105 protein-coding genes (2 of these 105 only partly in view) are annotated in these 112764 nt (G+C 61.4%); 46 read left to right on the forward strand and 59 right to left on the reverse strand.

Annotated elements, in window-relative coordinates:
* Positions 1-59: the end of an acyl-CoA thioesterase gene (locus AC07N4_RS26355; protein ID WP_192558646.1), read on the forward strand. Its footprint begins 736 nt before the window's first position; the window shows 59 of its 795 coding nt (coding positions 737-795); the start codon falls outside the window, past its left edge; its stop codon occupies positions 57-59.
* Position 60: 1 nt separating this feature from the next.
* Here AC07N4_RS26355 and AC07N4_RS26360 read toward each other — a convergent pair whose 3' ends face one another.
* The 3 genes from AC07N4_RS26360 to AC07N4_RS26370 form a co-directional block, all read right to left on the reverse strand.
* Positions 61-426, reverse strand: coding sequence for an Mpo1-like protein (locus AC07N4_RS26360; RefSeq protein ID WP_119429646.1), 366 nt, complete (start codon positions 424-426; stop codon positions 61-63).
* Positions 427-545: 119 nt separating this feature from the next.
* Positions 546-2024, reverse strand: a complete 1479-nt coding sequence (locus AC07N4_RS26365) for a methyl-accepting chemotaxis protein (RefSeq protein WP_096821056.1) — start codon at positions 2022-2024, stop codon at positions 546-548.
* A gap of 109 nt (positions 2025-2133) precedes the next feature.
* Positions 2134-2940: a TatD family hydrolase gene (locus AC07N4_RS26370; protein ID WP_493066386.1), complete on the reverse strand. Its 807-nt coding sequence runs from the start codon at positions 2938-2940 to the stop codon at positions 2134-2136.
* 236 nt (positions 2941-3176) lie between these two features.
* On the opposite strand from AC07N4_RS26370, the gene AC07N4_RS26375 reads away from it, so the two are divergent.
* From AC07N4_RS26375 to AC07N4_RS26385, 3 genes are all read left to right on the forward strand, one after another.
* Positions 3177-4598: an MltF family protein gene (locus AC07N4_RS26375; protein ID WP_096821058.1), complete on the forward strand. Its 1422-nt coding sequence runs from the start codon at positions 3177-3179 to the stop codon at positions 4596-4598.
* Positions 4599-4705: 107 nt separating this feature from the next.
* Positions 4706-5140 (forward strand): DoxX family protein, encoded by a 435-nt coding sequence (locus AC07N4_RS26380; RefSeq protein WP_096821059.1) that lies wholly within the window; start codon positions 4706-4708, stop codon positions 5138-5140.
* A gap of 250 nt (positions 5141-5390) precedes the next feature.
* A complete protein-coding gene (locus AC07N4_RS26385; protein ID WP_096821060.1) occupies positions 5391-5699 on the forward strand; it encodes a hypothetical protein in 309 nt (102 codons plus the stop codon).
* A gap of 3 nt (positions 5700-5702) precedes the next feature.
* Here AC07N4_RS26385 and greB read toward each other — a convergent pair whose 3' ends face one another.
* From greB to AC07N4_RS26400, 3 genes are read right to left on the reverse strand one after another with little or no spacing between them, the layout of a single operon-like run.
* The gene (greB, locus tag AC07N4_RS26390) at positions 5703-6200 is read right to left on the reverse strand and encodes a transcription elongation factor GreB (RefSeq protein ID WP_003226818.1); all 498 of its coding nucleotides are present in this window, start codon (positions 6198-6200) and stop codon (positions 5703-5705) included.
* Between the two features lie 34 nt (positions 6201-6234).
* Positions 6235-8739, reverse strand: coding sequence for an ABC transporter permease (locus tag AC07N4_RS26395; protein ID WP_493066387.1), 2505 nt, complete (start codon positions 8737-8739; stop codon positions 6235-6237).
* Positions 8739-9422: an ABC transporter ATP-binding protein gene (locus AC07N4_RS26400; protein ID WP_085710774.1), complete on the reverse strand. Its 684-nt coding sequence runs from the start codon at positions 9420-9422 to the stop codon at positions 8739-8741. Before AC07N4_RS26400 ends, AC07N4_RS26395 begins: the two co-directional genes overlap by 1 nt.
* Positions 9423-9432: 10 nt before the next feature.
* Here AC07N4_RS26400 and AC07N4_RS26405 point away from each other — a divergent pair, with 10 nt between their 5' ends.
* The 3 genes from AC07N4_RS26405 to AC07N4_RS26415 all read left to right on the forward strand — a co-directional run bounded on the left by AC07N4_RS26405 (position 9433) and on the right by AC07N4_RS26415 (position 11511).
* On the forward strand, positions 9433-10038 hold the full coding sequence (locus AC07N4_RS26405; RefSeq protein ID WP_096821062.1) for an arylesterase: 606 nt from the start codon (positions 9433-9435) through the stop codon (positions 10036-10038).
* Between the two features lie 57 nt (positions 10039-10095).
* Positions 10096-10389, forward strand: a complete 294-nt coding sequence (locus tag AC07N4_RS26410; RefSeq protein ID WP_007955656.1) for a hypothetical protein — start codon at positions 10096-10098, stop codon at positions 10387-10389.
* A gap of 150 nt (positions 10390-10539) precedes the next feature.
* The gene (locus tag AC07N4_RS26415; protein WP_096821063.1) at positions 10540-11511 is read left to right on the forward strand and encodes a L,D-transpeptidase family protein; all 972 of its coding nucleotides are present in this window, start codon (positions 10540-10542) and stop codon (positions 11509-11511) included.
* Between the two features lie 123 nt (positions 11512-11634).
* Here the strand turns inward: AC07N4_RS26415 and oprI are convergent, their stop codons facing one another.
* Positions 11635-11886: an outer membrane lipoprotei OprI gene (gene oprI, locus AC07N4_RS26420; RefSeq protein WP_003183784.1), complete on the reverse strand. Its 252-nt coding sequence runs from the start codon at positions 11884-11886 to the stop codon at positions 11635-11637.
* Between the two features lie 637 nt (positions 11887-12523).
* Between oprI and AC07N4_RS26425 the strand changes: the two genes are divergently transcribed.
* Positions 12524-12805, forward strand: a complete 282-nt coding sequence (locus AC07N4_RS26425) for a GNAT family N-acetyltransferase (protein WP_007955658.1) — start codon at positions 12524-12526, stop codon at positions 12803-12805.
* Between the two features lie 70 nt (positions 12806-12875).
* Here the strand turns inward: AC07N4_RS26425 and AC07N4_RS26430 are convergent, their stop codons facing one another.
* Both AC07N4_RS26430 and AC07N4_RS26435 read right to left on the reverse strand, forming a co-directional pair.
* Complete coding sequence (locus AC07N4_RS26430; protein ID WP_042560279.1) at positions 12876-13952, reverse strand: 3-deoxy-7-phosphoheptulonate synthase; 1077 nt, start codon at positions 13950-13952, stop codon at positions 12876-12878.
* A 145-nt stretch (positions 13953-14097) separates the two neighbouring features.
* Positions 14098-14526: a PilZ domain-containing protein gene (locus AC07N4_RS26435; RefSeq protein WP_085730573.1), complete on the reverse strand. Its 429-nt coding sequence runs from the start codon at positions 14524-14526 to the stop codon at positions 14098-14100.
* Between AC07N4_RS26435 and AC07N4_RS26440 the strand changes: the two genes are divergently transcribed.
* The 5 genes from AC07N4_RS26440 to cysB all read left to right on the forward strand — a co-directional run bounded on the left by AC07N4_RS26440 (position 14525) and on the right by cysB (position 18491).
* On the forward strand, positions 14525-14911 hold the full coding sequence (locus tag AC07N4_RS26440; RefSeq protein WP_493066388.1) for a thioredoxin family protein: 387 nt from the start codon (positions 14525-14527) through the stop codon (positions 14909-14911). The two genes, AC07N4_RS26435 and AC07N4_RS26440, sit on opposite strands and share 2 nt — an antisense overlap.
* Complete coding sequence (locus AC07N4_RS26445; RefSeq protein ID WP_493066389.1) at positions 14911-15864, forward strand: putative 2-dehydropantoate 2-reductase; 954 nt, start codon at positions 14911-14913, stop codon at positions 15862-15864. Before AC07N4_RS26440 ends, AC07N4_RS26445 begins: the two co-directional genes overlap by 1 nt.
* A gap of 31 nt (positions 15865-15895) precedes the next feature.
* Positions 15896-16801, forward strand: coding sequence for a 5'-nucleotidase (locus AC07N4_RS26450; RefSeq protein WP_096821066.1), 906 nt, complete (start codon positions 15896-15898; stop codon positions 16799-16801).
* A 98-nt stretch (positions 16802-16899) separates the two neighbouring features.
* Positions 16900-17403 (forward strand): universal stress protein, encoded by a 504-nt coding sequence (locus AC07N4_RS26455; RefSeq protein WP_085730577.1) that lies wholly within the window; start codon positions 16900-16902, stop codon positions 17401-17403.
* Between the two features lie 113 nt (positions 17404-17516).
* The gene (gene cysB / locus AC07N4_RS26460; RefSeq protein WP_007955684.1) at positions 17517-18491 is read left to right on the forward strand and encodes an HTH-type transcriptional regulator CysB; all 975 of its coding nucleotides are present in this window, start codon (positions 17517-17519) and stop codon (positions 18489-18491) included.
* An 8-nt stretch (positions 18492-18499) separates the two neighbouring features.
* On the opposite strand, the gene AC07N4_RS26465 is transcribed toward cysB, so the two are convergent.
* Both AC07N4_RS26465 and AC07N4_RS26470 read right to left on the reverse strand, forming a co-directional pair.
* On the reverse strand, positions 18500-18982 hold the full coding sequence (locus tag AC07N4_RS26465) for a GreA/GreB family elongation factor (RefSeq protein WP_096821067.1): 483 nt from the start codon (positions 18980-18982) through the stop codon (positions 18500-18502).
* A gap of 2 nt (positions 18983-18984) precedes the next feature.
* Complete coding sequence (locus AC07N4_RS26470; RefSeq protein WP_102620449.1) at positions 18985-19392, reverse strand: hypothetical protein; 408 nt, start codon at positions 19390-19392, stop codon at positions 18985-18987.
* 124 nt (positions 19393-19516) lie between these two features.
* Here AC07N4_RS26470 and earP point away from each other — a divergent pair, with 124 nt between their 5' ends.
* Positions 19517-20659, forward strand: a complete 1143-nt coding sequence (gene earP, locus AC07N4_RS26475; protein ID WP_493066390.1) for an elongation factor P maturation arginine rhamnosyltransferase EarP — start codon at positions 19517-19519, stop codon at positions 20657-20659.
* Between the two features lie 48 nt (positions 20660-20707).
* Positions 20708-21277, forward strand: a complete 570-nt coding sequence (locus tag AC07N4_RS26480; protein WP_096821070.1) for an elongation factor P — start codon at positions 20708-20710, stop codon at positions 21275-21277.
* A gap of 65 nt (positions 21278-21342) precedes the next feature.
* On the opposite strand, the gene AC07N4_RS26485 is transcribed toward AC07N4_RS26480, so the two are convergent.
* The 4 genes from AC07N4_RS26485 to AC07N4_RS26500 form a co-directional block, all read right to left on the reverse strand.
* The gene (locus AC07N4_RS26485) at positions 21343-22356 is read right to left on the reverse strand and encodes an alpha/beta hydrolase (RefSeq protein ID WP_096821071.1); all 1014 of its coding nucleotides are present in this window, start codon (positions 22354-22356) and stop codon (positions 21343-21345) included.
* A gap of 33 nt (positions 22357-22389) precedes the next feature.
* A complete protein-coding gene (locus AC07N4_RS26490) occupies positions 22390-22809 on the reverse strand; it encodes an organic hydroperoxide resistance protein (RefSeq protein WP_041069547.1) in 420 nt (139 codons plus the stop codon).
* Between the two features lie 282 nt (positions 22810-23091).
* Complete coding sequence (locus tag AC07N4_RS26495; RefSeq protein ID WP_102620446.1) at positions 23092-23556, reverse strand: MarR family winged helix-turn-helix transcriptional regulator; 465 nt, start codon at positions 23554-23556, stop codon at positions 23092-23094.
* Positions 23557-23639: 83 nt separating this feature from the next.
* Complete coding sequence (locus AC07N4_RS26500; protein WP_096821073.1) at positions 23640-24596, reverse strand: LysR family transcriptional regulator; 957 nt, start codon at positions 24594-24596, stop codon at positions 23640-23642.
* 112 nt (positions 24597-24708) lie between these two features.
* On the opposite strand from AC07N4_RS26500, the gene AC07N4_RS26505 reads away from it, so the two are divergent.
* On the forward strand, positions 24709-25458 hold the full coding sequence (locus AC07N4_RS26505) for a sulfite exporter TauE/SafE family protein (protein WP_085744971.1): 750 nt from the start codon (positions 24709-24711) through the stop codon (positions 25456-25458).
* Here the strand turns inward: AC07N4_RS26505 and AC07N4_RS26510 are convergent.
* Positions 25448-26302 (reverse strand): LysR substrate-binding domain-containing protein, encoded by an 855-nt coding sequence (locus AC07N4_RS26510; RefSeq protein ID WP_007955701.1) that lies wholly within the window; start codon positions 26300-26302, stop codon positions 25448-25450. The genes AC07N4_RS26505 and AC07N4_RS26510 overlap by 11 nt on opposite strands.
* A 97-nt stretch (positions 26303-26399) precedes the next feature.
* Here AC07N4_RS26510 and AC07N4_RS26515 point away from each other — a divergent pair, with 97 nt between their 5' ends.
* Positions 26400-26615, forward strand: a complete 216-nt coding sequence (locus AC07N4_RS26515; protein WP_085607148.1) for a DUF1127 domain-containing protein — start codon at positions 26400-26402, stop codon at positions 26613-26615.
* 64 nt (positions 26616-26679) lie between these two features.
* Positions 26680-27927 (forward strand): winged helix-turn-helix domain-containing protein, encoded by a 1248-nt coding sequence (locus tag AC07N4_RS26520; protein WP_493066391.1) that lies wholly within the window; start codon positions 26680-26682, stop codon positions 27925-27927.
* On the opposite strand, the gene AC07N4_RS26525 is transcribed toward AC07N4_RS26520, so the two are convergent.
* On the reverse strand, positions 27924-29270 hold the full coding sequence (locus AC07N4_RS26525; protein WP_007955704.1) for a class II 3-deoxy-7-phosphoheptulonate synthase: 1347 nt from the start codon (positions 29268-29270) through the stop codon (positions 27924-27926). The two genes, AC07N4_RS26520 and AC07N4_RS26525, sit on opposite strands and share 4 nt — an antisense overlap.
* A 150-nt stretch (positions 29271-29420) precedes the next feature.
* Here AC07N4_RS26525 and AC07N4_RS26530 point away from each other — a divergent pair, with 150 nt between their 5' ends.
* Complete coding sequence (locus AC07N4_RS26530; protein WP_096821076.1) at positions 29421-30176, forward strand: spermidine synthase; 756 nt, start codon at positions 29421-29423, stop codon at positions 30174-30176.
* 3 nt (positions 30177-30179) lie between these two features.
* Here AC07N4_RS26530 and AC07N4_RS26535 read toward each other — a convergent pair whose 3' ends face one another.
* Positions 30180-30971, reverse strand: coding sequence for a crotonase/enoyl-CoA hydratase family protein (locus AC07N4_RS26535; protein WP_096821077.1), 792 nt, complete (start codon positions 30969-30971; stop codon positions 30180-30182).
* 422 nt (positions 30972-31393) lie between these two features.
* Between AC07N4_RS26535 and AC07N4_RS26540 the strand changes: the two genes are divergently transcribed.
* On the forward strand, positions 31394-33067 hold the full coding sequence (locus AC07N4_RS26540) for a DEAD/DEAH box helicase (protein ID WP_007955707.1): 1674 nt from the start codon (positions 31394-31396) through the stop codon (positions 33065-33067).
* A gap of 90 nt (positions 33068-33157) precedes the next feature.
* Here the strand turns inward: AC07N4_RS26540 and AC07N4_RS26545 are convergent, their stop codons facing one another.
* Positions 33158-33925, reverse strand: coding sequence for a DODA-type extradiol aromatic ring-opening family dioxygenase (locus AC07N4_RS26545; RefSeq protein ID WP_493066392.1), 768 nt, complete (start codon positions 33923-33925; stop codon positions 33158-33160).
* A gap of 102 nt (positions 33926-34027) precedes the next feature.
* Here AC07N4_RS26545 and AC07N4_RS26550 point away from each other — a divergent pair, with 102 nt between their 5' ends.
* Positions 34028-34690, forward strand: coding sequence for a thiopurine S-methyltransferase (locus tag AC07N4_RS26550; protein ID WP_493066393.1), 663 nt, complete (start codon positions 34028-34030; stop codon positions 34688-34690).
* A gap of 51 nt (positions 34691-34741) precedes the next feature.
* Here AC07N4_RS26550 and htpX read toward each other — a convergent pair whose 3' ends face one another.
* Complete coding sequence (gene htpX / locus AC07N4_RS26555; RefSeq protein ID WP_102620441.1) at positions 34742-35629, reverse strand: protease HtpX; 888 nt, start codon at positions 35627-35629, stop codon at positions 34742-34744.
* 304 nt (positions 35630-35933) lie between these two features.
* Positions 35934-37145 (reverse strand): pyridoxal phosphate-dependent aminotransferase, encoded by a 1212-nt coding sequence (locus AC07N4_RS26560; RefSeq protein ID WP_085710751.1) that lies wholly within the window; start codon positions 37143-37145, stop codon positions 35934-35936.
* Positions 37146-37370: 225 nt separating this feature from the next.
* Here AC07N4_RS26560 and msrB point away from each other — a divergent pair, with 225 nt between their 5' ends.
* The 3 genes from msrB to AC07N4_RS26575 all read left to right on the forward strand — a co-directional run bounded on the left by msrB (position 37371) and on the right by AC07N4_RS26575 (position 38811).
* Positions 37371-37766 carry a peptide-methionine (R)-S-oxide reductase MsrB gene (gene msrB, locus AC07N4_RS26565; RefSeq protein ID WP_096821149.1) on the forward strand — a complete coding sequence of 132 codons (396 nt, stop codon included), beginning with the start codon at positions 37371-37373 and terminating at the stop codon, positions 37764-37766.
* A gap of 101 nt (positions 37767-37867) precedes the next feature.
* Positions 37868-38353, forward strand: coding sequence for a glutathione peroxidase (locus AC07N4_RS26570; RefSeq protein WP_085730592.1), 486 nt, complete (start codon positions 37868-37870; stop codon positions 38351-38353).
* Entirely contained in the window at positions 38350-38811 is a 462-nt protein-coding gene (locus AC07N4_RS26575) for a MarR family winged helix-turn-helix transcriptional regulator (RefSeq protein WP_096821081.1), read from the forward strand. Before AC07N4_RS26570 ends, AC07N4_RS26575 begins: the two co-directional genes overlap by 4 nt.
* Here the strand turns inward: AC07N4_RS26575 and AC07N4_RS26580 are convergent.
* On the reverse strand, positions 38795-41116 hold the full coding sequence (locus tag AC07N4_RS26580) for a hybrid sensor histidine kinase/response regulator (RefSeq protein ID WP_096821082.1): 2322 nt from the start codon (positions 41114-41116) through the stop codon (positions 38795-38797). The genes AC07N4_RS26575 and AC07N4_RS26580 overlap by 17 nt on opposite strands.
* Before the next feature lie 166 nt (positions 41117-41282).
* Here AC07N4_RS26580 and AC07N4_RS26585 point away from each other — a divergent pair, with 166 nt between their 5' ends.
* A complete protein-coding gene (locus tag AC07N4_RS26585) occupies positions 41283-42173 on the forward strand; it encodes an ATP-binding protein (protein ID WP_096821083.1) in 891 nt (296 codons plus the stop codon).
* A complete protein-coding gene (locus AC07N4_RS26590; RefSeq protein WP_493066394.1) occupies positions 42170-42652 on the forward strand; it encodes a GAF domain-containing protein in 483 nt (160 codons plus the stop codon). The genes AC07N4_RS26585 and AC07N4_RS26590 overlap by 4 nt, the downstream gene beginning before the upstream one ends.
* On the opposite strand, the gene AC07N4_RS26595 is transcribed toward AC07N4_RS26590, so the two are convergent.
* The 8 genes from AC07N4_RS26595 to AC07N4_RS26630 form a co-directional block, all read right to left on the reverse strand.
* On the reverse strand, positions 42653-45598 hold the full coding sequence (locus AC07N4_RS26595; protein WP_493066395.1) for an HD domain-containing phosphohydrolase: 2946 nt from the start codon (positions 45596-45598) through the stop codon (positions 42653-42655).
* Positions 45599-45646: 48 nt separating this feature from the next.
* Positions 45647-49291, reverse strand: a complete 3645-nt coding sequence (locus tag AC07N4_RS26600; protein ID WP_493066396.1) for a transporter substrate-binding domain-containing protein — start codon at positions 49289-49291, stop codon at positions 45647-45649.
* Between the two features lie 8 nt (positions 49292-49299).
* Positions 49300-49926: a response regulator transcription factor gene (locus AC07N4_RS26605; protein WP_096821086.1), complete on the reverse strand. Its 627-nt coding sequence runs from the start codon at positions 49924-49926 to the stop codon at positions 49300-49302.
* A 393-nt stretch (positions 49927-50319) separates the two neighbouring features.
* Entirely contained in the window at positions 50320-51648 is a 1329-nt protein-coding gene (locus AC07N4_RS26610) for a deoxyguanosinetriphosphate triphosphohydrolase (RefSeq protein ID WP_096821087.1), read from the reverse strand.
* Between the two features lie 68 nt (positions 51649-51716).
* Positions 51717-52880 carry an EAL domain-containing protein gene (locus AC07N4_RS26615; protein WP_096821088.1) on the reverse strand — a complete coding sequence of 388 codons (1164 nt, stop codon included), beginning with the start codon at positions 52878-52880 and terminating at the stop codon, positions 51717-51719.
* A gap of 124 nt (positions 52881-53004) precedes the next feature.
* Positions 53005-53343 carry a hypothetical protein gene (locus AC07N4_RS26620; protein WP_096821089.1) on the reverse strand — a complete coding sequence of 113 codons (339 nt, stop codon included), beginning with the start codon at positions 53341-53343 and terminating at the stop codon, positions 53005-53007.
* The gene (locus tag AC07N4_RS26625) at positions 53340-53726 is read right to left on the reverse strand and encodes a phage holin family protein (protein WP_096821090.1); all 387 of its coding nucleotides are present in this window, start codon (positions 53724-53726) and stop codon (positions 53340-53342) included. The genes AC07N4_RS26620 and AC07N4_RS26625 overlap by 4 nt, the downstream gene beginning before the upstream one ends.
* 2 nt (positions 53727-53728) lie before the next feature.
* Positions 53729-54043 (reverse strand): ElaB/YgaM/YqjD family protein, encoded by a 315-nt coding sequence (locus AC07N4_RS26630; RefSeq protein WP_085710739.1) that lies wholly within the window; start codon positions 54041-54043, stop codon positions 53729-53731.
* 316 nt (positions 54044-54359) lie between these two features.
* Here AC07N4_RS26630 and AC07N4_RS26635 point away from each other — a divergent pair, with 316 nt between their 5' ends.
* Positions 54360-55568: an ammonium transporter gene (locus tag AC07N4_RS26635; protein WP_096821150.1), complete on the forward strand. Its 1209-nt coding sequence runs from the start codon at positions 54360-54362 to the stop codon at positions 55566-55568.
* On the opposite strand, the gene AC07N4_RS26640 is transcribed toward AC07N4_RS26635, so the two are convergent.
* Positions 55565-57277 (reverse strand): cation:proton antiporter, encoded by a 1713-nt coding sequence (locus tag AC07N4_RS26640; protein WP_493066397.1) that lies wholly within the window; start codon positions 57275-57277, stop codon positions 55565-55567. The genes AC07N4_RS26635 and AC07N4_RS26640 overlap by 4 nt on opposite strands.
* Before the next feature lie 202 nt (positions 57278-57479).
* Between AC07N4_RS26640 and AC07N4_RS26645 the strand changes: the two genes are divergently transcribed.
* The 3 genes from AC07N4_RS26645 to AC07N4_RS26655 all read left to right on the forward strand — a co-directional run bounded on the left by AC07N4_RS26645 (position 57480) and on the right by AC07N4_RS26655 (position 59169).
* Positions 57480-57716: a glutaredoxin family protein gene (locus tag AC07N4_RS26645; RefSeq protein WP_007955734.1), complete on the forward strand. Its 237-nt coding sequence runs from the start codon at positions 57480-57482 to the stop codon at positions 57714-57716.
* A gap of 172 nt (positions 57717-57888) precedes the next feature.
* Positions 57889-58206 carry a transcriptional regulator gene (locus AC07N4_RS26650; protein WP_085730606.1) on the forward strand — a complete coding sequence of 106 codons (318 nt, stop codon included), beginning with the start codon at positions 57889-57891 and terminating at the stop codon, positions 58204-58206.
* 69 nt (positions 58207-58275) lie between these two features.
* Positions 58276-59169 carry a pseudouridine synthase gene (locus AC07N4_RS26655; protein WP_102620435.1) on the forward strand — a complete coding sequence of 298 codons (894 nt, stop codon included), beginning with the start codon at positions 58276-58278 and terminating at the stop codon, positions 59167-59169.
* 74 nt (positions 59170-59243) lie between these two features.
* Here AC07N4_RS26655 and AC07N4_RS26660 read toward each other — a convergent pair whose 3' ends face one another.
* Positions 59244-59465 carry a YgdI/YgdR family lipoprotein gene (locus AC07N4_RS26660; RefSeq protein ID WP_085710733.1) on the reverse strand — a complete coding sequence of 74 codons (222 nt, stop codon included), beginning with the start codon at positions 59463-59465 and terminating at the stop codon, positions 59244-59246.
* Positions 59466-59543: 78 nt separating this feature from the next.
* The gene (gene mobA / locus AC07N4_RS26665; protein ID WP_493066398.1) at positions 59544-60146 is read right to left on the reverse strand and encodes a molybdenum cofactor guanylyltransferase MobA; all 603 of its coding nucleotides are present in this window, start codon (positions 60144-60146) and stop codon (positions 59544-59546) included.
* 81 nt (positions 60147-60227) lie between these two features.
* Here mobA and moaB point away from each other — a divergent pair, with 81 nt between their 5' ends.
* Positions 60228-60767, forward strand: a complete 540-nt coding sequence (gene moaB, locus AC07N4_RS26670) for a molybdenum cofactor biosynthesis protein B (RefSeq protein ID WP_493066399.1) — start codon at positions 60228-60230, stop codon at positions 60765-60767.
* Positions 60751-61977 carry a molybdopterin molybdotransferase MoeA gene (locus AC07N4_RS26675; RefSeq protein ID WP_493066400.1) on the forward strand — a complete coding sequence of 409 codons (1227 nt, stop codon included), beginning with the start codon at positions 60751-60753 and terminating at the stop codon, positions 61975-61977. The genes moaB and AC07N4_RS26675 overlap by 17 nt, the downstream gene beginning before the upstream one ends.
* Positions 61978-62018: 41 nt before the next feature.
* Here the strand turns inward: AC07N4_RS26675 and AC07N4_RS26680 are convergent, their stop codons facing one another.
* The gene (locus AC07N4_RS26680) at positions 62019-62327 is read right to left on the reverse strand and encodes a hypothetical protein (RefSeq protein WP_173861321.1); all 309 of its coding nucleotides are present in this window, start codon (positions 62325-62327) and stop codon (positions 62019-62021) included.
* A 315-nt stretch (positions 62328-62642) separates the two neighbouring features.
* Here AC07N4_RS26680 and yegS point away from each other — a divergent pair, with 315 nt between their 5' ends.
* Positions 62643-63560, forward strand: a complete 918-nt coding sequence (yegS, locus tag AC07N4_RS26685; protein WP_096821097.1) for a lipid kinase YegS — start codon at positions 62643-62645, stop codon at positions 63558-63560.
* On the opposite strand, the gene AC07N4_RS26690 is transcribed toward yegS, so the two are convergent.
* The 3 genes from AC07N4_RS26690 to AC07N4_RS26700 all read right to left on the reverse strand — a co-directional run bounded on the left by AC07N4_RS26690 (position 63544) and on the right by AC07N4_RS26700 (position 66054).
* Positions 63544-64203 carry a response regulator gene (locus AC07N4_RS26690; protein ID WP_096821098.1) on the reverse strand — a complete coding sequence of 220 codons (660 nt, stop codon included), beginning with the start codon at positions 64201-64203 and terminating at the stop codon, positions 63544-63546. The two genes, yegS and AC07N4_RS26690, sit on opposite strands and share 17 nt — an antisense overlap.
* Positions 64200-65093: a sensor histidine kinase gene (locus tag AC07N4_RS26695; protein WP_096821099.1), complete on the reverse strand. Its 894-nt coding sequence runs from the start codon at positions 65091-65093 to the stop codon at positions 64200-64202. Before AC07N4_RS26695 ends, AC07N4_RS26690 begins: the two co-directional genes overlap by 4 nt.
* 490 nt (positions 65094-65583) lie before the next feature.
* Positions 65584-66054: a hypothetical protein gene (locus AC07N4_RS26700; protein WP_096821100.1), complete on the reverse strand. Its 471-nt coding sequence runs from the start codon at positions 66052-66054 to the stop codon at positions 65584-65586.
* Positions 66055-66509: 455 nt separating this feature from the next.
* Between AC07N4_RS26700 and AC07N4_RS26705 the strand changes: the two genes are divergently transcribed.
* Both AC07N4_RS26705 and AC07N4_RS26710 read left to right on the forward strand, forming a co-directional pair.
* Positions 66510-67445, forward strand: a complete 936-nt coding sequence (locus AC07N4_RS26705) for a chemotaxis protein CheV (protein WP_034155209.1) — start codon at positions 66510-66512, stop codon at positions 67443-67445.
* Positions 67446-67557: 112 nt separating this feature from the next.
* Positions 67558-68364: an MOSC domain-containing protein gene (locus AC07N4_RS26710; RefSeq protein WP_102620430.1), complete on the forward strand. Its 807-nt coding sequence runs from the start codon at positions 67558-67560 to the stop codon at positions 68362-68364.
* 71 nt (positions 68365-68435) lie between these two features.
* Here the strand turns inward: AC07N4_RS26710 and ppnP are convergent, their stop codons facing one another.
* From ppnP to AC07N4_RS26750, 8 genes are all read right to left on the reverse strand, one after another.
* Positions 68436-68720: a pyrimidine/purine nucleoside phosphorylase gene (gene ppnP, locus AC07N4_RS26715; RefSeq protein WP_007940055.1), complete on the reverse strand. Its 285-nt coding sequence runs from the start codon at positions 68718-68720 to the stop codon at positions 68436-68438.
* A gap of 81 nt (positions 68721-68801) precedes the next feature.
* Positions 68802-69344, reverse strand: coding sequence for a 3'-5' exonuclease (locus tag AC07N4_RS26720; RefSeq protein WP_192558620.1), 543 nt, complete (start codon positions 69342-69344; stop codon positions 68802-68804).
* Positions 69345-69413: 69 nt separating this feature from the next.
* A complete protein-coding gene (locus AC07N4_RS26725) occupies positions 69414-71375 on the reverse strand; it encodes an acetyl/propionyl/methylcrotonyl-CoA carboxylase subunit alpha (RefSeq protein WP_493066401.1) in 1962 nt (653 codons plus the stop codon).
* 64 nt (positions 71376-71439) lie between these two features.
* Positions 71440-72237, reverse strand: a complete 798-nt coding sequence (locus tag AC07N4_RS26730) for an enoyl-CoA hydratase/isomerase family protein (RefSeq protein WP_096821104.1) — start codon at positions 72235-72237, stop codon at positions 71440-71442.
* Positions 72234-73391 carry a citronellyl-CoA dehydrogenase gene (atuD, locus tag AC07N4_RS26735; RefSeq protein WP_085710720.1) on the reverse strand — a complete coding sequence of 386 codons (1158 nt, stop codon included), beginning with the start codon at positions 73389-73391 and terminating at the stop codon, positions 72234-72236. Before atuD ends, AC07N4_RS26730 begins: the two co-directional genes overlap by 4 nt.
* Before the next feature lie 29 nt (positions 73392-73420).
* Positions 73421-75037, reverse strand: a complete 1617-nt coding sequence (gene atuC, locus AC07N4_RS26740) for a geranyl-CoA carboxylase subunit beta (protein ID WP_493066402.1) — start codon at positions 75035-75037, stop codon at positions 73421-73423.
* 3 nt (positions 75038-75040) lie between these two features.
* Positions 75041-75910 carry an SDR family oxidoreductase gene (locus AC07N4_RS26745; protein ID WP_493066403.1) on the reverse strand — a complete coding sequence of 290 codons (870 nt, stop codon included), beginning with the start codon at positions 75908-75910 and terminating at the stop codon, positions 75041-75043.
* A 10-nt stretch (positions 75911-75920) separates the two neighbouring features.
* Positions 75921-77711 carry an acyclic terpene utilization AtuA family protein gene (locus tag AC07N4_RS26750; protein WP_493066404.1) on the reverse strand — a complete coding sequence of 597 codons (1791 nt, stop codon included), beginning with the start codon at positions 77709-77711 and terminating at the stop codon, positions 75921-75923.
* Positions 77712-77898: 187 nt separating this feature from the next.
* Between AC07N4_RS26750 and AC07N4_RS26755 the strand changes: the two genes are divergently transcribed.
* The 3 genes from AC07N4_RS26755 to AC07N4_RS26765 all read left to right on the forward strand — a co-directional run bounded on the left by AC07N4_RS26755 (position 77899) and on the right by AC07N4_RS26765 (position 80512).
* The gene (locus AC07N4_RS26755; protein ID WP_096821109.1) at positions 77899-78522 is read left to right on the forward strand and encodes a TetR/AcrR family transcriptional regulator; all 624 of its coding nucleotides are present in this window, start codon (positions 77899-77901) and stop codon (positions 78520-78522) included.
* Positions 78523-78613: 91 nt separating this feature from the next.
* Positions 78614-79411, forward strand: coding sequence for a substrate-binding periplasmic protein (locus AC07N4_RS26760; protein WP_096821110.1), 798 nt, complete (start codon positions 78614-78616; stop codon positions 79409-79411).
* 87 nt (positions 79412-79498) lie between these two features.
* The gene (locus AC07N4_RS26765; RefSeq protein ID WP_493066405.1) at positions 79499-80512 is read left to right on the forward strand and encodes a GNAT family N-acetyltransferase; all 1014 of its coding nucleotides are present in this window, start codon (positions 79499-79501) and stop codon (positions 80510-80512) included.
* A gap of 71 nt (positions 80513-80583) precedes the next feature.
* Here the strand turns inward: AC07N4_RS26765 and AC07N4_RS26770 are convergent, their stop codons facing one another.
* Positions 80584-81138 (reverse strand): RNA polymerase factor sigma-70, encoded by a 555-nt coding sequence (locus AC07N4_RS26770; RefSeq protein WP_096821112.1) that lies wholly within the window; start codon positions 81136-81138, stop codon positions 80584-80586.
* 380 nt (positions 81139-81518) lie between these two features.
* On the opposite strand from AC07N4_RS26770, the gene AC07N4_RS26775 reads away from it, so the two are divergent.
* Together AC07N4_RS26775 and AC07N4_RS26780 are read left to right on the forward strand one after the other, a co-directional pair.
* Positions 81519-94520 carry a non-ribosomal peptide synthetase gene (locus AC07N4_RS26775; RefSeq protein ID WP_493066406.1) on the forward strand — a complete coding sequence of 4334 codons (13002 nt, stop codon included), beginning with the start codon at positions 81519-81521 and terminating at the stop codon, positions 94518-94520.
* A gap of 122 nt (positions 94521-94642) precedes the next feature.
* A complete protein-coding gene (locus AC07N4_RS26780) occupies positions 94643-95455 on the forward strand; it encodes an alpha/beta fold hydrolase (RefSeq protein ID WP_493066407.1) in 813 nt (270 codons plus the stop codon).
* 83 nt (positions 95456-95538) lie between these two features.
* Here the strand turns inward: AC07N4_RS26780 and dsbG are convergent, their stop codons facing one another.
* The 3 genes from dsbG to dsbD are packed head-to-tail and all read right to left on the reverse strand — an operon-like array spanning position 95539 to position 98893.
* Positions 95539-96309 carry a thiol:disulfide interchange protein DsbG gene (dsbG, locus tag AC07N4_RS26785; RefSeq protein ID WP_096821115.1) on the reverse strand — a complete coding sequence of 257 codons (771 nt, stop codon included), beginning with the start codon at positions 96307-96309 and terminating at the stop codon, positions 95539-95541.
* Entirely contained in the window at positions 96285-97160 is an 876-nt protein-coding gene (locus tag AC07N4_RS26790; protein ID WP_102620420.1) for a TlpA disulfide reductase family protein, read from the reverse strand. The genes dsbG and AC07N4_RS26790 overlap by 25 nt, the downstream gene beginning before the upstream one ends.
* Complete coding sequence (gene dsbD, locus AC07N4_RS26795; protein WP_493066408.1) at positions 97160-98893, reverse strand: protein-disulfide reductase DsbD; 1734 nt, start codon at positions 98891-98893, stop codon at positions 97160-97162. The genes AC07N4_RS26790 and dsbD overlap by 1 nt, the downstream gene beginning before the upstream one ends.
* Positions 98894-99046: 153 nt before the next feature.
* Between dsbD and AC07N4_RS26800 the strand changes: the two genes are divergently transcribed.
* From AC07N4_RS26800 to AC07N4_RS26820, 5 genes are all read left to right on the forward strand, one after another.
* Complete coding sequence (locus tag AC07N4_RS26800; protein ID WP_085607085.1) at positions 99047-99727, forward strand: response regulator; 681 nt, start codon at positions 99047-99049, stop codon at positions 99725-99727.
* On the forward strand, positions 99727-101049 hold the full coding sequence (locus AC07N4_RS26805; RefSeq protein ID WP_096821118.1) for an ATP-binding protein: 1323 nt from the start codon (positions 99727-99729) through the stop codon (positions 101047-101049). Before AC07N4_RS26800 ends, AC07N4_RS26805 begins: the two co-directional genes overlap by 1 nt.
* Before the next feature lie 101 nt (positions 101050-101150).
* Positions 101151-101636 carry a GNAT family N-acetyltransferase gene (locus AC07N4_RS26810; protein ID WP_493066409.1) on the forward strand — a complete coding sequence of 162 codons (486 nt, stop codon included), beginning with the start codon at positions 101151-101153 and terminating at the stop codon, positions 101634-101636.
* A gap of 143 nt (positions 101637-101779) precedes the next feature.
* Positions 101780-103192, forward strand: coding sequence for an aspartate aminotransferase family protein (locus tag AC07N4_RS26815; RefSeq protein ID WP_192552118.1), 1413 nt, complete (start codon positions 101780-101782; stop codon positions 103190-103192).
* Between the two features lie 83 nt (positions 103193-103275).
* Positions 103276-103500 carry an MbtH family protein gene (locus AC07N4_RS26820; RefSeq protein WP_085730638.1) on the forward strand — a complete coding sequence of 75 codons (225 nt, stop codon included), beginning with the start codon at positions 103276-103278 and terminating at the stop codon, positions 103498-103500.
* 71 nt (positions 103501-103571) lie between these two features.
* Here AC07N4_RS26820 and AC07N4_RS26825 read toward each other — a convergent pair whose 3' ends face one another.
* The 10 genes from AC07N4_RS26825 to AC07N4_RS26870 all read right to left on the reverse strand — a co-directional run bounded on the left by AC07N4_RS26825 (position 103572) and on the right by AC07N4_RS26870 (position 111423).
* Positions 103572-104477 (reverse strand): metal ABC transporter substrate-binding protein, encoded by a 906-nt coding sequence (locus tag AC07N4_RS26825; RefSeq protein ID WP_493066410.1) that lies wholly within the window; start codon positions 104475-104477, stop codon positions 103572-103574.
* Positions 104478-105377, reverse strand: a complete 900-nt coding sequence (locus AC07N4_RS26830; RefSeq protein ID WP_102620415.1) for a metal ABC transporter permease — start codon at positions 105375-105377, stop codon at positions 104478-104480. It lies immediately after the preceding gene.
* The gene (locus AC07N4_RS26835; protein WP_273540246.1) at positions 105377-106120 is read right to left on the reverse strand and encodes a metal ABC transporter ATP-binding protein; all 744 of its coding nucleotides are present in this window, start codon (positions 106118-106120) and stop codon (positions 105377-105379) included. Before AC07N4_RS26835 ends, AC07N4_RS26830 begins: the two co-directional genes overlap by 1 nt.
* Positions 106117-107046 carry a metal ABC transporter substrate-binding protein gene (locus AC07N4_RS26840; RefSeq protein WP_102620413.1) on the reverse strand — a complete coding sequence of 310 codons (930 nt, stop codon included), beginning with the start codon at positions 107044-107046 and terminating at the stop codon, positions 106117-106119. The genes AC07N4_RS26835 and AC07N4_RS26840 overlap by 4 nt, the downstream gene beginning before the upstream one ends.
* A 35-nt stretch (positions 107047-107081) precedes the next feature.
* Entirely contained in the window at positions 107082-107657 is a 576-nt protein-coding gene (locus AC07N4_RS26845) for a DUF6162 family protein (RefSeq protein ID WP_493066411.1), read from the reverse strand.
* The gene (locus AC07N4_RS26850) at positions 107654-107986 is read right to left on the reverse strand and encodes a hypothetical protein (protein ID WP_096821127.1); all 333 of its coding nucleotides are present in this window, start codon (positions 107984-107986) and stop codon (positions 107654-107656) included. The genes AC07N4_RS26845 and AC07N4_RS26850 overlap by 4 nt, the downstream gene beginning before the upstream one ends.
* On the reverse strand, positions 107983-108507 hold the full coding sequence (locus AC07N4_RS26855) for a PA2404 family protein (RefSeq protein WP_173861326.1): 525 nt from the start codon (positions 108505-108507) through the stop codon (positions 107983-107985). Before AC07N4_RS26855 ends, AC07N4_RS26850 begins: the two co-directional genes overlap by 4 nt.
* Before the next feature lie 14 nt (positions 108508-108521).
* Positions 108522-109721 (reverse strand): PepSY-associated TM helix domain-containing protein, encoded by a 1200-nt coding sequence (locus tag AC07N4_RS26860; protein WP_493066412.1) that lies wholly within the window; start codon positions 109719-109721, stop codon positions 108522-108524.
* 224 nt (positions 109722-109945) lie between these two features.
* A complete protein-coding gene (locus AC07N4_RS26865; protein ID WP_493066413.1) occupies positions 109946-110821 on the reverse strand; it encodes an alpha/beta fold hydrolase in 876 nt (291 codons plus the stop codon).
* Between the two features lie 143 nt (positions 110822-110964).
* The gene (locus tag AC07N4_RS26870) at positions 110965-111423 is read right to left on the reverse strand and encodes a VOC family protein (RefSeq protein ID WP_096821131.1); all 459 of its coding nucleotides are present in this window, start codon (positions 111421-111423) and stop codon (positions 110965-110967) included.
* A 272-nt stretch (positions 111424-111695) separates the two neighbouring features.
* On the opposite strand from AC07N4_RS26870, the gene AC07N4_RS26875 reads away from it, so the two are divergent.
* Positions 111696-112764, forward strand: the 5' portion of a protein-coding gene (locus AC07N4_RS26875) for an SfnB family sulfur acquisition oxidoreductase (protein WP_493066414.1). Its footprint extends 146 nt past the window's final position; the window shows 1069 of its 1215 coding nt (coding positions 1-1069); its start codon is at positions 111696-111698; the stop codon falls past the right edge of the window.

A 112764-nucleotide genomic window follows, 5' to 3' on the forward strand; every position in this document is an offset into this window, starting at 1 on the left:
GGAGCGCCCAGGGTGAGCTGATCGCCATGAGCCGGCAAACGGTGACGATCTTCGCCTGACTCAATGACGGCGGTGGCGTTCGCGCCAGGCGCGATACCAGCCACCGCTGAGTAAGAACCGTGGGAAGGTCAGAAACTGTTCGACCAGCAGGCGCGATACCGCGTCCTTGCGATCACTGAACGGCTCGGAGGCTTGCGCCTCCAGGCTGTGGCCGTGGCGCTGCAGACCCAGCGCCGCGACGATCCCGATCACGCCAATCGCCACGCTCGCCAGACTCAGGCTGAACACGCCCGAGACGATCAACAGAAACGCAACGATAAACAGCGGCACGGCGATCAGGTGCAACACCAGATTGGTCGGGTGCTGATGATTGGCCGGGTATGCGCGCCATTGCCACGCGGGAAGGTTGGGGTGACGTTTGCCCATGTTGTTGCTCCTCAATCCATGTTCGATTCATGGTTGAAGAATAGGCCCGGGCGGGCAGGGCGGCGAATCAAGGTTGGCTATTGCAGTGATAGGGACAATGGCCATTCTTGATGTTGTCCCTAGAGCTTCAACTGACCGATCGCCTTGTTCAATTCCCCGGCCAGCGTCGCCAGCTCGTTACTGGTGGTCGCCGAATCCACGGTCTGCTGCACCGTGTTCTCGGTCACATCACGAATGCTCACTACGGCGCGGTTCATCTCTTCGGCTACCTGACTCTGCTGTTCTGCCGCTACCGCAATCTGCGTGTTGCTCTCGCGCATCTGCGCCACCGCCCCGGTGATCTCCGCCAGCGCTTCTCCTGCCTCTTGCGCTTGCTGCACGCAGTCGTCCGCCTTGTAGGAACTCTCCTGCATGAAGTCCACCGCATCGCGAGTGCCGGCCTGCAGCGCCGACACCATGGTGGTGATTTCATCGGTGGAGGTCTGCACGCGCTTGGCGAGGTTGCGCACCTCATCGGCGACCACTGCAAACCCGCGGCCCATTTCCCCGGCGCGGGCCGCTTCGATGGCGGCGTTGAGCGCCAGCAGATTGGTCTGTTCGGCGATGCTGTGGATCACGCTGACCACGCCGTTGATCTTCTGGCTGTCCTCGGCCAAGCGCTGAATCATTTCGGCGGTCTGCTGCACGCCGCTGGACAGGCCGGCAATCGAATGCTGAACGCGGGTCACCACTTGTTGACCGCTGCCAGCCAGACCGTCGGCGGTCTGCGACAGGTCGCGGGTGGCGCCGGCGTGCTGGGCGATGTGGTAGACGGTGGCGGTCATTTCGTTGATCGCTGTGGCAGCCTGATCGGTTTCGCTCTGCTGGCCGAGCATGCCGTGGCGCACTTCGTTCATGCTCGATGCCAGCCGCGCAGCACCGACGTCCAGTTGCCGCGCGGTGTTGGCCACGGTGGTGACCACCCGCTGATAGCCGGCCTGCATCGCGTTGAAGGCATTGGCCATCTGGCCGACTTCGTCCTTGCAGGCCAACGGCACCCGGGCCGAAAGATCGCCGGTTTTTTCCACGTGCAGCATCACGTCTTTGAGCGTGTTGAGCTGGCTGAGCAGGAAGCGGATCAGCAACTGTGAAGCGCCGAGCATCGCCAACATCAAAATGAACACTGCCACCGCATAGTTGGCGAAACGCTCACTGAATACCTGGCTCAGGCTTGGCGCGAAAGCAATGACTGCAACCTGGCCGTCGGCACGGCTGAACACCTCGGCGCCGAGCAACGGGTTTTCGCCGAACAGCGGCAAGTGGCTGATGTCGACCCAGCCGTTGCTGTCGGTGATTTCCAAAAGCGGTTGATCGTTGAGGCGCGGCGCTTCACCGCGTTTGAAGGTCAGCACCTGATCGCTCTTGGGCAGTGCCTGACCTGCGGGCCAGGCCTTGAGCAATTGCGCTTGCGCCTGCGCCGAGGCCTGAGCGGCATGGCTGCGGGCCTGCTGTTCGAGCTGTACCGCGTACAAGACCAACAACAGGGTGGTGACGAAGGCGACCGCATTGACCGCCCAGAATTTGTATTTCAGCGAGATATTGCTAAGCCAGGCACCCATGGAGGTCTTCTCTGATAGCGGAAACAGTTTTGGCAAGGTGCCATTATTGTGCCGCTACGCAGGTGTCCGGATCTTGATGTGCATCAACAAGTGATGCGTTCGCATGGATTTAGGGCAGGGAGGGCAAACCGTAGAACGCCCGGGCGCAGGCGGTGGTGTGGGTCGCGAGGTCTTCCTCGCTTTCACCTCGATGCAGCGCCACTTCACGCAACACTTCGGTCAGATACGCCGGCTCGTTTCGTCCGTTCTTCGGTTTTGGCCGTAGTGTGCGCGGCAACAGGTAAGGCGCATCGCTTTCCAGCATCAACCGACCCCGCTTGATCTCTTTCACCAACGGGTGCAAATGGGTGCCGCGACGCTCGTCACAGATCCAGCCGGTGATACCGATGTGCAGGTCGAGGTCGAGGTAACTGAACAGTGCTTTCTGCTCGCCGGTGAAGCAATGCACCACGGCGGCAGGCAACTGATCACGAAAATCACGGAGGATTTCCAGCAGGCGCAGGTTGGCATCGCGCTCATGCAGGAACACCGGCAATTGCAGTTCCACGGCCAGGGCCAGATGTTCTTCGAGGACTTTTTCCTGCTGCGGGCGCGGCGAGAAATCACGGTTGAAATCCAGCCCGCATTCACCCACCGCCACCACGTTCGATTCCTTCAGCAGACTGCGCAGACGCCGTGCGCTGTCGGCGTTCCAGTCACTGGCCGAATGCGGGTGAATACCGGCGGTGGCGAACAGTCGCTGCCCGTCCGGATCCAGTTGCTGGCACAGTTCCAGCGCCTGTTCGCTGCCCTCGACGCTGGTGCCGGTGAGCACCAGTTGGCAGACCCCGGCAGCGTAGGCGCGGTCGAGCACGGCCTGGTGTTTGTCGGCGAAACTGGGGTTGGTCAGGTTGACGCCGATATCGATGAGTTGCATGGTGCTACCTCGGGCCGAAGGCCGGAAAGCATATCAGAGCGGTAGATTTAAAAGAAAAGCCAAGAACTACAACGGCTTATGGCTGTCTGTTGAGGCCGCGAGACAGGATGGGGTGACAGAGTTGCCATCACTGTGCCAGTCTCTCGCACTTTATCAGCGCTTCAGGCGCTCTGTTTTCGTCGGTGTTTTGCGACCGCTCAGCGGTGAAAACACCCCGTATTCTTTCCGGAGAGTGGATGGTTCGTCCCTCGGTTTTGTTACTGCTGTGTGGTTCGTTGCTGCTGCCGATGACGGCGGTCGCGCGCCTGCCCGGGCCGCTGCAAGCCGTGCCGGCCACCAAGGTCCGCGACCTGACCGAAATCCGCAACAGCCGCGTGCTGCGGGTGCTGGTCAACCAGAGCCGCAACAGCTCCGGCGAAGTTCAGGGCCAGACCATCGGCGTCGAATATCACCGTTTGCGCGCCTTCGAGCAGTACCTCAATGGCCACGCCCGCGACGGCCAGGAAATCACCCTCAAGATCATTCCCAAAGCCAAGGATCAATTGCTCGGCGCGTTGCAGCGTGGTGAAGGCGATCTGGTAGCGCCGGGCGAGCTGCTCGATCTGCAACCGGGTCACGCGGTCGCCAGCAGCGAGCCGATCGCCAGCAACGTGCCGCTGGTGCTGGTCGGCATCAAGGGTGAGAAGCGCTACACCAAGGTCGAGCAACTCGCCGGCAAAACCCTGGCGCTGCCCACCGGCAGTGCGGCGGGGGAGGCGGTCAGCCAGCTCAACCAGAAACTGGCGCTGCACAAACTGGCGCCGATCAAGATCGAATGGGTCGATCCTACGTTGGCCGTCGAGGACGTGCTGGAAATGGTCCAGGGCGGGATCTTCCACCTGACCATCGTCGAGCAACCGATTGCCGAGCGCTGGGGGAAAATTCTGCCCAAACTGCGCTTCGACCGGCAGTTGATGATCAGCGAGCCGGGCGAGGAGTACTGGTTCGTGCGGCGCGATGCCGCGATGCTGCGAGCGAGCATCGACCGCTTCCTGACCGGCTACAAGACGCCGTCGAACGAAGATGCAGCGTTTCTGCGGATCTACCGCCGCCTCTATCAAGTGCACTATCCATTGGCCAAGGCTGACCGCCAGCGCCTGGAAAAACTGCGTCCGACCCTGCAAAAACATGCCGAAGCGCAGAACATGGACTGGCTGAACCTGGCAGCGCTGGCGTTCAAGGAGTCGGCACTGCAACCCAGTGCACGCGGCGGCGGAGGCCCTACCGGGCTGATGCAGATCACCCCGTCCGCGGCGCAACGGGTCGGCGTCAACAACATCCAGAATCTCGATGCGAATGTGCAGGCCGGGGCCAAGTACCTGGCGATGATCCGTCGCAAGTTCTTCAACAGCCCCAAGCTCAACGAGCGCGAGCGCATGGCGTTCACCCTCGCCGCCTACAACATCGGCCCGGAGCGTGTGCAGGGCATGCGCGCCGAGGCCCGGCGCCGTGGGCTGAACCCGAACCAATGGTTCTTTCAGGTCGAGCGCATCGCGATGGAGCAGGTGGGCATGGGCGCCGTCAGCTATGTTAATAGCGTGAACAAGTATTACTTGGCGTTCGACCGGGAGCGGGAGTCGTTGGAGCCCCGGGGACAGAAAGTTGTCTCACGCAAATGATCTAATAAATTGATTGTTATGGCGGAATATTTGCGCTTTTAACATAAATTTAACTGATTAATATGGCGGCCAACCAACAAGCACTTCTCACAACAAGGAATCGAAACATGAGCTCTCTGATCAACAAGGTCCTGTTCACCCGCGCTGGCTACGGTCTGACCATTCTGCGCATTGCCGTCGGCGTGATCTTCGCCGCCCACGGTTCGCAGAAACTCTTCGGCCTGTTTGGTGGCTACGGTCTGGCCGGCACTGCGCAATACATGGAAAGCATCGGTCTGACCCCGGGTTACCTGATGGCGACTCTGGCGGGCGGTACTGAGTTCTTCGCCGGTCTGGCATTGATCATCGGTCTGCTGGTTCGCCCGGCGGCACTGGGGCTGACCTTCCTGTCGCTGGTCGCGATTTTCTCGGTGCACATCCACAACGGTCTGTTCATGGCCAACAACGGTTACGAGTTCGCCCTGGCCCTGCTCGGTGGCAGCCTCGCGGTGCTGATCGAAGGCGCCGGCAAGCTCTCGGTGGATCGCGCCATCGCCGGTTGATCGCTCTGGTTCAAGCAAAAGGCCCGCATTGTGCGGGCCTTTTTTGTTGTGGCTGATTCTTGACACTGGCTGGTCACGTTCTCTAGGATGCCGCTCATGCGCCGATTTAAACAGCTACTTGCGGGGCGCCAGGTGACTATTCTTCAGTTGCCGTCAGAAGCCGGAACAGGGCTTCGAAATACCGCTAAAGCGCTGGTTCGGTGTTGCCTCTCACCTGCCATGCAGACTTTTGAGGCAGAGACACGACACGATGAATGCACTTCGCCCTCCAGCACGTCCCGCGCCGATCACGGCACATATCACCCAGCGCAATCCAAAAATCCTGCTTGGCGGCAAACACCAGCCGACGCTGTTGCGTTATCTCGATGGCTGGCCACGTCGCAGCGGCGGTCCTGCCGCCTTCCTGATCCAGTTTGTCGAAGATGGCGAGTCGCTCGCGCGTTTTGCCGATGACAGTTTCGACCTGGCGGTGATCCAGTCGCCCAACGCTGAAGACGCCCCGGAAATGATCCGTCAACTGACCCGCGTTGCCCGCCAGGGGCTGATTGCCCGACGCTGAGCGTCAGGGATAGTCGATCGCCACGATGTAAACGAATTGCTCGCCGGTTGGCGTCTGTACCCGAACTTCGGCGTCCAGCGCCTTGCCGATCAGGGCGCGGGCCAGTGGTGAGTCGATGCTGATCAGGCCCAGTTTCAGATCCAGCTCATCCGGGCCGACGATACGGTAGCGCGACTGTTTGCCGTCTTCGTCTTCGATGGTCACCCAGGCGCCGAAGTAGACCTTGTTCGGGTCGCTCGGTTTTTCACTGACGACCTTCAGGGCTTCAAGGCGTTTGGTGAGAAAGCGCACGCGGCTGTCGATCTCGCGCAGCATCTTCTTGCCGTAGGTGTACTCGGCATTCTCCGAACGATCGCCCTGAGCCGCCGCTTCGCTGACCGACTGCGTCACCTGCGGGCGGCGCACATGCCACAGCTCATGGAATTCGGCGCGCATCCGCGCTTCACCTTCGGGGGTGATCAGCGCGGTGCCGGCGGTGCGGGGAGGGCGATAACGGCTCATGGCAACTTCTTGTGGTATTGAGGGCTGGAGTCTATCAACCCTCGCGCAACACTGTCAGCGGGCTCGCATTCAGTGCCCGACGGGTGCCGAACACACCGGCGCCACCGATCAGGGCCGCACCGATCAACGGCAGCACCAGCAACCATGGATGCGGGTGCCAGGGCAGGTCGAACGCGAAGCGATACAACACCAGACTCACCACTTCCGAACCGATGGCCGCCAGCAAGCCGCTGACCGCACCGAGCAGGCCGAACTCGATCCGCCGTGCCTTGACCAGCAACTGCCGTTCCGCCCCCAGCGCACGCAACAATGCGCCCTGGCGAATGCGTTCATCGAGGGTTGCCTGCAACCCGGAAAACAGCACCGCCATCCCGGCCGCCAATACAAACAACAACACGTACTCTACCGCCAGGGTGACCTGAGCGAGGATGCTGCGCAGCTGTTCGAGCAAGGCTTCGACTTGCAGGATGGTCACCGCCGGGAATGCTCGTGACAACTCGACAATCTGCTGGTCGTGACCGGGCGCCAGATAGAAGCTGGTCAAGTAGGTCGCCGGCAGATCTTTCAAAGTGCCGGGCTGGAAGATCATGAAGAAGTTCGGCTGGAAGTTGTCCCAGTTGATCTCCCGCAGGCTGGTGACCTTCGCTTCGCGATTCACTCCGCCAACGCTGAACACCAGGTGGTCGCCGAGTTTGAGCTTGAGGCTTTCGGCGACTTTGCCTTCCACCGACACGCCGGGCACATCGTCCTGTGGCTGATCTTTCCACCACTCACCGGCGGTGAGCTTGTTGCCTGCTGGCAGGTCAGCGGCCCAGGTCAGGCTCAGGTCGCGCTGGATCGCCCGGTCACCGGCCGAGTCCTTGCTGACGATCTGCTGCACCGCTTCGCCGTTGATGCTGATCAGTCGTCCCGGCACCACCGGATACAACGGCGCAGCCTGGGCCGAGACATTGATCAGGTGATCGGTGAAGGCCTGCTTGTCCGCCGGCAGGATGTTCAGGGCGAAATAGTTGGGGGCATTTTTCGGTAGCTGGTTTTGCCAGGTGTCGAGCAACTCACCGCGCAGCAAAGCGATCAGCGCCATGGACAACAGGATCAGACCAAATGCCAGGGACTGTCCGGCCGCCGCCAGCGGGTGACGCAGTAACTGGCCCAAGCCGAGACGCCACGGTAGCGGTGCACGAGCCAGCAGACGACGCAGGCTGTTGAGCAGCAGCAACAGCAAACCACCCAGCACCAGTGCGGCGACCACGCCACCGCCAAGCAAGGCAAAGGTCAGCAACAGATCCAGGCTCAGGCGCCACATGATCAACCCGAGCGCACCGAGCGCTGCACCGTAGACCATCCAGGTGCTCGACGGAATCGGCAGCATGTCCCGGCGCAAAACCCGCAGCGGTGGAACGCGGCCCAATGCGGCCAGCGGCGGCAAGGCAAAACCGGCCAGCGCAACGAGCCCGGTGCCGATCCCCGCCAGCGCCGGCAGCAAGCCACCCGGCGGTACGTCGGTCGGCAGCAGATCATGCAGCAGCGCAAACAATCCCAACTGAGCAAGCCAGCCAAGCAGGGCACCGCTGAGGCTGGCGAACAGGCCGAGCACCGCCAGTTGCAGGCTGAACAGCACCATGGTTTCCCGGCGAGACAGACCCAGGCAACGCAGCAGGGCACTGGCATCGAAGCGACGGCTGGCGAAGCGATTCGCCGACAACGCCACGGCCACACCGGCCAACAGCACGGCGACCAGGCTGGCCATGTTCAGATAACGCTCGGCCTTGCCCAGGGCACCGCCGATCTGCCGGTTGCCGTCGCGGGCATCCTGAATCCGCTGGTTAGCGGCAAGGCCCGGTTTGATCAGTTGGCGATAGGTTTCCAGCGCGTTGGGTTCGCCGCGCCACAATTCGCGGTAGCTCACCCGGCTGCCAGGCTGGACCACGCCGGTTGCGGCGAGGTCGTCGAGGTTGATCAGCACCCGTGGCGTCAGGCTGTAGAAGTTGCCGGCGCGATCCGGCTCGTAGGTCAGCACCCTTGTGAGCTTCAAGGTCTTCATGCCGACGTCGATGCTGTCGCCAATCTTAAGGTCCAGCGCCGTGAGCAGGCGCGATTCGACCCAGGCTTCTCCCGGCTGTGGTTCGCCGCCCGACGTTTCGGCGGCAAACGGTGCCGGGGCACTTTTCAATTCGCCACGCAGCGGATAGGCGCGGTCGACGGCCTTGATGCTCGACAACTGAATGCCGTTATCGGTGGCGATGACGCTGGAGAATTCAACGATCTGCGCATGGTCGAGGCGCAGCTCGGTGCCGCTCTTGATCTGTTCCGTTCGGGCGGGAGAGCTGCCTTCGAGCACCAGGTCCGCGCCAAGAAACTCGGTGGCGCGCAAGGTCATGGCGCCATTCAGACGAGCGCCGAAGTAGCCGATGGCGGTACTGGCGGCAACCGCTACCAGCAAGGCAAAGAACAGCACCCGCAACTCCCCGGCGCGGGCGTCGCGCATAAGTTGGCGCAGGGCAAGACTGAACAGACGCAACAGCGGCAGACGTGCCATCAAGGCTCCAGGGGGGCGACCAGCAGGCCGGCTTCAAGTCGAATCAGACGCCGGCAGCGATGGGCCAGGCGTTCATCGTGGGTCACCAGCACCAGGGTGGTGCCGCGTTCCTTGTTCAGTTCGAACAGCAAGTCGCTGATGCGCTCGCCGGTGTGGCTGTCGAGGTTGCCGGTGGGTTCGTCGGCGAACAGCACATCCGGTTCGGCAGCGAAGGCTCGGGCAATGGCGACACGCTGCTGTTCGCCACCGGAGAGCTGGCGCGGCGAGTGCGTCAGGCGCTGACCGAGGCCGACCCGCTGCAGCAATTCGGTGGCGCGGCCGCGGGCGTCTTTGCGGCCGTCGAGCTCCAGCGGCAGCATGACGTTTTCCAGGGCGTTGAGACTGTCGAGCAACTGGAACGACTGAAAGACGAAACCCACGTGTTCGGCACGAATGCGTGCGCGCTGGTCTTCGTCGAGGTTGCTCAGGGACTGGCCGGCGAGAACGACTTCGCCGCTGCTTGGCAGGTCGAGGCCGGCGAGCAGGCCGAGCAGGGTGGATTTACCGGAGCCGGACGCGCCGACGATGGCCAGGCTGTCGCCCTTGTTCAGTTCCAGGCTGAGTTCGTGCAGGATGGTCAGTTCACCTTCCGCGCTGGGAACCACTTTGCTAAGGTTCTTCGCGGTGAGAATGCTTGCGCCCATGGAGAATCCGATGCGTGTGTGGTTTTTGAGTGCTGGCCTGGCCTTGATGTGCATGGCCCAGAACGCAGCGGCGGGTACAGTCCTGATCGTTGGCGATAGTATCAGCGCCGGTTTCGGACTGGATACCCGGTTGGGGTGGGTGTCGCTGCTCGAGCAGCGGCTCAAGGCCGAAGGTTTTGACGATAAAGTGGTCAATGCCTCCATCAGCGGCGACACCAGTGCCGGAGGCCAGGCGCGCCTGCCGGCGCTGCTTGCAGAGCATAAGCCGGAGCTGGTGATCCTCGAGTTGGGCGGCAACGATGGCCTGCGCGGAATGCCGCCGACGCAATTGCAACAAAACCTTGCGGCGATGATCGACAGCTCCCGTCAAAGCGGTGCCAGGGTGCTGTTGCTCGGCATGCAATTGCCGCCCAATTACGGCAAGCGCTACACCGATGCGTTCGCGCAGGTGTACGGCCAACTGGCCGAGGAGAAAAAGATCCCGCTGGTGCCGTTTTTCCTCGACGGGATCGGTGGACATCCCGACTTGATGCAGGCCGATGGTCTGCACCCGGCGGTCGGGGCCCAGGGCAAGTTGCTGGAAAATGTCTGGCCTACGCTAAAACCGCTGCTATGAGGCTTTTCTAGCGGCAGGCTTTCGGCTAATGTGGCGCCCCCCTAAATGGAGCCCCCGATGCCGCGTTCTGCCTGGTCCCTGTTTGCCTACCAACTGATCGAGCCTGACGAACAGCTGGATCTGTTCGCCTGCCAGGAAGTGCGGGTGCATCTGGTGACCCGTCAACTGGAGCTCGGTGGCTCGGCTGACCGAACCCTGTGCGGCAGTCTGCTGCCGGCGCAACCGCGCTGGTCGAGCGTGGATCGCCGGGTGTTTCAGGATCAGCGCCTGTGCTCGCTGTGCCGGGCGATTCTCGAATCGCAGAAGCGTGGAACCTCGCCGATCTGGCCTGAGCTGCGTTTCGAGCTTTAAGCGCAAGCATCTTCCGAACGCAGCCCGACCTGGCGGTGGCTTCAATTATGAAGAGTTCTGCCTGCCCATCGGCGCATCTCCCCGAATTCCCTGGGCGCGGTGTACAATCGCGTTCTTATACCCTTGTCGATCTTGCGAAGGATTCTCCGGATGTTGCCGCGTTTCCCTGCCGTCACCCGCTGCCTGTCTCTTGCCGCCCTGTGTGTGGCCGGCCCCGTTGCCGCATTGGAGTTTCCCCTGCCACCACCTGGTGAGGACATCATCGGCCAGGTGCAGGTGATCAAGGCCAAGTACGAAGACACCTTTGCCGATCTGGGCACCACCTACGATCTGGGCTATTCGGAAATGGTCGCGGCCAACCCGGGCGTCGATGCCTGGTTGCCGGGGGCGGGCACCGAAGTGGTCCTGCCGACCCGTTTCATCCTGCCGCCGGGTCCACGTGAAGGCATCGTGATCAACCTGGCCGAGTACCGCCTCTACTACTACCCGAAAGGCCGGAACGTGGTGTACACCTTCCCGCTGGGTATCGGTCGCGAAGGCTGGGGCTCGCCGATTGCCCACACCACGATCACTGCCAAGACGCCGAATCCGACCTGGACACCGCCAGCCTCGATCAAGGCCGAGCACGCTGCCGATGGCGATCCGCTGCCAAACGTGGTGCCGGCTGGTCCGGACAACCCGCTGGGTCCGTTCAAGTTCACTCTGGGCACACCGGGCTACCTGATCCACGGTTCGAACAAGAAGTTCGGCATCGGCATGCGTACCAGTCACGGCTGCTTCCGCATGTTCAACAATAACGTGCTGGAAATGGCCGGCATGGTGCCGGTGGGCACGTCGGTGCGAATCCTCAACGATGCGTACAAGTTCGGTCGCAGTGGCGGCAAGGTCTACCTGGAAGCGCACACGCCGATCGACGACAAGGGCAACCCGTCGGTGGTCGACAAGCACACCGCCGTGATCAACGCGATGCTCAAGCGTGAAGACATCACCAACAACCTGCGCATGAACTGGGATGTCGTCCGTGATGTAGTCGCGGCCGAAGATGGCCTGCCAACCGAAATCGGCACGCCGAACACCTCGGCGCCGATCGTCTCCAGCGCACCGATCGACTTGCAGCAGTAAGCCGATAAAAAGAACCCGCCGATGCTTGCGCGTCGGCGGGTTTTTTATTGCATGAAGAAAATTTCAGGCAAAAAAAAGCCGACCCGAAAAACGGGTCGGCTTGATAACAATCCCGAAGGACTATTACTTGCGGCTAGCTTTTTCCAGCATGCGCAGAGCACGCTCGTTAGCTTCGTCAGCAGTCTGTTGTGCTTTTTGAGCAGCAGCCAGAGCTTCATCAGCTTTACGGTAAGCTTCGTCTGCACGAGCCTGGGAGCGAGCAGCTGCGTCTTCAGTAGCGGTCAGACGTGCTTCGGTTTCTTTCGATGCGCTGCTGCAACCGGTAGCCAGAACTGCGGCCAGAGCCAGAGCAGAGAATTTCAGAACGTTGTTCATCGTGTTCCCCTTCAAGGACTTTCAATTAAGTGGCTGTCTCCTCCGATTGAGGAAATAGCCGGCGTACATACTACCCATTACTTGTAGTAAGTAAACTGACGTAAGGCAAGAAGCAAAAAAAATTGTAGGCGTTGATTCTTTTTCGAGCAACTTTTAACTGGGTTGTATAAAAAATATTCAGCTGCAAGGCCCGAGATGAGCGAGTTAATGAGAAAAAGTTCCCGTGGTCCGGTGCTGTTTTGCGGGTAGTGGCTAGAGTCTGTCTATATGGATTCGTCCACACTTTTGTTGCGTTTTTGTGCAGCGTCTCACCTATCTTTGTCCATGTTCAGGTGACTTTAAAAAACCAGGCACGTCTTAAGTCTCAACATCCGGCGATGTTCAGCCTTTCGGCTCGGGACGAGCGTCTCCCGAACCGGCCCTGAGTCCACCGGAGCTGCCCCGTCAATCAGCACGATGACGAGTGCGCCTTGAGCATTTTCGCCATTGGTGCCTACTATTTGATACGTGCTCGGGTTGCGCGAGATCGGTGCAGTTCTTCTCGGTGTCCATCAGGCACGGGGTGGCGTAGATGTTCCTTCGCCGGGAAAACATCGGTAAGGTAGGGGTCAGAATTCGAGACCCGCGAGGAGTAGTGATGAGCGAGGCGTTGTCCATCCACCATGACCAGGCTGGTCATCAGTTCGAGACCAATGTGGACGGTCATCGTGCCTACCTGACCTATATGGATCTGGGGAAACAGACCCTGGATATCTACCGCACCTTCGTGCCCAACGCATTGCGTGGCCGAGGTATCGCGGCAGCCCTGACCGAACGGGCGCTGCAGTACGCCGATGAAATGGGCTACACGGTGATTCCGTCGTGCTCCTACGTGGAGCGCTACATGGAGCGTCATCAGCGGCGCACCGCCAAGATCTGACTGACCTCACACCGCACACACAAAAACGCCGGGCAATGCCCGGCGTTTTTTTATGCCTGCGAAACGGCTATCAGCTGCGCTGACGTTTCGGCAGCACATCCTTGAGCTTGGCGTGCATGCTGCGCAAGGTGTTTTCGGTGGCCGACCAGTCGATGCAGGCATCGGTGATCGAGACGCCGTATTGCAGGTCGGCGAGGTCTTTCGGAATCGCCTGGCAACCCCAGTTCAGGTGGCTCTCGACCATCAGGCCGATGATCGACTGGTTGCCTTCGAGGATCTGGTTGGCGACGTTCTCCATCACCAGCGGTTGCAGGGCCGGATCCTTGTTGGAGTTGGCGTGGCTGCAATCGACCATGATGTTCGGCTTGATCTTCGCCTTGTTCAGCGCCTGTTCGCACAGGGCAACGCTGACCGAGTCGTAGTTCGGCTTGCCGTTGCCGCCGCGCAATACCACGTGACCGTAGGCGTTGCCCTTGGTGGTGACGATCGACACGCCACCTTCCTGGTTGATACCCAGGAAACGGTGCGGGCTGGAGACTGACTGCAAGGCGTTGATCGCCACGGTCAGGCCGCCGTCGGTGCCGTTCTTGAAACCGACCGCCGAGGACAGGCCGGAAGCCATCTCACGGTGGGTCTGGGATTCGGTGGTGCGAGCGCCGATGGCCGACCAACTGATCAGATCCTGCAGGTATTGCGGGGAGATCGGGTCGAGGGCTTCGGTGGCGGTCGGCAGGCCTTTCTCGGCCAGGTCCAGCAGCAACTGGCGACCGATGTGCAGACCGTCCTGGATCTTGAACGAGTCGTCCAGGTACGGGTCGTTGATCAGGCCTTTCCAGCCGACGGTGGTACGCGGTTTTTCGAAGTACACGCGCATGACCAGATACAAGGTGTCCGACACTTCCGCCGCCAGCACCTTCAGGCGCTCTGCGTACTCGTGGGCAGCCTTGATGTCGTGGATCGAGCAAGGCCCGATGACCACGAACAGACGGTGGTCGGTGCCATCGAGAATGTTGCGGATGACTTCGCGACCCTTGGTGACGGTGCGCAGGGCAGCGTCGCTCAGAGGGATATCACGCTTGAGCTGATCGGGAGTGATCAGTGTCTCGTTGGAGGCGACGTTTAGGTCGTTGATCGGTAAATCAGCCATCGTTTACTCGTCAGGTCACGGGTGCCGGCCGCCAGCGATCCCCGCGCGGCGGAGCACAGCAGATTTAAGCGCGTCGGGGAGCCGAACCTTATCGCGTTAGACGCCTGCTAGACAATGGGCAAGTAACTGTTCAGTCCAGCTCTGGTTACGCAAAAGCCTTGCGAACGCTGTCGTGGGAGAACTCTTCGGCGTGCTGCTCGACCCATTGCAGCGCTCGCGCCTGGATATCCTGCAGGTCATCGTGGGCATCGTTGATTCGGCAATAACGCTCGATCTGACACACCTGCTCACCCATTCGCGCACTGAACAGCGTCTGTTCATCGGTGAACGCAATGCCCACCAGATAACCTTTTTTACGGCGCAGGCACCAGGCTACATAGCCCGGATAGGCGAAGTCGGCATTAAGTGTGGGCATGCGCACTTGCAGCGCGGTGCCATGACGCCAGGCGCGGTGGTAATTGCAAGCGATGCCGCCGAGGCTGATAGTGTGCAGCTGTTGCCGCGAAATGCACTCAGGTTTGAGCAACGTTAATTCGACGGGCACATCATCCGGATGAGGAATAAACCGTCCCATGAGCACAGACTCCCTGTGTCGGCCATTTGACATTGTTTCCCCCAGTATAGTGTTCGAATCGGAACTGACCGATTTCGACGCCGACCAACGGCTGCTGGCGATGAACGGCATTTCGCTGGTGATTTTCACCAGTGTCGGCTGCGCCAGCTGCCGCTATGCCCGCGAAGTGTTGCCAGGGCTCGATCTGGCGGTCGATCGCGTGTGCTGGATCGACGCTGGCAACAACGGCGGGCTGGTCGAGCGTTATCAGGTCTTTCATTTGCCGGCGCTGTTCGTGGTGCGCGACGGCGAGTTCTTTGGGGCAGTACACACGCGCTTGAACGTCACGGAGCTGAACGCAGCCGTGGCCCAGGCGCTGGGTCGAATTGCAGAGGAGTTGCCGTGATGGGAGCAGTGAACAGACCGGTCGTGGGGATTATCGGTACCGGCGCAATTGGAGGGTTTTACGGCTTGATGCTGGCCCGGGCCGGGTTCGATGTGCACTTTTTACTGCGCAGCGAGTTTTCCGCCGTCGCCGAACGTGGTTTGCAGGTGGACAGTGCGGTTCACGGCACGCTGACGCTGAATCCGGTGCAGGCCTATTCCTCGGCTGAAGACATGCCGCCCTGTGACTGGTTGCTGGTCGGCGCCAAGACCACCAGCAATGCCGGGCTGGCGCCGTCGATCATTCAAGCGGCCAAACCCGACGCGAAAGTGCTGGTGCTGCAGAACGGCCTGGACGTCGAGGACAGTCTTCGCGCATTGCTACCCGATTCACTCCACTTGCTGGGCGGCTTGTGCCTGATCTGCGTTCACCGGGAAGGCCCGGGCCACATCACTCATCAGGCGCTGGGGGCGGTGAACGTGGGTTATCACAGCGGTCCGGCAGCCGATGATGCGGCGCGCATGGCGATCGTCGAGGAGGGCGTTGGTCTGTTCCGCACTGCGGGCATCGACTCCCAGGCCATGCCGAACCTGCATCAGGCGCGCTGGCAGAAACTGGTCTGGAACATTCCCTACAATGGTCTTTCGGTGCTGCTCGGTGCGAGCACCACACCGCTGATGGCCGATGCCGACAGCCGCATTCTGATTCAGGCGTTGATGGCCGAAGTGGTGCAGGGCGCCAAAGCCTGTGGTCATGACATGCCGCCCGGTTACGCCGAATATCTGTTCATGATGACCGAGAAAATGCCCGACTATTGGCCGAGCATGTACCACGATTTTCTGCACAAACGACCGCTGGAACTGGACGCCATCTACGCTCGACCCTTGGCAGCGGCAAAAGCGGCAGGTTGCGAGCTGCCGCGCATCGAAGCGTTGTACCGCAATTTGCGTTTCATCGACCGGCGTAACACCTGAGTCGGTTTCTTGAGGGGATTTGGGGGAAGGCATGGCCAAGAACATCGATGACAAACTGGTGCTGGCGATTTCGTCCCGTGCCCTGTTCGACCTGAGCGAGAGTCACAAGGTGTATCTGTCGAGCGGCGTCGAAGCCTATCGGCAATATCAGATCGAGCACGAAGACGAAATCCTCGCGCCGGGCGATGCCTTTCCGCTGGTGGAAAAACTGCTCAACCTCAACAGTCGCCTCGGCCGTGCCCGGGTCGAGGTGATTCTGGTGTCGCGCAACAGTGCCGACACCGGCCTGCGGGTGTTCAACTCGATCGATCATTACGGCTTGGCGATTTCCCGCGCGGCATTTGTCGGCGGGCGCAGTCCTTATCCTTATCTCAAAGCGTTCGGTTGCGACCTGTTTCTTTCTACCCATGCTGAAGACGTGCGCTCGGCGCTGGATAACGGCTTTGCGGCGGCGACCATTCTTTCCGGCGGCGCCAGCCGTGCGGCCAGCGATGAATTGCGCATCGCCTTTGACGGCGATGCGGTGCTGTTTTCCGACGAATCGGAGCGGGTCTATCAATCCGGCGGCCTCGAAGCCTTCCAGGCCAAGGAGCGTGAATCCGCTCGTGAGCCGTTGCGTGGCGGGCCGTTCAAAGGCTTCCTCGCGGCGCTCAATCTGTTGCAGCGCGAGTTCCCGGACGACGCCTGTCCGATCCGCACCGCGCTGGTCACCGCGCGTTCGGCGCCGGCTCACGAGCGGGTGATCCGCACTTTGCGCGAGTGGGACATCCGTCTGGACGAGTCGCTGTTCCTCGGCGGCCTGACCAAATCGGCGTTCCTCGAAGCCTTTGCCGCCGACGTGTTTTTCGACGATCAGGCCGGTCACTGCGAGCTGGCCCGGGAGGTGGTTGCCACCGGCCATGTCCCGCACGGCATCAGCAACGAACCGGCGGTCTAAAGCCCACGTGGTTCAAGACGTTGCGTCGCACGTCGTACTCGCCAAGGCACTGCTAAGCTGAATCAAATCTCCGCCATGTTGGCTAGCGAGGAGGTCATATGATTCGTTCGATGCTGTATGCCACTGACCTCGGTCTGTACGCACCGTTAGTGATGCAGCATGCCTTGGCGATGGCTCGAATATTCAATGCCGACTTGTATGTGGTGCACGCGGTGGAACCCATGGGGCTGTTTGCCGAATCGGTGTTGCAGAGCTATCTCGACGAGCAGGCGTTGAACGAATTTCACAGTCAGGGTCTGAAAACCGTCATCGCCAATATCGAGCAGCGGGTGCTGGACAGTTTTCGCGAGGAACTGGGGGACGAAGGCGAGCAGGATCTGCTGCGGATTCGTGCGGTGCGGGTGCTGCAGGGTGATCCGTCGCAGGTGATTCTCGACCAGGTACAGAAACTCTCCGTCGATTTGCTGATCGTAGGAAGTCACAGCCACGGGGTTGGGGCGGAAACACCGTTGGGGCGCACGGCGACTCGCTTGCTGCAATTGTCCAAGGTGCCGGTTTACATGGTGCCGCTGGTGGAGCGTCGGCGTCGGGAGGATCGCTGAGGCGGGAATAATGGCGTTTTGATAAAAAAGTTCTAGATTTATTCTTCAAACCATTAATATAGTTATATACCGTCGCTGATGCCCGTGGCGTCTACCTGCTTTGAGGGATTCATATGAAGCTTCAACAATTGCGCTACATCTGGGAAGTGGCGCACCACGACCTCAACGTTTCCGCTACAGCCCAAAGTCTCTACACCTCGCAACCGGGCATCAGTAAGCAAATCCGTCTGCTGGAAGACGAACTGGGCGTCGAAGTGTTCGCCCGCAGTGGCAAGCACCTGACCCGTGTCACTCCGGCCGGCGAGCGCATCATCACCACCGCCGGTGAGATTCTGCGCAAGGTCGAGAGCATCAAGCAGATCGCCCAGGAATTCTCCAACGAGAAAAAAGGCACCCTGTCGATCGCCACCACTCACACCCAGGCACGTTATGCACTGCCGCCGGTGATCAGCAATTTCATCAAGCAATACCCGGACGTGGCGCTGCACATGCACCAGGGTTCGCCGATGCAGATCGCCGAAATGGCCGCTGACGGCACCGTCGATTTCGCCATCGCCACCGAAGCGTTGGAGCTGTTCGGCGATCTGGTGATGATGCCGTGCTACCGCTGGAACCGCTGCGTGGTTGTACCGCAAGGCCACCCGCTGACCAAGCTGCCGAAGCTGACCCTCGAAGCGCTGGCCGAATACCCGATCGTGACTTACGTGTTCGGCTTCACCGGCCGTTCGAAACTCGACGAGGCTTTCAGCCATCGTGGCCTGACGCCGAAAGTGGTGTTCACCGCCGCCGACGCCGACGTGATCAAAACCTACGTGCGCCTGGGGCTGGGTGTCGGCATCGTGGCGAAAATGGCCGTCGATACCAAACTCGACAACGACCTGGTGGTACTCGATGCCAGCGAACTGTTCGAGTCCAGCGTGACCAAGATCGGTTTCCGTCGCGGCACTTTCCTGCGTGGTTTCATGTGCGATTTCATCGAGAAATTTGCGCCACACCTGACCCGCGAAGTCATGGCCAAGGCCATTCAGTGCCACAACAAGCAGGAACTCGAAGAGCTGTTCGAAGGCGTTGAACTGCCGGTTCACTAAGCCCCTGTCTACAGCACCTCGGTGACAGCAAACTGTTGCCGGGTGCCCGCCACCAGAATCTCCACCTCATCGCCCTCGAACTTGCCCAGCAGGCTTTTGCCCAGCGGCGAGCGCGGGGTGATGACGGTAATCGGCTGACCGACCACGTCGACTTTCAGTCCCGCCGCATCCGGTGCCAGAAACAGCCATTGCTCGCGACCCTTTTCGTCTTCCAGACCGAGCAGGGCGCCGATTTCAATTCCGCGTTGATCGTCATAGGCCCGAAGCGTCAGGTTCTGGCAGACCGCCAGTGACTGGCGGATCTCCTCGACCCGTTTCGCTTGCCCGGCCGCCAGGTACGACGCCTCAAGTCCGAGAGTGTCGTACTTGTTTTCGGCGATGTTCTCTTCGTGGGTCGCGGTTTCGTAAGCGGTTTGCGCGGCGCGTTCGGCGATATCGAGGTCGACGCGCAGTTTGTCGAGAATCAGTTGATGGACGGCGTGCTTGTTCATGATCAATCGCAGAATTGCAGGACGTTGGCGCGGCTTTTTTCGCTTGGGGCCGTCTGATCCTGCTGGAGCCAGAACTGGCATTTCGGGTTCGACTGGTTGCGCGTGCTGCTGCGGGCCTGATCGAGGCGGTTCTGCTGCTCGTTCTTGCGCAGGTTTTCTTCGTACTGCTCGAACAACGGGCTTTGTGGAGGAATATCCGGCACCGCTCGTACCGCCGGTGGATTGGCCAGTTGTTGTACGGCCTGGGCAACCGGCGCCAGTTGTTCATTGAAGACAAAGCGTGAAATGAGCCAGCAGGTCAGCGCAATGGCCAGGAAACCCAGCCACAGGCCCAAGGCAATGCTGCCGGTCAATTGCAGCGCGCTAAGCTGAACAGGCAAGGGGCGACGCGGGTTTGGGCGGTAGGGCATGGCTGCCTCCTGGCGGATGATTGCGGGCAAGTGGCGATTGTCGCACGAAGATTAATCGTCGTCGGCTCTTCTGCACGCAGACATTTATGCGGACAATCGTCGCTTTTGCCAACGGGAGTCTTGAATGCCGCAACCGAAAACCCGCTGGGACATCTTTTGCACCGTGGTCGACAACTACGGCGACATCGGGGTGACCTGGCGTCTGGCCCGGCAACTGGTGGCCGAGCATGCATTGGCAGTGCGGCTGTGGGTCGATGATCTGCGCGCGTTCGAACGGATTTGCCCGGAACTCGACATCAATCTCGACGCGCAATGGCAACAGGGCGTTGAAGTCCGGCACTGGCCGGCAGAATGGCCGGAAACGGACGCCGCCGATGTAGTGATCGCCGCGTTCGCCTGCCAGTTGCCGGGTGCCTACATGGACGCCATGGCCGAGCGGGGAAAGCCGCCATTGTGGATGAACCTCGACTATCTCAGCGCCGAAGACTGGGTGGCCGGCTGCCACGGCCTGCCTTCGGTGAAGTACAAGTCCGTGCAGAAGATCTTTTTCTTCCCGGGATTCCAGGCGGGCACTGGCGGGTTATTGCGTGAAAGCGGATTGCTTGAGCGACGTCAGCGGTTTCAGCAGGATCCCGAGGCGCAGCGACAATTCCTGCAGGCGTTGGGTGTGGTTCCGGCGCCCGATGCGCAACTGATTTCGCTGTTCGCCTACGAGAATGCCGGGCTCGCCAGTTGGCTGGATGTACTCACGGCCGATTCGACGCCCACTCATCTGCTGGTGCCGGAAGGGCGGATTCTCGGTGATGTCGCACGTTGGCTCGGCGTCGACTCGCTGGCTGTCGGCGCTGTGCATGTCGATCGATCGCTGACCGTGCAGGTGCTGCCGTTCGTCCGTCAGGATCAATACGATCAACTGCTGTGGTGCTGCGATTTCAACGCGGTGCGCGGCGAAGACTCGTTCATCCGGGCGCAGTGGGCAGGTCGGCCGATGCTGTGGCACATCTATCAGCAGGACGAAGATATCCATCTGGACAAGCTCGATGCCTTCCTCGCGCTCTATGGAAAAGGCCTTTCGACGGAAGCTGCCGAGGCGATGAACGGTCTCTGGCGAGCCTGGAGTGCCGGGCAGCCTATCGGCAAGCACTGGCTTGAGGCCCGTAAATACTGGCCCGAACTGCAAAAAAATGCCGAAGCATGGTGTCTGGAACAGGCCTTGCAGGCCGATCTTGCGACGGCGCTGGTACAGTTTTACCGAAATTGGATATGATACGCGGCCTAGATTTTTGTAAATCCCATCCAAATTCGGATATTCGCAATGAAAACTGGTAAAGAACTCAAACCCGGTACCGTGATCCGTATCGACAACGATCCTTGGCTGGTTCAGAAAGCTGAATTCACCAAATCGGGCCGTAACAGCGCGATCATGAAGACCAAGCTGAAGAACCTGCTGACCGGTTACAAGACCGAAACCGTTTACGGTGCGGACGACAAGCTGGACGACGTGATCCTGGACCGCAAAGAAGCGACCCTGTCCTTCATCAGCGGCGACACCTACACGTTCATGGACACCAGCGACTACACCATGTACGAGCTGAACGCCGAAGACATCGAAAGCGTTCTGCCTTTCGTTGAAGAAGGCATGACCGACGTTTGCGAAGCCGTGTTCTTCGAAGAGCGTCTGGTTTCCGTAGAACTGCCGACCACCATCGTGCGCGTAGTTGACTACACCGAAGGTTCGGCTCGTGGCGACACTTCCGGCAAAGTCATGAAGCCAGCCAAGCTGAGCAACGGTACTGAGTTGCAGGTTGCCGACTTCATCGAAATCGGTGACAAGATCGAGATCGATACCCGCGAAGGCGGTTCCTACAAAGGCCGTGCCAAATAAGCACTGGTTTTTGCGGAAAGAAAAAGCCCGACCATTGAGTCGGGCTTTTTTGTGCCTGATGAAAATTACTGCTTCAGGTGTTGTTTCAGTTCTTCCGAGGCCTGCAACATCGCCGAGCGCACCGCCGGCACCTGGCTGACCACGTTGAGCAAACCGTAGTCGTGGATCATGCCGTTGTAGCGCACCGAGGTCACCGGCACGCCGGCTTCGTCGAGTTTGCGGGCGTAGGCTTCACCTTCGTCACGCAACACGTCGGCCCCCGCAGTCTGGACCAGTGCGGGCGGCAGACCTTTCAATTGCGCGGTCGTGGCCCGCAGCGGCGAGGCGTAGATCTCGTTACGCTGGTTGGCGTCGGTGGTGTAGTTGTCCCAGAACCACTTCATCATGTTGCGGGTGAGGAAGTGCCCCTCGGCATATTGGTTATACGAGCCGGTATCGAAACTGGCATCGGTCACCGGCCACAACAGCACCTGGAACTTGATCGCTGGCGTGCCTTTGTCCTTGGCCATCAAGGCGACGACTGCCGCCATGTTGCCGCCGACACTGTTGCCCGCCACCGCCAGACGCTTGCCGTCGACGTTGATCTCTTTGCCGTGTTCGGCTACCCATTTGGTTGCCGCGTAAGCCTGGTTGATCGCCACCGGGTAATGCGCTTCCGGCGAAGGGGTGTAGTTGACGAACACCGCCGCGGCCCCCGAGCCGACCACCAGATCCCGCACAAGACGTTCGTGGGTCGGGAAATCTCCCAGCACCCAGCCGCCGCCGTGGAAGAACATGAACACCGGCAACTCGCCCTTGACCCCGGCCGGCCGGACGATGGTCAGGCTCAACGGTTGGCCATCGACCTGGATGGTCTTCTCGCTGACGTCTGCCTTGGGCAGCGTCAGTTTGACCCCCGACTGAGCGCCCGTCAGCACGGCGCGGGCATCCTTGGGCGTCAGTTGTTCCATCGGTTTGCCGGTGCCGGCGTTCAGCACATCGAGGAACGCCTGAGTGTTGTGCTCGACGTCACCGGCGAATGCGCTGTGAACGGACAGGGCGAGAAGGGTACCGGTCAAGACTTTGCTGAAAGTGTTCATGTTTATTTCCTGTTCGGGCCTGGGTGTCAGTGATTACACGGTGACGTGCAGGCGCACATCGACATTGCCACGGGTGGCGTTGGAGTACGGGCAGACCTGGTGGGCGGCGTCGACCAGGCTTTGTGCGTCAGCCTGTTCCAGGCCCGGCAGGTTGATGTGCAGGTCGATGTCCAGACCGAAACCACCAGGAATCTGACCGATGCCGACGTGAGCGGTGATCGAGGCGTCGTCCGGGATTTTGCGTTTGGTCTGGCTGGCAACGAATTTCAGCGCGCCGATGAAGCAGGCCGAGTAGCCGGCAGCGAACAGTTGCTCAGGGTTGGTGGCTGCGCCGCCGGCACCGCCGAGTTCTTTCGGGGTGGCCAGTTTGACGTCGAGGATGTTGTCGCTGGAGATCGCACGACCGTCACGGCCGCCAGTGGAGGTTGCGATTGCGGTGTAGAGAGTTTGCATGGTGTGAGCCTCATTGAGTGTGATTTATTGCGCTAATTGTTTGCGCGCTAACTAGGTGCGAAGTAAATGTACTTCGCGAATATTTAGCGCGCAAGATAAATTTTTGAAAAATGATGAAGCCGAGACATGGATCAGGCTGAGAAGAGATCTCAACTCTTTGATATGAAAGGTTTTTACGAAGGGAAAACGAGAGAGAAAAAATTTTGCGGGAGAGGGGGAAAGCAGAGAAAGGCGCGATTTCCCTGTAGGTGCGAGGTCGCTCCTACAGGGAAAGGGGGAGGCTTAAGTGAGGCTGTCCTGCAAATGACCGCGCAAGGCCTGCAACTCGGCTTGCAGGTTTTGCAGGCGCTCCAGCGTGAAGCCACTGGCCCCCAGAATGCATTGCGGAACGGTTCGGGCCTTGTCTTTCAAGGCGCGGCCCTGTGCGGTCAATTCGACGATCACCACCCGTTCATCCTCGCGGCTTCGAGTTCGGCTCAGCAAACCTTCACCTTCCAGGCGCTTGAGCAGCGGGGTCAGCGAACCCGGATCGGTCAGCAGGCGCGTGCTGATTTCTCCGACGGTCAAACCATCCTTCTCCCACAGCACCATCATCGCCAGGTACTGCGGATAGGTCAGGCCAAGTGCTTGCAGCAGCGGTTTGTAGACCTTGGTCATCATCAGCGAAGTGGAATGCAGGGCGAAGCAGGCCTGATTGTCGAGCAGCAGCTCTTCGCAGTGGTCAGTGGTGTCGCGGGTGGTGGTCATGTCGGTGCCTTGAACAGTGATGCAGATGAATCTAGCGCTCGAATCTTTAATGCGCCAGACAATTGTGCCCGGTGGCGAATCGGTCAGTGCCGGCCCAGTTCCCGTTGCAGTGCCAGATCCCACGGTGGCACGGGGCTGAAGCGGGTCTTGAGGTATTCCAGCAGCAGGCGGCTGCGGGAGCTGGCCTGCTGTTCCAGTCGCAGCGCATAGATACCGGTGCTCTCCGGTTTTGGCAGGCCGTTTTCACAGAACAGCGGCAGCAGTTCGCCGCGCAGCAAGTATTCGCTGGCCAGCCAGGTCGGCAGATGCGCGATCCCGAGGCCCGCAAGTGCACCGCACACCAGAGCCTCGGCGTTGTTGGCGCTCATGCGGACCCGCGCCGGGCGGTGCAACTGCATCTGCCCGTCCTGTTCGAATCGCCAGGCGAAGGGCGGGGCGAGGCCGTCCCAATCGAGGCCGTCATGTTCACCCAGTTGTGCCGGCTCGCTCGGCACACCCCGACGCTTGAGATAGTCGGGGCTGGCGCAAGCGATGCGTACCATGCTCGCCAGCGGTGTGGCGACCAGTCGGGTATCGGCCATTTGCCCGGCGCGCAACACCAGATCGACCTTGCCCAGGTTCGAGCCGTCCATGTCGACGAAGCTGTCGATTAGATGCAGCTGCACGTCCAGCCCCGGATACAGCACCAGAAAATCGGCAATCACCGGCGCCAGATGCCGACGCCCGAACGCTGCCGGCGCATCCACCCGGATCAAGCCTTCCGGCGCGCTGCTCAGGGAAACGGCTTCAGCGCGGGCCAGTTGCAACTCGGCAACGATCCGCCGCGCCCGTTCGGCAAACGCCAGACCGGCCGGTGTGGCGCGCACCGCATGAGTGCTGCGGATGAACAACTGGCTGCCGACAGCGCTTTCCAGGCTGTCGATACGCCGGGCGACGGCTGATGGCGTCAGCGGATGCCGGCGCGAGGCGGCGGAAAAACTGCCACTCTCCAGCACATCGAGAAACAGCCCGAGTTGTTCGGTCAATTGATTGGGATTCATGAATCAGCTCAGTGCCTATGCGAATTTGGCACAGCCATTGTGCGTTGCTGTGCGTTTCCGTGCCAGCGCCGACTGCGTAGGATGAATCCCCTGACGTATGAGGAATTCTGCTGTGATCGAGTTTTTGCTGTACCTGTTGTTTGGCGCCGCCCTCGGCACCCTGGGTGGGATATTCGGAATCGGCGGCGGCTTGATCGCCATTCCGCTGTTGGGCGTGTGGTTCGGGCTCGATCAGCAGATCGCCCAAGGCACGGCGCTGGTGATGGTGGTGCCGAACGTGATGCTGGCGCTGTGGCGTTATCACCAGCGCAATCGCATCGAACTCAGGCACGCGTTGCCGCTGGCAGTGATGGGGTTCTGCTTTGCATGGATCGGCTCGATCTGGGCCGTGGGCATCGACGCGCAAACCATGCGCATCGGTTTTGTCGCGTTCCTTGTGGCATTGTCAGCGTACAACCTCGTGCGCATGTTCGGCGCGCGTCCGGCGGCGACTTCCGAGATGCGTTATTCATGGCCGTGGCTGGGCGTGCTCGGCGCGGCGTCGGGCACTATGGGCGGCCTGTTCGGTGTCGGTGGGGCAGTGGTGGCGACGCCGGTGCTGACCAGCCTGTTCGGCACCACTCAGGTGGTCGCTCAAGGCCTGTCGCTGGCGCTGGCATTGCCGAGCACCGGTGTCACGCTGGTGACGTACGCGGTGCACCACGAAGTGGACTGGATGATCGGCCTGCCGCTGGCCATCGGCGGTCTGGCCAGCATCAGTTGGGGCGTGAAGGTGGCCCACGCGATGCCGGAAAAACTCCTGCGTGGGCTGTTCTGCGGGTTCCTGGTGCTGTGTGCGGTGATGCTCGCCTTTAAAGTTTGAAACCTTCGACGATGTGCTCGGCCAGGCATTCGGTGATCGGCGACGGATTGTTCAGATTGCGGATCAGCATGATGCTGGCCTCGGGCAACAGCGGCAGATCTTCGGCGGCACCGAGAATTCGCAAGTCCGGGGTGATCAGGCTTTCCAGTTGCGCGGTGATCGCCAGACCCGCGCTCACCACCGCCATCAACGCCGACAGGCTGGTGCTGTTGTAGGCAATCCGGTATTCACGGCCCATGGCGTCCAGCGCATTGCAGGCCCACAGGCGGCAGAAGCAATCACTGTTGAACATCGCCAGCGGCAACGGCGTCTGCTCGTGGGCGCTGAAATTCTGCGCCTCGGCCCAGACGAAACGCTCCTTGCGCAGCAACTGGCCAATCTCGTTGCCCGGCTCGCGGGTGACGATCGACAGATCCAGGTCCGTGCGCTGCAGCAACTGTTTGGTCGACTCGCAATGCACTTCGATCTGGATCAGTGGATAGAACTGGGCAAAGCGCGACAGGATCCCCGGCAGAAACCGCATTACGTAATCGTCCGGCGTACCGATCCGCACCGTGCCGACCATGTGTGGTTCGCGCAGGGTGTTGAAGACTTCGCTGTGCAATTTCAGGATGCGCCGCGCGTAGCCGAGCAACACCTGGCCTTCGGCGGTGAGGCGCACCTGACGCCCGTCGCGCTCGAACAACTGGCGCTGCAACACGTCCTCTTCCAGACGCTTCATCTGCATGCTCACCGCCGACTGAGTGCGGTTGACCATTTCGCCGGCGCGGGTAAAACCGCCCTGATCGGCAATTGCGACAAAGGTACGCAGGACATCGGTATCGATACTGGGGTACGCCGACAATTGATGAATCTCCGTGATGCTTGCCATCAGAAACATTCGTTGGATTGATCGTAGCCCCGGCGCGAGACTTGAGCCATCCCTAAAGGAGGGCAACACGATGAAAGGTCAAAAACTGTATGTGAGCGATGAAAGAGTGCCGGTCCATCTGATTTCCGATCTGCTGCACAAGTTTAGCCGCTGGTACGAACTTCACCGCGAACGCGAGCTGCTCGCCAGTCTGAGCGACGAAGCGTTGAAGGACATCGGGGTCAGCCGTGCCGATGTCGAGCACGAAGCGATTCGGCCGTTCTGGGACGATCCGATGCATAAATGATGAGGCCATCGCTACACAAACCACTTTCAGGTGAGGTAGGTTGCGAGCAGACATGGAGGTACACATGCCCGCGACATTGTCCTTTTCCCTTAAACAGGCTCGACGTCTGGCACTGGCTGCCCAAGGGTTTCACGGGCGCCAGCCGCCGGCTGTCAAGGCGATGCACGTCAACCGGCTGATCGAACGTCTCGGCCTGTTGCAGATCGACTCCGTCAACGCCGTGGTGCGCTCGCACTACCTGCCGCTGTTTTCCCGTCTCGGTTCCTATTCTGCTGACTTGCTCGACCAGGCTGCCTGGAGTTCGGGGCGACGTCGTTCGCTGTTCGAATACTGGGGCCATGAAGCGTCATTGCTGCCGCTGTCGATGTACCCATTGATGGGCTGGCGCATGCAGCGAGCCAAGCGGGGCGAAGATATCTATCAGCAACTGGCGCGTTTCGGCCGTGAGCAACAGGACACCATTCGCCGGGTGCTGGCGTCGGTCGAAGAGCAGGGCGCACTCGGCGCCGGCAGCCTGTCGACCCGCGAGGAAAAGGCCGGGCCCTGGTGGGACTGGAGTGCGGAAAAACATGCGCTGGAATGGTTGTTTGCCGCCGGCGAAGTCACCGTGGCCGGGCGGCGCGGCTTCGAAAGGCTGTATGACCTGCCGGAACGAGTGATTCCGGCGTCCGTGCTGCAACAGCCATTGCCCGATGAGGCCGAGGCGCAGCGCGGTTTGCTGCTGCACGCGGCTGAGGCGTTGGGCGTAGGCACGGAAAAAGACCTGCGCGATTACTTCCGCCTGAACCCTGCCGATGCCCGACCGCGCCTGGCGGAGCTGGTCGAGGCCGGGCAACTGCTGACCTGCGAAGTTGCTAGCTGGCGGCAGATTGCCTACTGCCTGCCCGAACCGAAAGTCCCGCGCAAAGTCGAGGCCAGCGCATTGCTGTCGCCGTTCGATTCGTTGATCTGGGAACGCAGTCGCACCGAGCGGCTATTCGACTTCCGCTATCGGCTGGAGATTTATACGCCGCAGGACAAGCGGGTCTACGGCTATTACGTGCTGCCGTTCCTGCACAACGAACGGATTGCTGCGCGGGTTGATCTGCGCGCCGAGCGGGCGGCGGGGCGATTGGCGGTGCACGCGGTGCACGAGGAAGAGCCGGGGCTGGATGAGGCGGGGATGCTGGCGTTGGCGGGGAATTTGCGGCGGATGGCGGATTGGTTGGGGCTGGAGCAGGTGCTGCTCAATTGCCAGCGCGAAAGTGCCGGGCGGTTGCGGGTGGCGTTGGCTCAAGTCGAAAACGACCGAGCCAACGTCATCGCGGTTTAGCGTTTGACCTGTTTCAGCGTCTCGGCAATCAGAAACGCCAGTTCCAGCGACTGATCGGCGTTCATCCGTGGGTCGCAATGGGTGTGATAGCGATCCGACAAACCATCTTCAGTGATCGGCCGCGCACCACCGATGCATTCGGTGACGTTCTGCCCGGTCATTTCGATGTGGATGCCGCCAGCGTAGCTGCCTTCCGCTTCGTGAACCTGGAAGAACTGCTTCACCTCGCCAAGGATCTGCGCGAAGTCGCGGGTCTTGTAGCCGCTGCTGGCCTTGATGGTGTTGCCGTGCATCGGGTCGGAACTCCACAGCACCTGCTTGCCTTCACGCTGCACCGCGCGGATCAGCGCCGGCAGGTGATCGCCGACCTTGTTCGCGCCCATCCGCGCGATCAGGTTGAGGCGGCCCGGATCGTTGTCCGGGTTGAGCACATCGATCAAGCGGATCAGGTCGTCGGGGTTCATGCTCGGGCCGACTTTGACACCGATCGGGTTGTTCACGCCGCGCAGGAATTCGACGTGGGCGCCGTCGAGCTGACGAGTGCGGTCGCCGATCCACAGCATGTGCGCCGAGCAATCGTAGTAATCGTTGGTCAGGCTGTCGCGGCGCACGAAGGCTTCTTCGTAGTTCAGCAGCAGCGCTTCGTGGGCCGTGAAGAAACTGGTCTCGCGCAGTTGCGGCGAGCTGTCCATGCCGCAGGCGCGCATGAACGCCAGGGTTTCATCGATGCGGTCGGCGAGGTGGCTGTACTTCTCCGCCAGCGCCGAGTTGGCGATGAAATCGAGGTTCCACTTGTGCACCTGATGCAGGTCGGCAAAACCGCCCTGGGCGAAGGCGCGCAACAGGTTGAGGGTGGCGGTGGACTGGTGATAGGACTGCAGCAGACGCTCCGGATCCGGCACGCGGCTGGCCGAGTCGAAGCCGATGCCGTTGACGATGTCGCCACGGTAGGCCGGCAGGGTCACGCCGTCGATGGTCTCGTCGTTGGCCGAGCGCGGCTTGGCGAACTGGCCGGCCATGCGCCCGACTTTCACCACCGGGCAACCGGCGGCGAAGGTCATGACGATCGCCATTTGCAACAGCACTTTAAAAGTGTCACGAATCTTCGCGGCGGAGAACTCGGCGAAGCTTTCCGCGCAGTCGCCGCCCTGCAGCAGGAACGCCCGGCCCTGGGTGACTTCGGCAAACTGACGACGCAGCTCCCGCGCTTCACCGGCAAACACCAGCGGCGGATAGCTGGCTAGCGTCTGCTCGACCTGGCGCAGGTGCGCGGCGTCGGGGTATTGGGGTTGTTGCTGGATCGGCAAGGCGCGCCAGCTGTCAGGGCTCCAGGGTTGGCTCATCACGGTCTCTATGGTTCTACGCACGGACGGCCATGTTAGCAGCAATTAGTGCGTGACCTGCTCCCGCCGCATCGCCGACAATCGCCGCTTTGCCACGGCGCCACAGCGGTGCCATCGCGTCACCGCGCCCGGTGACCACCAGGAGACGAAATGACTGAGGAGCGCGTCGAGCTGTTGCTCGCCGAGGTACAGGATGAGTTCGGCGTGATTCGCGTGCTGGAGGTGGCCGACTACCGCTTTCTGGAGTTCGGCGACGCCATCGAGCAAAGCTGCGTGTTTACCGCCGACCCGAGCTGGCTGGAGTACGACTACACCCGGGCGATGCTGATTGGCGCGTTGTGCCATGAGCAACCGGAGAGTGCACTGTTTCTCGGCCTTGGCGCTGGCACGCTGACCCAGGCCTGCCTCAAGTTCCTGCCGCTGGAAGATGTCGAAGCCATCGAGTTGCGCCCGGATGTGCCGCGTCTGGCCATCGAATACCTCGGTCTCGATGACGATCCGCGGCTGTATATCCGCGTTGGCGATGCAATCGAACTGCTGCCGACGGCCGAACCGGCGGATCTGATTTTCGTCGACCTCTACACCGATGTCGGCCCCGGTGCCGCGCACCTTGCGTGGAATTTCCTCGGTGACTGTCAGAAACGTCTGAATCCCGGCGGCTGGCTGGTGATCAACCAGTGGGCCACCGATGACGGCAAGCCTCTGGGGGCGGCGCTGTTGCGCGGGCTCTATCACCGGCATTACTGGGAACTGCCGGTGAAGGAGGGCAACGTGATTCTGATCGTGCCGGCGGATCTCGATCAGGTGCTGGACATGCAGGCGCTCACCGCCCGGGCTGAAGCGCTCGCGCCGAAGCTGGGGTACTCGTTGCAATCGTTGATCAAGGCTATTCGCCCGGCGACCTGAGCCTCAAATGCCTTTGAAGACCCCCGGTCTGCGCTCCACCAGCGAGCGCACGCCCTCCTTGGCATCCTCACTGGCCAGCAATTTCTTCACCAGCGGCGGCAAGCTCTGCGCCGCTGCAGTCTCGCCTTCATAGCGCGCCTGGCGTGCCGACATCAGCGTCGCCTGCACGCCCAGTGGCGCCTGTCGGGCGATCCGTTCGGCCAGTTCGATGGCGCGTGGCAGCAAGTCTTCGCTGGCCATGACTTCCTGCACCAGGCCCAGGCGCAACGCATCATGGGCATCGAACTCGTCGCCGGTCAGCAGCCAGCGCATGGCATTGCCCCAGCCGGCTATCTGATGAAAGCGCAACGTCGCACCGCCGAACGGAAAGATCCCGCGCTGCACTTCCATCTGCGCGAATCGGGTGTTGCTGGCGCACAGGTTGATGTCGGCGGCGAGCATCAGCTCGATACCGATGGTCAGGCAATAGCCTTGCGCGGCGACGATCACCGGTTTGCTGACCCGTGGCCCGACAAATACGCCCCACGGATCGCAACCGCCGGGCGGCACCTGCCAGCCCTGGGCGAGGGCGGAACTGGCGTTGACCAGATCGAGCCCGGCGGTGAAATGCTCACCATGCCCGAACACCACGGCCACCCGCGCGTCGCTGTCGGCCTCGAATTCACCGTAGGCCAGGGCCAGGTCATTGAGCAAATCCAGATCGAAAGCATTGCGCTTGGCTGCACGGTCCAGGCCAATCAAATGGACGTGACCGTGGCGCGCACGGCTGACGCGGCCGGGGCAGGGCTGATTCATGGGTGTTTCCTCGGACGGGAAGAAAGGGTGCAGCGACCAGATGCCGCACGTCGGTGAATCGTTTAAGCGCCATCGCCCGCAGGGCCGGGGTCTTTGAAAAATAGACCTTTGCCCGATTATCCGCAAAACCCCGTTACACAGCGGTGACAACTGTATTTCACCGATAAAAAAAGCTCCCTTTTTTGGCAAATTCCGGTATAGTGCGCGCCGGCCTTTAACCGGGCCGCGTTTAGGTAGCGCAATTCCCCGAAGTCAGCTTCGGCTGCACGTCCGCACTGCGGGCTCTTCCTTGACGATTCTTTTTCATTCATTCGTTTTCGCAAATCCCCGCCGACAAAGCTGCCAGGGCGACTCTTGAGTCTCAACACGGCATGTGCAGCTTTGGAGCATGGGTCTTTGCGGATGCACTTAGAGGCAGACCCATGACCCAGGAAATCGGCGGCTTCGCCGCTCTTGAACTTCATCCCAATATTGTCGCTGCAGTAGTCGCTACCGGCTATGAAGAGCCTTCGGCCATTCAGCAGCAGTCGATCCCGATCATCCTCGCCGGTCACGATATGATTGGTCAGGCGCAAACCGGTACCGGTAAAACCGCTGCCTTTGCCCTGCCTATCCTGCACCGCATTGATCCGTCCAAGCGCGAGCCGCAAGCTCTGATCCTGGCCCCAACTCGTGAGTTGGCGCTACAAGTTGCAACCGCTTTCGAAACCTACGCCAAGCAAATGCCGGGCGTAACTGTTGTGGCTGTCTACGGCGGCGCGCCGATGGGCCCACAATTGAAAGCAATCCGTAATGGCGCACAGATCGTTGTCGCCACTCCGGGCCGTCTGTGCGACCACCTGCGTCGCGACGAAAAAGTGCTGCAGACCGTGAACCACCTGGTTCTCGACGAAGCAGACGAAATGCTCAAACTGGGCTTCATGGACGACCTCGAAGTCATCTTCAAGGCCATGCCGGAAACCCGTCAGACCGTATTGTTCTCGGCTACCCTGCCGCAATCGATCCGTGCCATCGCCGAGCGTCACCTGCGCGATCCAAAGCACGTGAAGATCCAGAGCAAGACCCAGACCGTTACCGCGATCGAACAGGCTCACCTGTTGGTTCACGCTGACCAGAAGACCTCTGCCGTTCTCAGCTTGCTGGAAGTGGAAGATTTCGACGCTCTGATCATGTTCGTGCGCACCAAGCAAGCGACCCTCGATCTGGCCAGCGCCCTTGACGCTAAAGGCTACAAAGCCGCAGCGTTGAACGGCGACATCGCCCAGAACCAGCGTGAGCGCGTCATCGACTCGCTGAAAGATGGCCGTCTGGACATCGTTGTGGCGACCGACGTAGCCGCCCGTGGTCTGGACGTACCGCGCATCACCCACGTATTCAACGTGGACATGCCGTACGATCCGGAATCCTACGTGCACCGTATCGGCCGTACCGGCCGTGCCGGTCGCGAAGGCCGCGCGCTGCTGCTGGTGACTCCACGTGAGCGCCGCATGCTGCAAGTGATCGAGCGTGTAACCGGTCAGAAAGTTGCCGAAGTGCGTCTGCCGGACGCCCAGGCCGTTCTCGATGCCCGCATCAAGAAACTGACCAACAGCCTGTCGCCGCTGGTGGCTGACGCCGAATCGACTCACGGTGATCTGCTGGATCGCCTGACCGCCGACATCGGTTGCACCCCACGTGCCCTGGCTGCTGCTCTGCTGCGCAAGGCCACCAATGGTCAGGCGCTGAACCTGGCAGCGATCGAGAAGGAACGTCCACTGGTGCCGAACAGCGCTCCACGTGGCGACCGTCCTGAGCGTTCCGGTGATCGTCCGGACCGTGGTGATCGCGAGCGTCGTGCTCCGATGCCACTGGGCGAAGGCCGTGCCCGTTGCCGTACCGCGCTGGGCGCGCGTGACGGTATCGCGGCGAAAAACCTGCTGGGCGCCATCCTCAACGAAGGTGGTCTGGCACGTGAAGCCATCGGTCGCATCCAGGTGCGTGACAGCTTCAGCCTCGTCGAGCTGCCGGAAGATGGTCTGGACAAACTCCTGACCAAGCTGAAGGACACTCGCGTTGCCGGTAAGCAGTTGAAGCTGCGTCGCTACCGCGAAGATTGATCCGCCCTTGGGCTGATTGATCGAACATAAAAAATCCCCGACTGGTTCGGGGATTTTTTTTGCCTGCGATTTGAGGTGGGAACGAACTCGTCAGCCGAAGCGGTAGATGTCCATGCCCAGCGCGCCCATGGTGAACCCTTGGTGCGCAATGCTGAACTCACCGCCGGCGCCGCGAGCGAAGTACAGCGGCAACAGATGCTCGTCGCTCGGATGGCTGCGCACGGCGTTTGGCGCTTGCTGGCGGTAATCGTGCAGGGCGGCTTCATCATTGGCCGCGAGCTTGTCGATTATCCAGTCACGGAAGTCCCGGGCCCACGGCTCGACGCTTTCCGGGCCGGCATGCCAGTCCAGTTCACGCAAGTTATGGGTGATGCTGCCGGATCCGATCAGCAGAATGCCCTGGCCGCGCAGGCTGGCCAGCGCCTGGCCGACGCGGGTCTGCAACGCCGGGCCACCACGGCTGGGCAGGGAAACCTGAACTACCGGGATGTCGGCTTGCGGATACATCAGCGACAGCGGCACCCACACGCCATGGTCGAACGGTCGTTGCGGGTCGAGACGCGCGGGCAGGTTGTTGGCGGTCAGCCGTTCGGCGACCTCTTGCGCCAATTGCGGATTGCCCGGTGCGGGGTATTGCACTTCAAACAATGCACGGGGGAAGCCGCCGAAATCGTGCCAGGTTTCCGGTTGCGGATGGCTGCTGACCAGCAGCTCATGGCTTTCCCAGTGGGCGGAAACGATGACGATGGCTTTCGGGCGTGGCAGTTCGGCGGCCAGGCGCGCCAGGGCCGGGCCGCTGGCGCCGGGTTCCAGCGCGAGCATGGGCGAGCCGTGAGAGATAAACAGGCTGGGAAGCATGGAAGGGTTCCTGAGCGTTAAGATGGTTCATCTTCAGTCAGTTCATTGATCTAATTCCAATATAAGTTTTAACGCTTTTTGATCGAATTCTTAGGAGGAAGCATGCAGCCGGAGTTTTGGCACAAGAAGTGGGAATCGAACCAGATCGGCTTTCACCAACCCGAGGTGAACCCGTATTTGCAACGGCATTGGCCCGATCTGGCCATCCCGGCGCAGGCGCGTGTGCTGGTGCCGTTGTGCGGGAAAAGCCTGGATCTGTTGTGGCTGGCCGGTCGTGGGCATCGGGTTCTCGGCGTCGAGCTGTCGCAGAGGGCTGTCGAAGACTTCTTCCGTGAACAGCAATTGCAGCCGCAGATCAGCGAAGAGGGCGGCTTCAAGGTTTATCGGGCCGGGGCGATCGAGTTGTGGTGCGGGGATTTCTTCGCCTTGTCCGCGAGCGATGTGGCCGATTGCACGGCACTGTATGACCGCGCGGCGCTGATCGCCTTGCCGCCACCGATGCGTGAGCGCTACGCGACGCACTTGCAGAATATCTTGCCGGCAGGCGTACGCGGTTTGCTGATCACGCTGGATTATGATCAGGCGCAAATGCCCGGGCCGCCGTTTGCGGTGGAAGATGCCGAGGTGCAGCGTCTGTTCGGTGGCGGCTGGCAGGTGCAGGTGCAGGCGCTGGAAGAACAGGACGTGTTGAGCGAAAGCGGGAAGTTCCTGCAGGCGGGAGTGACGCGCCTGGAAGAGCGGGTGTACCGGCTGACTGGCCAGTAACAGGCACAAAAAAGGCCCGCATCACTGCGGGCCTTTTTTTAGCCGGGCTGATCAGCCGCGACGACGCAGGGCGTCGATACGCTCTTCCAGCGGCGGGTGGCTCATGAACATGCGGGCGAACCCTTGTTTGATGCCACCGTTGATGCCGAAGGCATTCAGGGTGTCAGGCATGTGCACTGGCAGTCCCTGCTCGGCGCGCAGGCGTTGCAGGGCGCCGATCATCGCGCTGGTACCGGCCAGACGGGCGCCGGCTTCGTCGGCACGGAACTCCCGTTTGCGCGAGAACCACATCACGATCGCGCTGGCCAGGATGCCCAGAACCAGTTCGGCAAAGATGGTCGCGATGTAATACGCGATGCCCTGGCCTTCCTCGTTCTTGAAGATCACCTTGTCAACGAAGTTGCCGATGATCCGCGCGAAGAACATCACGAAGGTGTTCACCACGCCCTGGACCAGTGCCAGGGTGACCATGTCACCGTTGGCCACGTGGCCGATCTCGTGGGCCAGAACGGCTTTCACTTCATCCGGAGAGAAACGCTCCAGCAAGCCCTGGCTGACCGCGACCAGCGCGTCGTTCTTGTTCCAGCCGGTGGCGAAGGCGTTCGCTTCGTAGGCCGGGAAAATCCCGACTTCGGGCATCTTGATCCCGGCTTCGCGGGACAGTTGCTCGACGGTTTGCATCAGCCATTGCTCGTGGCGGGTGCGCGGCTGGGTGATGATCTGGGTGCTCGTGCTCATCTTCGCCATCCACTTGGAGATGAACAGCGAGAACAGCGAACCGGCGAAACCAAAGACGGCACAGAAGACCAGCAGCTGACTGAGGTTGAGGTCAACCCCGTTGGCCGCCATGAACCCGTTGAAGCCGAACAGGCTCAGGGTGATGCTGGCTATCAGCACGACCGCCAGGTTAGTGGCCAAAAACAGCAGGATGCGCATCATGGTTGTAGAAATCTCCTCAAGCTAAAGATGTAGCGTACTGCGGGGTATATAAGGTGCGGCACCGGGCGATTCAACCGAGTGACTATTTCAAACTGTGTCCTACATCGGATTCTCCGGTGTGCGGGACAATTCCCACCCCTGAAGACGACAAGGATGACAGCCGCGCGCCACCCACCGGCATTGCATCAGGCGCATGTGATCGGTACGAATCGACAGTGTAGAAGGCGTACGGAAGGGGGCGGGGCAGAAGTGTTGCTGAATCAGACAGTGCGCAACGAAAGGCTCGTTGCGCACGGATCGCCGGTTACTGGCGGTAGGACTTGAGGAAGTTGCCGATGCGCCCGATGGCCATGTCCAGGTCATCGACACGCGGCAGGGTCACGACACGGAAGTGATCCGGCCACGGCCAGTTGAAGGCCGTGCCCTGAACCACCAGCAGCTTCTCGGACAGCAGCAGGTCGAGGACGAATTTCTCGTCGTTGTGGATCGGGCAGATCTTCGGGTCGATCTTCGGGAAGGCATACAGGGCGCCCATCGGCTTCACGCAGCTCACGCCGGGAATGTCGTTGAGCAATTCCCAGGTGCGGTTGCGCTGTTCCAACAGGCGACCTTGCGGCAAGACCAGGTCGTTGATGCTCTGATAGCCGCCGAGGGCGGTCTGGATCGCGTGCTGGCTCGGCACGTTGGCACACAGGCGCATGTTGGCCAGCATGTCGATGCCTTCGATGTAGCTGTGGGCGTTGTGTTTCGGCCCGGAAATGGCGATCCAGCCGGAACGGAAACCCGCCACGCGATACGACTTCGACAGACCGTTGAAGGTCAGGCACAGCAGGTCCGGCGCCAGCGAAGCGGTGCAGATGTGCACGGCGTCGTCGTAAAGAATCTTGTCGTAGATTTCGTCGGAGAACACCACCAGGTTGTGCTGGCGAGCCAGTTCCAGCATGCCCAGCAACACTTCCTTCGAATACACCGCGCCGGTCGGGTTGTTCGGGTTGATGATCACCATGGCCTTGGTGTTCGGGGTGATCTTGGCCTTCATGTCGGCCAGGTCCGGGAACCAGTCGGCGCCTTCGTCGCACAGGTAGTGCACCGCGTTACCACCGGCCAGGCTTACGGCAGCGGTCCACAGCGGATAGTCCGGCGCCGGCACCAGCACTTCGTCGCCGTTGTTGAGCAGGGCCTGCAACGACATCACGATCAACTCGGATACGCCGTTGCCCAGGTAGATGTCTTCGATGCCGACACCTTCGACCTGTTTCTGCTGGTAGTACTGCATCACGGCCTTGCGCGCGCTGAACAGGCCTTTGGAGTCGCTGTAGCCCTGGGCGGTCGGCAGGTTGCGGATCACATCCTGGAGAATTTCGTCCGGCGCTTCGAAACCAAAGGGCGCCGGGTTGCCGATGTTCAGCTTGAGGATGCGATGGCCTTCCTCTTCCAGGCGTTTGGCGTGCTTGAGCACTGGGCCGCGAATGTCGTAGCAGACGTTGGCGAGCTTGTTCGATTTGCTGAACTGCATGGCGATGTGATCCCGAAAATGAACGATCCAGGCGGCGAATGGACAACCGTGCTGGGAATCCTGCGTCTTCACACAGGCAAGCGTCTTGAGCGGCGGTTTCCAACAATCCGTTTGAATGCGCAGGATCCCGCTGCCAGACTGGCGTGTGACGAGGCGCAATCATACGTGCCGCCCGATCCGTGGAAAAGGTACAGATCGGGCTTTTTCAGCCGCTGAGGTGTGATGATGGAAAAGATAGAAAAGACCCTGGAAGAATGGCGCGCGATGCTCGACCCGGAGCAATACAACGTGTGTCGTCTCAGTGCCACCGAGCGACCGTTCTCGGGCAAATACAACGCCACCAAGACCGACGGTGTCTATCACTGCATCTGCTGCAATGAGCCGTTGTTCGATTCCAAGACCAAATTCGACTCCGGTTGCGGCTGGCCGAGCTTCTACGCGCCGATCGGCGAGAGCGCCATGACTGAAATCCGTGACACCAGCCACGGCATGATCCGCACCGAAGTGAAATGCGCCCGATGCGATGCGCATCTGGGTCACGTGTTCCCCGATGGCCCGCCGCCGACCGGTCTGCGTTACTGCATCAACTCGGTGTGCCTGGACCTGGTGCCGCGCGAATAACCGATGCGGGCGATCCCTGGATCGCCATTCGGATAATTAAATTGCACACAATTCAATTGCTCGCTATTTTTACAGCTTCTCAACTTTCCAGAGTGCGCACCATGAGCGATAACCTGCTGACCATCCCGTGCACCACCATCAAGGGTGAGCAAAAGACCCTGGCCGATTTCGCCGGCAAAGCGGTGCTGGTGGTCAACACTGCCAGCAAGTGCGGCTTCACCCCGCAATACAAGGGCCTTGAGGAGCTGTGGCAGACCTACAAGGATCAGGGGCTGGTGGTGCTGGGCTTTCCGTGCAACCAGTTCGGCAAGCAGGAACCCGGCAACGAGGGTGCGATCAGCGAGTTCTGCGAGCTCAATTACGGCGTCAGCTTCCCGCTGTTCAAGAAGATCGAAGTCAACGGCAACGGTGCGCATCCGCTGTTCGTGCAGTTGAAGAAGCGTGCGCCAGGTGTACTGGGTTCCCAGGGCATCAAGTGGAACTTCACCAAATTCCTGATCGGCAAGGACGGCCAGTTGGTCAAGCGCTTCGCCCCGGCCACCAAGCCGCAGGACCTGAGCCGCGAGATCGAAGCCCTGCTCAAATGAACGATCTGTCAGCCGATGCGCTGAAGCTCGACAGTCAGTTGTGCTTCAAGCTGTACGCCGCGTCCCGGGCCGTGATTCGTGCCTACAAGCCGATGCTCGATCAGCTCGGTCTGACCTACCCGCAATACCTGGCGATGCTGGTGTTGTGGGAATGGCAGGGCGCGGCGCCGGAACAACCGACCGTCAAGGCACTGGGCGAGCGTCTGGCGCTGGATTCCGGGACGCTGACGCCGCTGCTCAAGCGCCTGGAGCAACTGCAACTGGTGCAGCGTCAACGTTCGGCGCGGGACGAGCGTGAGGTTCACCTGAGCCTCACGCCTCAGGGCCAGGCGCTGCGCGAGCAGGTCGGGCCTTTGAAGGACCGCTTGCTGTGCGACAGTGGCGTGGACCTGGATCGTCTCAACGAACTGCGTACCGGGCTTGATCATCTGCTGGGGCAAATCAAAGCGCTGTCGTAGTCGGTATCCACTGATCCAGCAGCGCTGCCAGTTCTTCGCGACGGAACGGTTTGGCCAGGTAGTCACTCATGCCTGCCGCCCGGCAGCGCTCCCGTTCCTCGGACATGGCGTTGGCCGTCAACGCCACGATCGGCAAGTGTGGCCAGCGACCGCTCTGACGGATCTGCCGGCTTGCTTCGTAACCGTCCATCACCGGCATGTTGCAGTCCATCAGCACCAGATCGAACTCATGGTGTTCCAGTTGATCCAGCGCTTCTGCGCCATGGGCCGCCACCACCACCTCGCAGCCGAGTTTGCCGAGCATTCCCTTGGCCACCAGTTGGTTGACCGGGTTGTCCTCCACCAGCAACACCCGCCCGCGACGCTGAGATGGCACGCTTTCAAGACGCGCACGGTCGATGGTGGTGATGTCCGGTTGCAGGGTTCTGCGCAGATTCTGATACAGCGCGTTGCGTGCCAGGGGACGAGCCTGCTGCTGTAGCGGGGCAAGGGCCGCAGCTTCTTCGCCCGGCATGAAACTGCCGTAAGCGGTCACCAGCAGAATCGGTGCGGTCATGGTCGGGCGCAGGCCAAACAGGCATTCGGGGCAATCGGTGATGATGATGTCCGGTGACGGGCCGAGGAGTGACGCTTCAATCGTGCGCTGTTCGTACGACAGACCCCAGACCGGCAACAGACTGCCGAGCAGCTCTGACAGGCCGCTGGCCGCCGTGGTGATGGCGAGCACGCTGCCATGCAGCGGGGCCGGGATGACTGCGCGGGTGTGGCAGGGCAACGGCAGTTCGGCACAGAACTGACTGCCGAAACCGACTTCGGAACTGATCGTCAGGCGCCCCTGCATGGCCTCGCAAAGGTTGTAGGTCAAGGCCAGGCCCAGCCCGGTGCCGCCGTACTGGCGGGTGATACCGGCCCCGGCCTGGGTGAAGGGCTGGAAAATCTTCACCTGGGCTTCCTGGGCGATACCGATGCCGGTATCGCAGACCTCGATGCGCACGCCATCCTTCCAAGTCGACAAACGCACATCGACCCGACCAAAACGGGTGAACTTCAGGGCGTTGGACAGCAGATTACTGACGATCTGCCTGACCCGGGTCGGGTCGCCGAGCACCAGCGCCGGAAAGTGCGGATCGATCAGACACGTCAGCTCCACGCTTGGCGCCGCGTTCTGCGACAGCAGGTTGGCGGTGTCTTCGATCAACGAGCCGAGGTCGAACGGGATGTGTTCGAGTTCCAGTTGCCCGGCATCGAATTTCGACAGGTCGAGAATATCGTTGAGCAACTCCACCAGCACTTTGCCCGAGTCGTGGGCAATGGACAGTTGTTGCTGCTGTTCGCCATTGAGCGGGCCGTCGAGGGACAGCGCGATCATGCCCAGCAGGCCGTTGAGCGGGGTGCGGATCTCGTGGCTCATGTTGGCAAGGAACGCCGAGCGGGCCTCTGCCATGTCCAGTGCGGTGCTGCGGGCGACCTCCAGTTCCTCGTTGGACTGGCTGAGGCGGGCGTTGATCGCTTTGAGTTCGGCGGTGCGTGCCGACACGATGTCTTCGAGTTGAGCGAGGTAGTCGGTGAGACGGTTTTCCGCGGTGCGCCGTTGCTGGATTTCCGTGGCGATGTTCTCGAACTGCTGGTTGGCGACCTTCACCAGCACGCCGATCTCATCGTTGGCGTGTCCACTCGGACATTCAAGCGTGGTCGGTTCGGCACTGCGCGGATCGCGCCCGCTGAGTTCACGGATCACCCGCACCAGCGGCTTGGTCAGCATCACGTAGAACAGTGCCAGCAGGATGCCGGTCAGGATCAGGCTGCGGGCAAAACCGTTGAGCAGCGTGACTTCGGCCCGACGCAGGAAGCGGCTGCCGAAGGCATAGGTGTCGACTTCCAGGCTCAGGGTGCCGAGGGATTCGTTGGGCAAATGGTCGAGATAGAGCCGATCTTCGAACTCGCGTTTGGCGCCGAACAGAAAGTCGCTGATCAACCGATAGCCGCTTTGCAGCTCCGGGCGCTTCACGCTGGCCAGAACCGTCTGATTGTTGTCGGTCAGTTGTGCGGAAATGATGGCCGGCGAGCGCAGCAGGCCCAGCGTGAGTTCCTGGGCCAGCTCGGCATCGATGTTATAGGCGATACGCGAGGCCGGGTTATGGCTGATTTCCAGCAAAGACAGGATTTCACGGTTGATGGACGCGTCTTCACTGGCATAATCGATGCCGATTTGCAGCAGGCTGAGCAGCGTGCCCAGAATGAACCCGACCAGCACGGTAAGCCGGGCCTGTTTGTATGACAGCCGGTGGGTGAATTTGATATCCATGGGGTGTTGAACCACTTCCGTTTCCCTTCGCTGCTCAAGCATAGTCGATCATGTATGGATACCGTGGTTCCCGAATCGCCTTGTAACAAGGGCCGGGGCGGGTGTCGAACGCTATCGGTCGTCGCTGTATCGCCATCATTACTGTGAACCAGCCCGAGGAGAAGACGTGGATTCCCGATTGAATGCTTTTCTTGAGCGCGCCGAGTCGGTTCTGGCGCGGATCGAACCGCTGCTGCCGGCACCACGCCCGGTCATCGACTGGGGCACTTGCCTGGCCGCACGCTGGCAGCGTGACGGTCGCAGCGGCTATCTGCTGCCGCTGGAAGTCAGCCTCGACATGCGTCTTTCGGACTTGATCGGTGTCGATCGGCAACTGGAGCAACTGGGCCGAAATACCCAGCAGTTCCTCGACGGCATGCCGGCCAACCATGCGTTGCTCTGGGGTTCGCGCGGTACCGGTAAATCCTCGCTGGTACGGGCGCTGCTGGCCGAGCACGCCAAGGCCGGTCTGCGCCTGATCGAGATCGAACGCGATCACCTGGCCGACCTGCCACGGGTGGTGGAGCAGATCGGCAAACTGCCGCAACGTTTCGTGCTGTTTTGCGATGACCTGTCGTTCGAGTCCGGCGAAGGTGATTACCGTGTGCTGAAAAGCGTGCTGGATGGCTCGCTGGAGCAGGCGCCGGACAACGTGTTGCTGTACGCCACCTCCAACCGTCGCCATCTGGTGCCGGAAAAGGAAAGCGACAACGAAAACTGGAAGCGCGTCGATGGCGAACTGCACCCGAGCGAAGCGGTGGAAGACAAGATCGCTCTGTCGGACCGCTTTGGCCTGTGGCTGTCGTTCTATCCGTTCACCCAGGAACATTTCCTCAACGTCGTCGAACATTGGATCGGCCAGTTGGCCGCCAAGGCCGGCCTGAGCTGGCAGCGCGACGAACAACTGGACATTCTCGCCGTGCGCTGGGCGACCGGCCGTGGCAACCGCAACGGACGTTGCGCGTACCAATTCGCCCGTTACTGGGTGGGACTGAAATTGCTGGAGCACAAGGCATGATTGATTTGCAACAGAGCGGCCAGGGCCTCGAAGGCTATGGCATGTTGGCCGCGCAATTGGAGTCGCTGCTGGCGGACGAGCGCGATTTCATCGCCAACGCCGCGCAGTTTTCGGCGTTCCTGTTCAACCAGCTCGATGACCTGAACTGGGCCGGTTTCTACCTCAATCGCAATGAGGAGCTGGTGCTTGGCCCGTTCCAGGGCCAGATCGCTTGCGTACGCATTCCGTTCGGTCGCGGTGTGTGTGGCGCGGCGGCGGCCAGACTGCAGACACAACGGGTCGAAGACGTTCATGCATTCCCCGGCCACATCGCCTGTGACAGCGCGTCGAACAGCGAACTGGTGGTGCCGTTGGTCAAGGATGGTCGCCTGATTGGCGTACTCGACCTCGACAGCCCGAAGCTTTCGCGTTTCGGCGCAGACGATCAGGCTGGTATCGAACGACTGGCGGCGATCTTCCTGCGCCTGACCGACTGCTGATCACGCCGCAAGCCCCGCCTTGCGCAGCACGCCGGCAGGGTCGACAGCATCGATCTGTTGCGGGTCGAGGAAACGGCTGGCGTATTGCAGATACAGGCCTTCGCGGATGAACAGGCCGAACAGCTCGGCATCGATATGTGCCTCGCGGCACATGGTGGCCATGATTCCCAGCGCTTCGCTGAGGGTCTTGGCCTTTTTGTACGGGCGGTCGGCGGCGGTCAGCGCTTCGAAGATGTCGGCAATCGCCATCATCCGTGCCGGCAGGCTCATCTCCTCGCGTTTCAAACGTTTCGGGTACCCGGTGCCGTCCATTTTTTCGTGATGGCCGCCGGCAATCTCCGCCACGTTGTTCAGATGCCCGGGGAAGGGCAGATGACTGAGCATCAGGATCGTCTGCACCATGTGGTGGTTGATGATGTAACGCTCCTCTCGGGTCAGCGTGCCGCGAGGAATGCTCAGGTTGTACAGCTCGCCACGGTTGTATTTGTAGCGCGGGACGTCGAGTTTGAACCCCCATGGGTTGTCTTCCGGAATCAGTTCGCTGTCGGCACGTTCGAGCAGATGCTCGGGCTTGTCCGCCAGTAACCTTTCGCTGACCGGAAGGGTAGGCGCCGATGTGCGTGCCTGGCGCCGGTTTTCCTCCCAGGACACGCCCAGGCGATCGTCCAGCGTACGTGTCCAGGTGCGCTGCGCAATGCCCTCAAGACGCTGAAGGTCGGCGTCCGCCATGGCCTCACTGCCCAGATTGCAGCGGGCGACAAAACTGAAGTCATCATCCAGCGCTGTCAGCATCGCGTCGCGCAGGCTGGCCAGTTGTCGTTCGTCGCCACCCGACGCCAGGGCCTGCCAGTAGCTGATCCACGCATCGCGCTTGAGCACTTCGAACCGGGTGCGGACTTCATGGATGCGATCGTTCAGGGTTTCCAGTTTGGTGGCTTTGTCGACGACGTATTCCGGCGTCGTGACTTTGCCGCAGTCGTGCAGCCACGCGGCGATGTGCAAGGCTTCCCATTCGTCCTCACTGGGCTGGTAGTCGCTGAAGGCGGGGGCCTCGCTGGCCGCGGCGGCGTGGGCGAGCATCAGGGTCAGTTCCGGCACGCGTTGGCAATGCCCGCCGGTGTAAGGGCTCTTGGCATCGATGGCGCCGGCGAGCAGTTGAATGAACGCATCCAGCAGTTGTTTCTGCCGGGCTTGCAGACGTTGGCTCTCGATACTCACCGCCGCCGCACCGGACACCGCTTGCAGGAACGCGATGCGGTCGGGTCGCAGCTTCTCCAGGTCGGCCGGGGTGCCGCTGTCATTGATCAGCAACACCAGCAGGCCGATTGTTTCGTTGTGCTGGTTGTGCAGGCGGATCCCGATCAGGTGGACGCGCGGCGTGTCCATGGCCAGCAGAACCTTTTGCAGGTCGGCGGCCTGTTCGAAGCCGAGGTTGCTGACCACGTTGTCGGCATGCGCCAGTTGCTCGAACCATTCGGGACCCTGCGCGGTATCAAGGTTGTGGCCTTGAATATCGAACGCTGCCAGCGGCCGGGAAGTGCCGTCGACCACCAGCCCGTAAGGCTCCATGCGGTTGCCATCACTTTCACGCAGGTAGATCAGACCGGCCTGGGCCTGGGCAATCTGCACCGTTTCGAACAACACCCGTTGCAGCAGCGGGGCGAACCGGGTTTCGGCGGTCAGGCTGTCGGTGATGCGAAAGAAGCTGGCCAGGGTGTCCTTCATCCGCGCCATCGACAGGCTCAACTGGTCGACCTCCAGCACTGGTGAGCGGCGGGTCACGGGAAAGTTGAAATCGAAGCTGCGGATGGCATCGGCTTCCTTGACCAGTGCATGCAGCGGCTTGACCAGAATCCGCGAGATCAGCCAGCCCAGCGGCAGGCACAGCAACAGGGTGGCAAGGGTGATCAGCGCACCTTGCCAGCGCATGCGATAGGCATCGACCAGTAACTCGTCCTCCGGCACCAACAAGGCCATCTGCAAACCTTTCGGGCCGCCTTCCTGCAGGCTGCTGCGGGCGACGATCCAGCGTCGTCCGTCAGCTTTCAGGCGTTTGCCCTGATGATCGGCCGACAGCAGGGCATGCAGGCTCGGGCTCAGGTCAGCCGCCTTGGCCAGGCGCGCGGTGCGGTCATCGACGATCAGCCGGCTGCTGTCGGGATAGGCCACGGCGTTGCCTTCGGCATCGAAGAGGACGATTTCTGTCGCCGGCGTCACCACATGTTTGGTCAGGGTCGCCGACAGTGCGTCGAGGGTCAGATCGGCAGCGATCACCGCGTGCACGCTGCTGCGCCGGGCGAGGGTGGTGCCGACATTATGGGTGGAAAAAAACACATAGGGTTCGGTGGTGATTTGTTCGTTCTGTTGCTGCGCGCGGGTGTACCAGGTGCGGCTGCGCGGGTCGTAGGCATCGTCCGGATTGTCGTGACGACCCACCGCTGACAACGCCTGATCGAAAAACAGCGATTGCGATCTGACGCCGCCATCGGCGTCATGTTCGATGCTCCAGACCTGATACGCCGCTGCATCCGGAGCTTTCAGCAAGGTTCTCAGTGACGCGGTGCGCAAGGGGCGCACCATGAAGAAATCACCGTTGTCGTAACCCAGATACAACGAGGCCAGGTCCGGGTTGTCCGCCAGTGACTGGCTGAACGGCTTGAGCAGCGTCAGGCGTTGTCCAAGCGTTGAGGCCTGAGTCCCGGGGTTGTCCGCGAGCAGGCTCAGCAGGTGCCGGATTGGCGCGTAGGTCGATTGCAGGTCGACACGTACATCCTGTTCGATGCGTTCGAACAGTTTTTCGCTGCTCGACAGAATGATCTGTGTGGTCTGCCGGTAGTTGAACAGCCCCAGCACGACCCCGGTGAGCAACAGCAGAAAGGTGAACATGACGCTGATGTGCACGTGCAAAGGGAACCGGCGTTGATCCGGGCGCAGTGGGCTGGGCATTGCGGACTCTCCGTGTTGGTAAACACACTGCTCAGCGACCAAGCATAGTTAAGGCCCGGTCATTCTGCTCTGGTCGGTCAGCGTCAGTTGTTGCTCCAGTGCCTTCTCCAGTTCAAGGATGGCGAAGCTGCTCGCCTTGCAGCGGCGTTTGATCTCGTCCACCGGCAACGCTTGCAGGCAGGCCTGTTCCAGAGCGTCGCAACTGTCGATCAGGCGTGACGCCTGGGCAATGCGCGCGGCGCCTTTGATCTTGTGCGCCATCTCGGCCAGAGCCTGGTGATCCCGCCCCGGGGACAACGCCAGCAGATCCTGACGGTCAAGCCGACTGCTGTTGAGCAGTTCGGTCAGCAGTCGGCGGGTCTGAGCGGGGTTTCCTCCTGTCAGGGCGTGCAACCCTTGCAGATTGAACGCAGGCGAAATGAGCGCTGGCCGGACACTGTCGACCCATTGGCTCAAGGCACTCAGGCTCAGTGGTTTGAACAGGCACTCGTTCATGCCGGCCTGCTTGCAGCGAAGCACCTCTTCCGGTTGGGCATTGGCGGTGAACCCCAGCACGGTGCAGGTCGGGCGCTGCGTGAGTTTTTCGTGGCGCCGGATCGCTCGGGTCAGCTCATAGCCATTCATGACGGGCATGTTGCAATCGGCGATGACCAGATCGAATGCACCGTTTTTCCATTGTTCCAGTGCGCTCTGGCCTTCTTCGGCGATGCTGAAGTGGTGCCCCAGGAACTCGAGTTGCTGACACATCAGCAGGCGATTGGCCGGATGATCGTCGACCACCAGAACGTTCAGCGGGACAAGGGCGGTCTGGATCTGCGGTTCGTGTTTTCGGCCTGTCACTTCCGTGGGCAGGATAGCCAGCGGCAGCGACACACTTACCTGTGTACCGATCCCGGGCTGGCTACTCAATTGCAACTGACCTCCCATCATCTCGCACAGGCTGCGGCTGATGACCAGTCCCAGCCCTGCGCCACTGATTGCCCGATCCCTGCCTTGGCATGCCTGGGCGAAAGGTTCGAACAGCCGTTGCTGATCCTCGGCAGAGATGCCGATGCCGCTGTCCTGAACCGTCAGTTGTACCTGCGAGCAATCAGGAACATCGCTGGCCAGCAGGTGCAGCGTGATCCGGATCTGGCCTTTTTCGGTGAACTTGATGGCATTGCTTATCAGGTTCGACAGCACCTGTTTGAAGCGCAAGGGATCCAGATGTACGTCGACGTTGAGTTCGGGAGGGGAGACGTTCACCACCAGCGTCAGCCGTTTCTGCCGGGCCAGGCCTTCGAAGATCCGGACCACCGAGGCGATGGTATCGATGAGGTTGACCCGCTCGGGGCTCAGGCTCAGGCGCCCGGACTCGATCCGGGCGATATCCAGAATGTCGCCGATCAGCCCCAGCAGATCCTTGGCCGAACTGTAGGCGGTTTCGATGCTGGAGCGGTCCGGATGCACTTTGTCCATGCGCTTGAGTGTCAGTTCGAGCATGCCGATGACCGCGTTCATCGGCGTGCGGATTTCGTGGCTCATGGTCGCCAGGAAAGTGCTCTTGGCCCGGTTGGCATCATCCGCCCGTTCCTTGGCAGTACGAAGTTCGTCGAGCAGCTCGTGACGTTCACTGATGTCGATCCAGCCGCCGATGATCCCCTGGACATCGCCGCCGGAGTCGCGGTAAGGCAGGATCCAGTGATAAATCGTCAGGCGCCGGTTGCCGATATGCAACGGGCGGTCGAGCACCAGCGGCCTGCCCTCGGTCACCACCCGTTGATAGTCGGCCTGATAGGCGCGGGCTTCGAAGGCATTGTTCAGGGCACCTTCCATCACACTCTTGCCGATGACGTCTTCGCGCCGGGCATTGAAGGCTTCGAGATAGCTGTCGTTGCAGCTTTGCAGCAGGCCCTGTCGATCTCGCACATAGATCGGGTGGGGCGTGCCATTGACCAGCGAACGCATGAACTCCAGCTGATCGTTCAAGGCGCGTTCGGCCGATTGGCGCTGTTTGATCTGGCGACGCATGTAGGCATTCCAGAGCATCGACAGCAGCAAGAGCAGGCTGGCGCCCCCGATCACCTGATAGAACAAGCGTCGATACTGATGCCAGGTGCCTTGCGACAGGCTGGAGTAGCCCCGCCAGCGACCGTTGATGATGCCCAGTTCTTCGGGCGTTATGCTCATCAGCGTCTTGTCGATGATCGAGCCCAGTTCCGTGTTGTCCCGGGCGGTTGCCAGGGAAAAGGCTGCCTGTCGTGTGCCGATGGTGGTGGTGATCTGCAAGGGCTGTTCGAAGATGTGTGAGGCGATGAAATAGTTGGCGATCACCAGCGAGTTCACCGCGCCCTCGACCTGACCTTCGTCGAGTAATGCCACCGCACTGAAGGTGTCCGGGGTTTCGATCAACTGGATGTAAGGAAACTCGCGGCGCAGGTACTCGATCATCGGGTTGCCCTGGGCGATGGCCAGACGCTTGCGCTTGAGCTGGCCCAGGTGCGTCGGACTGTCGGCAGCCTTCCGAGTCAGCAGGACGTAGGAGTTTTCAAGGTAGGGGCGGCTGAACTTGAGCGTTTCCTCGCGCAGGGCGGTTGGCAGCAGGGCGGCGATCAAGTCGGCCTGATGGTTTTCTATCTGCTTGATCATCTCGGCATCGCTGCGGCTGCGGCGGACTTCGAAGCGCAGGCCGGTGCGCAAGCGGATGAGTTCGAGCAGGTCGGCGCTGATGCCGCGAAAGTTGCCATCGGTATCAAAGAAGCTCAGGGGCGCAAAGGCCTCGTTGACGACCACGCTCACCACCGGGTGTTTTTTCAGCCATTGTTCTTCGCGATGGGTCAGTTGCAGTTTCTGATCGGTCAGCAAGGTATCGCTGCCGGCACTCCAGCGTTTGGCGATGTTTTCCCGCTCGCTGCCCGGGACGGCCTTGAGCACGCTATCGATGATGCCCAGCAGTTGAGGATTGTCGCGGCGAACGGCAAAGCTGAAACCGTGGGCCTCGTGCTTGCCGAAATTGGCCATACGGATATTGTTCAGATACCCCTTGCTGATCATGTAGTGGGTGGAAATGGTGTCGCCGAGAAACACGTCCGCCTGATCGAAAGCAACCGCGTTGATTGCGTTCTGGTACGACGGATAGGACGTGATGAGGGCCTTGGGGTACAGGGCCTTGACCTCGTCCAGCGGCAGATAGTGATACAGCATGCTCAGCCGCAGGCCGGCCAGGCCATCGGTCAGTGAGCGGGTTTCACCGACGCGGGTGACCAGTACCGGTTGATCGATGGCGTAAGGGCTGGACAGCACGATGTCGGCGTTTTCCGCCTCCAGCCCGTTGGACGTACCGAGCATGTCGATGCTGCCATCGATCAATGCCCGTATCGCGGCGTCCCGTGTGGCAAAGCGCTTGACCTTGACCGGAAGACGGGTTGTCTGGCCAATGAGCCCGGCATAATCGGCCGTGAAACCTTCGTAGTCGCGGCCACTGGCGGTCATGTCAAAAGGCGGATAGTCGGGAGCGGACGTGCCCAGAATCAACTCGTTGCGATTGTGCAGCCAGTCCCGTTGCGAATGTTCAAGCAGGACCGGCAGCAACTTGTCGGACGAACGACTGAGCAGGGCCAGGTCTTGTGAAGTGACGGGCGTGGCTGTTGCATGAGCACTTAAACCAAGGCATGCACTCAATACAATCAGACAGGTTTTCAAGCGACTGGGCATGTTGGCTCTCACACGAGTGCGTTACGTTTGGCCATTTCGATAAGTTCTACAAGGGATTTGGCTTTGAGTTTCTGCATCAGGCGTTTTTTATAAGTGCTGACGGTCTTGTTGCTGAGGAACATGCCTTTGGCAATTTCCTTGTTTGTGCGACCTTGGGCAAATAGTTGCAATACCATTAATTCCCGGTCGTTGACGGCTTTGAATAGTTCCAGTTCCGTGTAACGCACATCATCGCTGCGAACCGGGTTCAGTGCCTGACTGGGAAAATAGTTGTAACCGGATAGAACAGCCTTGATGGCACTGACCAGTTCGCTGAGGTCTTCCTGTTTGCAGACATAACCCGACGCGCCGGACTGCATGCAACGAATGCCGAACAATGTGGGGCACTGTGCGGTCAGGACCAGTGTCTTGAAGGGCGAGCTCATGGCATTGAAGCGGGCAAGGACTTCCAGGCCGTCAAGCTTCGGAATACTGATGTCGAGGATGATCAGGTCAGGCGCGCATTCGCGGACCATTTGCATGGCATCGACCCCGTTATCGGTTTCACCGACGACTTTGTAGCCTTCATGTTCCAATAGCATTCGAACGGCAAGACGGATAACCGGATGATCATCGACGATAAAAACGGAGTTCATAATAAAGTCCCATGCGAGCGCGAATAAAGGGCGCACCTTAGCTCAGATGGATGAGCGGTCGCATGAACCGACAGTGCCTCAGTGGCAATCTAGGATTATTCCTACATATAAAGAAGAATGAGACTACGCGTGAACTAGTTTTGGCGTAGGTAGAGGGGGTGGGGCGTTAATTGAGTCTCGTCAATGGAGCGCCGTGCGTTATTGAAAGGTCTGGCTGTTTAATATTTATCGGATATTAAGGGGCTTCGGTTTTTTGTTTCAGTGATTCTTTTCGATATTTGGACGATGCATATAAAGAAAAATCGGAACCTGCAACAGACCCTGTCCTGAATTCTGTCTTGTGTGATGCGTGCGCCCGACCGATCAGCGCCTGACCGGTCGGAGCACGAGGCATCATTGGCTGGAGCGGCCTGTCATTTCCTGGGCCATGTCGCTGGCGTAACTGTCAGTCATGCCCGCGATGAAGTCGATCATGCGCAGGAACGATGCGTGCAACGGGCCGTGCGGATCCGGTGCATTGTTGCCCAGCAAGTCGAGGATTCTGCGGCTCTTGAACGACGGCGTACGGCCGTTGTGCTGTTCCAGGGCCGCGCCGCAGAACGCGTTGAGCAGAATTTCCAGTGTCGTGTAGGCACCAATCTCGTGCAGCGTCTTGCGCTTGTCCTGGAAGATCTTTCGGCGGGCGATGTCCTTGGCGTTCAAGACGCAACGTTTGGCCGGGCCATGCATGTGCTCCACGAGGTCCCCGTGCAGCGTACCCGCCAGCAGTGCGTCCTGTTGCTCGACGAAGGCCCGGGCGGCGGCGTTGGTCAGGTGCTCGATGGCCTTGCCCCGCAGGATCGCCAGTTTGCGCCGGCGCGAATCCTGAGGGCCCAGCAGGCGATAGGTTTCCGGCAGATCGTCGCCGACCAGACCCAGCAGCAGCGACTCGACCTCGGCGTAGTCCAGCAGCTCCATCTCCAGGCCATCTTCCAGATCGATCAGCGCATAGCAGATGTCATCCGCGGCCTCCATCAGATACACCAGTGGATGGCGCGCCCAGCGCTGCTCTTCGAGTTGCGGCAGGCCCAGTTTGTGGGCGATCTGTTCCAGCAGTGGCAACTCGCTCTGATAGCAACCGAACTTGTGTTTCTTGTAGCCCAGGGAGTCGGCGTGACGCGCGGTCCACGGGTACTTCAGATAGGTGCCGAGGGTCGCATAGGTCAACCGGGTGCCGCCGTCGAACTGGTGATATTCCAGTTGCGTGAGGACCCGGAAGCCTTGGGCATTGCCTTCGAAGTTCAGGAAATCACCGCGCTCGGCGTCACTCATCGCATCCAGCCAGCCGCGCCCGGCAGCCTGCTGGAACCAGTGACGAATGGCGTCTTCACCGGAATGGCCAAACGGCGGATTGCCGATGTCATGGGCCAGGCAAGCGGACTGGACGACCATGCCCAGATCGCTCGGCTCGCACCACTCGGGCAGATCGCGACGCAGGGTTTCACCGACGCGCATGCCCAGCGAACGACCGACGCAACTGACTTCCAGCGAATGGGTCAGACGCGTGTGGATGTGGTCGTTGCTCGACACAGGGTGCACCTGGGTCTTGCGGCCGAGGCGGCGGAAGGCGCCAGAGAAAATGATGCGGTCATGGTCTTTGTGGAACGGGCTGCGGCCGAGTTCCTGCGGGCTGTGCAGCGGCTTGCCGAGACGTTCGCGGTTGAGCAGGGTTTGCCAATCCAAGGCTGATTCTCTCCGTCGGGTGACTGGTGCCCTAGCTTCCCGGTTCGAGCGAGTGTCTGCAAGCGCAACTACAGTCCGGCGGCATCAATGTCGATCAACAGCAAGCGTTCGCCATTGTCGAAGAATTGCCCGGCGGTCAGGCAATACTGGTTGCTGGTGGCATCGCGGTAGGTGTTGGAAAGCGTCAGCCGCCGTTCTTCCCAGCCTTCGGCCAGCAGGTGGTAGAAGTAGGGGCGCCATGACCAGTTGTGGCCCAGATAACGGTTGTCGGCGACCCAGCCGCTTTGGCGCCATTCCAGATTCGGGGTCAGTTGCGTGCCCTGGCGGTCGCACTGATAGAACCGCAGCAACCACGGAAAGGCATCGAGTTGCGGCAAGGCGCTGAGCGGCGCGCGAGCCTGAGCCCAGGTCTGCAGGATTGTCATCAACTCGCCGAGCTGTTGGCGCATCGACATCAACTTGCCGCGCTCAGTGAGCTTCTGCTTCACATAGGCCTGGCGCAGTTCAGCGAAGCGCTGGACGAACGCATCCGTCGCAAAGAAAGCCTCCTGCGCCCGGGCGAACAGAAAACCCTGCACGTAGCGTGAGCCACACTCCAGCGCGAAATTGAGCTGCGCTTCGGTCTCCACGCCTTCAGCGATGATCCAGCAGCCGGTTTTTTCCGCCATCTGTGCCAGCGCCTTGACCACATCGCTGCTCGGCCCGCCGAGCGCGGCGGCCTGGAACAGGCGCATGTCGAGCTTGAGGATGTCCGGTTGCAATGCGAGCACACGATCAAGTTGAGAGTATCCAGCGCCGAAATCGTCGATGGCGATTCGCGCCCCGGCATCGCGATAGCGCGCGACCACTTCAGACAGACGCTGACTGTTGCCGCCCAGTTCGGTGATCTCGAAGACAATCCGCTGCGGGTCGACGCCATGCCGGGCGAGTTGTTTGAGGCTCGGCAGCGCCTGGTCGGCGCGCAGACGGCTGATCCAGCGCGGCGACATGTTCAGGCTGAGAAACCAGTCCGGTGGCGCTTCGTGCAATCGGCTCAGCGCATTGTCGCGAACCTGCCGATCGAGGCGGCGCAACGCGGTGGCTGGCGTTCGTGGATCGGCGAACAGCGGCCCGACCGATGTCAGTTGCCCTTGCGCCTGGCGCAGACGGCCCAGCGCTTCGACGCCTGCGATGCGTCCGGTGGCGGTATCGATGAAAGGCTGAAAGCAGGCGAGCGGTTGCCCGTCGATCACGGGGCCTCCTTGGTCGTTGTTGTTCGGGTGGGACCCTGCCGGCCGGATAGACGAGCGGGATTGAATCTCCGGATGAAGAGATTCAATCCCGCCAGCACTGCAAGAATGCAGCCAGATGTGCAGCTCAGCGCTTGCTGGTGTTCTGCATGACCAGTTTGATCAGCGGAGCGAGGCTGGTGCCGAGACGGATCAACCGACTCAGACCGCCGACGCCTCCACTCTTGGCACCTTTGCCGGTGAGGAAACCCAGCAGCGTCACGGCCGCCACGCCCCACAACGGCGCGTGCTTGATGCCGAAACCGTCCTGCAGGTTTTGCGTCATGCCGCGCATGCGTTGCAAGGGTTGCAGGACCTGGCCGGCTTCGTGACGGATTTCCTGACGATGCATTTCCATGCGCAGACGGATCAGGGCCTTGCGCATTTCCTGGCGCGAGCTGTTTTGTGGAAGTTCAGGCAGGCTCATGGCAGCAGGCGCTCCCGGTCGTTGGCCAGTTCTTCCAGGGTGCCGTGGAAGGGCGAGGATTCATCGAAGATCGCAGCCTTGAGACGCAGCGCGCAGAAGATCGCCGCCAGGGTGTAGAACACGCACAGGCCGATGATCGCGGCGAGACGATACGTGTCCCAGAACACGATCAGGACGAGGGTCGACAGGCCGACCAGCAACAGCAATGCAAACACCAGCGCCAGGCCTGCAAACAGCAACAGGCTGACGGTGCGTGCCTTCTGCTCCTGCAGTTCGATGCCGAACAGTTCGACATGACTGTGCAACAGACCAAGGACGGCTGCGCCCAGGCGCCGCGTGGAGGAAGTAGTGCCCGAAGTCGGGCCGGATTCACCGATCGACATGATTAGCGCCGCGTGGCCAGCAGGCCAATCAGAAAGCCTACGCCCGCCGCGATACCCACCGATTGCCACGGGTTGGCCGAGACATAATCTTCGGTGGCGGTGACCGCTGCCTGACCGCGCTCGCGCAGGGTGTCTTCGGTCAGTTTCAGGGTTTCCCGTGCGCGCAGCAGACTTTCGTGGATCTGTTCGCGCAACTCATCCGCCTGATCACCGGCCAGCGTGGCGGTGTGTTCCAGCAACCGTTCGGTGTCGCTGACCAGGGTCTGGAAGTCGTTCATCAGGATTTCTTGAGCAGTCTTTGCCTTGGTGCTGGCCATGGGGAATCTCCGTAAGTGGCTGTCTGAAACGGCTTCTGAAACTTTCGAGTATGAGCCTTGCGTGAAGGTTCAGTACAAATGACTGGTACATCTTTTGCTGTGTCGTGGTGCGTCACCGGACAGCAGTGCGCTGTTGCCGGGCGCGAAGCCGGGAAATCATAGCCCGGATGACACGGGTTCATATCAGGACATCGACCTTGTGCGCCAAAGCGGTTCGCCGGACCAGTGGATCGGTGACTGCGCGGTCGCATCTTGGTGCATGAAATGTCTGCATGAACCGCTTTGGTGCCTTTTTCAGCCTTGGGTCTGCCTCTTCATGGAAAATCTGCAAAGCGCTGTGGATACGCTCGTTCATAGTTCCAACACGTTGTTCATTCTGATCGGTGCGGTCATGGTGTTGGCCATGCACGCCGGTTTCGCCTTTCTGGAGGTCGGAACGGTTCGCCAGAAGAATCAGGTCAACGCCTTGTCGAAGATCCTCAGCGACTTCGCGGTGTCGACGCTGGCCTATTTCTTTATAGGCTATTGGATTTCGTACGGGGTGACGTTCCTGCAACCGGCGGCGGTGCTCAGCGCCGATCATGGTTACGGGCTGGTGAAGTTTTTCTTCCTGCTGACCTTTGCTGCAGCGATTCCGGCGATCATTTCCGGGGGTATCGCCGAGCGGGCACGGTTCGTTCCGCAATTGTGCGCGACGGCGCTGATCGTGGCGTTCATCTATCCGTTTTTCGAGGGCATGATCTGGAACGGCAACTTCGGTCTGCAAGCCTGGCTGGCGGCGCGGTTCGGTGCATCCTTCCATGACTTCGCCGGCTCCGTGGTGGTTCACGCCATGGGCGGCTGGCTGGCGCTGGCGGCGGTGCTGTTGCTGGGGCCGCGCAATGGGCGCTATCGCGATGGCCGGCTGGTGGCGTTCGCGCCGTCGAGCATTCCGTTTCTGGCGCTGGGCTCGTGGATCCTGATCGTCGGCTGGTTCGGCTTCAACGTGATGAGCGCGCAAACCCTGCAAGGCGTCAGTGGTCTGGTGGCGGTCAATTCGTTGATGGCGATGGTGGGCGGTACCGTGGCGGCGTTGATTGTCGGGCGCAATGACCCAGGCTTTCTGCACAACGGTCCGTTGGCCGGTCTGGTGGCGGTGTGTGCCGGCTCCGACCTGATGCATCCGGTGGGCGCGCTGGTGACCGGTGCGATTGCCGGTGCCCTGTTTGTCTGGTGCTTCACGGCGGCGCAGGTCAAATGGCGGATCGACGACGTGCTGGGTGTCTGGCCGCTGCACGGTTTGTGTGGCGTGTGGGGTGGCATCGCCTGCGGGATCTTCGGCTCGACCGCGCTGGGTGGGCTCGGTGGCGTCAGCCTGATCAGCCAGTTGATCGGCACGGCGTTGGGCGTGTTGGTGGCGCTGGTCGGTGGCTTCGCCGTCTACGGTTCGATCAAGGCGCTGCATGGTCTGCGCCTGAGTCAGGAACAGGAGTATTACGGCGCGGATCTGTCGCTGCACAAGATTGGCGCGGTAAGTCAGGACTAAGTCTCTTCATCTTCGGCACCCGGGTAGAAGCCATGCAGCAGGCGATAGCGGTCGATGCGCACCCGATCGACTTTCTCCTGCACCTGGTGTGCCGGCAGACCGAGCAGAATCAAGGCATGAGAGGCAAGCATCAGGCTTGACTCCAACAGCTCCGGCACCACTTCACTGGCGCCGGCGGCTTTCAGTTCGGCCCACTGACTGTCATCGCGGGTGCGCACCAGAATCGGCACCTTCGAGTTGAGTCGCCGGGCTTCCTTGAGCACCCGCAACGCCACATCGCTTTTATCCACGGCAATCACCAGCAGCCTGGCGCGCAGCAAACCGACGGCAGTCAGCAGGTCGCCGCGTGCAGAGTCGCCGTAATGCACGTCGCGTTCGACGGTGGCGGCCTCCTGTATACGTACGGGGTCGTTATCCAGGGCGATGTAAGGTTGCCCGGCATTGCGCATGAAGCGTCCGATCGACTGACCGACACGACCGTAACCGCAGATCACCACATGCTGATCGAGTCCGGCATTGAGGGCGCTGATGTGCTCGATCTGTGCTTCCTGATTGGGTTTGCGGTGCAGGGCGGCGGCGATACGCGGTGCTGCACGCAACATCAGCGGCGTCAGCAGCATCGAGCAGAATGTAGCAGCGAGGAGCAGCGCGCCGAGCTCGGCCGGCATCAGCTGGTTTTGCTGCATCTGCGCCATCAGGGCGAAACAGAACTCGCCACCCTGAGCCAGTGCCAGGCCGCTGCGCCACGCGGTTTCATTGTCGTTGCCGCGCCATTTCACCAGCAGCGCCACCACTGACCCCTTGATTACCAGCAAACCCAGGGTCATGGCGAGTATCAGCAGGCTGTGGCTGGCAAACAATTGCAGGTCGATCAGCATGCCGATGCTGACGAAGAACAGGCCGAGCAGGATGTCGCGGAACGGCCGGATATCGGCTTCGATCTGATGCCGATAATGACTTTCCCCCAGCAGCATGCCGGCCAGGAAGGCGCCGAGGGCAGGGGACAGGCCGAGCAGGTGAGTCAGCCACGCCGTGAGCAACACGATCACCAGCGCCAGCAGCACGAACAGCTCGGCCGAACGCGAGGCCGCCACCTCCTGAAACAGACGTGGCAACAGCCAGCGACTGGCCAGCAGCAAGCCGATGAACAGCACAACCGTCTTGAGCAGTGTCAGCGGCAACGCCCAATACCAGGCCTGATCGCTGCTACCGGCGAAGACGGGTACCAGCGTCAGCAACAACACGGCCACCACATCCTGAAACAACAGGACCCCCACGGCGTTCTGGCCGTGGCTGCTGAAGATTTCGCCGAGGCTGCCCAGTTCCTTGGTGACGATCGCCGTGGATGAAAGCGAAAGCCCCGCGCCGAGCAACAGCGCCGGGGTGAGGGGCATGCCCAGCAGCATCAGCATACTTCCCAGCAGCGCCGTGCTGATCAGCACCTGTTGGCTGCCCAGACGGAAAACCACCTGGCGCAGCGCAATCATTTTCGACAGGGAGAATTCCAGCCCCAGCGAAAACAGCAGAAACACCACACCCAGCTCGGCAAGGTCCGGCAGGTGTTCACTCTCGTTGATCCAGTCGAACGCCTTCGGTCCGACCATCAGTCCGACGCACAGATAGCCCAACACTGGCGGCAGGCGCAGGCGGCGGAACAGGGCAATCATCACCAGGGACGAGGCAAGAATGATCAACAGATTGGCAAACACAAAACACTCCGGCGGCAGGGTCTGGCTCTTCAAGCGTAGAGGCAAAAAACACCGGAGCATGCTGGAAAACGCATTTGTGCGGGCTGATTTGAGTCAGGGTTTTGCGAGGATAAACCCGCTTGATGGCTTGAGGCCTCTGATGGGTCGACGGGTTCACAGGTGAGGCCTAAAATGGCCAATCAAATTTTGGGATTGAACGCGCATGCTTCCTGAATGCCAGTTGTTCGGCACCCTGGGGTGCCATCTGTGTGAAGTCGCTGAAGCCGAGCTGATGCCGTTTGTCGAGCATGGCCTGCTGGTGGAACTGGTGGACATTGCTGACGATGAGTCCTGGTTCGAGGCCTACAGCCTGCGGATTCCTGTGCTGCGCCGGGTCGATACCGGGGCGGAGCTGGGGTGGCCGTTCAGCGCCGATCAGGTTGTGGCATTCCTGCGTTAGCCTTTTCCCTCGACGTTGTTCCGACCTGGCCATTCATCGCGACGGTCATCGATCCTTGGCACTCTCGGGTTTATTCGGTTACTGTATGTTCATACAGTAATTGAGTGGGCTCGTCGTGCTGTGTCCTTTTGGGGCATCAGGCAGGGCAGCCAGGACGTCAGAGGGATGAACCGTGGTCAATGTCGAACAGTTGAAAAGCAGCGTGAACCGGATGTCGGTTGACGTGGTGCGCGAAGCCGTCCACGAATTGCGCCTGGACGGTCTGGTCACGGAAGGCAAGACGCCGTTCAACAAGCTGCATTTCAATACCTGTTTTGCCGAGATCGAGGCGTTGTTCCAGCGCGCCGGATATCACAAGCAACTGGATGTGGTGGGTTATCAGGGCTTGTTGTACGCCTTGTACGATCCGGGCCGCTGGGAGGCCGTCGATGTATTGCGCTGGCTGAAGGAATTCACTGAGGCGGCGGCCCTCAAATCGATTCCCGCCTGATTCTGCGCTAGGTCTGCTGCTCTCTGTGTTGGATAATGCCGCTCTGCTTTAAGGGTTCGAGTTCTTCGTATGTCCAGCACATCTACATTTTCCGCCGCACAGAATCAGGCCAGCACGCTTTATCTGCCTCCCGGCGACTGGCGGACAGTGTTCGATTGTCTGTGTGATCACTTCAGTGCCATCGGACGCGATCAATGGCTGGACCGGATTGCCCGAGGCCGGGTGCTGGATGGTGAAGGCCAGCCGATTGCGCTGGACTTGCCGTACAAGGAAGGCCTGCGCATCCATTACTTTCGCGAAGTGCCGGATGAAAAGCCGATTCCGGTGGTCGAGTCGATTCTCTACGCGGACGAACATCTGGTCGTCGCAGACAAACCTCATTTCCTCCCGGTGACACCGGCAGGGGAGTACGTGGAGCAAACGCTGCTGCGCCGGTTGATTCGCCGACTGGACAATCCGCACCTGGTGCCGCTGCACCGGATTGACCGGCACACCGCCGGGTTGGTGATTTTTTCGGCCAATCCGCAGACGCGCTCGGCGTATCAGTCATTGTTCCCGACACGGCAAATCGAAAAACGCTACGAAGCCATCGCTGCTGCATTGCCGGAGCTGGATTTTCCATTGGTGCACAAGAGCCGCATGGTCGATGGCGAGCCGTTTTTCCGTATGCAGGAAGGCCCAGGTGTCAGCAACACCGAAACGGCAGTGGAAGTGCGGGAAAAGAACGGTGACCTCTGGCGCTACGGCCTGTATCCGGTGACCGGCAAGAAACACCAGTTGCGGGTGCATATGACGTCGCTGGGCGCCAGCATCTGTAACGATCCGTTCTATCCCGAGGTGCTGAAGGACGTTGAGGATGATTACGCCAAACCGCTCAAGCTTCTGGCGCAGGGTTTGCGGTTCATCGATCCGGTCACGGGTCAGGCGCGTGAATTTGAAAGCCGGATCACGCTGGACTGGTGATCCATAGCGCAATCCACTTTCAACCGCCCACGAAAAAGCCCGCAAAATGCGGGCTTTTTTGTATCTGGCGTCGCTTACAGCTCTTTAACGGTGCGAACCTGATCTTTGTTGATGCGAGTCTGCTTGCCGTCCAGTTGTTCGAATTCGTAGAAGCCCGAATCCTTGTCGTATTTAGGCGAGTCGACGGCCTGGATTTCGCGACCGTCATTCAAGGTGATCACAGTTGGCGAAGCGCAACCGGCGAGGGTGGCCAGGCCCAGTGCGAGCATGAAAGTGGCGAGAGTCCGTTGAGTCATGTGTTTGTCTCCGAAGGGAATTCTTTTGGTTACTGAGCTTGTAGACGTATACAAGGCGTGAGAGTTCCTTGAACGCGGTCAGTCTGACACAGTGTTATGAGAGCTTAACAGTTCCGGGGTATTGAGATTGGCCAGCCGTGGGTCGTTGTCCGGGCAAATCAGGGCCTGGGCGCCAAGGCTGCGCATGAGCCGGCCAGGGCTGCGCTCCCCCTCGTGCCAAGCCTCTTCGAATGCGGGCAGAAGCGCCACGGGAATCACGCAAAGCAGCGGTTCCCAGTGCTCGTCGTGACGCAGCATCAGAGGATTTTCAGGGTGCAGGCTGGCGGTCTCGCGCATGCTCTGCAACAAGGGAAGGTCGATTCGCGGTACGTCGCATGGCAACACCAGCAGATGCGTATGGCGGGCGGCTCGCAAACCTGCACGAATACCGGCCAATGGCCCGGGAAAATCTTCCTCGTCATCCGAGACCAATTGATCGGCAAAGGGTGCATAGCGTTCGCGATTGCGGTTGCAGGAAATGATCAGGTCGTCGGTCAGCGGACGAACCTTGCGCTGCAAATGAGCGATCAGTGGTTCCCCGTGCCATTCGATCAGCCCCTTGTCCTGACCGCCCATGCGCTGGCCTCGTCCACCGGCCAGCAACAGGACGGAACAGGGCGGCAATCGGGTATTGGAAGTCATGGCAACTCTCCGCAGGTTCGGCGAAAAAATGGGGCGCTGTGATATAACACCGGGCTGTTTCTCCTACAACTGGATGAGCCTATGAAAGCCAAGGCTGATGTACCTTTCGCACCGCTCAATATCGCGGTACTGACGGTCAGCGACACCCGCACTCTGGAAACCGATACCTCCGGCCAGGTCTTCGTCGACCGTTTGACGGCTGCCGGCCACAACCTGGCGGAGCGGGTATTGCTCAAAGATGACCTGTACAAAATCCGTGCGCAAGTCGCCCACTGGATTGCCGAAGACGTCGTGCAAGTGGTGCTGATCACCGGGGGCACTGGCTTCACCGGGCGCGACAGTACACCCGAAGCCGTTGGGTGCCTGCTGGACAAGCAAGTCGATGGTTTTGGTGAGCTGTTCCGCCAGATCTCGGTTGCCGACATCGGCACCTCCACTGTGCAGTCCCGTGCCCTGGCAGGGTTGGCCAACGGTACGCTGGTCTGCTGTCTGCCGGGTTCGACCAACGCGGTACGTACCGGTTGGGATGGCATCCTGGCTGAACAACTGGATTCGCGGCACCGCCCGTGCAATTTCGTCCCTCATCTGAAACAGGCGGCTTCCTGTGAATCCCGCGGGTAAGCCTGGCAAGACCGGCAGCCTGATGCCGGTCGAGGTGGCCCTGGCGCGTCTGCTGGACATGGCTGACGCCTCGCGGATTGTCGAATCCGAATATCTGCCACTGGCGCAGGTCGAGGGGCGGGTGTTGGCGCAGGATCTGGTTTCGACACTGGATCTGCCGCCATGGCCCAACAGTGCCATGGACGGTTATGCCTTGAGCCTGGCTGACTGGACCGGTGAGCCGATGCCGGTCAGCCAGAAGATTTTTGCCGGCCAGTCGCCTGAACCGCTGGAGCCGGGCACCTGCGCCCGCATCTTTACGGGCGCACCCGTTCCGCCGGGCGCCGATTGCGTCGAGATGCAGGAAAACGCGGTGATCGAGGCTGACGAACGAGTGCGGTTCATCGAGACCATGGTGTCCGGACAGAACATCCGCCCGCAGGGGCAGGAAACCACCGTGGGCGAGTTGATCCTGTCCGCGGGAACCCGGCTCGGTCCGATCGAGCAAGGGCTGGCCGCGTCTTTGGGCTGCGCCGGTCTTGACGTGGTCCGCAAGATCCGCGTGGCAGTGCTGTCCACCGGCGATGAGTTGGTCGAACCGGGAACGGCACTGGGCCCGGGACAGATTTACAACAGCAACCGGGTGGTGCTGTGCAGCTGGCTGCAGCGTTTGGGCTGTGAAGTGCTGGATGCCGGTATTCTTCCGGATGACTTGCCCACCACCCGCGCACGTCTTGGGGAGCTCAAAGAGGCCGACCTGATACTGTCGACCGGTGGCGTATCGGTTGGTGAAGCGGATTTTCTCGGTGTTGCACTGAGGGAAGAGGGTGAGCTGACACTGTGGAAGCTGGCGATCAAACCCGGGAAGCCTTTGACTGTTGGTCATTTCCGTGGTGTTCCGGTCATCGGCCTGCCCGGCAACCCGGCGTCGACCCTGGTGACGTTTGCCTTGTTGACCAAGCCCTATCTGCTGCGTCGTCAGGGTGTGCAGGATGTCGAGCCACTCAAGTTTCCAGTCCCGGCTGGATTTGTCTGGCCCCAGGCCGGCAATCGGCGTGAATTCCTGCGGGGGCGCCTGGAACAGGGACAGGCAACGATCTACCGAAACCAGAGCTCGGGCGTTCTGCGTAGCGCCGCCTGGGCTGATGGATTGGTGGAGGTGCAGGAGGGGCGCACCCTGACCCAGGGAGATATGGTGCCTTTCATTCCCCTGAGTGAACTTCTCGGCTGATCATTGAAATGCAGGCTCGTGTGGGCCTGCATTTCAGTCCGTCAGCGGCTGATCAGTGCAACGAGCTGATCGAAGCGACTATTGGCAACCCAGCCCAACAATCCAAGAACCACCGCTGTGGCACCTGCGGAGTAGGCGAGACGGTGCTTGATGGCTTTGACGTCTCCTCTTACTTCGTCCATGTCACGGCGGATGTATTTGAGGTGGGTTTCCAGCTCGGTGACACGAGGTTCCATAACGGTTTCTCCAGTGTTTTTGGCACAGCTGTTGAATTCGGCCCTTTGACTGGCACGACTGTCGGAGAGGGGAGCAACCGGGCCCAATGGCATTCTTGCTTCATGGCTGTGCATGCAAATTCCCGCCTGCTGCCATGAGTTTCTGCCGGCAGAAACGGCTACTCGAATGATCGAAAGTCCTGATGATGTATTGACTCATTACCTGCACATCCTTGTGTGATCGGGTTGAAGATTGTTGCCACCGACACACGGTGTACCAATGGCCAGGACGGGTCAATTGAGCCGATTCCTTACATTCCGTACGAAAAAATACCGCCTTGTAGGACGCGTGAAAGGGGGGCGCTGGAAATACTTGGGATTGCGGCGGCTCTTTTGCGTGCCGTGGGGGTCAAGATGTCCCGAACCGATTCAATTCCGGGAGTGACCAAAATGAGTGAACGCAGGGCATTGTTGATTCTACATGGCAAGCAGGCACTCAACGAAGCGGTTCGCGCCGCGGTTGAACGCAAACGCGGACAGGGCTGGGAATTGGCTGTGCGCCTGACCTGGGAAGCCGGCGATGCCCAGCGTCTGGTCGAAGAAGCGCTGGCTGCCGGATTCGGGCAAATCATTGCTGGCGGTGGCGATGGTACCTTGCGCGATATCGCCGAGGCCCTGGCGGCTCACCCGGGCAAGGCCAGTCTGGTGTTGTTGCCACTGGGAACCGCCAACGACTTTTCCCGCGCGGCCGGTGTTCCTCTGGAACCGGATGAGGCACTCGAATTGCTTGATGCGCCTGCCTGTGACATCGATCTGGGGGAGGTGGGCGGGCAGATATTCCTGAACATGGCCACGGGCGGCTTTGGCAGTCAGGTCACCGCCAATACCTCGGAAGATCTGAAAAAGGTGCTGGGGGGCGCGGCCTATCTGTTTACGGGCCTGTCGCGATTCAGTGAGTTGCACGCCGCCTATGGCGAATTGCAGGGGCCGGATTTCCATTGGCGCGGTGAGCTGCTCGCGCTGGGTATCGGCAATGGCCGCCAGGCGGGTGGAGGGCATGTATTGTGCCCAGAGGCACTGGCCGATGACGGCCTGCTGGATATCAGTATCCTGCCGGCACCTCAGGAGCTGGTCGGCACGCTGAAAACCCTGCTCAGCGACGGGTTCGGCATCGACAACATGTTTGTGCGCACGCGTTTGCCGTGGGTCGAAATCAAGGTGGCCGAAGGGCTCTGCATCAATCTTGATGGCGAGCCCCTGGAGGGAGACAGTCTGCGGTTTGCGGCGCGTCCGGCGGCACTGCGTGTGCATTTGCCGGAGAACTCGCCGCTGTTGGGCAGGACGCGGTGTTTCAGTCGTCCAGACTGATGATCTGTTCCCGCACGGCAAACAGCACCAGCCCGGCCACATCGTAGATCTGCAGGCGTTTCATGATCTGCGAGCGGTGGGTTTCCACGGTCTTGATGCTCAGGCCCAGACCATTGGCGATCTCGCGGGTGGACTTGCCGCGCACGATCAGGCGCAGGATTTCCAGCTGGCGCGCTGTCAGGTTATGTGAGTCGGCGACTTCCGGTTGCAGCTTCTGATTGCGGGTCAGTGCCTGATTGATCACCGTGTGGGCGATGGCCGGGCTCAGGTAGCGCTCGTTGTTGCGCAGGGCTTCCAGCGCGTGTTCGAGCTCGGTCGCCGTGGTGTCCTTGAGCAAGTAACCGTGAGCGCCGGATTCCAGTGCCTGCATGATCAGTGCAGGATCGGTGTGCATCGAGAGGATCAGCACTTTGCTGTGCGGACGAACCCGTCTGAGCCGTTGCAACGCTTCGAGGCCGCCGGTTTCTTTCATGGAAATATCCAGCAAGACGATATCGGGGTTCAGTTGCTCGACCATCTCAAGCAACTGCGAGCCGTCATTGGCCTCGCCGATTACCGCATAACCGGGAATATCCAGCACCAGAGCGCGCACGCCGGCTCTGATCAGCGAGTGGTCATCCACCAGAAGTAAGTTACAAGTCAACGCATAACCTTATTCGTACTGGCCCGCTCGAGTGCACGGGGCGCCCAGGGGAATAGTGCTTCGATTTGAGTGCCTTTGCCCGGTTCGCTCGTCACGCTCAGGGTGCCGCCCAGTTGCTCGATCCGTTCGGCCATCCCGGCCATGCCTCGTTGTCCTTCACGACCCGGATTGGCGGCCGGGGCAAAGCCCAGACCGTCATCGCTGATCAGCAGGGTCAAGCCTTGGGGAAGGCGTTGCACGCGGATCAGCAGGTTCTTGGCCTGCGCATGACGCAGGATGTTGGTCACGGCTTCCTGGGTGATGCGGAAGGCGGCGACTGCCATTTCCTCAGGGATGCCGTTCAAACGCTGCTGACAGTCCAGGCTCCAGTGCACCGAGGTGTTGGTCAGTGTCTTGAGCAGATGAGCGCGCAAACTGGCTTCCAGCCCCAGGCTGGTCAGTTGCCGTGGATTGAGAATGGCCGAAACATCGCGAACTTTGTTGAGGGTTTCCTCAAGGGTGTCGCAGAGTGCCGAACACTGTTCCTGCAAGTCGTCCGGCAGCCGTCGTTTGAGCCATTCGCTTTGCAGTTTGGCGGCGGTCAGCAACTGACCGATATCATCGTGCAGTTCACGACTGAGACGGTGACGTTCGTTTTCCTGGACTTCGAGCAATCGGTCGGCCAGTTCCTGAGGCTGGAACTTGATCGATTTGCGCGACAGGCGATGCTGGGTAAAGACGCAAGCGGCGGCTGCCAGATTGATCAGCAGCAGGCCAAACGACAGCGGCGCGGACAAACCATAAGTCAGCAGACTGCCCACTGCCGCGCCAATGCAAAGCGTGAGCGTGAACCTGCGCGCGTTTTCTCGGGAGGGTGGCCATGTGGCGATTGACTTGAGGCTGGCGTACATAGCGGATGGAGCCAATGGATGTTCGCTGCGGGCAGACCGGTCAGAGTGGCTGGCGGTCTCTGTCTGAAAATCTGTGGTTCAGGTTGTTGGTTTCAATACGGTTCAGTGATCGATAATTGACTGTCAACTTCGGAGCAGACCGATCATTGAAGTCACTGTGCCATTAAGTGAAAGCAACTAACGCGCGGCATAATACCACTTAACATACCGTTGGTCGCGTTCGCCCTATATGTCCAAAGAGTCAGGAAATACACCATGTTGGACGCGAGTTCCATAATGGAAAAAGTTGAATTATTGGAATCGATAATTATCGATGAAACCTGAAGTTTTCATTTTTCATACACAGGTAAACCCTGACTTCAGCGCTGGGCAGTCTGCATGTTGACGCGTAATTATTTATTTGAGGATGTCGCTGGCAGGCATGAGTTATTCAATTGCGACATTCGATGGCTCGAACTAACGGGCTGCAATGGGCCCGGCGTGCACTCGATTACGCTTGCCGCTCCGAATAGGACACGAGAGACAAGGGCTTGGCACTGAGCGGCGGTTGAAACTGGCTCTGACCCACCTGGAAGGCGAACGCTTCGATGAGGGACGTCTGCTCGCTTTCGTCCAGGCTCAACTGGCCGGTGCTCTGGTCGACCAGTTCAAGTTGCCAGGCCATCAAGGTGAAGCAATCTTTCAGGGCGTCGAGCGCCTGGGCATGCAGGTCGACATGATCCTGCGTCTGAGTGAGCAGGCCATGCAGGTGCAGACAGAACTCGGACACGGCCACCAATGCAAGGGCATCGGCCTTGTTCGCCAGTTTGAGCAGGGTGCTGAGCATGCAGTCGATGGCGTCCTTGTCATTGCTGATCAGTTGCAAATGACTCAGGCACTCTTCGGACTTGGCCAGGAGCGTTTCAGCCTCGACAAGAAATTCGGGGAAGCGCTGCGCCCACTCTTTACGGTCGTTCGGCATGCTTATCTCCACAACGTCATGTCTGATGAGCGAATGTCGTGTGTGTCGACGATCATGAACCGTCGTGAGATCGCGCCCTGCAGTGCCGAGGAGGCTTGTGCCGGGGGTTTCGAGAGGATGGGGTTCCACTGACCTGCGATCGCACACAAAAGCCTGACTCCGTTCATGCAATGAGAATGGCGTCACATTAATGGCTATTGGATATTGCGAACATCAGGTTGGGCCTGATTGTTACTAGGGGAATCCCTTAGACACGGGAACCTACCGCGCAAACCGAGGTCGCGCCGCAGAGAATGTAGCAGATGAAATCACGGGGCCAGTAAAGCATGATGTTAATGTGACATCAATGCCTTCTCATGGCATTTTGTAGGTGATTTGTATGGGGATCAAGATTGGCCGGAATCAGCCGATAACCCCCTTTAGTGAATTCACCAGAACAAGCCCAGGAGTCATTGATGGCCGGCATTCTCGATACGGTAGACCAACGCACGCAACTGGTGGGTGAGAATCGCCTGGAAATTCTCATGTTCCGGCTGGCCGGGCGCCAATTGTTCGCGATCAACGTGTTCAAGGTTCAGGAAGTCCTGCAACTGCCGAAGCTGACCCTGATGCCTCAGCGTCACCCGTTTGTCTGCGGTGTGGTCAACCTGCGCGGCCAGACCCTGCCGGTAATCGACCTGTCCCAGGCGATCGGCATGCGTCCGCTGGTGCCGGGCCCCAACAGCACGATCATCGTCACCGAGTACAACCGCTCGGTGCAGGCTTTCCTCGTCGGCGGTGTGGATCGCATCGTCAACATGAACTGGGAAGCCATCCTGCCACCGCCGACCAGCGCCGGCCGCCAGCACTACCTGACCGCCATCAGCAAAGTCGACGATCAACTGGTGGAAATCATCGACGTCGAGAAAGTCCTCGCCGAGATCGTGCCGTATAACGCCAAGGTCTCCCGCGACAAACTCGACGATCCGGTCCTGGAGCGCGCCCGTGGCCGCGAAGTGCTGCTGGTGGACGACTCCAATGTTGCACTGTCGCAGTTGCGCGACACCCTCGGCCAGCTGGGCGTGAAGATGCACATCGCCAGCGACGGTCTGAAAGCCTTGAACATGCTCAAGGCCTGGGCCGACACTGGGGTCAACATGACCGACAAGTTGCTGATGATCTTCACCGACGCGGAAATGCCGGAAATGGACGGCTATCGCCTGACCACCGAAATCCGCAACGACCCGCGTCTGCGTGGCCTGTACGTGGTGCTGCATACCTCACTGTCCGGCAGCTTCAACGACTCGATGGTGAAGAAGGTCGGCTGCGACAACTTCCTCTCCAAGTTCCAGCCGGACAAACTGGTCGATGTGGTGCGCCAGCGTCTGATGCTCGACGAAGTACCGGCCTGATCACAAAGCGGTTGCAGTGGAAGCGAGCAAGTTCGCTTCCTCATTCTCTGGCCTTTGATTCGGCGACCCAGCTCGTATAGGGTGGCGTTTTTCACCCATCAGGGAGCTGGCCATGCTGCGTCTGAGCGCGCTTTATCGTTACCCGTTGAAATCCGGCAAGGGCGAGGTTCTGCAAGGGATCGGCCTGGACAAACTGGGGCTTGAGGGCGATCGACGCTGGATGCTAGTGGACGAGGCCAGCGGGCGTTTCCTGACTCAACGTGCCGAAGCGAAGATGAGCCAGTTGTCGGCGCTGTGGAATGCCGACGGTGGCCTGACCCTCGATGCGCCGGGGCATTCGGCGATTGATATCGCGTTGCCCGGCAACGAAGCCGAACTGCGCGGCGTGACCATCTGGCGCGACACCCTGCGCGTGCCGGATGCCGGCGAAGAAGCGGCCCGCTGGGTCAGCGAATTCATCGGCAAACCGACGCGACTGGTGCAAGTGCCGCTGGATCGCGCCCGCACGACTGCGGCCGGGTACGGCAACGATGACGACCAGGTGGCGTTCGCCGACGGTTTCCCGCTACTGCTGATTGGTGAGGCGTCGCTGCAACATCTGTCGCAGGAAGTCGGGCGTCCGTTGGAAATGCTGCGGTTCCGGCCGAATCTGGTGATCGAAGGCAGCGAGGCGTATGCCGAGGATGGCTGGAAGCGCATCCGCATCGGTGATGTCGAGTTCCGCGTGGTCAAGTCCTGCTCGCGGTGCATTCTCACCACCATCGACCCGAAAACCGGTGAGCGCAGCACAGACCGCGAACCGCTGGCGACTCTGCAGAAGACCCGCGCCCAGGCCGACGGTGCGATGTTCGGTCAGAACCTGGTCAATGACAGCAACGGTCGACTCGAAGTCGGCATGCCGGTGGAAATCCTCGAGTAATCTGCCCCGAAACGAAAAATGCCCGTGTCCAAGGACACGGGCATTTTTTATTGCCGCAGGAAACCGGGGTTTCAGCCGCGGTATTCGCACAGGTAAGCGGTGTCGACGGCCACTTTCAGCTGGAACTTGCTGTTGGCTGGCACGTTGAACTGGCTGCCTGCAGCGAAGGTTTCCCAGTCACTGCTGTCCGGCAGTTTGACGGTCAGTGCGCCGGACACCACGTGCATGATTTCACGCTGGCTGGTGCCGAATTCGTATTCGCCCGGGGCCATGACGCCGATGGTCGCAGGACCTTCAGCTGTGCCAAAGGCGATCGACTTGACGGTGCCGTCGAAGTACTCGTTGACTTTAAACATGGGCGATTCCTCTCGAAAAGGGCTTAAAAGGGTCAAAAAGGTCGGCCAGTATGCACAAGGCTCAGGGCGCCGTCACCTGCGCTAGAGCGGCAGCACCAGCGGTAATAATCGGGCGGTATTACGCGCATCTTCCAGTGCTCGATGCTGCTGACCGGTGAACTGCATGCCCGCCAGTTGCAGGGCGCCATTGAGTCCCAGAGGCCGTTCGAGGCGTCGGGCCTTGGCAAAGCGTTGTTTGAGGTTCATGTGCGGCACGCGGCTAAGGGCGCTGTCGAGTTGCAGGCGCTGCCATTCCTGAAGCAATTGCTTGCGGTCGTAATCGCCCCAGCTGGCCCAGCCTTCAAGGCGTGTCTGGTGCTGACCGAGCCAGCGCTCGAACGCCGGCCAGACGTCGGTCAGCGGTTGCGCCGCGTCGATGTTGGCCTGAGTGATATGCGTGAGCTCACGACAGAACGGCGTCAGCAGTGGCCGACGCATCGGTTTGACGAAGCGTTGAAAGTGATCCTGCTCGCGACCGGCACGGTCCACCAGGGTGGCGCCAATCTCGATGATCTCCATTTCCGTAACCGGCCAGCCACCTTCATCGGTGGTGGCTTCCAGATCAATGACCAGCCAATGGGGCATCGCAGGGTTCCTGATTTCCGCGTCCTGATTATTCAGAGCGTAGTCAAACCTTGCGGATGCGCGCGGCGACTACTCGACCTGCAACAGAACCTGACGATTTTTGACCTGATCGCCGACCTTGACCTGCACCCGCTTGAGCACGCCATCGATGCCGGCCTTGAGCGGGTGCTCCATTTTCATCGCTTCCAGCACCACCAGCAACTGGCCTTTGCTGACCGGGCTGCCTTCGCTGACAAGCACGTCGATGATTGCGCCATCCATCGGGGCTTTCAAGGTGCCGGTGCTGACGCTGGTCTGACTGTCGATCACGGCATGAGTTCGATCCACCAGGCGCAGGCTGCCGGGACGGGTGAACAGCCAGAGCTGGTCGTCGTGCAGGCGATAGGCGTGGCGCCGGCGCAGGCCTTCGATTTCGAGGGATATCGAGCGTTCGTTGTATTCGATGAGCTTCAGTTCGAAGGCACGTTCAGCCACCTGAACCCGAACGATGCCGTCCGGGGCAGCGAGCAACTGCACGCTCCACGTCTGGTCGTCGAGACCGAGTTGATAGTGCAATGGCACCCCGGCATTGTTGCGCCAACCGGCCAAGGGTGAACGATGCGCCCCGGCGCAGGATTGATAAAACAGCAACGCCGCCACCGCAAGTTCTTCGGCACTCGGTGTATGCGGGTGCAGGCATGGATGGTCGGCGAAGTGTTGCGGGATAAACCCGGTGCTGAATTCACCACTGATGAACTGCGGATGCTGCAACAGACTGGCGAGCAGTCGCTGATTGCTCTGCACGCCGAGCAACACGCTGTCCTGCACTGCGCACAACAGTTTGCGCCGGGCCTCTTCGCGGGTCGCGCCGTGGGCGATCAGTTTGCCGAGCATCGGGTCGTAGAACGGTGAGATCGACTGACCTTCGATCAGTCCGTGATCAACCCGCGCCCCCCGATCCAGTGCCGGCGCCCAGGCTTCGACTCGTCCGGTCTGCGGAAGAAATCCCTGGGCTGGATCCTCGGCGTAGAGACGCACTTCCATGGCGTGCCCATCGAGTTTCACCTGCGCTTGCGTCAGCGGCAGCGGACGGCCCTCGGCAACCAAAAGTTGCCACGCCACCAGGTCCAGCCCGGTGATCAACTCGGTTACCGGATGCTCGACCTGCAGCCGGGTGTTCATTTCCAGAAAGTAGAACTGGCCTCGGGCGTCGAGGAGAAACTCCACGGTGCCGGCGCCCACGTAGTTCACCGCACGTCCGGCCTTGAGCGCCGCTTCGCCCATCGCCTGACGCAGTTCTTCGGTCATTACCGGGCACGGTGCTTCTTCGATGACTTTCTGATGGCGACGCTGGATCGAACAATCGCGCTCGCCGAGGTAGATCAGGTTGCCGTGGTGATCGCCGAACAACTGCACTTCGACGTGGCGCGGTTCGATCAACGCCTGTTCGAGGATCAGTTCGTCGCTGCCGAAACCGTTCAAGGCTTCGGAGCGGGCGGTGCGCAATTGCGCCGCCAGCTCCTCGACGTGATGCACCAGGCGCATGCCGCGTCCGCCACCGCCGGCGCTGGCCTTGATCATCAGCGGATAACCGATGCGTTCGGCTTCGCGTGTCAGGGTCGCGTCGTCCTGCTCGGCGCCTTGATAGCCGGCGATGCACGGCACCCCAGCAGCGAGCATGGCAATTTTCGACTGGCGTTTGCTGCCCATCAGTTCGATGGCTTCGACGCTGGGGCCAATGAAGGTCAGGCCGGCCTGTTCGCAGGCTCGGGCGAACCCGGCGTTTTCCGAAAGGAAGCCATAACCGGGATGGATCGCGTCGGCACCGCTGCGCCGGGCGGCGTCGAGGATGGCCGGGATGTTCAGGTAGGACTGTTGCACTGGCGCCGGGCCGATGTTCACGGCCTCGTCCGCCATTTGGACATGCAGCGCATCGGCGTCGGCGTCGCTGAACACCGCGACGGTGCGATAGCCGAGGGCCTGGGCAGTGTGCTGGATGCGGCAGGCGATTTCACCGCGGTTGGCGATCAGGATTTTGTGGAGGGCGGGCATGGTGGTTTTTCCTGAATGTAGGCGGTGGATTGGAGGGCCTTATCGCGAGCTCGCTCCCACACGGTCAGGTGCTCCATCCGGGTTTGCGTTTTTGCACGAACGCCATCGTGCCTTCGATGCCTTCGGCACCGGTCACGGCTTCGCTGAACCACTGCGCCGCTTCATCCAGCAATTCACTCGACGGCTGGCCGGCGCTGGCCAGCAGTAATTTCTTGGTAGCGGCATTCGCTTCGGGGGCGCAGCACAGGACATGTTGCAGCACTTCATCCAGCCGTTCGGCCAGTGCCTGGGGATCCTGCTCGACAAAATGCACCAGCCCCAGGCGCCGCGCCTGATGGCCGTCAAAACGCGCGGCGGTCAGGGCCAGGCGGCGGGCTTCAGTGAGGCCGATGCGCTGCACCACAAACGGCGCGATCTGCGCCGGCAACAGGCCGAGGCTGGTTTCCGGCAGACCGAATTGCGCCTGATGATCGGCCATCGCGATATCGCTTACGCACGCCAACCCGAAACCGCCCCCGAGCACCGCGCCCTGCAACACGGTGATCAGCACTTGCGGCGCGTGCTGCGCTTCTTCCAGCAACGACCCGAAAGTGCGGTTCAACTCGCGATAGGCATCGCTGCCCTGAGCGCGGGCGTTGGTCATGTCCTTGATGTCGCCACCGGCACAGAAATGCCCGCCGGCACCGCTGAGCACCAGCGCGCGAACGCTGCGGTCATCGCGCACGGCGGCCAGCACTGCGCGCAGTTCGGCGACCATTTGCAGGCTCATGGCGTTGCGGCTTTCCGGGCGATTGAGGGTGATGTGCAGCACGCCGTTATGCGGCTCCAGCAACAGCGTCTGGCAATCGGGCAGGGTGCTCATTTCTTTTTCCCCGGCAGGATGCCCATCAGTTTGCAGATGATTCCCAGCATGATTTCGTCGGCACCGCCGCCAATCGACACCAGCCGCACGTCGCGGTAGGCGCGGGCCACCGGGTTGTCCCACATGAAGCCCATGCCGCCCCAATATTGCAGGCAGCTGTCGCTGACTTCGCGACCGAGACGCCCGGCCTTGAGCTTGGCCATCGAAGCCAGTCGGGTGACGTCCTGGCCTTTCACGTATTGCTCGGTGGCCTGATAGACCAGCGCCCGCAGGCATTCGATTTCGGTCTGCAATTCGGCGAGACGGAAGTGGATCACCTGATTGTCGATCAGCGCATTGCCGAAGGTTTTGCGTTCCTTGCAGTACTCGATGGTGCTGTCGACACAGTATTCCAGGCCCTTGATCATGTTGGCCGCACCGAACAGGCGTTCCTCCTGGAATTGCAGCATCTGCATCATGAACCCGGCGCCTTCATGGCCGATGCGATTGCGCTGGGGCACCCGCACGTTGTCGAAAAACACCTGGGCGGTTTCCGAGCTGCGCATGCCGAGCTTGTCCAGGTGCGAACTGAGGCTGATGCCCGGTGTGTTCATCGGGACCATGATCAGCGACTTGTTGACGTGCGGCTTGTCGTCCGAGGTGTTGGCCAGCAGGCAGATGAAGTCGGCGCTCGGCGAGTTGGTGATCCACATCTTGCTGCCGTTGATCACGTAGTCGTCGCCGTCCTTGCGCGCGGTGGTCTTGAGCCCGGCGACGTCGGAGCCGGCGCCGACTTCCGAGACGCCGATGCAGCCGACCTGCTCGCCGGTGATGGCCGGGCGCAGGAATTCGTCGCGCAATTCATCGGAGCCGAAGCGGGCGAGGGCCGGGGTGCACATGTCGGTCTGCACGCCGATCGACATCGGAATGCCGCCGCAATGGATGGTGCCGAACTCTTCGGCAGCGACGATCGAATAGCTGTAATCCAGGCCCATGCCGCCGAATTTTTCCGGCTTGGAAATCCCCAGCAGGCCGAGGTCGCCGGCCTTGCGGAAAATCTCGTGGATCGGAAAGCGCCCGGCCTTTTCCCATTCATCGACGTGCGGGTTGATCTCGTGTTCGACGAATTGGCGGACGGTGCGGCGCAGGGCTTCGTGTTCCGGGGTGAAGATCATTTTTATTGTTCTCCTTGAGTCCGTGGCAATCAGAACCGGCTGACGCCGAAGCTGTTGGGGGCCAGCGTGCGCACGGCGGCTTCGTGGCAGATGTCCAGCAGGTAGCCGAGCAGGGTGCGGGTGTCGCGTGGATCGATCAGCCCGTCGTCCCACAGGTTGGCGCTGCCGTAGAGGGCGGTGGACTGGCTGTCGAGTTTCTGCGCCGTGACCTGTTCCAGCATGTCGAGCATCTTCGGGTCGGGCACCAGACCGTCCTTCAACTGCTTGGCTTCGGTGACGATGCGCAGCACTTTGCCGGCCTGGGCGCCACCCATCACCGCGGTGCGGCTGTTGGGCCAGGCGAAGATGAAGCGCGGATCGAGCCCGCGTCCGCACATCGCATAGTTGCCCGCGCCATAGGAGCCGCCGACTACGATGGTCAGTTTCGGTACCCGCGCATTGGCCACGGCCTGGATCAATTTGGAGCCGTGCTTGATCACGCCGTGCTGTTCCGATTCGGTGCCGACCATGAACCCGGTGGTGTTGTGGAAAAACAGCAGCGGTGTCTGACTTTGGTCGCACAGCTGAATGAACTGCGCCGCTTTGCTCGCGCCGTTGGGCGTGATCGGGCCGTTGTTGCCGATGAAGCCACAAGCGCGGCCCTGAATTTTCAGGTGGCCGCAAACGGTCTGCTGATCGAACTCGCCCTTGAACTCCAGGAAGCGCGATTCATCGGCGATCCGCGCAATGATTTCACGCACGTCGTAGGGTTTTTTCGGGTCGTCCGGGATCAGGCCCAGCAGTTCGTCGATGGGGTACAACGGTTCTTTGAATTGCGGTTCGGGCAGCCACGGAAGCTGCTCGTTCCAGTTCAACAGACTGACGATTTCCCGCACCTGGCGCACGCCGTCGGCATCGTTCTCGGCCAAATATTCGGCTGTTCCGGCGACTTGCGCGTGCATCTCGGCGCCGCCCAGTTCTTCGTCGGTGGCCACTTCACCAGTCGCTGCCTTGAGCAAGGGTGGGCCTGCGAGAAACAGCTTGGCCTTGCCGCGTACCACCACCACGTAATCCGACAGCCCTGGCTGATATGCACCGCCGGCCGTGGCCGAGCCATGCACCACGGTGATCTGCGGCAGCCCCATCGCCGACATGCGCGCCTGATTGGCAAAGCTGCGTGCACCTTCGACAAAAATTTCCGCCGCGTAGTTGAGGTTGGCGCCACCGCTTTCGGCGAGGGTGATCACCGGCAGTTTGTTTTCCTGGGCGATCTGTTGCAGGCGCAGGGATTTTTTCAGACCCGACGGGGAAATCGTCCCGCCCTTGATCGCGCTGTTGTTCGCCACCACCAGCGCCCGCACGCCGGAAACGTAGCCAATGCCCGCAATCAAACCGCCACCGGCCGAGCTGCCGTCCTTGTCGTCGTGCAGTTTGTAGCCGGCCAGGCTCGCCAGTTCGAGGAATGGCGCGCCAGGGTCTAGCAGCAGGTTCAGGCGTTCGCGGGGCAGCAGTTGCCCGCGCTTGTCGAATTTCGGTTTGGCTTCGGCGGCCTTGTTCAGCAGGTTCTGTTCGAGCTGCTGGACTTGCTCGATGGCCGCGAGCATGGCGGTGCGGTTGCGCGCAAAGGCTTCGCTGTGCGGGTCAAGCTGGGACTGGATCTGCGGCATGGCTTACTCCTTGTCCTTCAAGACATCCGGCATGTAGGCCCGGTGGAAGCCGTTGAAGGATTCGCTGTGGGCCGCCTTGTGCAACGGCCATGCGCGACTGCCCAGGCTGGCAGCGCCGTCGATGCGCAAGGTGCTGCCGCTTATGAACGCGGCAGCCGGGCTGAGCAGAAACACGATCGCCGCGCTGACCTCGGATTCGGTGCCGATGCGCTTGAGCGGCACGTGTTCGCGCAAGGTCGGGATCACCGCCTTGAACGCGCCTTCATAGGTGTCCATGCCGCTGGAGGCGATCCAGCCCGGCGCCACTGCGTTAACCCGAACGCCGGCATAACCCCATTCGAATGCCGCGGTCTTGGTGAAGTTGTCCATACCCGAACGGGCAGCGCCGGAGTGGCCCATGCCGGGCATGCCGCCCCACATGTCGGCGAGCATGTTGACGATGCTGCCGCCGTGCTTGCTCATCGATTGATTGAACACTTCCCGAGCCATCAGGAAACCGCCGACCAGATTGGTGCGCAGCACGGTTTCGAAGCCTTTCTGATTGATCGAGGCCAAGGGCGACGGGTACTGGCCGCCGGCATTGTTGACCAGTCCGTGGATCGGCCCGTGTTCGCGGATCAGTTCGCCGACCAGCGTCTTCACGGCTTCTTCGTCACGAATGTCGCAGGCCTTCCAGTGCGCCCGGCCACCGTCCTCGGCGATTTCGGCAGCAACGGCTTGCAGCTTTTCCGGCTTGCGTCCGACCAGCACCACGGTAGCCCCGAGCGCGGCCAGTTCATGGGCGGTGCATCGCCCGATGCCGCTGCCGCCACCGGTGACGATCACGGTCTGGCCGCTGAACAGGTCAGCCCGGAAAATCGATTCGTATGCCATGGACAATCCTCTAGTCGAACTGCTCGGCGATGCTCTGCGGCACCGGGATCTGGATTTCCAGCAATTGTTGGGCGAACGCTTTGCCTTGCGGGTCGATGCGCAGGCTTGCCACGCCACCGCCGCCGAGGGCGTTTTCCAGCAGGAAATTCAGGCTGTGAGTACCCGGCAGATACCAGCGTTCGACCCGGCCGTGAATCGGGTCGAGGACATGGCTCATCCAGTCGACGACCACGGCCGGGGTCAGCGCTTCGGCGATCCACGGCAGGTATTCCGGCCGGCGTGGCATCACGCCGATGTTGCTGTGATTGCCCTTGTCGCCGGAGCGCGCCACCGCCAGTTTCACCAACGCTACGCTGGCGTCGGCGCGGCCATGGGGTTTGGGCGTTTCGTGGGGCAGGGGCAAATCCTCGCTGTCGAGGGTGGCCGAGGCGGGCAGGGCAAACGGGTGGCGCTCTCCGGCGATGTCGATCTGCAAGCTGCAGGCGCTTTTGTCAATCAGGAACGAGAACAGCCGGATCAGCGGATACACCGTCGGCCGCCCGCCGACGATGCCGGTCAGCCCCGGCGCCATGCCGGTGGCGGCCTGGGCGATTTCCCGGGAGAACAGGATCAAGGCCTGTTTGTTCGGGTGGCGCACGGCGAGTTTGATCACCACTTCGCGGCTGTCCCGACGCTGGCCGTGAGGGCCGTAGGTGGCTTCGCTACCAAGCAGCTCGATATGGGTTTCGCTGTAGGGGCCCCAGCCGCGTTGCTCGAGCATTTCAGAAGTCTTGTCGATGATCGCCTGACTGACGCGTCGGGCTTTTTCCACCGCATCGATGCCGGCGATCAGACAACTGGCGGTGCAGCGGAAACCGTCCGGGTACGTCGCACTGACCTTGTATTTGTCGCTGGGCGGCAAGCCTCTGGCGCCGTGGACGCGAACTGCGTTTTTGCCTTGCTGCTGAAGCTTGACCTGACTGAAGTCGCAGACCACATCGGGCAACAGATAGGCCTGTGGATCGCCGATTTCGTAAAGCATCTGTTCGCCGACGGTCAGCGGCGTGACCAGTCCGCCGGAGCCTTCGGGTTTGCTGACGATGAACTGGCCGTCGGTGCTGACCTCGACGATCGGAAAACCGATGTGTTCGTAATCGGGTACGTCGCGCCAATCGGTGAAGTTGCCGCCGGTGCACTGTGCGCCACATTCGATGATGTGCCCGGCCAAGGCTGCTTGCGCGAGTTTCTCGTAGTCGTGCCACGACCAGCCGAATTCATGCACCAGTGCGGCGCTGACCACTGCACTGTCGACCACGCGGCCGGTGATGACGATGTCGGCGCCCAGACGCAACGCTTCGACGATACCCGGTGCGCCGAGGTAGGCGTTGGTCGAAACACACATCGGCGGCAGCGGGGCGCCGCTGAACATTTCCGTGATGCCTTGGGTGGCGAGCTGTTTGAAGTGCGGTTGCAGGTCATCACCCAACAGCACGGCGATTTTCAGCGATACGCCGGCCTTGTCGCAGGCCGCTTGCAGCGCGGCGGCACAGGCCTGGGGATTGACCCCGCCGGCATTGCTGATGACGCGAATCTTCTGTTCGGCCAGTTGCGGCAGCAGGGGCGCCAGGACTTCGATGAAATCGCCGGCAAACCCTGCCTGCGGGTCCTTCATGCGGGCGCCGGCCATGATCGACATGGTGATCTCGGCTAGGTAGTCGAACACCAGATAATCCAGCTGTCCCGCGGCCACGAGCTGCGCGGCGGCGGTCGAGGTATCTCCCCAGAATGCGCTGGCGCATCCGATGCGGACGGTGGTGGGCATTTTCATCTCCGACTCAGCAACCTGTGACAGAAGTGCATCGAGGCTACCAAGCAAGCGCTTGGTTTGTAAACAGGCTGGATTATCTTCTGCCCAAGCGCTTGCTTGGTCGCGGCCGGCGGCTTAAATTGCCCGCGCAACCCTGCGGTTTCAGGGCGGCAGACGACTGAACGACTGTAGGAGAGAACGGGTGGACGAGCAAAAAGCCCTGAAGGTCATGCGCGAACTGGTCGATGAAGGCCGGTTGACCGACCCGGACAGCGCTCGCGGCAAACTGCTGCAAGTGGCGGCCCACCTGTTTCGCAACAAAGGCTACGAACGCACCACCGTGCGCGACCTGGCCGGCGCTGTGGGCATTCAGTCAGGCAGCATCTTTCATCACTTCAAGAGCAAGGACGAAATCCTGCGCGCGGTGATGGAAGAAACCATCCGCTACAACACGGCGCTGATGCGTGCAGCCCTGGCCGAAGCGGCCGATGTGCGCGAGCGGGTGCTGGCGCTGATCCGCTGCGAATTGCAGTCGATCATGGGCGGCAGCGGCGAAGCGATGGCGGTGCTGGTGTATGAGTGGCGCTCGCTGTCCGAAGACGGTCAGGCCAAGGTGCTGGCGCTGCGTGACATTTACGAGGACATCTGGCTGCAAGTGCTGGGCGAGGCCAAGGAAGCGGGGTTCATCCGCGGCGATGTGTTCATTACCCGACGTTTTCTCACGGGCGCATTGTCCTGGACCACCACCTGGTTCCGCGCCGGCGGCAGTTTGAGCCTCGATCAACTGGCCGAAGAAGCGCTGATCCTGGTGCTCGAAGAACGCTGATTACTTTCTATCGGCCCGGGAAACTGGCTAACTGGGCGAAACCGCCTAGCTTGAATGCATGGAACGGTACTTTTTCGGGGAGTGGGGTGTTTTGAAGTCTTCGTCAAATCGGACGGCCGCCGGGCTGATGCTCGCAGCGCTGGCTGCATCCTGGGTTTTGCCTGCTGAGGCGGTGCAAGTGGTTCGGGTGGGGGCGGCGCATTTCCCGCCTTACACCATTCGCCCGGAAAACGGTGCCGACACCGGGCTGCTGCCGGAGCTGGTCGCTGCATTGAACAGCTCGCAGAGCGACTACCGTTTCGAGCTTGTCCCCACCTCGATTCCGCGACGGTTCGGCGATTTCAAGGAGGGCCGCACGGACATGGCGATCTTCGAGAATCCGGACTGGGGCTGGAAAGACATTCCCCATACCACGGTCGACATGGGACTGGAGGACGCGGAGATTTTCGTCGCGGAAAACGAACCCGGTCGCCAGCAGAATTACTTCGCTGATCTCAAGGGCAAACGCCTGGCGTTGTACAGCGGCTATCACTACGAGTTCGCCAACTTCAATGCCGACCCCAAATACCTCGCGGAAACCTACAACGCCACGCTGACCTATTCCCACGACAGCAACCTGTTGATGGTGCTGCGCGGTCGGGCGGACATTGCCCTGGTCACTCGCTCGTATCTGTTCGATTACCTGCTGCGCAACGACAAGGTGCGTGACGAATTGCTGGTGTCGCAACGCATCGACCAGATCTATCACCATTACGCCATTCTCAGCCCGAAAGCGCCGATTACCGGCGAGGCGTTCGGCAAGTTGCTGCAAGGGCTGCGCGACAGCGGGCAGATGCTGAAGATCTTCGATCCGTACAAGATTGCCGTGGTGCCGGTGCCTCACCCATGACGGGCGGTTTTTCGCGTCCGGCCTAAATTTCCCGCCCCGGCTCACGTCCCATCGTTGAACTGTCGACGATTATCGTGAGCCCGACCCATGTCCAATCTGAATGACCTGACTGCCCTGGCCTTGCCTTCGGGCAGTCAACTGATAGCCGATGCCACCGAAAGCCGTCTGAGCCTCAGCCTGGACGGGCAGCCGCTGATTCGCCTGCGCCTCGATCGTGAAGGCCAGGGGCCGATCCAGATCGATGAACGCTATGCGCTGCCGCCAGGCCAGGCGCTGTGGGCGGCCTGCTATTGGCTGTTTGCCCGGGATCCGGCGCGTCAGCAATTGATCTGGCAACTGGATCAGCCGCCGACCGAAGCCTTGCTCAGCGGTTTGCTGGTGAGCACTGAAGTGGCGGGCGAATATCGCTGCGAGCGCACGCTGTTCTGGCAACTGCCGCAACCGTGGCTGGGGGCTTCGCTGACCGGCAGTTATCCGCAGCAGATGGTCATCAGCAACGGCAAGCGTCATCCGCTGCGGCCGGTGAAACCGCGTGGTGAGGTTTATCGGCGTTTCGATGCACGTCTCGGTGCGTGGATTTCCCTGCGAACGGTAGAAATCGAGCAGGATCTTGCGCGTTTCAACCGTTGGCAGAACAGCCCGCGAGTCGCCAGTTTCTGGCAGGAAGAGGGCAGCCTCGAACAGCATCGCGAGTACCTGAGCAAACTCGACGCCGATCCGCACACCCTGACCCTGATCGGTTGTTTCGACGACCAGCCGTTTGCCTATTTCGAAGCCTACTGGGCCAAGGAAGATCGCATCGCGCCGTTCTACGATGCCGATAACTACGATCGCGGGATTCACATGCTGGTCGGGGAAGAAAACCATCGCGGCCCGCACAAGGTGGCGAGTTGGCTGTCGGCGCTGGTGCATTACCTGTTTCTGGATGATCCGCGTACTCAGCGCGTCGTCGCCGAGCCGCGTGCCGACAATGCGAAGATGATCGGCCACATGCAAAACCAGTGCTTCCACTGCGAAAAGGAATTCGACTTCCCGCACAAGCGCGCGGCGTTGATGATCCTGGGGCGTGAGCGGTTTTTTGATCGCTGCAAACTGGCGTGACGCCTCGCTGAAACAAAAAAAGATCGCAGCCCTTCAGCGAAGGCTGCGATCTTTTTTTTGGCGGTGTGCTGTCAGCGACGGTTCGCAGTCACGGCATCTGCACGACTGCCCGACACCTTGCGGCAGTGCACCAGCGCATCACGAATCATGAAGTTGACCAGGGTCGGCGAAACGCCGAGTTCCTTGGCAATGTCCTTTTGCGGCACGCCATGCAGACGGTACATCTCGAAGGCGTAGCGGGTGCGGACCGGCAGCTCGGTCAGCGCATCGGCAATGTGTTCCAGGGTCGAGAAGTTGATGTGTGAGGTTTCCGGCGAGGCGCCCTGAATGACCACGTTCAACCCTTCCTCCTCGGGGCCGGCGTACTTCTGCTCCAGCGCCTGTTTGCGGTAGTGATCGATGGCCAGATTGCGCACGATCTGGAACAGATAACTCAGTTGGGCCTTGATCGACGACGTGATCGGCGGCGCCGATTGCAGTCGGAAGAACGCATCCTGCACCACATCTTCGGCGCGTGAACGGCAGCCGGTAATGCGGGCTGCAATCTTGACCAGAATCAGTCGATTGTCGACGAATGCCTGAAGTAGCGGTGAATCGCACCTGCTTGTGGATACTTGTTCCGTCATGGAAATCACCTTGCTGCCAATAGGTTAGTGGGACGCCTGGGGGACGGGGCCGTCCTACACATCGAGCGACAAATTATGTTGAATGATAATGATTGTCAATTGAGAAAGAGAACTAATGATCCATAACGGTGCGATCCGTGAACTGCGACACGCCGCCGCACTCGTCCAAGCGCCCAGCCCCATTGGCGATCCAGCCTGCCGACTAATTATTTCAAGACGTCATCCGTTCTCATTGGTGAATGGTTCCGGGTACACAGCCCCGGCCATACCGCATTCCAATGCCTTGCACGGTCGGCGAAGACCGTGTCCCGCATGCCTTGCACGGGCATGCCGCAGCCAACCCGATTCCACCAGCAAGCCGAATTCAGGCAGGAAACCTCATGACCGACGCGTTCGAACTCCCCAGCACCCTGGTCCAAGCCCTCCAGCGCCGCGCGGCTCTGACGCCGGATCGGCTGGCCTTGCGTTTTCTCGCTGAAACCGAGGAGCAGGCTGTGGTGCTCAGTTACCGCGAACTCGATCAGCGTGCGCGCACCATCGCGGCGGCGTTGCAGGCCGAGGCCGGATTCGGTGATCGCGCGGTGCTGCTGTTTCCGAGCGGCCCGGATTACGTCGCGGCGTTTTTCGGTTGCCTGTACGCGGGCGTGATCGCGGTGCCGGCTTATCCGCCGGAATCGGCCAAGCGTCACCATCAGGAACGCCTGCTGTCGATCATTGCCGACGCCGAACCGCGTCTGCTGCTGACCAGCGCCGACCTGCGCGAGGCCTTGCAGCAAATCGAAGGCGCGCCGCCGCTGTTGTGCGTCGATACCCTCGACGCTTCGCTGGCCGAGCGTTGGGTCGAACCGACCTTGCCGCAAGACCACATCGCCTTCCTGCAATACACCTCCGGCTCCACCGCGCTGCCCAAAGGCGTGCAGGTCAGCCACGGCAATCTGGTGGCCAACGAATTGCTGATTCGCCACGGTTTCGGCATCGACGTGAACCCCGACGACGTGATCGTCAGCTGGCTGCCGCTGTATCACGACATGGGCCTGATCGGCGGTCTGCTGCAGCCGATCTTCAGCGGCGTGCCGTGCATCCTGATGTCGCCGGCGTACTTCCTCGGCCGGCCGTTGCGCTGGCTCGAAGCGATCAGCCAATACGGCGGCACCATCAGCGGCGGGCCGGACTTTGCCTATCGACTGTGCAGCGAGCGGGTCAGCGAATCGGCGCTGGAGCGTCTCGACCTGAGCCGCTGGCGCGTCGCCTATTCCGGCTCCGAACCGATCCGTCTCGACACCCTCGAGCGTTTCGCCGAGAAGTTCACTGCGTGTGGTTTCAGCGAAAACAGTTTCATGGCGTCCTATGGTCTGGCGGAAGCGACCCTGTTCGTCGCCGGCACACCTCGCGGCACGGGCATTCCGGCCCTGCGCGTCGACGATCAAGCCCTGGCCCAGAACCGTGCCGAGCCGGGCGAGGGCAGCCCGATCATGAGTTGCGGCATCAGCCAGCCCGATCATGCGGTGCTGATCGTCGAGCCGACCACGCTGGCAGAGTTGGCCGACAACGCCGTCGGTGAAGTCTGGGCCACCGGCCCGAGCATCGCCCACGGCTACTGGCGCAACCCCGAGGCCAGCGCCAAGACTTTCGTCCAGCACGCCGGCCAGACCTGGCTGCGCACCGGTGACCTGGGCTTCATTCGCGACGGCGAACTGTTCATCACCGGTCGCCTGAAGGACATGCTGATCGTGCGCGGTCACAACCTCTACCCGCAGGACATCGAGAAGACGGTCGAGAACGAAGTGGAGGTGGTGCGCAAGGGCCGCGTCGCCGCGTTCGCGGTCAATCAGAACGGCGAAGAAGGCATCGGCATCGCGGCGGAAATCAGCCGCAGCGTGCAGAAAATCCTCCCGCCCGAAGCGCTGATCAAAGCCATCCGTCAGGCGGTGGCCGAGACTTATCAGGAAGCACCGAGCGTGGTGGTGCTGCTCAATCCGGGTGCGTTGCCGAAGACCTCCAGCGGCAAGCTGCAACGTTCGGCCTGCCGCAATCGTCTGGCTGACGGCAGCCTCGACAGCTATGCGGTGTTCCCATCGGTCTCGACTGAAACCGCTCAGGACTCGACTGCGTCCGACTCCGAACTGGAAGCCCTGATCGGCAAGATCTGGGCCGAGCAACTCAACGTCAAGCAAGTCAACGCCGACGATCACTTCTTCCTGCTCGGCGGCAACTCGATCGCCGCAACTCAGGTGATCGCCAAGGTACGCGAAGAACTGAGCCTGGAGCTCAATCTGCGTCTGCTGTTCGAAGCACCAACCCTGTCCGCGTTCGCCGCTGCCGTGGCGCAACAGCAGCAGGACGGCGGCAGCGCCCAGGGCGAAATCACCGCACTGTCGCGCAACGAAGCTCTGCCGCAATCGCTGGCGCAAAACCGTCTGTGGATCACCTGGCAACTCGATCCGCACAGCAGCGCCTACAACATTCCCGGCGCCCTGCGCCTGCGTGGCGAACTGGACGAAGACGCCCTGCGCGCCAGTTTCCAGCAATTGATCGAACGCCACGAATCCCTGCGCACGCGTTTCTTCGAGCGCGATGGCGTGGCCCTGCAACAGGTCGAAGCGGCGGGCGAGTTCAACCTGCAACTGATCGACATCAGCGATCTGGCGGCCGCCGAGCGTGAGGCACGCGCACAACAGATTCGCGAAGACGAAGCCCGCACCCAGTTCGATCTGGAGAAAGGCCCGCTGCTGTGGGTGACGCTGGTTCGCCTCGACGATGAAGATCACCAGTTGCTGGTGACCATGCACCACATCATCGCCGACGGCTGGTCGCTGAACGTATTGATCGACGAGTTCTCGCGCCTGTATGCCGCCGCTTCCCAAGGCCAGCGTGCCGAACTCGCGCCGCTGCCCACCCAATACGCCGACTATGGCAGTTGGCAGCGCCAGTGGCTGGCGCAAGGCGAGGGCGAGCGGCAATTGGCGTACTGGAAAGCACAGTTGGGTGATGAGCATCCGACGCTGGAACTGGCGACCGACCATCCACGTTCTGCTAAACAAGTTCACAGCGCCGCACGCCACAGCGTTCGCCTGGGAATCAGCCTCAGCGATGCCATTCGCCAGACTGCCCAGGCCTATCAATCCACGCCGTTCATGTTGCTGCTCTCGGCGTTCCAAAGCCTGTTGCATCGCTACAGCGGTCAACGCGACATTCGTATCGGCGTGCCCAACGCCAACCGTCCGCGTCTGGAAACCCAGGGCCTGATCGGCTTTTTCATCAACACTCAGGTACTGCGTGCTGACGTCGATTCGCGTCTGTCGTTCACCGAACTGCTGGCGCAAACCCGTCAGGCTGCGCTCGGTGCTCAGGCGAATCAGGACCTGCCGTTCGAACAACTGCTCGAAGCCTTCCCGCAGGCTCGCGAACAAGGTCTGTTCCAGGTCATGTTCAACCACCAGCAACGCGACCTGAGTGCGCTCAAGCGTCTGCCGGGCGTGCTCGCCGAGGAACTGCCGTGGCACAGTCGCGAGGCCAAGTTCGACCTGCAACTGCACAGCGAAGAAGACCGAAATGGTCGTCTGACGCTGTCCTTCGACTATGCCGATGAGCTGTTCGACGCTGCGACCATCGAGCGTCTCGCCGAGCATTTCAGCAACCTGCTGCGCGCTGTCTGCGAGCGCCCGGATCAGGCAATCGGTGACCTGCCACTGCTGACCGCCACCGAACACACTCAGCAAAACGCGTGGAGCGTCGCCCCATGCACGCCGGCTCAGCAATGGCTGCCGGAACTGCTCAACGAACAAGCCCGGCAAATCCCTGATCGCACCGCCCTGATATGGGACGGCGGCAGCCTCGACTTCGCCGAACTGCACGCCCAGGCCAACCGTCTGGCCCACTACCTGCGCGACAAAGGCGTCGGCCCGGACGTGTGCGTGGCCATCGCCGCCGAGCGTTCGCCGCAACTGCTGATCGGTCTGCTGGCGATCATCAAGGCCGGTGGCGCCTACGTGCCGCTGGACCCGGATTACCCGGCCGATCGTCTGGCCTACATGCTCAGCGACAGCGGCGTCGAACTGCTGTTGACCCAGACTGCATTGCTGGATCGTTTGCCGGCCAGCGAAGGCGTCAGCGTAATCGCCATGGATACCCTGCACCTGGAAAACTGGCCGAGCCAGGCACCGGGTCTGCACCTGCACGGCGACAACCTCGCCTACGTGATTTACACCTCCGGCTCCACCGGCCAGCCGAAAGGCGTGGGCAACACTCACGCGGCGCTGGCCGAACGTCTGCAATGGATGCAGAACACCTATCGCCTGAACGACACCGACGTGCTGATGCAAAAGGCGCCGATCAGTTTCGACGTGTCGGTGTGGGAATGCTTCTGGCCGTTGATCACCGGCGCGCGCCTGCTGATCGCTGGCCCCGGTGAACACCGCGATCCGCATCGCATCGCGCAGTTGGTTCAGCAGTACGGCGTGACCACGCTGCACTTCGTACCGCCGCTGCTTTCGCTGTTCATCGATGAACCGTTGAGCGCCGAGTGCACCAGCCTGCGTCGCGTGTTCTCCGGTGGTGAAGCGCTGCCGGCGGAATTGCGTAACCGCGTTTTGGCGCAACTGCCGGCGGTGCAACTGCACAACCGTTATGGCCCGACTGAAACCGCGATCAACGTCACCCACTGGCATTGCACCGTGGCCGATGGCGAGCGTTCGCCGATTGGCCGTCCGCTGGGCAACGTGGTCTGCCGCGTGCTCGACAACGATCTCAATCCAGTGCCGGCCGGTGTGCCGGGTGAGCTGTGCATCAGCGGTATCGGCCTGGCCCGTGGTTACCTCGGTCGCCCGGCGCTGACCGCCGAACGTTTCGTGGTCGATCCGCTGGGCGAGCAGGGTGCGCGTCTGTACCGCACCGGTGACCGCGCGCGCTGGACCAACGATGGCGTGATCGAATACCTCGGCCGTCTCGATCAGCAGGTGAAACTGCGCGGCTTCCGCGTCGAGCCGGAAGAAATCGAAGCGCGTCTGCTCGCTCAGGATGGCGTCGCTCAGGTCGCCGTGCTGGTGCGTGAAACCGTCGCCGGCCCGCAATTGATCGGCTATTTCACCGCCACCGATGCCAATGAAGATCAGGACGCGCAAATCGCTCGCCTGAAAACCGCACTGGCCGCCGAGCTGCCGGAATACATGGTTCCGGCACAACTGATGTGCCTGGACGCAATGCCCCTGAGCCCGAGCGGCAAACTCGACCGTCGCGCCTTGCCCGAGCCGCAATGGCAGGTGCGCGAACACGTCGAACCGGTCACCGAGCTGGAACAAGAGATCGCTGCGATCTGGCGCGAAGTGCTGGGCCTGAAACAGGTCGGCCTGCGCGACGACTTCTTCGCCCTCGGCGGTCACTCGCTGCTGGCCACGCAAATCATTTCCCGCACCCGTCAGGCCTGCGACGTCGAATTGCCGCTGCGTGCCTTGTTCGAACACAGCGAACTGGGTGATTTCGCCGAACAGATCCGCCAGATCCAGGCCAGCGGCCGTACCAACAAACAGCCGCCGATCGACAAGGTTGATCGCAGCAAACCGGTGCCGCTGTCCTATTCCCAGCAGCGCATGTGGTTCCTCTGGCAGATGGAACCGGACAGCCCGGCGTACAACGTCGGCGGCATGGCGCGCCTGCGTGGCGTGCTGGATGTCGGGCGTTTCGAAGCAGCGTTGCAAGCGCTGATCCTGCGTCACGAAACGCTGCGCACCACGTTCCCGAGCGTCGACGGCGTGGCCCGTCAGCAAGTGCATGCCGAGACCGGCGTGCGCATGGACTGGAAGGATTTTTCGAAATTCGCCGCTGACGTGCGGGAACAGAAAGTCCAGCAACTGGCCGACGACGAAGCGCACCTGCCGTTCGATCTGGAAACCGGCCCGCTACTGCGCGCTTGCCTGGTCAAGACTGCCGAGCACGAGCATTACTTCGTCCTGACCCTGCACCACATCGTCACTGAAGGCTGGGCGATGGACATCTTCGCCCGGGAACTCAGCGCGCTGTACGAAGCGTTCGTCGATGACCGCGACTCGCCGCTGGAGCCGCTGCCGGTGCAGTACCTCGACTACAGCGTGTGGCAACGAAACTGGCTGGAGTCCGGCGAGCGTCAGCGTCAGCTCGACTACTGGACCGCACAACTGGGTCGCGAACACCCACTGCTGGAATTGCCGGGCGACCGTCCGCGTCCACCGGTGCAAAGTCACCAGGGCGAACTGTTCCGTTTCGACCTCAGCGATGACCTTGCCGCTCGTGTTCGGGCGTTCAACGCGCAGAACGGTCTGACCCTGTTCATGACCATGACCGCCGCACTTGCAACGTTGCTCTATCGCTACAGCGGCCAGACCGATCTGCGCATCGGCGCGCCCGTGGCCAACCGTATCCGTCCGGAAAGCGAAGGGCTGATCGGTGCATTCCTCAATACCCAGGTGCTGCGTTGCCAGCTCGACGGCCAGATGTCGGTCGGCGAATTATTCGAGCAGGTGCGTCACACCGTGATCGAAGGCCAGTCCCATCAGGATTTGCCGTTCGATCATCTGGTGGAGGCGTTGCAGCCACCGCGCAGCGCGGCGTACAACCCGCTGTTCCAGGTGATGTGCAACGTGCAGCGCTGGGAATTCCAGCAGAGCCGGATGCTTGCCGGCATGACTGTCGAGTACCTGGCCAACGATGCGCGGGCGACCAAGTTCGACCTCAACCTGGAAGTCACCGACCTCGACCATCGCCTCGGTTGCTGCCTGACTTACAGCACCGACTTGTTCGATGAACCAACCATCGCGCGCATGGCCAGACATTGGCGCAACCTGCTGGAAGCGCTGATCGCCGACCCTCAACAGCGCCTCAGCGAATTGCCATTGCTCGATGCGCCTGAGCAACAACAATTGCTCGACAGCCTTGGTGTCGAGCCGGGCGAACACCGTCTCGACCAGTGCATCCATCACCTGTTCGCCGAACAGGCACTGGCGCGCAAAGATGCGCCGGCCCTGACCTTCGCCGGGCAGACCCTGAGCTACGCCGAACTCGATGCCCGCGCCAATCGTCTGGCCTGGGCCCTGCGCGAGCGCGGTGTCGGCCCGCAAGTGCGGGTCGGTCTGGCGCTGGAGCGTTCGCTGGAAATGGTCGTCGGCCTGCTGGCGATCCTCAAGGCTGGCGGCGCTTATGTGCCGCTGGACCCGGAATACCCGCTCGACCGTTTGCATTACATGATCGAAGACAGCCGCGTCGGCCTGCTGCTCAGCGACCGCGCGATGTTCAGGGCTCTCGGTGAACTGCCGCCGAACGTAGCGCGCTGGTGCCTGGAAGACGACAGCGCCGCGCTGGCCGATTACCCGGCCACCGAGCTGCCATTTATCAGCCTGCCGCAGCATCAGGCGTACCTGATCTACACCTCGGGTTCTACCGGCAAACCGAAAGGCGTGGTGGTGTCCCACGGTGAAATCGCCATGCACTGCCAGGCCGTGATCGAACGCTTCGGCATGCGTGCGGACGATTGCGAGCTGCACTTCTATTCGATCAACTTCGACGCCGCCACCGAGCGTCTGCTGGTGCCGCTGCTCAGCGGCGCGCAGGTAGTGCTGCGTGCGCAAGGACAGTGGGACGCGGAAGAAATCTGCAGCCTGATCCGCGAACATCGGATCAATATTCTCGGCTTCACCCCGAGTTACGGCAGCCAGTTGGCGCAGTTCCTCGCGACGCAAAACGACATCCTGCCGGTGCGCATGATCATCACCGGCGGCGAAGCGCTTACCGGCGAACACCTGCAGCGGATTCGTGCAGCGTTCAAACCGAGCCTGTTCTTCAACGCCTATGGCCCGACCGAAACCGTGGTCATGCCGCTGGCCAGCCTTGCACCCGAGGTGCTGGAAGAGGGTGCCGGTAGTGTGCCGATCGGCAGCGTGATCGGAGATCGCGTGGCCTACATCCTCGACGCCGATCTGGCACTGGTGCCGCAAGGCGCGACTGGTGAGTTGTTCGTCGGCGGCGCCGGCCTGGCCCAGGGTTATCACGACCGCGCCGGCATCACTGCCGAACGTTTCGTCGCCGACCCGTTTGCCGCCAATGGCGGGCGCATGTACCGCACCGGCGACCTGGTGCGTCAGCGCGCCGATGGTCTGGTGGAATACCTGGGGCGGATCGACCATCAGGTGAAAATCCGTGGTTTCCGGATCGAACTGGGCGAGATCGAAACCCGCCTGCTCGATCACGCTTCAATCCGCGAAGCGGTGGTGCTGGCGCTGGATGCGCCGAGCGGCAAGCAACTGGTCGGCTATCTCGTGACCGAGGTCGCTTCGCGAAGCGAAGCCGAGCAAGCAGAACTGCGCGAAGCCCTCAAGGCGCACCTGAAGACGCAATTGCCGGACTACATGGTGCCGACGCATTTGATTCTGTTGGCCAGCATGCCGCTGACCGCCAACGGCAAGCTCGACCGCCGCGCCTTGCCGGCGCCGGATCCGGAGCTCAATCGTCATGATTACGTGGCGCCAAGCAACGAGCTGGAGCAGACCCTCGCGCAGATCTGGTGCGAAGTGCTCAACGTCGAGCAGGTCGGCCTCAACGACAACTTCTTCGAACTGGGCGGCGACTCGATCCTGTCGATTCAAGTGGTCAGCCGTGCGCGGCAGCAGGGCATTCACTTCAGCCCTCGCGATCTGTTCCAGCACCAGACTGTGCAGACGCTGGCCGCTGTCGCCAGTCGCAGTGAAACCGTGACGGCCGAACAAGGTCTGGTCTCCGGCGAATCGCGTCTGACGCCGATCCAGCACTGGTTTTTCGACACCAAGATTCCCGAGCGTCAACACTGGAACCAGGCGTTGCTGCTGGAGCCGACTGTGGCGCTTGAACCGCATCGTCTGGAACAGGCGTTGCTGGCCGTGATCGAGCAGCATGACGCCTTGCGTCTGCGCTTCAGCGAGATCAACAGCGCATGGCAAGCAACCCATCAACCGGTGACCGATGCCGCGGTGTTGTGGCAAGTGCGCGTGCCGTCGATGGACAAGTGCGCCGCACTGTTCGCCGATGCCCAGCGCAGCCTCGATCTGGAGCAGGGTCCGCTGGTGCGCGCCTTGTTGATTGACGGGCCGGACGGCCAGCAACGGCTGTTCATCGCCATCCATCACCTGGTGGTCGACGGTGTGTCGTGGCGCGTTCTGCTCGACGATCTGCAAACCGTGTATCGCCAGCTCGACGCCGATCAGTCGGTGAAACTGCCGGCGAAAACCAGCGCCTTCAAGGACTGGGCGGCACGCTTGCAGGCCTACGCCGGCAGTGAATCCCTGCGTGAAGAACTGAGCTGGTGGCAGGCGCAACTGGCCGGTCCGGCTGCCGATTTGCCGTGCGAACGTCCTGAGGGTGGACGCCAGAATCGCCATGCGCAAACCGTCAGCGTGCGTCTGGATGCAGAAAAAACCAAACAACTGCTGCAACAGGCACCGAGCGCCTATCGTACGCAGGTCAACGACCTGTTGCTGACCGCACTGGCCCGCGTGCTGTGCCGCTGGAGCGGTCAAGCGTCGGCGCTGATTCAACTGGAAGGCCACGGCCGCGAAACCCTGTTCGACGAGATCGACCTGACCCGCACCGTCGGCTGGTTCACCAGTGCTTATCCGTTGCGCCTGACTCCGCACAACATCGAAGAAGCCGCCGGGCAGGGCGCTTCGATCAAGGCGATCAAGGAACAACTGCGCGCCGTTCCGCACAAAGGCCTCGGTTATGGTGTGCTGCGTTATCTGGCCGATGACGTCAGCCGTCAGAGCATGGCAGCGTTGCCGAACGCACCGATCACCTTCAACTACCTCGGCCAGTTCGACCAGAGTTTCGGCAGCGATGCGCTGTTCCGTCCGCTGGATGAATCGGTCGGTGCCGCCCACGATCCGCACGCACCGTTGCCGAACGAGTTGAGCGTCGACAGTCAGGTGTACGGCGGGGAACTGCTGCTGCGCTGGACCTTCAGCGCCGAACGTTACGACACCCAGACCATCAACGACTTGGCCGATGCCTACGTCGGTGAGTTGCAGAGCCTGATCGAACATTGCCTGCAGGACGAGGCCGGTGGTCTGACGCCGTCGGACTTCCCGCTGGCGAAACTGACCCAGGCGCAACTCGACGCACTGCCGGTGCCGGCGGCGCACATTGAAGATGTGTACCCGCTGACCCCGATGCAGGAAGGCATGCTGCTGCACACCTTGCTGGAGCCGGGCACCGGTCTGTACTACATGCAGGATCGCTATCGCATCAACAGCGAACTCGACCCCGAGCGTTTCGCCCAGGCGTGGCAAGCGGTGATCGCCCGTCATGAAGCGCTGCGTGCGTCGTTCTGCTGGAACGTCGGCGAAGACATGCTGCAAGTGATCCACACACCGGGTCGCACGCCGATCGAGTACCTGGACTGGAGCGCCATCGCTGACGCCGAGCAGGAGCCGAAGCTGCAAGCGCTGCTCAAGGCCGAGCGCGAAGCCGGGTTCGATCTGCTCAATCAGGCACCGTTCCACCTGCGCCTGATCAAGGTTGGCGCGGCGCGCTACTGGTTCATGATGAGTAACCACCACATCCTGATCGATGCCTGGTGCCGCTCGCTGCTGATGAACGATTTCTTCGAGATCTACACCGCTCTGGGCGAAGGTCGCGAAGCGCAATTGGCGGTGCCGCCGCGTTACCGCGATTACATCGGCTGGCTGCAACGTCAGAGCCTGGCCGAAGCGCGTCAGTGGTGGCAGCAGAACCTGCAAGGGTTCGAGCGCACCACGCCGATCCCGAGCGACCGTCCGTTCCTGCGTGAACACGCTGGCGAAAGCGGCGGCATGATCGTCGGCGACCGCTACACGCGACTGAATGTCGAGGACGGCGCCCGTCTGCGTGAGTTGGCCCAGGCCCATCAACTGACCATCAACACCTTCGCCCAGGCGGCGTGGGCACTGGTGCTGCGACGCATGAGCGGTGATCGCGACGTGCTGTTCGGCGTGACCGTGGCCGGGCGTCCGGTGGAGATGCCGGAGATGCAACGCACCGTCGGCCTGTTCATCAACAGCATCGCGCTGCGGGTGCAGATCCCGGCGGACGATCAGCGGGCCAGTGTTCGTCAGTGGCTGAGCGGTCTGCTCGACAGCAACATGCAACTGCGCGAGTACGAATACCTGCCGCTGGTGAACATCCAGGAGCAGAGCGAACTGCCGAAGGGCCAGCCGCTGTTCGACAGCCTGTTCGTGTTCGAAAACGCCCCGGTGGAAGTCTCGGTGCTGGATCGGGCGCAGAGCCTCAACGCGACGTCGGATTCGGGCCGTACTCACACCAACTTCCCGTTGACGGCGGTGTGCTACCCGGGTGATGACCTCGGTCTGCACCTGTCTTACGACCAGCGTTACTTCGACGAGTCGACCATCGAGCGCATGCTCGGCGAGTTCAAGCGTCTGTTGCTGGCGCTGGTCGACGGCTTCCATGGCGACATGGCTGACCTGCCGCTGCTGGGCTTTGATGAACAGGACTTCCTGCTCCACGGTTGCAACCAGAGTGAGCACGACTATCCGCTGGAGCAGAGCTACGTCGAGCTGTTCGAAGCACAGGTCGCGCAACATCCGCAACGCATTGCCGTCAGTTGCCTCGATCAGCAGTTGAGCTACGAGCAACTGAACCACAACGCCAACCGTCTCGGCCACGCGTTGGTCGCGGCCGGGGTGCAGATCGATCAACCGGTGGCGTTGCTGGGCGAGCGCAATCTGGATCTGCTGGGCATGATCATCGGCAGCTTCAAGGCCGGTGCCGGTTACCTGCCGCTGGATCCAGGCCTGCCGAGCCAGCGTCTGCAACGCATCATCGAGCTCAGTCGCACGCCGGTGCTGGTGTGCACCGAGGCTTGCCGTGAACAGGCGACGACCTTGCTGGATGAATTCAGCTGCGCCAACCGTCCACGCCTGCTGGTGTGGGAAGAGGTTCAGGCGGGCGCGGTGTCGTCGGCGAATCCGGGCATCTTCAGCGGCCCGGACAACCTGGCCTACGTGATCTACACCTCGGGCTCCACCGGTTTGCCGAAGGGCGTGATGGTCGAGCAGCGCGGCATGCTCAACAACCAGTTGAGCAAGGTGCCGTACCTGAGTCTGAGCGACGCCGATGTAATCGCCCAGACCGCTTCGCAAAGCTTCGACATTTCGGTCTGGCAGTTCCTCGCCGCGCCGCTGTTCGGTGCGCGGGTGGACATCGTGCCGAACACCATCGCCCACGATCCGCAAGGTTTGTTGGTGCATGTGCAACAGCAGGGCATCACCGTGCTGGAAAGTGTGCCGTCGCTGATCCAGGGCATGCTCGCTTCGGATCGCTTGAGCCTCGACGGTCTGCGCTGGATGTTGCCGACCGGTGAAGCAATGCCGCCGGAACTGGCGCACCAGTGGCTGCTGCGTTATCCGGAGATCGGTCTGGTCAACGCCTATGGCCCGGCGGAGTGCTCAGACGACGTGGCGTTCTTCCGCGTCGACCTGGCCTCGACTCGTGGCAGTTATCTGCCGATCGGTACGCCGACCGACAACAACTTGCTGTACCTGCTCGATGGCGCGCTGGATCTGGTGCCACTGGGTGCGGTGGGTGAGTTGTGCGTGGCCGGCACCGGTGTCGGTCGTGGTTATGTCAGCGATCCGCTGCGCACCGCGCCGGTGTTCGTGCCGAATCCGTTCGGTGCGCCGGGCGAGCGTCTGTATCGCACCGGTGACCTGGCGCGCCGTCGCAGCGACGGGGTGCTGGAATACGTCGGCCGGGTCGACCATCAGGTGAAGATTCGCGGTTACCGGATCGAGCTGGGTGAAATCGAGGCGCGTCTGCACGAGCAACCGGAAGTCCGTGACGGGGCGGTCGGCGTGCAGGAAGGCGTCAACGGCAAGCATCTGGTCGGCTACCTTGTGGCCGCAGATTCCGCACTGAATCAGAGCGAACGGCTGGAGCGGATCAAGCAGCGCCTGCGCGCCGAACTGCCGGAATACATGGTGCCGCTGCACTGGTTGTGGCTCGACCGGTTGCCGCTCAACGCCAACGGCAAACTCGACCGCAAGGCCTTGCCGGCGCTGGAGATCGGCCAGTTGCAGAGCCAGGATTACCTGGCGCCGCGCAGCGATCTGGAGCAGACCCTGGCCGATATATGGGCCGAGGTGCTGAAGGTCGAGAAGGTCGGGGTCCGCGACAACTTCTTCGAACTCGGTGGCCACTCGCTGCTCGCCACACAAATCGCCTCGCGAGTGCAGAAAACCTTGCAACGGGATGTGCCGCTGCGAGCGATGTTCGAGTGCAGCACGGTGGAGGAACTGGCCGAGTACATCGAAGGGCTGGCGGCCAGTGACATTACCGAAGAGAAGGTGGATCGGTTGAATGATCTGATGGCGGCGCTGGAAGGTTTGTAGTCTTCAGCGCCTGTGCGTTCAACACAATTCAACCGGTACATTCACGTACATTTCCAAGGTTGACGATCGAGAACCGGCAGCTCAGGCTGCCGGTTCTCTTTTTTTTGTCGCGGGGGTAGTCGATGCCTTTCTTCACGGTGGACGGACAAGCACTTCATTACATTGATCAAGGCACAGGCCCGGTGGTGTTGCTGGCCGGCAGTTACCTGTGGGATCAGGCCATGTGGGCACCGCAGATCGCTGCGTTGTCGCCTCACTATCGGGTGATTGCGCTGGATCTGTGGGGCCATGGTGAATCGGGGCGTTTGCCTGAAGGCACCACATCTCTGGATGACATCGCACGCCAGGCGCTGGCCTTGCTCGATCATCTGGACATCGACCGGGTGACGCTGGTCGGGTTGTCGGTCGGCGGCATGTGGGGCGTGCGCCTCGCTCTGTCGGCACCGCAGCGGCTCAACGGTCTGGTACTGATGGACACCTACGTCGGCGTCGAGCCGGAACCGACCCGTCAGTATTACTTTTCCCTGTTCAAGCAGATCGAAGAAAGCGGCGAGATCTCCGAGCAGTTGCTCGATATCGTGGTGCCGATCTTCTTCCGTCCGGGCATCGATCCGCAGTCGGCGTTGTATCAGGATTTCCGCGCAAAACTCGCGGGTTATTCCGCTGATCGCCTGCGTCAAAGCATCGTGCCGATGGGGCGCATCACCTTTGGCCGTGATGACCTGTTGCCGCGTCTGGGCGAGCTGAATGCGGCGACCACACTGGTGGTCTGCGGCGATCAGGACAAACCCCGTCCACCGTCGGAAGCCAAGGAAATGGCCGAGCTGATCGGCTGCCCGAGTGTGCTGGTGCCCGAGGCCGGGCATATCTCCAATCTGGAGAATCCGGAGTTTGTGACGGAGGTGTTGTTCAGCTTCCTGGCGGAGCGCCATTAACAAGATCGCCGCGTGTCGCAGCTTTTACAGGGGGGGTGTGTTTCCTGTAGGCGCTGCGACGCGCGGCGATCTTTTGGTCCTGCTTATTTCGGCCCGAGAATCTTCGCCAGCTTGTCCGGCGTCGGCGCGCCTTGCTGTTGTTGCAGCTCACCCTTGTCGTCCATATAGAAGATCGCCGGGGTGGCCTGTAATTCCAGGTCCTCCATCAACTGCATGTTCGCTGCGAGTTTGGTCTGCACGGCGGCCGGAATGTTCTTCAAGGCCTTGAGCGTGCTGGCTGTGCCGGCCTTTTCGTGTTCTTCCAGGGCCTTGGCCGGGTCTTTGGCGGCCAGCAGCGCGGCGGATTTGGCCGGGCTGTCTTCGCGGATGATGCCGACCATGATGTGGCGCAACTGCACCTTGCCGGCCTTGACCCATGGGCGGGCCTGTTCCCAGAACATGTTGCAGTACGGGCAGTTCGGGTCGCTGAACAGGTACACCGTGCGCGGTGCATCCTTGTTGCCGTCCTGAATCCAGTTGCTGGCCTCGAACTTGGCCCAGACTTCCTTGGCCATCGGCGCGTAGACCAGTTTTTGCAGCGGTGCGCTGCTCAGGTCGTTGCCGTCGGCGTCGTACAGATTGCCCAGCAGCACGTGCTTGCCGTCCGGCGTCAGGTACAGCGCCATGCCCCGGTTCTGGTATTGCGCGGCGTAGCCACGCAGGCCGTCGGGCGCGTCGAACTGGCCGACGATTTTTGCGCCCTTGGCTTCGATCTTCTTGATCGCGTCAGGCAATTCTTCAGCGGCCTGCACCGACGGCAAGTGCAGCAGGGCAGCGCCCAGAGTCAGCGTCAGCAGGTGGCGGAGGCGGGGCATGGCAGTTTCCTTGCAGAGGTGGCCGGTGCGGCGTTCGTATTCGGATTGGGGATGTCGAAGTTTTCCAGGGCTCGAGCCAGACTGGCGTTCGACAACTCGCCCAGATGACTGGCCAGCAATTGACCGTCGGGGCTGTAGAACAGCGTAGTCGGCAATGCCATGGAACCCACGGCCTGGCCCAGATGACCGCTACGGTCGAACAGCACGTTGTTCAGGCTCAGGCCCTGGGTCTCGAGGAAGGTCGCGACGCTTTGCATGCTTTCGGCCTGATTGACGAACAGGAACGTCAGGTCCGGGCGTTGCTGCTGGGCGTTTTCCAGCACCGGCATTTCGCGGCGGCATGGCGGGCACCAGGTGGCCCACAGGTTGATCACCAGCGGGCCGCCCTGATAGTCGGCGAGTTTCACGGTTTCCCCGGCGGCGTTGCGCAGAGTGATGTCCGGCAGACGTGTGCCTTGCTCGTAGAGGCTCAGCGACAGGGTGGCCAGCAACCAGAATGCCACGCCACTGACCACGCCGAACCCCAACGGTCGACGCAAACCCGGCCGCCGCCAGCCGCGATACAGCGCTGCCAGCAACAATACGATCACCCCAGGCCAGGCGAGAAAACCACCGTCGCGCAGGTCGATGATCTGCCACGGATCGTTGCGGTAATGTCCCCAGTACACGGCAACAAACGCGACGCGCGCCGCGAGCATCCCGAGCAGGAACAGGCTGAACAGCGCCGACTCGGGGTTATCGCCACCGCGCTTGGCCACCCGCCAGCCGACGAAGGTCGCCAGCGCCAGGGCGCTGATCAGCAACAGGTGGTTAAGCGCAATGGCAAAGGTGCCGAGGGTGAAAGTCAGCATTAACGGGCGTCTCGGGTGGTGGTCCAGTGTTGCAGGAAAGTGTCGGCATCGACTTCGCCGGTGATGCGCTGGCTGCGGCGCTCTTCACCGTCGGCACCGATCCACACAAAACTCGGTGGCCCTGGCACTTTGTAGCGGCCGAGCAGTTCGCGGCTGGCGGCATTGTCATCAGTGACGTCGAGGCGCAGCAAACGCACATCGCTCAGGGCTTGCATCACCCGCGCCTGGCCAAATACCTTTTTCTCCATGACTTTGCACGACGTGCACCAGTCGGCGTAGTAATCGAGCAGCACCCATTGGCCCTGAGCCTTGGCGGTGTCGAGTTCGCGCTGCAGGGCGGCTGGGTCCTTGATCGTAATGAATGCTTCGTGACCGTTGGGTGCAACTGTGCCGGTGCGTCCGGCGCTGTAGACCTGCAACGGCTGGAACGGATCATCGCTGCCACCCGCTGCACCCACGACCAGCAAACTGCCCCACAGTCCCAGCAGCAGCGAGCTGGCACCGAACAACTGGGCGACCCGGCCGAAGCCTTCGGACTGTTTCCAGGCGCTGTAGGCCGCGATCAGCAGCAATGCACCGCACAGCGCAAGCCAGAGTGACGAGTCCAGCACCGGACGCAGCATCAGCACCGCCGTGCCGAGGAACAGGAAACCGAATATGCCTTTGAGCAGGTTCATCCACGCGCCGGGTTTCGGCAGGAAACGATTGCCGACTGTCACCAGCACCAACAGCGGGATGCCGATACCGATGCCGAGGGCAAACAGGATCAAGCCACCGTGCAGCGCATTGCCGCTTTGCGCGATGTAGAGCAGAGCACCGGCCAGCGGTGCGGTCATGCACGGCCCGACCAACAGGCCGGACAACGCGCCCAACACACCGGCGCCAACCAGGCTGCCGCCGCTGCGACTGCGCGAGGCGTGCTCCAGTCGATCACGCAGTGCGACCGGCAATTGCAGTTCAAAGAAGCCGAACATCGGCAGTGCCAGAATCACAAACACCACTGCGAACGTCCCGAGCAGCCATGGGTTTTGCAACCACGCCTGAAGGTTCGCTCCCAACAGGGACGCGATGACGCCCATTGCCGCATACACCAGCGCCATGCAAACCACATAGCTGCTGGCCAGCGCAAAACCACGACGTGGCGTGGCACCGCTGCCAACCACCATACCGGCCAGAATCGGCAACATCGGTAACGAGCACGGCGCAAAGGCCAGCAACAGGCCGAGACCGAAGAACACCAGCAGGCTCCAGCCCAGCGAGTGCTGTTGCAGACCGCTGGCCAGCGCTTGATCCTGCGCCTCATCCGTCGCTGCAGCGGCCGCTTTGCCACCGAGGTCGATCACGCGAGTTTGCGGTGGATAGCACAGGCCGGCATCGGCGCAGCCCTGATAACTGACCTTGATCTGGCCTTTGGCTGCTGCAGGAATTTTCAGTTCGAGGCCCTGGCGATAGACCGGTTGCTCGCCGAAATACTCGTCACTGTGGGATTCGCCTTCGGGCAGCGCCGGGGCGTTTTCCGCCGCCAGCCCGTCGAATTTCAGGCGTTTCTGATACAGGTAGTAACCGTCGGCGATTTGCCAGAACAGTTGGGTTTCGCCGGAATCCAGACGTTCGGATGTCAGCACGAAGGCCTTGTCGACCGGGAGAAATTCCGGTTTTGTCGCAAAAGGATCGTTCCCTGCCTGGGCCAGACCCGAAATCAACAGTGCAAACAATAAAAAAATATGACGCATGGAGGAGCCTTGTCCCTGTGCAAGTGATGAGCACAATGGGCGGCGGCGATTAACCGATGATTAACCGCGGCGCCCTTGTCGCTGTGGCGTTCGGGGCATAATGTCAGCTTAATCGGCCAACCGCCTAATCGGCATTTTTCTACGGGACTCACCATGCACGTACTGGTTTGCGAAGACGATGAGTTGATCGCCAGTGGCATCGTCGCCGGGCTGACGGCCCAGGGCTTGACGGTCGAACACGTCAACACCGCCTCCAAGGCGCGGGCGATCCTCAAGGTTGCCGAATTCGACGTGATGGTGCTCGACCTCGGTTTGCCGGACGAAGATGGCCTCAAACTGCTGCAGCAACTGCGTCAGCAGGGCCTGGAAATTCCGGTGCTGATCCTCACTGCGCGGGATTCGGTCACCGACCGGGTCGACGGTTTGCAGTCCGGCGCCGACGATTACCTGCTCAAGCCGTTCGATTTGCGCGAACTGTTCGCTCGTCTGCAAACCCTGCTGCGCCGCGTGGCCGGGCGTAGCGTCAACCTGATCGAGCACGGCGCGCTGACTTACGACCCGAGCAGCCGCGAAACCACCCTGGCGGGCCGTTCGGTGGACCTGTCCCGTCGCGAGCAATCCCTGCTGCAAGCCTTGCTGCACAACCGTGGCCGGGTGCTGTCCACCGAGCAATTGAAGGACAGCGTCTACGGTTTCAACGATGAACTGGAGAGCAACGCGCTGAACGTGCACATCCACCACCTGCGCAGCAAACTCGGCAAGGGCATCGTCGAAACCGTACGTGGTCTGGGCTATCGCCTGGGCCCGGCCGATGGTGGAGAACCTGACAAGTGATGAGCCTGCGCCTGCGCCTGAGCCTGACCCTCGGCGCCGCATTCGCGCTGATCTGGGCCTTGGCGGCGGCCTGGATGCTCAGCGACCTGCGCAACCAGATGATGTTTTCTCTCGACCAGCGGCTGGTGGCTTCGGCACGAATGGTCGCCGGATTGCTGGAGCAATTGCCGGCGATACCGAGCAAAGGCGAGGGCACTCACTTCAGCGCCGAACAACTGAACATTCCCGGCGGGATGGCCTGCCAGGTCAGCTCGTTGCGCGGCGAAATCCTCGCCCGCAGCCACAACAATCCGGAACAGGCACTGGAAGCGCAGAAGATGGGCTTCCATGACCAGATGATCGACGGTGCACCGTGGCGCACCTTCACCCTGGCCCGGGGCGATGTGCGCATCACTACCGCTGACCGGGTGATCGAGCGTGAAGCCTTGAACATGTCGATCCTGCTGGCGGCTTCGGTGCCGGTGGGTGTGGCGCTGCTTGGCTGCCTGTGCCTGCTGTGGCTGGGGATCGGTCAGGGGCTGGCGCCGCTCAATCGCTTGCGCGAAGCCTTGATGCGGCGCAATGCCGACTCGCTCGAACCGTTGCAGTTGCAATCGTTCCCCAGCGAACTGAAACCGCTGCTTGAAACTCAGAACCAACTGTTCCAGCGCATCGGCAAGACTATCGAGCGCGAGCGTCGCCTGACCGGTGACGCCGCCCATGAACTGCGCAGCCCGCTGACGGCGATCAAGACTCACCTGCAAGTGGCGCGCATGACCGAAGGCAGTGCCCGCGATCAGTCCCTGGCCCGGGCCGAGGAGGGCGCCGATCGCTTGCACCGGACCCTGGAGCAATTGCTGTTGCTGGCCCGGGTCGAGGGCAGTCTGTCGTTCGACGACGGCGTGCAGTGCAGCGCCGAGCAAGTGGCGAAACTGGCGATTCAGGACTCTGCCAGCGGCGAGCGTCAACGGATCAAACTGCATCTGCCCGAAAAGTTGTCCGGCGCGCCTCTGCAAATGCCGGCAGTGTTGTCGATCGCGGCCTTGCGCAACCTGCTCGATAACGCCCTGCGCCATACCCCGACGGAAGGTGCCGTGGAGCTGAGCCTGGAAACCACCGGCAACCGTGTGCGCTTTGTGGTTCGCGATCATGGGCCGGGGATTGCGCCGGACGATCTGCAACACCTGACCCAACGGTTCTGGCGCAACGGCCAGAGCACCGGCTGCGGGCTCGGGCTGGCGATTGTCCAGGCAATTGTCCAACGCTGTGCCTGCACCCTGCATTTCGACAGTCGCCCGGATGGCTTGCGGGTCGAGCTGACCATGCCGCTGCAACCGGCCTGAGCCCGGCACATCAAATGTAACCTCTCTCCATTGGTCATCGGCCGGCCACGACGCTATTGTCGCCCCAGCCTTTGACTCAATGGATTGAGGGAAACAGCGCCATGGATGCATCCATCTACATTTGCCCGGCCACCCCGGCCGATGCCGGCATCATCAGCCGCATCATCGAGCGTTCGATCCGCGTCGGTTGTGCGCTCGACCATCGTAACGACCCCCACCTTGTCGATGCCTGGATCCGCCAGCAATCGCCGGAACACATCAGTGCCTGGCTCACCGATCCACAGCGTTATCTGAACATCGCCCTGATGCAGGGCCGACCGGTGGGCGTCGGCATGGCGCTGGCCGACGGCGATGTCACCCTTTGTCATGTGCAGCCGGAATGGTTTCGCCGGGGCGTCGGCCGGGCCCTGATGGCTGACCTTGAAGGCTGGCTGCTGACTCTCGGCAGCGCCCGTTCCGTGCTCACCAGCACCCGCACCGGTGAAGCCTTTTATCGGCGTCTGGGGTATCGCGAATCGGCGCCGCCGCTCATTCGCCACGGCATGCGCAGCCTGCCGATGCACAAGTCGCTGCCGCTGTCGGCATGACAACTCGCTCAAGGGTGTAAATCCTTGAGGGGCTGGTGCGTTTCCAGAACAGGAAAACCTGCATGTGCGCCCCGCGACCGGAACGCGCACCTGTGCGGTGTGCAGTTTTGGTCACTATCCATAGCGAATTGAGGGGTCGAGAGATGTCAGTCGCCACCAGCCTTATCGAAGAGTCGTCGGCCCGGATCGCCTCCGCGCCGGCGGAAACGCTGTATCAGTTCAATGAATCGCCGCTGCTGGCCCGCCAGAGCCAGCAGGAATCCAATGCCCGCAGCTACCCGCGGCGCATTCCCCTGGCGCTGAAGCGTGCCAAGGGGCTGTATGTCGAAGACGTTGAAGGCCGCACCTTCATCGATTGCCTGGCCGGTGCCGGCACCCTGGCGCTGGGGCACAACCATCCGGTGGTGATCGAGGCCATCCAGCAGGTGCTGGCCGATGAGCTGCCGCTGCACACCCTCGACCTGACCACGCCGGTGAAGGATCAATTTGTTCAGGACCTGTTCGGGTTGCTGCCGCCAGCATTGGCCAAGGAAGCGAAAATCCAGTTCTGCGGCCCGACCGGCACCGACGCCGTGGAAGCCGCGCTGAAACTGGTACGTACCGCCACCGGACGCAGCACCGTGCTGTCGTTCTCCGGCGGTTACCACGGCATGAGTCAGGGCGCGTTGAGCCTGATGGGCAGCCTTGGTCCGAAAAAACCGTTGGGCGCGCTGCTCAGCAACGGCGTGCAATTCATGCCGTTCCCGTACGACTACCGTTGCCCGTTCGGCCTCGGTGGCGCGGCGGGTGTGAAGGCCAACCTGAGTTACCTGGAAAACCTGCTCAACGACCCGGAGGCCGGGGTGCAATTGCCGGCGGCGGTGATCGTCGAGGCGGTGCAGGGCGAGGGCGGTGTGATTCCGGCGGACATCGAGTGGCTGCGCGGTCTGCGTCGCATCACCGAAAAGGCGGGTGTTGCACTGATCGTCGACGAGATCCAGAGCGGTTTCGCCCGCACCGGCAAGATGTTCGCCTTCGAGCACGCCGGCATCACCCCGGACGTGGTCGTGCTGTCCAAAGCCATCGGCGGCAGCCTGCCGCTGGCGGTGGTGGTTTACCGCGACTGGCTCGACACCTGGCAGCCGGGCGCTCATGCCGGCACCTTCCGTGGCAACCAGATGGCGATGGCCGCCGGTTCCGCGGTGATGCGTTACCTGGTCGAACACAAGGTCTGCGAACACGCCGCCGCCATGGGCGAACGCCTGAGCGAGCACCTGCACATCCTGCAGCGTGACTTCCCGCAACTGGGTGACATTCGTGGTCGTGGCCTGATGCTCGGTGTCGAGCTGGTCGATCCGAACGGTGCGCCGGATGCGCTGGGCCATCCACCGGCCTTCGCACGTCTGGCGCCGCTGGTACAGCGCGAATGCCTCAAGCGTGGCCTGATTCTGGAATTGGGCGGGCGGCATGGCGCGGTGGTGCGGTTCCTGCCGCCACTGGTGATCACCGCCGCTGAAATCGACCGCGTCGCCGAGATCTTCGGTCGTGCACTGAGTGCCGCGACCGCTGCCCTGTAAATTTTTCGCCGCGCCGAACGTTCCTTCTACATACCCGGCTGCACCCACCGTGCAGCCCACCCCTACAACGATGGAGACACAGCATGACGTCAGTATTCGACCGCGAGGACATCCTCTTTCAGGTCGTGGTCAACCACGAAGAGCAGTACTCGATCTGGCCGGATTACAAGGCTATTCCGGAAGGCTGGCGCACCGTGGGCAAGAGCGGCCTGAAAAAGGAATGCCTGGCCTACATCGAAGAAACCTGGACTGACATGCGTCCGCTAAGCCTGCGCCAGAAGATGGAAGCGCAAGCGGCTGCACAGTAAGTCACCGGCCAAAAAGAAACCCGCTGGACTGGAAACAGTCAGCGGGTTTTTTCATGTCCGGAGGAACGGTGTTACGCGCCGCTCAAGCCCTTGAGCAGTGCATCCACATTCCCTTCCAGTTCTGCCACAGGATCCGCCGCATCGGTGCTCAGCACCAGCAAATGACTGCCCGACTCGGCAATTGCCGCTTTCACGGCGTCCGACGGTTGCCGATGGTGCAGCACCACCGCCACGTCGTTGTCCTTGAGCGTGGCGGTCAACTTCTTCAGATCTTCCGGTGTCCATTCGGCATCCGGTCGCGGGTCCTGCCCGACCAACTCCAGATTCAGGCTGCCGATCAGATAGCCGAAGTGATCGCTCAGGCTCATCACGCTCAGATTGTCGGCACTGGCCAGGCGCGCTTCGCTGTCGGCACTGAGTTTCAGCAGGCGCTGTTTCAGTGCGGCCAGGTTGGCTTCGATCTTCGGTTTGTCCTTCGGTGCCAGGCGCACCAGGTCCGCCGCCATCACGTCGGCCATGCGCCCCATGTTGTTGCTGGCCAGCCACGGTTGGCTGTTCAGGCCATCGACGTTCAGCCCCGGTTGCACGGCGATGCCGGGCAGGGCGCCGTCCACCGGGCGGGCGGCATCGACTTCGACGATGCGGATGTTGCTGCGTCGGGCAATCGGGTACAGCGGATCATCGGCCCACAGCGAGCGCACGCCGATCACCGCATCGGCGCCGGTGGCCAGTTTGCTCAGCTCTGGAGCACCGCGCCCGGTGAAGTACGCGGTCTGGCGGCTGCCCGGCAGATTTGCCGGCGCTGCGCGTTCGAGGCTGATGTCGGTGCCCTTGAGCAACACTTCGCCCAGACCGTAGGTGATTGGCAACGAGGCCAGCACCCGCAGCGGTTTGGCGCTTTCGGCGGCGAATACGTTGGTCGTGGTCACGCTGCACAGGGCGATGGCCAGGGTCAGTTGTCGCAATGAAAAAGCCATTTATCCAAGGTTCCCTTTCAGACTGGGGACGACGCCCCGGGCAATCGCGGCGAGGGCGAAACCGATGCCGGCGACGAGGATGATCGCGGCACCGGACGGAATCGGCAGGTCGAACACGATCGGCGCAAGAATCCCGCACAGCGTACTGATCGTGGCAATCAGCACCGAACACCAGAAAAAGCCTTTGAGCGACTGGCTGAGCAGACGTGCCGCCGCTGCCGGAATCACCAGCAGCGCACCGACCAGAATCGCACCAATGACTTTTACCGCCGCGACGGTGATCAGGGTCACCAGAATCACGAACAGGTAATCCAGAGTCTTCACGGCAACACCGCGCACCGCTGCCAGTTGTGGGTTGAAACTGGCGAGCATGATGCGGTTGTACAGCGGCAAGGCCAGGGCCATCACCAGCGAACCGACGATGGCCAGCACCGCCAGATCATTGCCGTTGACCGTCAGCACCGAGCCGAACAGTACGTTTTCCAGAATGTGCACGTTGATCTTGCCCGCCAGGATCAGCAGCAGGCTGGCACCCAGCGCCAGGGACACCGACAGGAACACGCCGATCAGCGTGTCCGGGGCCAGGCCGGTACGGTTGCGCAGGTAATTGAGCAGGATGCCGAACAACAGGCAGTAGCCGAACAGGCTGCCGTACGGCCCGGTGTAGGGTTCGCCGAGCAGGATGCCGATGGCCACGCCGGTCAGCGCCGCGTGACCGACCGCCTCGGAGAAAAACGCAAAGCGCTTGACCACCACCAACGTGCCGAGACCGCCGAGCACCGGGCCGATCAACAGGCCGGCGAGCAGCGCGTTGACCACAAAACCGTAGGCCAGGGCTTCCGGCAGGTAACCGGAGGTGGCCCAGCCCTGCACCATCAAACGAAAGGCTTCGTAACTCATCAGGCAGCGCTCCGTGGATGGGTCGAGAACAGGGTCAGCAGGCGTTCCGGGGTCAGGGCCTGTTGCGGGGTGGCGTCGAACAGCACCCGGCGGTTGAGGCCGGTGACGCGATTGGCCAGACGCCCGACGGCTTCCAGATCGTGTTCGATCCACAGCACGGTGATGCCCGCCGCGCGCCAGTCGCCGAGCAGGCGTTCGAATACCTGGATCCCGGCTTCGTCCAGGGCCGACATCGGCTCATCGAGCACCAGCAATTGCGGGGCGGGGATCAGGCCTTGAGCGAGCAGCACCCGCTGGCGCTCACCGCCGGACAGCGCGCCCATCCTGCGCTTGCGTTTGTCCTGCATGCCGACCCGCTCCAGCGCCTCACCGATGGCGCCGGCGTAGCGTTTGCTCAGGCCGAGAAACGCCGGGCGACGCTGACACATGGCGGCCATGAAATCATCGACGGTCATCGGCAGACCTCGATCGAATTCCAGCGCCTGCGGCACGTAGCCGATAGTGCCGGGCTCGCCGGGCCATTGCAGGCTGAGCCGACCCTGATGCGGCATCTGCCCGAGCAGGGTCTTGATCAGCGAGCTCTTGCCGCCGCCGTTGGGGCCGACCAGTGCATGCACGCTGCCGGGCTGCACCTGGAAGGTCACCTTGTCCAGAATCGTGGTGCGACCGAGGGTCAGGCTGACCTCGGCAAATTCCAGGGTCGGGCCACTGCTGATGATTGAGAGGTTTTCCTGAGCCGTCATGCGCCGGACTCCTGAATTGCCCGAACGACGGTGTTGAGGTTGCCGGTCATTTCCTTTTCGTACTTGTCGGCGGTGTATTCGCCGTAGGAAATGTGCGACAGCGGGTACAGCTTCACACCGGATTCGCGTTGAATGGTCTCGACGTAAGTGGACGGGAAATCCATCTCGGAGAAGATCACCTTCACATCCAGTTCGCGCAGTTGATCGATGGTTTTCTTCAACTGGCTCGGGCTGGGCTCGATGCCGTGGGCCGGCTCGACCACCGCCGTCACTTCCAGGCCGAACTCGCGCAGCAGGTAGTCGTAAGCGGCGTGCACCGTGGCGACCCGCAGTTCGGCGTTTGGCGCCTGGGTCAGTTTTGCCAAGGCGTCGGCGCGCATCTGCCGCAGGCGTTTGCCGTAGGCGCGGGCGTTCTGCGTGTAGGTTTTGGCGTTATCCGGGTCGAGCTTGCCGAGTTCCCGGGCGATGTTGTTGACCTGGGCAATCGAGGCGCTGATCGACAGGAACGTGTGCGGGTTCACCACTTTGCCGGCACCGCGCGCTGCGACTCCGGTGGCGGCCAGCAGCGGCACGTTTTCGTTGGCTTCGATGGTCTTGATGTTCGGCGTTTCGCTGGCGGCGATCATGCGGTCGGCGAAGTCGTCATGGCCGACGCCGTTGAGCACGATCACGTCCAGCCCGCTGATGCGCTTGATGTCTTCGGCACGGGGTTCGTAGGCGTGCGGGTTGAAGCCGGCGGGAATCAGCGGCACGACGTCGGCCTTGTCGCCGACGATGTTCGCCACATAGCTGTAATAAGGGTGCAGGGTGATGCCGATGCGCAGGCGTTTGGCCGGATCGGCGCTGGCCAGCGGGCTCAGCAGGCAGGCGCACAGGCCGATCAGCAGCAGGCGCAGGAAAGGACGGCGTTGAGATGAACTAGGCATGGGCAAGCGGTCTTCTCTCGAATGAAGGCGAGGGTTCAATGACGATGTTCGCGGGTCACCCCGGCATCGAATTGCGCGACGATCTGTTTCCATCCGGCAGCGGTCAGTGCTGCGTCGGACAGGTCTGTCGGCGCTTGCAGATCGGCGGCGCGGTTGAGCCAGATGTCCGGCGTGGCGTCATCTGCAGCGTTCAGGCGCATCAGAAACGAGCCGGCCACGGCGGGTGCCTGGCTGTGGCCGAAGTAGGCGGTGTCGGCCAGCAATTGCCAGGCATGGCCGCCACGGCTCACGGAGCTGGCGTCCTGGGCGAACGGCGCGAAACCTTCATCCGCCAGGTTTTGCGGGGTCGGCAGCGCTTGCTGTTCTTCACGCAACAGGTGGATCTCGTCGAGGGTTACTCGCAGGTCGGCGTAGATGCCTTGCTCGCTGGCGCCGAGGTCGCGGCGGGCGTCGAGCTGATGGCTGGAAACCGGTTCGGGTTCGTGGGACACCCCGCGCCACGCCACCACGGAGCCGGCGACCGCGAGGATCAGCAGGCACATCAGCAGCACATTGAGGGTTTCATGGCCGGCACCGGCCGGGCGAACAACTTGAGTGGTCGGCGTGGTCATGGGGCTTCGATATCCGCTTGGTCGATTTCGACGACATGGCCGGGGCCAGCGTCGAACAGCACGTAGAACTCGGCGCCGGGTTTCTTGAAGGTCAGGGTCGAATCGGCGCCGAGCTTGCCCGGCACCAGGATGGTTTCGTCGTAGCCGATCACATCGAGGGTCACCCCCGGCGCGCCGCTGCCGTCGGAGAAACCGCCGGTGCATTTGATCTGCTCGGCATCGATGGCCTTGCACTCGCACATCGGGTTGTGGGCCAGGGCGCTGGCGCTGAAACCGGCACACAGCACCAGCAATGCAGTGCTCATGCTCAGACGGGAAGGGCGGCTCATGGTTTGGCTCCTTGTTTGTTCAGCCAGGCAATAGTGGCGGGGGAGGCCTGGCTCAGCGGAATCGAGGCTTGGTGCATGCTGCCGTCCCAGCCTTCCATGGTGATCCACAGTTCGGCGTCAGCTTTGGTTTTGTCCGGGACAGGCATTTGCGTGCCCATGCTGTAAGGCGTGCCGAAGAAGATCGAACCGGCGGCGCGCAGGCTGCGTGGCTTGCCGATGCGCAGGTAGGTGGCCTTGACCTGTTCGACACAGGCCTCGCACAGCGCGGCGCTAAAACCCTTCAGATAGCCGGCTGCGCCATCGGGAAGCGGCGCTTCGTTGCGAAACTCGGCCAGACGCAGGCTCCACGGACCCACCTGGACTTCGCCGATCTCGCGCTCACCCAGCCCGCTGTCACCGCGAAACAACGCCTGATCGGCGAAGTACCTGGGCATGAATCCCAGCGGAATCAGCAACAGCAGCACGTTGATGTGGAAGCGCCATTTATGCCAGATCGCGCTCAGCCGCGAAGGCTGAACCATGGGGGTGGACTTGCTCACAGGTTGGCCTCCGACGGTTCATGGTGCAGGGCCGGTTGTACCTGAACGCGCTGTTTCTTGTTCTCGCGCTTGAGGGCGTTGGCGGTCGCCAGCGCGGTGCGCTTGGTCCAGATCAACAGCCCGCTGAGGACCATCATGCTCAGCACCAGCCCGAAGAAGAACCAGATCAGCTTGATCCACAGTCCGCCGAAGTCGCCGGTGTGCAGCGGACGCATGGACTCGGTGACGAACTCCAGGGAGGTCCGATCGGAGAGCAGGCGCGAGGCGGCTACTTCACCGCTGTAGGGATTGAGCGTGGCTGACTGGAACATCAGCGGATACCAGCCGCGTCCCCGGATATCGAGGTGGCTGTAGGCGTTGCCGGGCAGATTGATGGTGCTGGCTTCGAACCCGGGAATCCGTTGCTGGGCGATTTCGATAGCGTGGTCCAGGCTGACCCGTGGCGGTGGCGAACCATCGGCGGACAACGGCACGCCTTCACGGGACATGGCCGCGATGATCGGCTCGCTGGAGATGGAAATATGGTTGTCGGAAAGAATGGCTTCGATCAGGAACCACACGGCGGTGACGGAGATCACCGCGATGAACCAGATCGACCAGATGCCACTGAGGCGGTGGAAATCGCCCCAGAAAATCCGCGCACCGTGACGCAGGCGCAGGGTCGGGCTGAAAAAGCCCTTCCAGAAACGTTTGTAGACCACCAGCCCGGTTACCAGTGACGCCAGCATCGGCAGTGCCAGAAACGACACCAGATACCAGCCCCAGCTGTAACCGTTGGTGAACGGCACCAGCCACCAGCCGTGCAAGGCTCGGGTGAAGGCACGGAAATTGAAGTCTGGTGCGGTGCCCTGAATCACACCGGTGTAAGGGTTGACGTAGACCGTCACCGAGCGCCCGTCAGGCTGACTGACGTTCACCTCCAGCGCGAAATGCGATTCGTCGGGGCGACTGATGCGTTCGACCAGCAACTGCGGCTCGGCAGTCTTGATCGCGGCGATGACCTGGTCGTAGCCCAGTAGCGGGGCATCGTCAGAGGGTTGGGTGGCGCGCATTTGCGGGTTCACCAGCCAGACGATTTCCTGGCTGACCACCGCCAGGGTGCCGGTGACGCAGACAATCAGAACAAAAAACCAGATCGGCAACGCCAGCCAGCTGTGTACCAGGAACCACAGTTTCGAGCGGGATTTCTTCGACATGATGACGGGTCTTGATTCGGTGAGAGGACTCGGCCACTACGGGCTTCGCAGCGCGGGAGTCCCTGATGGGCCGGTCGTGGCTTTTGCCTACGCGACTGGCCCGCATCTCTATAAGACGGATGACCGAAGCAAATCCCGATGAAGGATGTGAAAGTAAATGTTTCGCGACCGCAATCTCACCACGACGCCGGTCGGCGTTGTGGTGAGCGGTAGGAAAGGATGGCTCAGCGCAGGAATGCCAACGCTTCGGCGAGCAACAGTTCTGGGACTTCTTCGGCGAGGTAGTGGCCGGCGGGCAGAGACTTGCCGCGCACATCGGTGGCCACTTGTTGCCATTCCCTGAGCGGGTCGAAGCAACGACCGACCGTGCCTTCGGCGCCCCACAGCACCAGCAGCGGCAAGCTCAGATGATGGCCGGCCTCGAGGTCGGCGCGGTCATGTTCCAGGTCGATGTCGGCACTGGCCCGGTAGTCCTCGCAGATCCCACGAGCGCTGCCGGGCAGGCTCAGGCAACGCAGGTATTCAGCGAACGCTTCGTCAGTGAACGGCTTGAGCCCGGCGCTGCGGCTGCCCATGACGCTGCGCAGATAGGCTTCGGGATCGGCTTCGATCAGGGTTTCCGGCAGCGGCGCCGGGCGGATCAGGAAAAACCAGTGCCAGTAGGCCCGGGCGAAGGCTTCGTTGGTCTGGCTGTACATCGCCAGGGTCGGCGCAATGTCCAGCAACACCATGCGTTGCACGGTGGCGGGATGATCGAGGGCCAGGCGATGGGCGACTCGGGCCCCACGGTCGTGGGCGAGGATCGAGAACTGCGTAAAGCCCAGCGCTTGCATCAGTTCCACGCCGTCGCGGGCCATTTCGCGTTTGGAATAGCTGGTGTGCCGCTCATCGGCCGGCGGTCGGCCGCTGTCGCCGTAACCGCGCAGGTCGGCGGCGACCACGGTGAAGTGCTCCGCCAGTTGCTCGGCGACCTTGTGCCAGATGACGTGGGTCTGCGGGTGCCCGTGCAACAACAGCAGGCCCGGCCCGCTGCCTTTGATGCGGTAGGTGATGTCCACGCCGTTGACGTGGCGCTGGTCTTTGACGAATCCGGCAAACATCGGGGGTGATCCTTTATTCAGGCGGTTGGCCTGCATCCTGAAATCGCCGGGCGTTCATGACAAGGCGTGAAGCGTGGTTCGACGGTTCATGAATCGTGTTCGCCCATCCCCGCGCGTTGCGCGGGAATGGACATTCGTTGTTGCTAACCCTGCTGGAACAGCTCTTTCGCCCGCTGCTCGATCTGCTCCTGGGTCAGGTCCTCCTTGCGCGTTGCCAGAAACCACAGATGCCCGTACGGATCTTTCAATGTACCGCTGCGGTCGCCGTAGAACTGATCCTTGACCTCGGACACGGCTGTCGCCCCGGCATCCAGTGCGCGCTGGAACGACTTGTCGACATCGGTCACGTACAGATGCAAGCCGACGGACACGGCTTTGTCCGGATTGCTCAACGGACCTTGATCGCACGGCGAGCCGAGCATGATTGCGCTGTCACCGATGCGCAGTTCGGCGTGGCCGATACCGCCGTCGGGCATGGCCAGGCGCATGACTTCGGTGGCACCGAACGCCTTTTTATAGAAATCGATGGCCTCGGCGGCCTTATGGATGCCGAGATACGGGGTAATGCTGTGATACCCCTCGGGAATAGGTTGAACGCTCATGGCGTACTCCTTGTTTTTGTCGCCCTGATTTTATGGGGGGTTGAAGGTGTGCCTTCGCCGGGGTTACCGGTCGCTCAACTATAGGCGTGTGTCGCCGGCCCGACCGAGTACCCGACGAGCAGTGTTCAGCCATCGACAGTGAAGCAACAGAATGCGCGGGTTTTCATCGTTCTATCCTGCGGAAGTCCGCTGAAAGCCCCGAAAAACAAGGCCTGTCAGTCAGGCACAGAAGCTGCAATGACCCGGTACAACACCGATACCGAGAGTCATCCATGTCTGAATCTGCCGTTTATCCGATCAACCCGCCGGCCGCCCACCGTATCGCCGACGCCGCCGAAGCCTTGCGCGTGGCCGAACAGGTCGCCGCCGTTTTGCAGGAGCACGCCGCCGAGCGCGACCGCAGCCGTGAAGTGCCCGCCGAGATCGTCGACCTGTATTCCAACAGTGGTCTGTGGGGCATCAGCGTGCCGAAGGAGTACGGCGGCGCCCAGGTGTCCTACGCGGTGCTGGCCCAGGTGATCGCGATTATTTCCGCCGCCGATCCGTCCCTCGGACAGATCCCGCAAAACCATTACTGCCTGCTCGAAGACATCCGCCTGCAAGGCACGCCGGCGCAGCAGGCGCATTTCTTCGAACTGGCGCTGCAAGGTCATCGTTTCGCCAATGCGCTGTCGGAAACCGGCGGCAAGAACGTGCAGGACATTCAGGCAACCATCCGCCGTTATGGCGACGGATTCGTGATCAACGGCCGCAAGGGTTACTGCACCGGTTCGCTCTACGCCCACTGGCTGGCGGTGCTGGCGCTGGATGAAGAACAGAAGGGCCAGTTGGCCTTTGTCGAACGTGGCACGAAAGGGCTGGTGATCGTTGATGACTGGGACAGCATCGGCCAGCGCACCACGTCCAGCGGTACGGTGCTGGCAGAAGATCTGCAGGTGGCGCCGTTCAATCTGTTCCCGACTTATCGCTCCTACGAAAGCCCGACCCTGGCCGGACCGTTCGCCCAGTTGACCACCGCCGCCATCGACGCCGGCATCGCCCGGGCGGCGCTGCGCGACACCGTTGAATTCGTTCGTCAGTTTGCCCGGCCATGGATCGACGCGGGGGTGGACAAGGCCAGCGAAGATCCGCTGACGATCATTCAGATCGGCGCACTGGAAATCCGTCTGGAAGCCGCCGAAGCCCTGCTCGAACGCGCCGGTTGGGCGCTCGACGCCGCGCGCCCGGCGCCCGATGAAGACAACGTCGCGCTGGCGTCCCTGGCCGTGGCCAAGGCCAAAGTGCTGACCACCGAAATCGCCATCGAGGCCAGCAACAAGTTGTTCGAACTCGGTGGCACCC

This window comes from Pseudomonas sp. GW821-FHT09E04, from assembly GCF_059416185.1.

Bases quoted from the DNA above. Each gene is read 5' to 3' on its own strand.
- AC07N4_RS26630 (WP_085710739.1), bottom strand. From the start codon at position 54,043: ATGGCCAGCACCAAGGCAAAGACTGCTCAAGAAATCCTGATGAACGAC.
- earP (WP_493066390.1), top strand. From the start codon at position 19,517: ATGCCGCAACCGAAAACCCGCTGGGACATCTTTTGCACCGTGGTCGAC.
- AC07N4_RS26870 (WP_096821131.1), bottom strand. From the start codon at position 111,423: ATGAGCGTTCAACCTATTCCCGAGGGGTATCACAGCATTACCCCGTAT.
- AC07N4_RS26580 (WP_096821082.1), bottom strand. From the start codon at position 41,116: ATGGATATCAAATTCACCCACCGGCTGTCATACAAACAGGCCCGGCTT.
- atuC (WP_493066402.1), bottom strand. From the start codon at position 75,037: ATGCCGCAGATCCAGTCCCAGCTTGACCCGCACAGCGAAGCCTTTGCG.
- AC07N4_RS26660 (WP_085710733.1), bottom strand. From the start codon at position 59,465: ATGACTCAACGGACTCTCGCCACTTTCATGCTCGCACTGGGCCTGGCC.
- dsbD (WP_493066408.1), bottom strand. From the start codon at position 98,893: ATGCGTCATATTTTTTTATTGTTTGCACTGTTGATTTCGGGTCTGGCC.
- AC07N4_RS26645 (WP_007955734.1), top strand. From the start codon at position 57,480: ATGCTTCCTGAATGCCAGTTGTTCGGCACCCTGGGGTGCCATCTGTGT.
- AC07N4_RS26780 (WP_493066407.1), top strand. From the start codon at position 94,643: ATGCCTTTCTTCACGGTGGACGGACAAGCACTTCATTACATTGATCAA.
- AC07N4_RS26455 (WP_085730577.1), top strand. From the start codon at position 16,900: ATGATTCGTTCGATGCTGTATGCCACTGACCTCGGTCTGTACGCACCG.
- AC07N4_RS26825 (WP_493066410.1), bottom strand. From the start codon at position 104,477: ATGGCTTTTTCATTGCGACAACTGACCCTGGCCATCGCCCTGTGCAGC.
- AC07N4_RS26805 (WP_096821118.1), top strand. From the start codon at position 99,727: ATGAGCCTGCGCCTGCGCCTGAGCCTGACCCTCGGCGCCGCATTCGCG.
- AC07N4_RS26830 (WP_102620415.1), bottom strand. From the start codon at position 105,377: ATGAGTTACGAAGCCTTTCGTTTGATGGTGCAGGGCTGGGCCACCTCC.
- AC07N4_RS26820 (WP_085730638.1), top strand. From the start codon at position 103,276: ATGACGTCAGTATTCGACCGCGAGGACATCCTCTTTCAGGTCGTGGTC.
- AC07N4_RS26860 (WP_493066412.1), bottom strand. From the start codon at position 109,721: ATGTCGAAGAAATCCCGCTCGAAACTGTGGTTCCTGGTACACAGCTGG.
- AC07N4_RS26595 (WP_493066395.1), bottom strand. From the start codon at position 45,598: ATGCCCAGCCCACTGCGCCCGGATCAACGCCGGTTCCCTTTGCACGTG.
- AC07N4_RS26400 (WP_085710774.1), bottom strand. From the start codon at position 9,422: ATGGGCGCAAGCATTCTCACCGCGAAGAACCTTAGCAAAGTGGTTCCC.
- AC07N4_RS26835 (WP_273540246.1), bottom strand. From the start codon at position 106,120: ATGACGGCTCAGGAAAACCTCTCAATCATCAGCAGTGGCCCGACCCTG.
- AC07N4_RS26500 (WP_096821073.1), bottom strand. From the start codon at position 24,596: ATGAATCCCAATCAATTGACCGAACAACTCGGGCTGTTTCTCGATGTG.
- mobA (WP_493066398.1), bottom strand. From the start codon at position 60,146: ATGACTTCCAATACCCGATTGCCGCCCTGTTCCGTCCTGTTGCTGGCC.
- AC07N4_RS26700 (WP_096821100.1), bottom strand. From the start codon at position 66,054: ATGCCGAACGACCGTAAAGAGTGGGCGCAGCGCTTCCCCGAATTTCTT.
- AC07N4_RS26375 (WP_096821058.1), top strand. From the start codon at position 3,177: ATGGTTCGTCCCTCGGTTTTGTTACTGCTGTGTGGTTCGTTGCTGCTG.
- AC07N4_RS26730 (WP_096821104.1), bottom strand. From the start codon at position 72,237: ATGAGCACCCTGCCCGATTGCCAGACGCTGTTGCTGGAGCCGCATAAC.
- AC07N4_RS26750 (WP_493066404.1), bottom strand. From the start codon at position 77,711: ATGCCCACCACCGTCCGCATCGGATGCGCCAGCGCATTCTGGGGAGAT.
- AC07N4_RS26725 (WP_493066401.1), bottom strand. From the start codon at position 71,375: ATGCCCGCCCTCCACAAAATCCTGATCGCCAACCGCGGTGAAATCGCC.
- AC07N4_RS26395 (WP_493066387.1), bottom strand. From the start codon at position 8,739: ATGGCACGTCTGCCGCTGTTGCGTCTGTTCAGTCTTGCCCTGCGCCAA.
- AC07N4_RS26435 (WP_085730573.1), bottom strand. From the start codon at position 14,526: ATGGGACGGTTTATTCCTCATCCGGATGATGTGCCCGTCGAATTAACG.
- AC07N4_RS26445 (WP_493066389.1), top strand. From the start codon at position 14,911: ATGGGAGCAGTGAACAGACCGGTCGTGGGGATTATCGGTACCGGCGCA.
- AC07N4_RS26370 (WP_493066386.1), bottom strand. From the start codon at position 2,940: ATGCAACTCATCGATATCGGCGTCAACCTGACCAACCCCAGTTTCGCC.
- AC07N4_RS26425 (WP_007955658.1), top strand. From the start codon at position 12,524: ATGAGCGAGGCGTTGTCCATCCACCATGACCAGGCTGGTCATCAGTTC.
- AC07N4_RS26770 (WP_096821112.1), bottom strand. From the start codon at position 81,138: ATGACGGAACAAGTATCCACAAGCAGGTGCGATTCACCGCTACTTCAG.
- msrB (WP_096821149.1), top strand. From the start codon at position 37,371: ATGGAAAAGATAGAAAAGACCCTGGAAGAATGGCGCGCGATGCTCGAC.
- AC07N4_RS26385 (WP_096821060.1), top strand. From the start codon at position 5,391: ATGAATGCACTTCGCCCTCCAGCACGTCCCGCGCCGATCACGGCACAT.
- AC07N4_RS26470 (WP_102620449.1), bottom strand. From the start codon at position 19,392: ATGCCCTACCGCCCAAACCCGCGTCGCCCCTTGCCTGTTCAGCTTAGC.
- AC07N4_RS26850 (WP_096821127.1), bottom strand. From the start codon at position 107,986: ATGAGCCGCCCTTCCCGTCTGAGCATGAGCACTGCATTGCTGGTGCTG.
- AC07N4_RS26450 (WP_096821066.1), top strand. From the start codon at position 15,896: ATGGCCAAGAACATCGATGACAAACTGGTGCTGGCGATTTCGTCCCGT.
- AC07N4_RS26495 (WP_102620446.1), bottom strand. From the start codon at position 23,556: ATGACCACCACCCGCGACACCACTGACCACTGCGAAGAGCTGCTGCTC.
- AC07N4_RS26480 (WP_096821070.1), top strand. From the start codon at position 20,708: ATGAAAACTGGTAAAGAACTCAAACCCGGTACCGTGATCCGTATCGAC.
- AC07N4_RS26865 (WP_493066413.1), bottom strand. From the start codon at position 110,821: ATGTTTGCCGGATTCGTCAAAGACCAGCGCCACGTCAACGGCGTGGAC.
- AC07N4_RS26815 (WP_192552118.1), top strand. From the start codon at position 101,780: ATGTCAGTCGCCACCAGCCTTATCGAAGAGTCGTCGGCCCGGATCGCC.
- AC07N4_RS26550 (WP_493066393.1), top strand. From the start codon at position 34,028: ATGCAGCCGGAGTTTTGGCACAAGAAGTGGGAATCGAACCAGATCGGC.
- yegS (WP_096821097.1), top strand. From the start codon at position 62,643: ATGAGTGAACGCAGGGCATTGTTGATTCTACATGGCAAGCAGGCACTC.
- AC07N4_RS26790 (WP_102620420.1), bottom strand. From the start codon at position 97,160: ATGCTGACTTTCACCCTCGGCACCTTTGCCATTGCGCTTAACCACCTG.
- AC07N4_RS26540 (WP_007955707.1), top strand. From the start codon at position 31,394: ATGACCCAGGAAATCGGCGGCTTCGCCGCTCTTGAACTTCATCCCAAT.
- AC07N4_RS26705 (WP_034155209.1), top strand. From the start codon at position 66,510: ATGGCCGGCATTCTCGATACGGTAGACCAACGCACGCAACTGGTGGGT.
- AC07N4_RS26855 (WP_173861326.1), bottom strand. From the start codon at position 108,507: ATGGTTCAGCCTTCGCGGCTGAGCGCGATCTGGCATAAATGGCGCTTC.
- AC07N4_RS26800 (WP_085607085.1), top strand. From the start codon at position 99,047: ATGCACGTACTGGTTTGCGAAGACGATGAGTTGATCGCCAGTGGCATC.
- AC07N4_RS26600 (WP_493066396.1), bottom strand. From the start codon at position 49,291: ATGCCCAGTCGCTTGAAAACCTGTCTGATTGTATTGAGTGCATGCCTT.
- dsbG (WP_096821115.1), bottom strand. From the start codon at position 96,309: ATGCCCCGCCTCCGCCACCTGCTGACGCTGACTCTGGGCGCTGCCCTG.
- AC07N4_RS26360 (WP_119429646.1), bottom strand. From the start codon at position 426: ATGGGCAAACGTCACCCCAACCTTCCCGCGTGGCAATGGCGCGCATAC.
- AC07N4_RS26575 (WP_096821081.1), top strand. From the start codon at position 38,350: ATGAACGATCTGTCAGCCGATGCGCTGAAGCTCGACAGTCAGTTGTGC.
- atuD (WP_085710720.1), bottom strand. From the start codon at position 73,391: ATGATCTTCACCCCGGAACACGAAGCCCTGCGCCGCACCGTCCGCCAA.
- AC07N4_RS26560 (WP_085710751.1), bottom strand. From the start codon at position 37,145: ATGCAGTTCAGCAAATCGAACAAGCTCGCCAACGTCTGCTACGACATT.
- AC07N4_RS26710 (WP_102620430.1), top strand. From the start codon at position 67,558: ATGCTGCGTCTGAGCGCGCTTTATCGTTACCCGTTGAAATCCGGCAAG.
- AC07N4_RS26695 (WP_096821099.1), bottom strand. From the start codon at position 65,093: ATGTACGCCAGCCTCAAGTCAATCGCCACATGGCCACCCTCCCGAGAA.
- AC07N4_RS26635 (WP_096821150.1), top strand. From the start codon at position 54,360: ATGGAAAATCTGCAAAGCGCTGTGGATACGCTCGTTCATAGTTCCAAC.
- AC07N4_RS26535 (WP_096821077.1), bottom strand. From the start codon at position 30,971: ATGAATCAGCCCTGCCCCGGCCGCGTCAGCCGTGCGCGCCACGGTCAC.
- oprI (WP_003183784.1), bottom strand. From the start codon at position 11,886: ATGAACAACGTTCTGAAATTCTCTGCTCTGGCTCTGGCCGCAGTTCTG.
- AC07N4_RS26720 (WP_192558620.1), bottom strand. From the start codon at position 69,344: ATGCCCCATTGGCTGGTCATTGATCTGGAAGCCACCACCGATGAAGGT.
- AC07N4_RS26680 (WP_173861321.1), bottom strand. From the start codon at position 62,327: ATGCACAGCCATGAAGCAAGAATGCCATTGGGCCCGGTTGCTCCCCTC.
- AC07N4_RS26415 (WP_096821063.1), top strand. From the start codon at position 10,540: ATGTTGCCGCGTTTCCCTGCCGTCACCCGCTGCCTGTCTCTTGCCGCC.
- cysB (WP_007955684.1), top strand. From the start codon at position 17,517: ATGAAGCTTCAACAATTGCGCTACATCTGGGAAGTGGCGCACCACGAC.
- AC07N4_RS26515 (WP_085607148.1), top strand. From the start codon at position 26,400: ATGAAAGGTCAAAAACTGTATGTGAGCGATGAAAGAGTGCCGGTCCAT.
- htpX (WP_102620441.1), bottom strand. From the start codon at position 35,629: ATGATGCGCATCCTGCTGTTTTTGGCCACTAACCTGGCGGTCGTGCTG.
- AC07N4_RS26845 (WP_493066411.1), bottom strand. From the start codon at position 107,657: ATGACCACGCCGACCACTCAAGTTGTTCGCCCGGCCGGTGCCGGCCAT.
- AC07N4_RS26545 (WP_493066392.1), bottom strand. From the start codon at position 33,925: ATGCTTCCCAGCCTGTTTATCTCTCACGGCTCGCCCATGCTCGCGCTG.
- AC07N4_RS26745 (WP_493066403.1), bottom strand. From the start codon at position 75,910: ATGGCATACGAATCGATTTTCCGGGCTGACCTGTTCAGCGGCCAGACC.
- AC07N4_RS26620 (WP_096821089.1), bottom strand. From the start codon at position 53,343: ATGAGCCTGCCTGAACTTCCACAAAACAGCTCGCGCCAGGAAATGCGC.
- AC07N4_RS26525 (WP_007955704.1), bottom strand. From the start codon at position 29,270: ATGAGCCAACCCTGGAGCCCTGACAGCTGGCGCGCCTTGCCGATCCAG.
- AC07N4_RS26490 (WP_041069547.1), bottom strand. From the start codon at position 22,809: ATGCAAACTCTCTACACCGCAATCGCAACCTCCACTGGCGGCCGTGAC.
- AC07N4_RS26405 (WP_096821062.1), top strand. From the start codon at position 9,433: ATGCGTGTGTGGTTTTTGAGTGCTGGCCTGGCCTTGATGTGCATGGCC.
- AC07N4_RS26530 (WP_096821076.1), top strand. From the start codon at position 29,421: ATGACTGAGGAGCGCGTCGAGCTGTTGCTCGCCGAGGTACAGGATGAG.
- AC07N4_RS26380 (WP_096821059.1), top strand. From the start codon at position 4,706: ATGAGCTCTCTGATCAACAAGGTCCTGTTCACCCGCGCTGGCTACGGT.
- AC07N4_RS26570 (WP_085730592.1), top strand. From the start codon at position 37,868: ATGAGCGATAACCTGCTGACCATCCCGTGCACCACCATCAAGGGTGAG.
- AC07N4_RS26365 (WP_096821056.1), bottom strand. From the start codon at position 2,024: ATGGGTGCCTGGCTTAGCAATATCTCGCTGAAATACAAATTCTGGGCG.
- AC07N4_RS26840 (WP_102620413.1), bottom strand. From the start codon at position 107,046: ATGCCTAGTTCATCTCAACGCCGTCCTTTCCTGCGCCTGCTGCTGATC.
- AC07N4_RS26605 (WP_096821086.1), bottom strand. From the start codon at position 49,926: ATGAACTCCGTTTTTATCGTCGATGATCATCCGGTTATCCGTCTTGCC.
- AC07N4_RS26810 (WP_493066409.1), top strand. From the start codon at position 101,151: ATGGATGCATCCATCTACATTTGCCCGGCCACCCCGGCCGATGCCGGC.
- moaB (WP_493066399.1), top strand. From the start codon at position 60,228: ATGAAAGCCAAGGCTGATGTACCTTTCGCACCGCTCAATATCGCGGTA.
- AC07N4_RS26625 (WP_096821090.1), bottom strand. From the start codon at position 53,726: ATGTCGATCGGTGAATCCGGCCCGACTTCGGGCACTACTTCCTCCACG.
- AC07N4_RS26655 (WP_102620435.1), top strand. From the start codon at position 58,276: ATGTCCAGCACATCTACATTTTCCGCCGCACAGAATCAGGCCAGCACG.
- greB (WP_003226818.1), bottom strand. From the start codon at position 6,200: ATGAGCCGTTATCGCCCTCCCCGCACCGCCGGCACCGCGCTGATCACC.
- AC07N4_RS26775 (WP_493066406.1), top strand. From the start codon at position 81,519: ATGACCGACGCGTTCGAACTCCCCAGCACCCTGGTCCAAGCCCTCCAG.
- AC07N4_RS26410 (WP_007955656.1), top strand. From the start codon at position 10,096: ATGCCGCGTTCTGCCTGGTCCCTGTTTGCCTACCAACTGATCGAGCCT.
- AC07N4_RS26440 (WP_493066388.1), top strand. From the start codon at position 14,525: ATGAGCACAGACTCCCTGTGTCGGCCATTTGACATTGTTTCCCCCAGT.
- AC07N4_RS26430 (WP_042560279.1), bottom strand. From the start codon at position 13,952: ATGGCTGATTTACCGATCAACGACCTAAACGTCGCCTCCAACGAGACA.
- AC07N4_RS26485 (WP_096821071.1), bottom strand. From the start codon at position 22,356: ATGAACACTTTCAGCAAAGTCTTGACCGGTACCCTTCTCGCCCTGTCC.
- ppnP (WP_007940055.1), bottom strand. From the start codon at position 68,720: ATGTTTAAAGTCAACGAGTACTTCGACGGCACCGTCAAGTCGATCGCC.
- AC07N4_RS26465 (WP_096821067.1), bottom strand. From the start codon at position 18,982: ATGAACAAGCACGCCGTCCATCAACTGATTCTCGACAAACTGCGCGTC.
- AC07N4_RS26765 (WP_493066405.1), top strand. From the start codon at position 79,499: ATGTCCAATCTGAATGACCTGACTGCCCTGGCCTTGCCTTCGGGCAGT.
- AC07N4_RS26590 (WP_493066394.1), top strand. From the start codon at position 42,170: ATGATTGATTTGCAACAGAGCGGCCAGGGCCTCGAAGGCTATGGCATG.
- AC07N4_RS26520 (WP_493066391.1), top strand. From the start codon at position 26,680: ATGCCCGCGACATTGTCCTTTTCCCTTAAACAGGCTCGACGTCTGGCA.